General features: G+C 65.1%; 120 protein-coding genes (2 of these 120 only partly in view). 51 read left to right on the plus strand and 69 right to left on the minus strand.

Going from position 1 to position 108438, the window contains the following annotated elements:
- Together V5F77_RS03085 and V5F77_RS03090 are read left to right on the plus strand one after the other, a co-directional pair.
- Window positions 1-1243, plus strand: partial view of a nitroreductase gene (locus V5F77_RS03085; protein ID WP_429003857.1) — the 3' portion only. The gene continues 389 nt to the left of window position 1, outside the view; 1243 of the gene's 1632 nt are visible here — the last part of the coding sequence; the start codon falls outside the window, past its left edge; the stop codon is at window positions 1241-1243.
- Window positions 1244-1246: 3 nt separating this feature from the next.
- Window positions 1247-2041: an ankyrin repeat domain-containing protein gene (locus V5F77_RS03090; RefSeq protein WP_429003858.1), complete on the plus strand. Its 795-nt coding sequence runs from the start codon at window positions 1247-1249 to the stop codon at window positions 2039-2041.
- 58 nt (window positions 2042-2099) lie between these two features.
- Here the strand turns inward: V5F77_RS03090 and grxD are convergent, their stop codons facing one another.
- Together grxD and V5F77_RS03100 are read right to left on the minus strand one after the other, a co-directional pair.
- Window positions 2100-2435, minus strand: a complete 336-nt coding sequence (gene grxD / locus V5F77_RS03095; protein ID WP_429003859.1) for a Grx4 family monothiol glutaredoxin — start codon at window positions 2433-2435, stop codon at window positions 2100-2102.
- Window positions 2436-2507: 72 nt separating this feature from the next.
- A complete protein-coding gene (locus tag V5F77_RS03100; RefSeq protein ID WP_429003860.1) occupies window positions 2508-2741 on the minus strand; it encodes a BolA/IbaG family iron-sulfur metabolism protein in 234 nt (77 codons plus the stop codon).
- 347 nt (window positions 2742-3088) lie between these two features.
- Here V5F77_RS03100 and V5F77_RS03105 point away from each other — a divergent pair, with 347 nt between their 5' ends.
- From V5F77_RS03105 to V5F77_RS03130, 6 genes are all read left to right on the plus strand, one after another.
- A complete protein-coding gene (locus tag V5F77_RS03105) occupies window positions 3089-3568 on the plus strand; it encodes a tetratricopeptide repeat protein (protein WP_429003861.1) in 480 nt (159 codons plus the stop codon).
- A 261-nt stretch (window positions 3569-3829) separates the two neighbouring features.
- Window positions 3830-4186, plus strand: a complete 357-nt coding sequence (locus V5F77_RS03110) for a DUF59 domain-containing protein (protein ID WP_429003862.1) — start codon at window positions 3830-3832, stop codon at window positions 4184-4186.
- A 202-nt stretch (window positions 4187-4388) separates the two neighbouring features.
- Entirely contained in the window at window positions 4389-5159 is a 771-nt protein-coding gene (locus V5F77_RS03115) for a dienelactone hydrolase family protein (RefSeq protein ID WP_429003863.1), read from the plus strand.
- Between the two features lie 52 nt (window positions 5160-5211).
- Window positions 5212-5535: a hypothetical protein gene (locus tag V5F77_RS03120; RefSeq protein WP_429003864.1), complete on the plus strand. Its 324-nt coding sequence runs from the start codon at window positions 5212-5214 to the stop codon at window positions 5533-5535.
- 88 nt (window positions 5536-5623) lie between these two features.
- Entirely contained in the window at window positions 5624-5866 is a 243-nt protein-coding gene (locus V5F77_RS03125) for a hypothetical protein (RefSeq protein ID WP_429003865.1), read from the plus strand.
- 75 nt (window positions 5867-5941) lie between these two features.
- The gene (locus tag V5F77_RS03130; protein WP_429003866.1) at window positions 5942-6181 is read left to right on the plus strand and encodes a hypothetical protein; all 240 of its coding nucleotides are present in this window, start codon (window positions 5942-5944) and stop codon (window positions 6179-6181) included.
- A 15-nt stretch (window positions 6182-6196) separates the two neighbouring features.
- Here V5F77_RS03130 and V5F77_RS03135 read toward each other — a convergent pair whose 3' ends face one another.
- From V5F77_RS03135 to V5F77_RS03160, 6 genes are all read right to left on the minus strand, one after another.
- On the minus strand, window positions 6197-6625 hold the full coding sequence (locus tag V5F77_RS03135; protein WP_429003867.1) for a group II truncated hemoglobin: 429 nt from the start codon (window positions 6623-6625) through the stop codon (window positions 6197-6199).
- A complete protein-coding gene (locus V5F77_RS03140) occupies window positions 6618-8663 on the minus strand; it encodes a thioredoxin domain-containing protein (protein ID WP_429003868.1) in 2046 nt (681 codons plus the stop codon). Before V5F77_RS03140 ends, V5F77_RS03135 begins: the two co-directional genes overlap by 8 nt.
- A gap of 199 nt (window positions 8664-8862) precedes the next feature.
- Window positions 8863-9030: a hypothetical protein gene (locus V5F77_RS03145; RefSeq protein WP_429003869.1), complete on the minus strand. Its 168-nt coding sequence runs from the start codon at window positions 9028-9030 to the stop codon at window positions 8863-8865.
- Entirely contained in the window at window positions 9027-9371 is a 345-nt protein-coding gene (locus V5F77_RS03150; RefSeq protein WP_429003870.1) for a DUF6156 family protein, read from the minus strand. The genes V5F77_RS03145 and V5F77_RS03150 overlap by 4 nt, the downstream gene beginning before the upstream one ends.
- A 23-nt stretch (window positions 9372-9394) precedes the next feature.
- On the minus strand, window positions 9395-9853 hold the full coding sequence (locus tag V5F77_RS03155) for a Rieske (2Fe-2S) protein (protein WP_429003871.1): 459 nt from the start codon (window positions 9851-9853) through the stop codon (window positions 9395-9397).
- Window positions 9854-9944: 91 nt separating this feature from the next.
- Window positions 9945-10253, minus strand: a complete 309-nt coding sequence (locus V5F77_RS03160) for a hypothetical protein (protein ID WP_429003872.1) — start codon at window positions 10251-10253, stop codon at window positions 9945-9947.
- A 162-nt stretch (window positions 10254-10415) separates the two neighbouring features.
- On the opposite strand from V5F77_RS03160, the gene V5F77_RS03165 reads away from it, so the two are divergent.
- Entirely contained in the window at window positions 10416-11069 is a 654-nt protein-coding gene (locus tag V5F77_RS03165) for a glutathione S-transferase family protein (protein WP_429004034.1), read from the plus strand.
- Between the two features lie 57 nt (window positions 11070-11126).
- A complete protein-coding gene (locus V5F77_RS03170) occupies window positions 11127-11417 on the plus strand; it encodes an aldehyde dehydrogenase (protein WP_429003873.1) in 291 nt (96 codons plus the stop codon).
- A gap of 412 nt (window positions 11418-11829) precedes the next feature.
- Here V5F77_RS03170 and V5F77_RS03175 read toward each other — a convergent pair whose 3' ends face one another.
- The 18 genes from V5F77_RS03175 to V5F77_RS03260 all read right to left on the minus strand — a co-directional run bounded on the left by V5F77_RS03175 (window position 11830) and on the right by V5F77_RS03260 (window position 23674).
- Window positions 11830-12048, minus strand: a complete 219-nt coding sequence (locus V5F77_RS03175) for a hypothetical protein (RefSeq protein ID WP_429003874.1) — start codon at window positions 12046-12048, stop codon at window positions 11830-11832.
- 17 nt (window positions 12049-12065) lie between these two features.
- Window positions 12066-12374: a 2Fe-2S iron-sulfur cluster-binding protein gene (locus tag V5F77_RS03180; RefSeq protein ID WP_429003875.1), complete on the minus strand. Its 309-nt coding sequence runs from the start codon at window positions 12372-12374 to the stop codon at window positions 12066-12068.
- A gap of 55 nt (window positions 12375-12429) precedes the next feature.
- Entirely contained in the window at window positions 12430-13629 is a 1200-nt protein-coding gene (locus tag V5F77_RS03185; RefSeq protein WP_429003876.1) for a DegT/DnrJ/EryC1/StrS family aminotransferase, read from the minus strand.
- Window positions 13626-13895, minus strand: a complete 270-nt coding sequence (locus tag V5F77_RS03190) for a hypothetical protein (protein ID WP_429003877.1) — start codon at window positions 13893-13895, stop codon at window positions 13626-13628. The genes V5F77_RS03185 and V5F77_RS03190 overlap by 4 nt, the downstream gene beginning before the upstream one ends.
- A gap of 46 nt (window positions 13896-13941) precedes the next feature.
- The gene (locus V5F77_RS03195; protein WP_429003878.1) at window positions 13942-14301 is read right to left on the minus strand and encodes a DUF3024 domain-containing protein; all 360 of its coding nucleotides are present in this window, start codon (window positions 14299-14301) and stop codon (window positions 13942-13944) included.
- A gap of 126 nt (window positions 14302-14427) precedes the next feature.
- Entirely contained in the window at window positions 14428-14667 is a 240-nt protein-coding gene (locus tag V5F77_RS03200; RefSeq protein WP_429003879.1) for a nitrogen fixation protein NifZ, read from the minus strand.
- Window positions 14664-14984: a nitrogen fixation protein NifZ gene (locus V5F77_RS03205; protein ID WP_429003880.1), complete on the minus strand. Its 321-nt coding sequence runs from the start codon at window positions 14982-14984 to the stop codon at window positions 14664-14666. Before V5F77_RS03205 ends, V5F77_RS03200 begins: the two co-directional genes overlap by 4 nt.
- Entirely contained in the window at window positions 14981-15754 is a 774-nt protein-coding gene (locus V5F77_RS03210; RefSeq protein WP_429003881.1) for a 4Fe4S-binding leucine-rich repeat protein, read from the minus strand. The genes V5F77_RS03205 and V5F77_RS03210 overlap by 4 nt, the downstream gene beginning before the upstream one ends.
- The gene (locus V5F77_RS03215) at window positions 15744-16283 is read right to left on the minus strand and encodes a hypothetical protein (RefSeq protein WP_429004035.1); all 540 of its coding nucleotides are present in this window, start codon (window positions 16281-16283) and stop codon (window positions 15744-15746) included. The genes V5F77_RS03210 and V5F77_RS03215 overlap by 11 nt, the downstream gene beginning before the upstream one ends.
- A 52-nt stretch (window positions 16284-16335) precedes the next feature.
- Window positions 16336-16647 carry a HesB/IscA family protein gene (locus tag V5F77_RS03220; protein WP_429003882.1) on the minus strand — a complete coding sequence of 104 codons (312 nt, stop codon included), beginning with the start codon at window positions 16645-16647 and terminating at the stop codon, window positions 16336-16338.
- A 10-nt stretch (window positions 16648-16657) separates the two neighbouring features.
- Window positions 16658-16882 carry a 4Fe-4S binding protein gene (locus tag V5F77_RS03225; protein WP_394081273.1) on the minus strand — a complete coding sequence of 75 codons (225 nt, stop codon included), beginning with the start codon at window positions 16880-16882 and terminating at the stop codon, window positions 16658-16660.
- A 34-nt stretch (window positions 16883-16916) separates the two neighbouring features.
- On the minus strand, window positions 16917-18479 hold the full coding sequence (gene nifB / locus V5F77_RS03230) for a nitrogenase cofactor biosynthesis protein NifB (RefSeq protein WP_429003883.1): 1563 nt from the start codon (window positions 18477-18479) through the stop codon (window positions 16917-16919).
- 287 nt (window positions 18480-18766) lie between these two features.
- Window positions 18767-19630, minus strand: a complete 864-nt coding sequence (locus V5F77_RS03235; RefSeq protein ID WP_429003884.1) for an SIR2 family NAD-dependent protein deacylase — start codon at window positions 19628-19630, stop codon at window positions 18767-18769.
- A gap of 6 nt (window positions 19631-19636) precedes the next feature.
- Window positions 19637-19852, minus strand: a complete 216-nt coding sequence (gene nifT, locus V5F77_RS03240) for a putative nitrogen fixation protein NifT (RefSeq protein ID WP_429003885.1) — start codon at window positions 19850-19852, stop codon at window positions 19637-19639.
- A 53-nt stretch (window positions 19853-19905) separates the two neighbouring features.
- The gene (gene nifS / locus V5F77_RS03245; RefSeq protein WP_429003886.1) at window positions 19906-21057 is read right to left on the minus strand and encodes a cysteine desulfurase NifS; all 1152 of its coding nucleotides are present in this window, start codon (window positions 21055-21057) and stop codon (window positions 19906-19908) included.
- Between the two features lie 12 nt (window positions 21058-21069).
- Window positions 21070-21360 (minus strand): NifU family protein, encoded by a 291-nt coding sequence (locus V5F77_RS03250; protein ID WP_429003887.1) that lies wholly within the window; start codon window positions 21358-21360, stop codon window positions 21070-21072.
- 86 nt (window positions 21361-21446) lie between these two features.
- The gene (locus V5F77_RS03255; protein ID WP_429003888.1) at window positions 21447-21767 is read right to left on the minus strand and encodes a HesB/IscA family protein; all 321 of its coding nucleotides are present in this window, start codon (window positions 21765-21767) and stop codon (window positions 21447-21449) included.
- Window positions 21768-21979: 212 nt separating this feature from the next.
- Complete coding sequence (locus tag V5F77_RS03260) at window positions 21980-23674, minus strand: ATP-binding protein (protein WP_429003889.1); 1695 nt, start codon at window positions 23672-23674, stop codon at window positions 21980-21982.
- A 147-nt stretch (window positions 23675-23821) separates the two neighbouring features.
- On the opposite strand from V5F77_RS03260, the gene V5F77_RS03265 reads away from it, so the two are divergent.
- Window positions 23822-24430, plus strand: a complete 609-nt coding sequence (locus tag V5F77_RS03265) for a hypothetical protein (protein ID WP_429003890.1) — start codon at window positions 23822-23824, stop codon at window positions 24428-24430.
- A 15-nt stretch (window positions 24431-24445) separates the two neighbouring features.
- Here V5F77_RS03265 and V5F77_RS03270 read toward each other — a convergent pair whose 3' ends face one another.
- Complete coding sequence (locus tag V5F77_RS03270) at window positions 24446-24856, minus strand: Rieske (2Fe-2S) protein (protein ID WP_429004036.1); 411 nt, start codon at window positions 24854-24856, stop codon at window positions 24446-24448.
- Between the two features lie 11 nt (window positions 24857-24867).
- Window positions 24868-26508, minus strand: a complete 1641-nt coding sequence (locus tag V5F77_RS03275) for a flavin monoamine oxidase family protein (RefSeq protein ID WP_429003891.1) — start codon at window positions 26506-26508, stop codon at window positions 24868-24870.
- Between the two features lie 170 nt (window positions 26509-26678).
- On the opposite strand from V5F77_RS03275, the gene V5F77_RS03280 reads away from it, so the two are divergent.
- From V5F77_RS03280 to V5F77_RS03295, 4 genes are all read left to right on the plus strand, one after another.
- Complete coding sequence (locus V5F77_RS03280) at window positions 26679-27137, plus strand: hypothetical protein (RefSeq protein WP_429003892.1); 459 nt, start codon at window positions 26679-26681, stop codon at window positions 27135-27137.
- Between the two features lie 91 nt (window positions 27138-27228).
- Complete coding sequence (locus V5F77_RS03285) at window positions 27229-28095, plus strand: sulfurtransferase (protein ID WP_429003893.1); 867 nt, start codon at window positions 27229-27231, stop codon at window positions 28093-28095.
- Between the two features lie 28 nt (window positions 28096-28123).
- Window positions 28124-28393, plus strand: coding sequence for a hypothetical protein (locus V5F77_RS03290; RefSeq protein ID WP_429003894.1), 270 nt, complete (start codon window positions 28124-28126; stop codon window positions 28391-28393).
- Window positions 28387-28704, plus strand: coding sequence for a hypothetical protein (locus tag V5F77_RS03295; protein WP_429004037.1), 318 nt, complete (start codon window positions 28387-28389; stop codon window positions 28702-28704). The genes V5F77_RS03290 and V5F77_RS03295 overlap by 7 nt, the downstream gene beginning before the upstream one ends.
- Before the next feature lie 94 nt (window positions 28705-28798).
- On the opposite strand, the gene pcaD is transcribed toward V5F77_RS03295, so the two are convergent.
- The 9 genes from pcaD to pcaF form a co-directional block, all read right to left on the minus strand.
- Complete coding sequence (gene pcaD, locus V5F77_RS03300; protein WP_429003895.1) at window positions 28799-29596, minus strand: 3-oxoadipate enol-lactonase; 798 nt, start codon at window positions 29594-29596, stop codon at window positions 28799-28801.
- Window positions 29597-29625: 29 nt separating this feature from the next.
- Window positions 29626-30660: a cyclase family protein gene (locus tag V5F77_RS03305; RefSeq protein ID WP_429003896.1), complete on the minus strand. Its 1035-nt coding sequence runs from the start codon at window positions 30658-30660 to the stop codon at window positions 29626-29628.
- Between the two features lie 39 nt (window positions 30661-30699).
- A complete protein-coding gene (locus V5F77_RS03310; protein ID WP_429003897.1) occupies window positions 30700-31416 on the minus strand; it encodes an SDR family oxidoreductase in 717 nt (238 codons plus the stop codon).
- A gap of 2 nt (window positions 31417-31418) precedes the next feature.
- A complete protein-coding gene (locus tag V5F77_RS03315; RefSeq protein WP_429003898.1) occupies window positions 31419-31727 on the minus strand; it encodes a YciI family protein in 309 nt (102 codons plus the stop codon).
- 11 nt (window positions 31728-31738) lie between these two features.
- Window positions 31739-32413: a 3-oxoacid CoA-transferase subunit B gene (locus V5F77_RS03320; protein WP_429003899.1), complete on the minus strand. Its 675-nt coding sequence runs from the start codon at window positions 32411-32413 to the stop codon at window positions 31739-31741.
- Window positions 32410-33084 carry a 3-oxoacid CoA-transferase subunit A gene (locus V5F77_RS03325; protein WP_449317017.1) on the minus strand — a complete coding sequence of 225 codons (675 nt, stop codon included), beginning with the start codon at window positions 33082-33084 and terminating at the stop codon, window positions 32410-32412. The genes V5F77_RS03320 and V5F77_RS03325 overlap by 4 nt, the downstream gene beginning before the upstream one ends.
- A 19-nt stretch (window positions 33085-33103) precedes the next feature.
- Window positions 33104-33379: a muconolactone Delta-isomerase gene (catC, locus tag V5F77_RS03330; protein WP_429003901.1), complete on the minus strand. Its 276-nt coding sequence runs from the start codon at window positions 33377-33379 to the stop codon at window positions 33104-33106.
- A gap of 61 nt (window positions 33380-33440) precedes the next feature.
- Window positions 33441-34652: an ABC transporter substrate-binding protein gene (locus V5F77_RS03335; protein WP_429003902.1), complete on the minus strand. Its 1212-nt coding sequence runs from the start codon at window positions 34650-34652 to the stop codon at window positions 33441-33443.
- 35 nt (window positions 34653-34687) lie between these two features.
- Window positions 34688-35893, minus strand: a complete 1206-nt coding sequence (gene pcaF, locus V5F77_RS03340) for a 3-oxoadipyl-CoA thiolase (RefSeq protein ID WP_429003903.1) — start codon at window positions 35891-35893, stop codon at window positions 34688-34690.
- Between the two features lie 258 nt (window positions 35894-36151).
- Between pcaF and V5F77_RS03345 the strand changes: the two genes are divergently transcribed.
- Complete coding sequence (locus V5F77_RS03345) at window positions 36152-37141, plus strand: 3-hydroxyacyl-CoA dehydrogenase (protein WP_429003904.1); 990 nt, start codon at window positions 36152-36154, stop codon at window positions 37139-37141.
- Complete coding sequence (locus V5F77_RS03350; RefSeq protein WP_429003905.1) at window positions 37138-37914, plus strand: IclR family transcriptional regulator; 777 nt, start codon at window positions 37138-37140, stop codon at window positions 37912-37914. The genes V5F77_RS03345 and V5F77_RS03350 overlap by 4 nt, the downstream gene beginning before the upstream one ends.
- Before the next feature lie 171 nt (window positions 37915-38085).
- Here V5F77_RS03350 and fdxB read toward each other — a convergent pair whose 3' ends face one another.
- The 9 genes from fdxB to nifH form a co-directional block, all read right to left on the minus strand.
- The gene (fdxB, locus tag V5F77_RS03355) at window positions 38086-38385 is read right to left on the minus strand and encodes a ferredoxin III, nif-specific (protein WP_429003906.1); all 300 of its coding nucleotides are present in this window, start codon (window positions 38383-38385) and stop codon (window positions 38086-38088) included.
- 135 nt (window positions 38386-38520) lie between these two features.
- On the minus strand, window positions 38521-38721 hold the full coding sequence (locus V5F77_RS03360) for a CCE_0567 family metalloprotein (RefSeq protein ID WP_429003907.1): 201 nt from the start codon (window positions 38719-38721) through the stop codon (window positions 38521-38523).
- 8 nt (window positions 38722-38729) lie between these two features.
- Window positions 38730-39197, minus strand: coding sequence for a NifX-associated nitrogen fixation protein (locus tag V5F77_RS03365; RefSeq protein ID WP_394081319.1), 468 nt, complete (start codon window positions 39195-39197; stop codon window positions 38730-38732).
- An 8-nt stretch (window positions 39198-39205) separates the two neighbouring features.
- Window positions 39206-39601, minus strand: coding sequence for a nitrogen fixation protein NifX (gene nifX, locus V5F77_RS03370; protein ID WP_348844648.1), 396 nt, complete (start codon window positions 39599-39601; stop codon window positions 39206-39208).
- Window positions 39602-39626: 25 nt separating this feature from the next.
- Window positions 39627-41006, minus strand: a complete 1380-nt coding sequence (gene nifN / locus V5F77_RS03375) for a nitrogenase iron-molybdenum cofactor biosynthesis protein NifN (RefSeq protein WP_429003908.1) — start codon at window positions 41004-41006, stop codon at window positions 39627-39629.
- Window positions 41007-41014: 8 nt separating this feature from the next.
- Window positions 41015-42691, minus strand: a complete 1677-nt coding sequence (gene nifE / locus V5F77_RS03380) for a nitrogenase iron-molybdenum cofactor biosynthesis protein NifE (protein WP_429003909.1) — start codon at window positions 42689-42691, stop codon at window positions 41015-41017.
- 121 nt (window positions 42692-42812) lie between these two features.
- Window positions 42813-44372, minus strand: a complete 1560-nt coding sequence (nifK, locus tag V5F77_RS03385) for a nitrogenase molybdenum-iron protein subunit beta (protein ID WP_429003910.1) — start codon at window positions 44370-44372, stop codon at window positions 42813-42815.
- Between the two features lie 79 nt (window positions 44373-44451).
- Window positions 44452-45954 carry a nitrogenase molybdenum-iron protein alpha chain gene (nifD, locus tag V5F77_RS03390; RefSeq protein WP_429003911.1) on the minus strand — a complete coding sequence of 501 codons (1503 nt, stop codon included), beginning with the start codon at window positions 45952-45954 and terminating at the stop codon, window positions 44452-44454.
- A gap of 82 nt (window positions 45955-46036) precedes the next feature.
- Entirely contained in the window at window positions 46037-46927 is an 891-nt protein-coding gene (nifH, locus tag V5F77_RS03395) for a nitrogenase iron protein (protein WP_429003854.1), read from the minus strand.
- A gap of 652 nt (window positions 46928-47579) precedes the next feature.
- Here nifH and V5F77_RS03400 point away from each other — a divergent pair.
- From V5F77_RS03400 to V5F77_RS03420, 5 genes are all read left to right on the plus strand, one after another.
- Window positions 47580-47774: a 4Fe-4S dicluster domain-containing protein gene (locus V5F77_RS03400; RefSeq protein WP_394046689.1), complete on the plus strand. Its 195-nt coding sequence runs from the start codon at window positions 47580-47582 to the stop codon at window positions 47772-47774.
- 134 nt (window positions 47775-47908) lie between these two features.
- Window positions 47909-49390 (plus strand): Fe-S cluster assembly protein SufB, encoded by a 1482-nt coding sequence (gene sufB, locus V5F77_RS03405; protein WP_429003912.1) that lies wholly within the window; start codon window positions 47909-47911, stop codon window positions 49388-49390.
- Between the two features lie 40 nt (window positions 49391-49430).
- Window positions 49431-50189, plus strand: a complete 759-nt coding sequence (gene sufC / locus V5F77_RS03410) for a Fe-S cluster assembly ATPase SufC (RefSeq protein ID WP_429003913.1) — start codon at window positions 49431-49433, stop codon at window positions 50187-50189.
- 5 nt (window positions 50190-50194) lie between these two features.
- Window positions 50195-51526, plus strand: a complete 1332-nt coding sequence (gene sufD, locus V5F77_RS03415) for a Fe-S cluster assembly protein SufD (RefSeq protein ID WP_429003914.1) — start codon at window positions 50195-50197, stop codon at window positions 51524-51526.
- A 5-nt stretch (window positions 51527-51531) separates the two neighbouring features.
- Window positions 51532-52773 (plus strand): cysteine desulfurase, encoded by a 1242-nt coding sequence (locus tag V5F77_RS03420; RefSeq protein WP_429003915.1) that lies wholly within the window; start codon window positions 51532-51534, stop codon window positions 52771-52773.
- Between the two features lie 240 nt (window positions 52774-53013).
- On the opposite strand, the gene V5F77_RS03425 is transcribed toward V5F77_RS03420, so the two are convergent.
- The 4 genes from V5F77_RS03425 to V5F77_RS03440 form a co-directional block, all read right to left on the minus strand.
- Window positions 53014-53805, minus strand: a complete 792-nt coding sequence (locus V5F77_RS03425) for a 4Fe4S-binding leucine-rich repeat protein (RefSeq protein ID WP_429003916.1) — start codon at window positions 53803-53805, stop codon at window positions 53014-53016.
- Between the two features lie 70 nt (window positions 53806-53875).
- A complete protein-coding gene (gene nifA, locus V5F77_RS03430) occupies window positions 53876-55684 on the minus strand; it encodes a nif-specific transcriptional activator NifA (protein WP_429003917.1) in 1809 nt (602 codons plus the stop codon).
- A 182-nt stretch (window positions 55685-55866) separates the two neighbouring features.
- Window positions 55867-56412, minus strand: a complete 546-nt coding sequence (locus V5F77_RS03435; RefSeq protein WP_429003918.1) for a carboxymuconolactone decarboxylase family protein — start codon at window positions 56410-56412, stop codon at window positions 55867-55869.
- A 4-nt stretch (window positions 56413-56416) separates the two neighbouring features.
- The gene (locus V5F77_RS03440; RefSeq protein ID WP_429003919.1) at window positions 56417-56971 is read right to left on the minus strand and encodes a peroxiredoxin; all 555 of its coding nucleotides are present in this window, start codon (window positions 56969-56971) and stop codon (window positions 56417-56419) included.
- Between the two features lie 351 nt (window positions 56972-57322).
- On the opposite strand from V5F77_RS03440, the gene V5F77_RS03445 reads away from it, so the two are divergent.
- From V5F77_RS03445 to cysE, 4 genes are all read left to right on the plus strand, one after another.
- Window positions 57323-58180, plus strand: coding sequence for a hypothetical protein (locus V5F77_RS03445; RefSeq protein WP_429003920.1), 858 nt, complete (start codon window positions 57323-57325; stop codon window positions 58178-58180).
- 48 nt (window positions 58181-58228) lie between these two features.
- Window positions 58229-59065 carry a ModD protein gene (gene modD / locus V5F77_RS03450; protein ID WP_429003921.1) on the plus strand — a complete coding sequence of 279 codons (837 nt, stop codon included), beginning with the start codon at window positions 58229-58231 and terminating at the stop codon, window positions 59063-59065.
- Between the two features lie 238 nt (window positions 59066-59303).
- On the plus strand, window positions 59304-60548 hold the full coding sequence (gene nifV / locus V5F77_RS03455) for a homocitrate synthase (RefSeq protein ID WP_429003922.1): 1245 nt from the start codon (window positions 59304-59306) through the stop codon (window positions 60546-60548).
- Window positions 60545-61369, plus strand: coding sequence for a serine O-acetyltransferase (cysE, locus tag V5F77_RS03460; RefSeq protein WP_429003923.1), 825 nt, complete (start codon window positions 60545-60547; stop codon window positions 61367-61369). Before nifV ends, cysE begins: the two co-directional genes overlap by 4 nt.
- 16 nt (window positions 61370-61385) lie before the next feature.
- Here the strand turns inward: cysE and V5F77_RS03465 are convergent, their stop codons facing one another.
- Window positions 61386-62324: a LysR family transcriptional regulator gene (locus V5F77_RS03465; protein ID WP_429003924.1), complete on the minus strand. Its 939-nt coding sequence runs from the start codon at window positions 62322-62324 to the stop codon at window positions 61386-61388.
- Between the two features lie 226 nt (window positions 62325-62550).
- Here V5F77_RS03465 and V5F77_RS03470 point away from each other — a divergent pair, with 226 nt between their 5' ends.
- Both V5F77_RS03470 and V5F77_RS03475 read left to right on the plus strand, forming a co-directional pair.
- Window positions 62551-62718, plus strand: coding sequence for a hypothetical protein (locus tag V5F77_RS03470; protein ID WP_429003925.1), 168 nt, complete (start codon window positions 62551-62553; stop codon window positions 62716-62718).
- A gap of 26 nt (window positions 62719-62744) precedes the next feature.
- Complete coding sequence (locus tag V5F77_RS03475) at window positions 62745-63410, plus strand: DUF2865 domain-containing protein (RefSeq protein ID WP_429003926.1); 666 nt, start codon at window positions 62745-62747, stop codon at window positions 63408-63410.
- Window positions 63411-63442: 32 nt separating this feature from the next.
- Here V5F77_RS03475 and V5F77_RS03480 read toward each other — a convergent pair whose 3' ends face one another.
- Window positions 63443-64627 carry a hypothetical protein gene (locus tag V5F77_RS03480; protein WP_429003927.1) on the minus strand — a complete coding sequence of 395 codons (1185 nt, stop codon included), beginning with the start codon at window positions 64625-64627 and terminating at the stop codon, window positions 63443-63445.
- 99 nt (window positions 64628-64726) lie between these two features.
- The gene (locus V5F77_RS03485) at window positions 64727-65392 is read right to left on the minus strand and encodes a DUF1134 domain-containing protein (protein ID WP_429003928.1); all 666 of its coding nucleotides are present in this window, start codon (window positions 65390-65392) and stop codon (window positions 64727-64729) included.
- 293 nt (window positions 65393-65685) lie between these two features.
- Here V5F77_RS03485 and chpT point away from each other — a divergent pair, with 293 nt between their 5' ends.
- The 3 genes from chpT (at window position 65686) to V5F77_RS03500 (ending at window position 68290) form a co-directional block, all read left to right on the plus strand.
- On the plus strand, window positions 65686-66345 hold the full coding sequence (gene chpT / locus V5F77_RS03490) for a histidine phosphotransferase ChpT (protein WP_429004038.1): 660 nt from the start codon (window positions 65686-65688) through the stop codon (window positions 66343-66345).
- Between the two features lie 168 nt (window positions 66346-66513).
- On the plus strand, window positions 66514-67521 hold the full coding sequence (locus tag V5F77_RS03495; RefSeq protein WP_429003929.1) for an LLM class flavin-dependent oxidoreductase: 1008 nt from the start codon (window positions 66514-66516) through the stop codon (window positions 67519-67521).
- A gap of 70 nt (window positions 67522-67591) precedes the next feature.
- Window positions 67592-68290, plus strand: coding sequence for a sulfite oxidase-like oxidoreductase (locus V5F77_RS03500; protein WP_429003930.1), 699 nt, complete (start codon window positions 67592-67594; stop codon window positions 68288-68290).
- A gap of 73 nt (window positions 68291-68363) precedes the next feature.
- Here V5F77_RS03500 and V5F77_RS03505 read toward each other — a convergent pair whose 3' ends face one another.
- Window positions 68364-68999 carry a MarC family protein gene (locus V5F77_RS03505; protein WP_429003931.1) on the minus strand — a complete coding sequence of 212 codons (636 nt, stop codon included), beginning with the start codon at window positions 68997-68999 and terminating at the stop codon, window positions 68364-68366.
- 122 nt (window positions 69000-69121) lie between these two features.
- On the opposite strand from V5F77_RS03505, the gene V5F77_RS03510 reads away from it, so the two are divergent.
- Entirely contained in the window at window positions 69122-69670 is a 549-nt protein-coding gene (locus V5F77_RS03510; protein ID WP_429003932.1) for an NADPH-dependent FMN reductase, read from the plus strand.
- A gap of 13 nt (window positions 69671-69683) precedes the next feature.
- Here the strand turns inward: V5F77_RS03510 and queD are convergent, their stop codons facing one another.
- Complete coding sequence (gene queD / locus V5F77_RS03515; protein WP_429003933.1) at window positions 69684-70040, minus strand: 6-carboxytetrahydropterin synthase QueD; 357 nt, start codon at window positions 70038-70040, stop codon at window positions 69684-69686.
- A gap of 20 nt (window positions 70041-70060) precedes the next feature.
- Window positions 70061-70696: a 7-carboxy-7-deazaguanine synthase gene (queE, locus tag V5F77_RS03520; protein ID WP_429003934.1), complete on the minus strand. Its 636-nt coding sequence runs from the start codon at window positions 70694-70696 to the stop codon at window positions 70061-70063.
- A gap of 269 nt (window positions 70697-70965) precedes the next feature.
- Between queE and V5F77_RS03525 the strand changes: the two genes are divergently transcribed.
- The 4 genes from V5F77_RS03525 (at window position 70966) to V5F77_RS03540 (ending at window position 79054) form a co-directional block, all read left to right on the plus strand.
- On the plus strand, window positions 70966-71913 hold the full coding sequence (locus tag V5F77_RS03525; protein WP_429003935.1) for a ring-cleaving dioxygenase: 948 nt from the start codon (window positions 70966-70968) through the stop codon (window positions 71911-71913).
- Window positions 71914-72316: 403 nt separating this feature from the next.
- Window positions 72317-72490 (plus strand): DUF559 domain-containing protein, encoded by a 174-nt coding sequence (locus V5F77_RS03530; RefSeq protein ID WP_429003936.1) that lies wholly within the window; start codon window positions 72317-72319, stop codon window positions 72488-72490.
- Window positions 72491-72936: 446 nt separating this feature from the next.
- Window positions 72937-74853: a DNA mismatch repair endonuclease MutL gene (gene mutL / locus V5F77_RS03535; RefSeq protein ID WP_429003937.1), complete on the plus strand. Its 1917-nt coding sequence runs from the start codon at window positions 72937-72939 to the stop codon at window positions 74851-74853.
- Between the two features lie 478 nt (window positions 74854-75331).
- Window positions 75332-79054, plus strand: coding sequence for a vitamin B12-dependent ribonucleotide reductase (locus V5F77_RS03540; protein ID WP_429003938.1), 3723 nt, complete (start codon window positions 75332-75334; stop codon window positions 79052-79054).
- A gap of 254 nt (window positions 79055-79308) precedes the next feature.
- Here the strand turns inward: V5F77_RS03540 and V5F77_RS03545 are convergent, their stop codons facing one another.
- The gene (locus V5F77_RS03545) at window positions 79309-80064 is read right to left on the minus strand and encodes an ArsR/SmtB family transcription factor (protein ID WP_429003939.1); all 756 of its coding nucleotides are present in this window, start codon (window positions 80062-80064) and stop codon (window positions 79309-79311) included.
- 122 nt (window positions 80065-80186) lie between these two features.
- On the opposite strand from V5F77_RS03545, the gene V5F77_RS03550 reads away from it, so the two are divergent.
- Window positions 80187-81101: a DMT family transporter gene (locus V5F77_RS03550; protein ID WP_429003940.1), complete on the plus strand. Its 915-nt coding sequence runs from the start codon at window positions 80187-80189 to the stop codon at window positions 81099-81101.
- Between the two features lie 10 nt (window positions 81102-81111).
- Here the strand turns inward: V5F77_RS03550 and V5F77_RS03555 are convergent, their stop codons facing one another.
- A complete protein-coding gene (locus V5F77_RS03555; protein WP_429003941.1) occupies window positions 81112-81558 on the minus strand; it encodes a PPC domain-containing DNA-binding protein in 447 nt (148 codons plus the stop codon).
- A gap of 166 nt (window positions 81559-81724) precedes the next feature.
- Between V5F77_RS03555 and V5F77_RS03560 the strand changes: the two genes are divergently transcribed.
- Window positions 81725-83317 (plus strand): gamma-glutamyltransferase family protein, encoded by a 1593-nt coding sequence (locus tag V5F77_RS03560; RefSeq protein ID WP_429003942.1) that lies wholly within the window; start codon window positions 81725-81727, stop codon window positions 83315-83317.
- A 104-nt stretch (window positions 83318-83421) separates the two neighbouring features.
- Here V5F77_RS03560 and V5F77_RS03565 read toward each other — a convergent pair whose 3' ends face one another.
- The 6 genes from V5F77_RS03565 to V5F77_RS03590 all read right to left on the minus strand — a co-directional run bounded on the left by V5F77_RS03565 (window position 83422) and on the right by V5F77_RS03590 (window position 89507).
- A complete protein-coding gene (locus V5F77_RS03565; RefSeq protein WP_429003943.1) occupies window positions 83422-83844 on the minus strand; it encodes a YciI family protein in 423 nt (140 codons plus the stop codon).
- A gap of 97 nt (window positions 83845-83941) precedes the next feature.
- Entirely contained in the window at window positions 83942-85495 is a 1554-nt protein-coding gene (locus tag V5F77_RS03570) for a DHA2 family efflux MFS transporter permease subunit (protein ID WP_429003944.1), read from the minus strand.
- Window positions 85488-86705, minus strand: coding sequence for an HlyD family secretion protein (locus V5F77_RS03575; RefSeq protein ID WP_429003945.1), 1218 nt, complete (start codon window positions 86703-86705; stop codon window positions 85488-85490). The genes V5F77_RS03570 and V5F77_RS03575 overlap by 8 nt, the downstream gene beginning before the upstream one ends.
- Complete coding sequence (locus V5F77_RS03580) at window positions 86698-87162, minus strand: MarR family winged helix-turn-helix transcriptional regulator (protein WP_429003946.1); 465 nt, start codon at window positions 87160-87162, stop codon at window positions 86698-86700. Before V5F77_RS03580 ends, V5F77_RS03575 begins: the two co-directional genes overlap by 8 nt.
- A 196-nt stretch (window positions 87163-87358) precedes the next feature.
- A complete protein-coding gene (locus V5F77_RS03585) occupies window positions 87359-88435 on the minus strand; it encodes a threonine aldolase family protein (protein ID WP_429003947.1) in 1077 nt (358 codons plus the stop codon).
- A 142-nt stretch (window positions 88436-88577) separates the two neighbouring features.
- Window positions 88578-89507 (minus strand): GGDEF domain-containing protein, encoded by a 930-nt coding sequence (locus V5F77_RS03590; RefSeq protein ID WP_429003948.1) that lies wholly within the window; start codon window positions 89505-89507, stop codon window positions 88578-88580.
- Between the two features lie 274 nt (window positions 89508-89781).
- On the opposite strand from V5F77_RS03590, the gene V5F77_RS03595 reads away from it, so the two are divergent.
- Together V5F77_RS03595 and V5F77_RS03600 are read left to right on the plus strand one after the other, a co-directional pair.
- Window positions 89782-90141 carry a DUF6152 family protein gene (locus V5F77_RS03595; protein WP_429003949.1) on the plus strand — a complete coding sequence of 120 codons (360 nt, stop codon included), beginning with the start codon at window positions 89782-89784 and terminating at the stop codon, window positions 90139-90141.
- 4 nt (window positions 90142-90145) lie between these two features.
- Window positions 90146-90619: a hypothetical protein gene (locus tag V5F77_RS03600; RefSeq protein ID WP_429003950.1), complete on the plus strand. Its 474-nt coding sequence runs from the start codon at window positions 90146-90148 to the stop codon at window positions 90617-90619.
- Window positions 90620-90690: 71 nt separating this feature from the next.
- Here the strand turns inward: V5F77_RS03600 and V5F77_RS03605 are convergent, their stop codons facing one another.
- Window positions 90691-91809: a DUF2778 domain-containing protein gene (locus tag V5F77_RS03605; protein WP_429003951.1), complete on the minus strand. Its 1119-nt coding sequence runs from the start codon at window positions 91807-91809 to the stop codon at window positions 90691-90693.
- A 433-nt stretch (window positions 91810-92242) separates the two neighbouring features.
- Here V5F77_RS03605 and V5F77_RS03610 point away from each other — a divergent pair, with 433 nt between their 5' ends.
- From V5F77_RS03610 to V5F77_RS03645, 8 genes are all read left to right on the plus strand, one after another.
- A complete protein-coding gene (locus V5F77_RS03610) occupies window positions 92243-93148 on the plus strand; it encodes a LysR family transcriptional regulator (protein ID WP_429003952.1) in 906 nt (301 codons plus the stop codon).
- A 191-nt stretch (window positions 93149-93339) separates the two neighbouring features.
- Window positions 93340-94530, plus strand: a complete 1191-nt coding sequence (locus V5F77_RS03615) for a M24 family metallopeptidase (RefSeq protein ID WP_429003953.1) — start codon at window positions 93340-93342, stop codon at window positions 94528-94530.
- 59 nt (window positions 94531-94589) lie between these two features.
- Window positions 94590-95633 (plus strand): TRAP transporter substrate-binding protein, encoded by a 1044-nt coding sequence (locus V5F77_RS03620; protein WP_429003954.1) that lies wholly within the window; start codon window positions 94590-94592, stop codon window positions 95631-95633.
- A gap of 67 nt (window positions 95634-95700) precedes the next feature.
- A complete protein-coding gene (locus V5F77_RS03625; protein WP_429003955.1) occupies window positions 95701-96321 on the plus strand; it encodes a TRAP transporter small permease subunit in 621 nt (206 codons plus the stop codon).
- On the plus strand, window positions 96318-97601 hold the full coding sequence (locus V5F77_RS03630) for a TRAP transporter large permease (protein WP_429003956.1): 1284 nt from the start codon (window positions 96318-96320) through the stop codon (window positions 97599-97601). The genes V5F77_RS03625 and V5F77_RS03630 overlap by 4 nt, the downstream gene beginning before the upstream one ends.
- A gap of 37 nt (window positions 97602-97638) precedes the next feature.
- Window positions 97639-98325, plus strand: a complete 687-nt coding sequence (locus tag V5F77_RS03635; RefSeq protein ID WP_429003957.1) for a DUF2848 domain-containing protein — start codon at window positions 97639-97641, stop codon at window positions 98323-98325.
- Window positions 98326-98327: 2 nt separating this feature from the next.
- Window positions 98328-99686, plus strand: a complete 1359-nt coding sequence (locus V5F77_RS03640) for an amidase (protein WP_429003958.1) — start codon at window positions 98328-98330, stop codon at window positions 99684-99686.
- 18 nt (window positions 99687-99704) lie between these two features.
- A complete protein-coding gene (locus V5F77_RS03645) occupies window positions 99705-100496 on the plus strand; it encodes a putative hydro-lyase (protein WP_429003959.1) in 792 nt (263 codons plus the stop codon).
- 213 nt (window positions 100497-100709) lie between these two features.
- Here the strand turns inward: V5F77_RS03645 and V5F77_RS03650 are convergent, their stop codons facing one another.
- Together V5F77_RS03650 and V5F77_RS03655 are read right to left on the minus strand one after the other, a co-directional pair.
- Window positions 100710-100844: a hypothetical protein gene (locus V5F77_RS03650; RefSeq protein WP_429003960.1), complete on the minus strand. Its 135-nt coding sequence runs from the start codon at window positions 100842-100844 to the stop codon at window positions 100710-100712.
- Between the two features lie 129 nt (window positions 100845-100973).
- Window positions 100974-102020, minus strand: coding sequence for an AraC family transcriptional regulator (locus V5F77_RS03655; RefSeq protein ID WP_429003961.1), 1047 nt, complete (start codon window positions 102018-102020; stop codon window positions 100974-100976).
- Between the two features lie 241 nt (window positions 102021-102261).
- Between V5F77_RS03655 and V5F77_RS03660 the strand changes: the two genes are divergently transcribed.
- From V5F77_RS03660 to V5F77_RS03670, 3 genes are all read left to right on the plus strand, one after another.
- Entirely contained in the window at window positions 102262-103698 is a 1437-nt protein-coding gene (locus V5F77_RS03660) for an APC family permease (protein ID WP_429003962.1), read from the plus strand.
- 68 nt (window positions 103699-103766) lie between these two features.
- On the plus strand, window positions 103767-105737 hold the full coding sequence (locus V5F77_RS03665; protein WP_429003963.1) for a primary-amine oxidase: 1971 nt from the start codon (window positions 103767-103769) through the stop codon (window positions 105735-105737).
- A gap of 64 nt (window positions 105738-105801) precedes the next feature.
- Window positions 105802-106503, plus strand: coding sequence for a sulfite exporter TauE/SafE family protein (locus tag V5F77_RS03670; protein WP_429003964.1), 702 nt, complete (start codon window positions 105802-105804; stop codon window positions 106501-106503).
- A 59-nt stretch (window positions 106504-106562) separates the two neighbouring features.
- On the opposite strand, the gene V5F77_RS03675 is transcribed toward V5F77_RS03670, so the two are convergent.
- The gene (locus tag V5F77_RS03675; RefSeq protein ID WP_429003965.1) at window positions 106563-107102 is read right to left on the minus strand and encodes a flavin reductase family protein; all 540 of its coding nucleotides are present in this window, start codon (window positions 107100-107102) and stop codon (window positions 106563-106565) included.
- A gap of 57 nt (window positions 107103-107159) precedes the next feature.
- Window positions 107160-108438: the 3' portion of an LLM class flavin-dependent oxidoreductase gene (locus tag V5F77_RS03680; RefSeq protein ID WP_429003966.1), read on the minus strand. Its footprint extends 65 nt past the window's final position; the window shows 1279 of its 1344 coding nt (coding positions 66-1344); the start codon falls outside the window, past its right edge — the gene reads right to left on this strand; the stop codon is at window positions 107160-107162.

The raw sequence follows: 108438 nt of genomic DNA on the forward strand, positions 1-108438 counted from the left end.
GGGGCTTTGCGACGGACTGCACCATTATGTCAGCCGCGACCACACCCTGGAGCAGCGCTGCCGCGTGACGGCGCTGCCCGGCGCCCGGCAAGGGCTCTGGATCGGCCTGAGCTCGATCCATTGGCGCGAGGCCTGGAAATATGGCGAGCGCGCGTTCCGCTATTGCCAGCTCGATATCGGCCATGCCCTTGGCGCATTGCGCTATGCGGCGGGTGCGCTGGGCTGGACGGCGCGAGTGGTCGAATGTGATGCTGCAACCCTTACGGCCTTGATGGGACTGGATCGCGCCGGTGATTTCTCCGGTGTCGAGTCCGAGGATGGCGATGTGCTGGTGGCGATCGAGCCGGGCACAGGAGCGGGCTTGCCCGCCGCAGCGCCGTGCGACCTCGGTCTTGCCCAGGGGGAGTGGGGCGGCCGTGCCAGCCTGCTGGACCGCCGACCACTGTATCGCTGGCCCGTCATTCCCGAGGTGGCCCGGGCGACGCGAGCGTCCGGCAAGCCGTTCCATCGCAGCGTCGCCCAAAAGGCGTTGCCGGCCCTCACGCACGAGCACGAGGCGCGGGCCGCTGATATCCTGCTGGGCCGGCGCAGCGCCCAGCGCTTCGACAGCCGGTTCGAGCTGCCGCTCACCGTGTTTTATCGGCTGCTAGATGCCCTGCTGCCACGGGCCGCTGCGCCTTGGGATCTGTTCGAGCCCGGCGCGAGCCTCCACCCGGTGTTCTTCGTCCATCGCGTGGCGGGGCTTACCTCCGGTCTTTACGCGCTGCCGCGTTCCGCTGAAGGCGGAAAGGCTTTGCGGACAGCGCTGCGTTCAGATTTCACCTGGGAGCCGGTGGGCGGTGCGCCTACCCATCTGCCGCTGGTGCGGCTCGTTGAAAGAGACTGCCGGGGCGTGGCGCGCACCGTGAGCTGCCATCAGGCCATCGCCAGCGACGGCTGCTTTTCGCTCAGCATGCTGGCGGAATTCGAGCATGCCGTGCGCGCCGATCCATCCTGCTATCGGCAACTCCATTGGGAGGCCGGGCTTTTGGGTCATGTGCTGTATCTGGAGGCAGAGGCGGCGGGCGTTAGGGGCACCGGGATCGGCTGCTTTTTCGACGATCCCGTGCACGACCTGCTGGGCCTTACCGGGCTGCGCTTCCAGGCGCTCTATCATTTCACCGTCGGGCGCCCGCTGGGGGACGACCGCATCACCACAGCGCCCGCCTATCCAGGGCGGCCGCTGATTCCCGCGCGAGAATAGACCATGAAACAGCGCATCCCATTCCGCCGCATTGGAGCCGAGGAGACGCGGGTCCTGCTGGACCGTCATCCGCTGATTCTCGATGCGCGAGATCCTGTTTCGTTCGGCGAAGCCCACATTGCGGGTGCCCGCCGCACTGTGTTCGCGGAGCTTGGACCGACGCTGATGCAGACGCCGAAAGACAAACCCATCCTGATCTATTGCTACCATGGCAACGCCAGCCAGGAGTATGCCCAGACGTTCTCGGACTTCGGCTTCAGCGAGGTCTATAGTCTCGATGGAGGTTATGAGGCGTGGCGGAGCCACGCGCCCGCTGGCGCTCGGTCGCTCGCGCCCGAAGTGAATGCCTTCTTGCATTCGCAAGGCTTTCCGCTGGACGATGTGACGAGCGTGGGTGCCAACGGAATGACGCCCTTGATGAAGGCGGCCCATCTTGGTGCGCTCGACATCGCCCGGGCACTTGCCGCGGCCGGTGCCGCGCTGGATGCCCGCAATTCCGACGGAAATACCGCCCTTTGGCTCGCCTGTGTCGGCCGGCATTTCGAGATGATCGACCTGTTGGTCGAATTGGGCATCGATCTCGACAATCGCAACGACAATGGCGCCACGGCCCTCATGTACGCCTCTTCCGCGGGCCTTGCCGGTGTGGCGGAGCGGCTGCTGGCGCGCGGCGCGGACGTTTCCCCGGAATCCTTGGATGGGTATACCGCGCTCGATCTCGCTGGCACGGTCGAGTGCCTCACGTTGCTGCGCCAAGCCGCGAAGGTGCGAGAAAAGGTTGTGGCCGCGGCCTATTGAAAACGAATCCGGGGGAGCACCCCGCCGCAGGGCGGCGGGGGCAAAGTTCATCGCACGCTCAGGCCACCCCGGCGGCGACACCCTTTTCCGTGAGAAGCGTCGCGAGTTCTCCGGTCTGGAACATCTCGCGCACGATATCGCAGCCCCCGATGAACTCGCCCTTGACGTAGAGTTGGGGGATGGTCGGCCAACTGGAATAGGCCTTGATGCCTTCGCGGATATCGTAGTCGGCTAGGACGTCGACGCTCGCAAAGGGCACTTCCAGCCGGGCGAGGATCTGGACCAGCGTGCCGGAGAAACCGCATTGCGGCGCCGCCGGAACACCCTTCATGAAAAGGACGATATCATCGGCGGCGATAATGCCGGCAATGCGTTCTGCGGTGGAATCTGCCATGATCTTTTCCCTTCCTAATCGAATGACTTGACCCGCCCGGCGGGACGCCGGCCCGAGTCTTTGTGGCTGCCGTCAGGCAGGAACAAGGGTTTCAAGCGCCAGGGCATGCAGGGCCCCGCCCATGTGTCCCTGGAGCGCGTCGTAGATCATCTTGTGCTGCTGCACCCGGCTCTTGCCCCGGAACGCCTCGCAGGTGACGCGGGCGGCGAAATGATCGCCATCGCCGGCGAGGTCCACGATGACGACGTGCGCCTGAGGAAATGCCTCCTTGATGAGGCGCTCGATCTCCGTTCCGACCATTGCCATCGTCGTGTTCTCCAGATGTCATCGCCTCGCCATTGCAAGGTTCAAACCATCTGAACGCGCCTCCGCGTCGCGACGCCGTTGCTGGGATTTCGAGCCGAGACGGCGATCATATGGGGGATGCGGCCCAGGGGCGGCCGACATTGTGCGCGACGGCTGTCGCATTGACGACAGAGGCGCATTTGCGACATCGACAAACGTGCCGACCCGCCGTCGTGCTCAACACAGCGCGGCGGGCGCCGCCGATCGACTCTGCGGTGTGTAGGCGGCCCGGCTCTTGCTTGCGGAGCATCGAACCTATGCGGACAGTGGCCGGTCGATCCGGCCACGCCTGCTTGAGCGAGCTATCGATGATCGATCCCTTCTCAGACCGCGACCCCATCAATTTCGGCGATCTGCCTGCTGGCATCGATGCCTTGCTGCAACAGGGTGTAGCCGCCTATCGGCAGGATCGCCTGCGCGCCGACGGGCTTTTCCGCCAAGCCCTGGCGGCGGCACCCGGCGAACTCCCGATTTATTTCTGCCTCTATAAGATCCACACGTATCAGGGAAATCTGGACGAGGCCCAGGCTATCGCGGAAAGCGGGCTTCGCGAGGCCGCGCGCCAAGCCGGCTGGGATCTGGATTGGCGCCAGTGGCGTCCAGAGCGCAATTTGCCCGATGGGGCGGGACGGTTCGCGCTTTACACATTGAAGGCGCTCGCCTTCATCCACCTGCGGCAGAACCGGCCGGATCGTGCCGAGGAGATTCTCGCATCCCTGCGCCAGCTTGACCCCACCGGCGCGGTCGGCTGGACGGTCATCGAGGCGCTGGCGCAGGGGATCGCCTGAGACAACGTGCTGGCATCGCGCTTGCACCTTCTCCGCTGTCATCCATCCCCGCATTGGATGGCAACGACCACAGTGCAGGAACCGCATGGCTAAAACGATCGCATGACCAACGAATACGCTCGCATACGCAAGATTTTTTTGAGGATGATTGCGGATTGCGCAGACGGACCGCGGGTTATGTCGAGTCCCCGCCATGTTTCATTGCCGCCAAGGTTGGGAAGCCAACAGGGCGGCCGGGCAGCTTGAGGGGTGACCGGGCAGATGGCACAGCTCGATGAGCACACGGGCGCAGAACTCCTGGTCAATCCCGGCCAGGATGCCCTGATGGACGAAATTATTGCGGCGCTGCGCACCGTATTCGATCCGGAAATTCCTGTGAACGTCTATGACCTGGGATTGATTTACCGCATCGCTCCCACGCTCGATGGTCATGTCGAGATCGACATGACGTTGACCGCCCCGGGATGTCCGGTTGCCGGCGAATTTCTCGGCTGGGTTGAAAAAGCGGTTGCGGGCGTGGACGAGATTTCCAGCGTCAAGGTCAATCTGGTCTTCGATCCGCCCTGGGATAGTTCGCGCATGTCGGAAGATGTGCAGCTCGAACTGGGATTGCTTTAGCCCCGGATCCGCGCGGTCGGACAGGCTTTGCGCGGCCGAAAGTCTTCTTCTGAGGCAAGACGAATCCAAAAGCTCACGCAACAAGAAGCGCAACATCTGGGCCTCGGCCTGGCACCTTTTCCGTCATCCGAATAATCGGGCTGGGCGGTTCAAGCATGTGATGCGCACGCCGAATTGGCGTCGCGCGGCAATCGAGGATGCCATGATCGAGCTAATTGCTTCCGACGGCCACGCCTTTTCCGCCTATCGAGCCGACCCTGTGGGCGAGCCCAAAGGCGCGGTGGTGGTTCTTCAGGAATTGTTCGGGGTGAATGCGCACATCCGCAAAATCGTGGATGATTTTGCGTTGCGGGGCTATGTCGCGATCGCGCCTGCCCTGTTCGACCGCGTGCAGCCGGATGTCGCGCTCGGCTATGACGAGGAGGGCTTTGCCGCAGGGCTGGCGCTGCTCGAACAATTGGACGACGAGAAGGCGTTAAATGACGTCCAAGCCGCCGTGGAGGCCGTGAAGGACACTGGCAAGGTTGCGCTCGTCGGCTATTCCTGCGGTGGCTATCTTGCCTATGCTGCGGCCAACGCGGTCACTGGCATCGCCTGTGTCATTGCTTATTACGGCCCCGGAATTGTCGAGGCCTATGGGGAAAAGCGCAAGGTTCCGATCTTGCTGCATTTCGGCGAGAAGGATCCGCTGATCCCGCTTGAGCAAGTTGAGCAGTTTCGCGCCTCGCGTCCAAACGTCAGCGCCTTCACCTATCCCGACGCCACCCATGGCTTCAATTGCGAGGAGCGCGGCAGCTATCATGCGGCCTCTGCCCAACAGGCCCTGGAGCGGACGTTATTCTGGATTGCCCAGTTCGTTGAAGGTCAGACGCCGCTCCTGATGAAAAATTCGGGCATGTACGCGCAGGCGAAGGTGGAAAAGAAAAAGAGCAAGAAGAGCGCCGACGACGATCTCGGTCCCCCCTTGGACTGATGCATTCGCTCTGGTGCGGGCATGCGCGTTCGGTGCGGGGTAGGCGAGGGTGATGATGAGCGTCATCAAGGCTGAGTTCGGAGTTGAGAAGCGCCAGGCGGCGCGCCGCCTGCGCACGTTGCTGAGCCTCAGCGCTTTGCATGAGGCGAATGTGCGGGCCAACCCTGTGCCCTATCTCGAACGGGCAAGCGAGCGCATTTATCAGCTTGAGAAGGTGCTGTTCGAGGCGGCACAGGCCGCGCGGCCGCCGCTGGACGAAGGCATGGCGCAGGATCTGGTCAGCGTGGATCGGCGCGTCCATGACGGGCTGATGGCGTGCCGCGATATTGTGGAGGCCGCCCTGATCCTGCTCGCCGCGGAAGAGGGTGAAAGCTAAAGCGCCCGCCGATCACAGTGCCCCGCGCCTGATCGGACCTCGCTCCAAGCTCAGCCATCTTGGATTTTCATCGCATTGGAGAAGCAGAATGTCGCTTGAGGGTTTCTTTGTGGATTGGAATGGCAATGTGCGCACGACGCAGGATCCCGGCGGCGGCTATCTCTGCGAGTCCGATCCGGTGGCACGCTATGTGGCGATCACCACCAAGGGCGGCACCCTCGTGCATGAGGCCACCTTCTATCGCAGCCTTGCAGACATTGAGAAGGCGGGCATCAAGGCGGCACTGGTTCCGGGCTCCCATCCCTGGGGCCAGCGCGACGAAGGATTCTGATCGCTGATCTGAGGCGGAGCTCGTCCTCTGGATGAGGCTTGCCGATGGGAGATTCACCATGAGGGGAGATTTGCCATGATGCCGACGACCATCCTCATCGACGAGGCGCCTCGATGCGTCGTACGCCCCGTCGATACCAAGGATCTCCAGCGCTTTCTGCGCAACGGCAAGGCGTTTCTGCTCGCGGACCAGCCAGAAGGCAAGATCACCCATCGGCCGGCCGACGAGCCTGAAATATCGCGCTGGCACAATGCCCTGGCTTTGCATAAGGCGTGGGGCGGGGCGGACGAGGACTTCTTCGGCGTCCCGCTCTGAAGCCCGAAGCAAAGTTCAAGGGCGGGCGTGACCGGAATCGTGGGGATTGTCGGCCTGGTTGCGCATCCAGTCCGCAAGCTTGGTGAGCGCAGCGTCGATCTCCTCCCGCGCGTCGGCATCGGCGACCGTCTCATTGAGCGCACCACGCATGCAGAGCAGCCAGGCGTCGCGCTCGGCTGAACCGATCTTGAAGCCCATGTGGCGCTGGCGGAGACGCGGATGGCCGCGCTCGGCGGAGTAGAGCTTGGGGCCGCCGGTCCATTCACATAAATAGCGCTTGAGGACATTCTTTGTGGTCGCGAGGTCCGGCGCGTGCATGGCACGGATCTCCTGCGCCTCCGGCAACTCGTCCATGCGGCGGTAGAACGCCTCCACGAGCCGGTCGATGACGACGGCGCCGCCGACACGCTCAAACATCGAGATTTCAACCGCGACGTCAGACATGGCTCACCTCCAGATTCTGGCCTACGGGCGGCGCCTGACGGCCCGAGAGGGCAAGCTGCAGCAATTCCGCATCCGTCACCGGCAGCGAGCATGTTTCGCCGATGCAGACATAGGCTGTCGCCTTTCCGCTAATGCTTTCTTTGCCTTGCGTGGGATGGCCGGGCGGCGGCTGCGCTCCGTGTTCGAGCACCCGCAGCACGAGGTTCGGGATGCAGCAGGCGCGCACCGCCTCCAAAAGCTCGGCCGTGCCCAATCCTGCCCGGATGACGATCTGGACGCTGTTGGCAAACCCGTCGAGCCCCGAGAGGAAGGCCGCGAGCGGGATGGCGTTGCGTGCCACCTCGCCGGCAAAGGCGCCGATTTGCCGCTCGGCCCGGGTGCGGTAGGCGGGTTTTCCGGTCAGCAGGAACAAGGTCGACAACACCTCCACCATCATGCCGTTGCCGGAGGGCGTTGCATGGTCGAAGGCATTTCGGATGCGCGTTATCAACCCTGTGGCCTCTTGCGAGGTCAGGAAATAGCCGCCGCGTTCGGCGTCGAGGAAATTGTTTTCCAGAAGCTCCGCCCAAGTCTCCGCGCAGGCGAGGTAATAGGGGTCGCCGGTCGCCTGGTTCAAGGCCAGCGCGGCGCGGCTCATGGCGGCGTAATCATCGAGCAGGCCAGGATAGGTGCGGCCCTCGCACCAGGAATGATGCAAACGGCCCTGGGCGTCGGTCATCTGGGCGAGGATGAAGGCGAAGGCCTCTTTTGCTGCAGCGATCCAGTCCTCCCGTTGGAAGGCGCCACCGGCGAGGCAAAGGGCGGCGATGGCAAGGCCATTCCAGTCCGCCAGCACTTTGTGGTCGCGCCTGGGCCGGACCCGGCCCTCGCGCACCGCGAGGAGCTTTTCGCGCGCTGCCGCAAGCTGAGCCTCGATCGCGGGTTCGGCAAGGTCCGGCTTTTCCGAGCGGTTGAGAATGCTGCGCCCCTCCCAATTGCCGATCCGGTGCACATCGTAATGCGCTTTGAACACCGGCGCCTCGGGGCCGAGCACTGCCTCCACCTCGGCGGCGGTCCAGACATAAAACTTGCCTTCTTCATGCTCGCTGTCGGCATCGAGCGCGGCTGCGAAGGCGCCGCCGTTGACGCGCATTTCGCGCAGCAGGAACGTCACGGTCTCCGCAACCCGCATGGCGTAAAGCGGGTTGCCCGTCTCCTGCCAAGCCCAAGTGAGAAGCTCGACCAATTGGGCATTGTCGTAGAGCATTTTCTCGAAATGCGGGACCAGCCAGGCATTGTCCGTGGAGTAACGCGAATAGCCGCCGCCGAGGTGGTCGTAAATGCCACCTTGGGACATTCGATCCAAGGTCAGCAGGACGGCGTCGCGCAACTTGGCCTTCCCAGTGCGCTTGTAGCCGCGCCATAGCACAGCAAGCACAGGGGACTGGGGAAATTTCGGCGCCTGCCCGAGGCCGCCGTCCACGGGATCGATCAATTCGGCGAACTTGACGCAGATCTCGTCAAGAATCTCGGGCGTCAGCAAATTGTCCGGCGGCGGATCGGAAAGCCGGAGCAGGCCCTGGCGCAGGACCGTGGTGTTCTTCTCCACGGTCTCCTTCTGCTCGCGATAAACCTTGGCCGTGCGGGCGAGAACGTCGCGGAAGGCGGGCCGTCCATAGCGGCTCTCAGGCGGGTAATAGGTGCCGCCCCAATAAGGCTCTCCCTGCGGGGTTAGGAACATGGTGAGCGGCCAACCGCCGCGCCGCCCCAGCAGCGTGAGGGCGTTCTGATAGATCAGATCAAGGTCTGGCCGCTCCTCGCGATCCACTTTGATGGGAATGAAAAGTTCGTTCATCAACGCTGCAGTATCGGCATTCTCGAAACTTTCCGCGGCCATCACGTGACACCAATGGCAGGCGGCATAGCCGATCGAGAGCAGGATCGGTTTGTCGGCGGCCTGCGCAGCCGCGAGCGTCGCCTCGCTCCACACATGCCAATCCACCGGATTGTCCTTGTGCTGAAGCAGATAGGGGCTGGTCTCGCCCGCAAGTTGGTTCATGGGACGTCTCTTTTCGCGGGTCGTCTTCGCCCTATGGGGCCAAAGCAATTAGCTCGCCAAAACGGATGTTCGTAAAAAAGCGTCTAATCCATCGTCGTTTGATGGATTGATGGGGGTTTGCGAATGAAATCCGACAGGGGAACGACAGATGATGTCGGCCTAAAGGGAATAGTCTGCGACACGAATATTTCCGAGACGCCTATTCATCGAGGCTCGGCAGCAAAATGACCTCCGCCGGCGCGCCAGGGCCGTGGTCCTCGACGAAGTCCAACGTATCGACGCGGGACAGCCCGCCATCGGTTTCGATCAGCACCACGGCATCGCGTGGCATCTGCATTAGCGCATCGAGCAATTGGGCGACTGTCATGGCGATCCGCGCTCCCCAGGGTCGCGCGCCGGATCAGCGTCTTGTACCGGTGCGCCGTCTTCATCGAATGCCAGCGCTGCCGGATCCTCGTCCAGCATGACGATTTCGGCCCGTTTGAGGCGGCCATTGGCGTGGTATTCATAGCGGTGGGACAGTTCCACCTCGCCATAGACCATCTTGTCAAAGCCACGCAGTGCGCCGGCCGGATTGAAATAGGCGCGGATGAAAGTGTTGCGATTGGAAAGCGCCGCAGCTTCAATCCCATTGACCAGCGTGAACGGCAGTTTCACGCCGGTGTAGGAAACGAAGTATCGGCACTCTTCCTGCGCCTGATCCGCCATCCGCATGCTCTCCCTGTGTCCCGTCAGTCCGGGTGAATCATAATTTCCATGGTTTCATCGAGGTCGGTGAAGGGGTCGGGAAAGCCGTCATCCTCCACCAGTTCGATGCCGCACACACAGACCTCGCCGTCCACGACGGCCAGCGCCAGCGGCTCCAGGTTCTTGCCCTTGCAAGGGCCTTTCACGCACGCGCCCGTGTCGATCTCGAACGTTGCGCCGTGCCGGCCGCACCGAAGGAACTCCCCGTCTTCTGTGAGGAATTTTCCAGAACCGATATTCAACCAACGTCCCTCGTGCGGGCAGACATTGGCATAGCCGAAATAATCATTGGTCAGGGTGCGTACGACGAAGATGGGGAAAGGGCGTGTCTCCCGGTTCTCCCCGGTCTCCACGATGCGCGACAGGCGAAACGACTTCACGCTGCCGACTTCGATGCTGGATGTCTGGCAGATGACGAAGACCTCGATTTCCCCTGGCGACATCCTCAATTCCTTGTCTTGCGACGCGTCCGTCCCGTCGTCGCGCGAATGATGTGCTTCGGTCCAAGAAAGCGCCTCGGTCCAAGCACGCGCGTCAAATCGCGGACAGCGTCCGTGCCCCCTGCAGGGTCGGATAATTTTCGCGAAGGAGCCTCTCCAGTTTGCGGCACAGGGCTGTGTCGGAGGCCGCTCCCGGTCCCACGAAATCTGTGCCTTCGTCCCAGATTTCGAAGAAGCAGTGCAACTCGTCTTCATGGGCCGCGTCGGGGATCACGGTGAGGTCGTTGAGACGGGCAATGCCGTCGGCCGAAACCTCCAGCCGCCAGCTGCGATCGTCGGCGACCGACGCAAGGAGCGCGCTGACGTCCGCGGTGGTCCATGTGGTTTTCAGATCAAGAGCCATGCTCGTCCCTGTCGCAAACGCGACGCTCCCGGTCGGACTTCCCTCACAGGTGCATCCTGCGGGGGAGAATGCCCCGATATTTGCATGAAGCATGCCGGGAGAAGGCCGTGTGGCGTGTGCCCGCCAGCCTCCGAGAAATGGTGAGATGCCGCGATGGCGATGATGAAGCTCTACATGACCCCTGGATCTTGCTCCACGGGCGTCCACATCCTGCTGGAGGAGTTGGAGGAGGTGTTCGAGGTCGCTGTCGTGAACCTGCCGGCAGGCGATCATTTCAAGCCGGACTATGTCGCGATCAATCCAAAATCCACCATTCCGACCCTGGTGCGCCCGGACGGAACCGCGCTCACCGAAGTCCCGGCGATCGCCTTCTGGTTGGCCCGCAGCCGCGCGCGCGGGCGGCTGTGGCCGGAGGATGTCGAGCTTCAAACGCGCCTACTCGAGGCCATGGCATACGTGGTGGGAACCATCCACGGACAGGGGTTCGCACGGATCTTCGCGACCACAACGTTCGCCCGCTCCGCGGCGGATCATGAGAGCGTACGGGAGCTCGGCCGCGAGATTGTGCGCAAGGGCTTTTCCGTTCTCGACGAGACATTGGGCGCTGGCCCCTATCTCGCCGGCTCCTTCAGCGCCGCCGATCCAATCTTGTTCTATGTGGAATTTTGGGCCGACAAGACGGGCATAGACCTGCCGAAAAACCTGCTCGCTCATTATCGGCTCATGCTCACCCGCCCCGCGGTCTCGGGGGTGTTGCGGGAGGAGGGCTACAACATCTCCATGCTGGGGCAGCAGGTGGCGGAGGGGGTGGCCTGACGCGCATGGTTCTTGCTTTGGGAACCGCAGGGGCCCTAATCCCTTGAAGGAATTGTCATGAGCCAGATGTTCATCGTGGAAGAGCGCAATCAAGACGACATGTCCCGCAAGGCTGGGATCTATCTCTATGGTGATACGCGGCTCTGGCTGGATGGCGATGTGGTGCATCGTGCAGATGGCCCCGCCATCATTGGCCCCGATGGGGTCGAGCGCTGGTACATTTACGGCAAGGACATGACCCGGGACGTCAATTCCTTTTTCTTCGAGAACCACTGGCCGGCCCAGAAGGGCCTCGACACAGCCGAAAAGATGGCGTCGTTTCAGGATCAGTTTCTCAAACTGGGATGATCGTGCGGTCGATGGGCCGCGATGACCTTCACCGGAAGAGCAACCTCCAGGGAAGAGCAACCCGCTGCTGTTTGGGGAACACTCGACCGCAGGGCAATTTCCCCAGCCGGCATCACCGTCAGCGCTACCATCGTGGACCCTGTGCCATCCTTGCCCGGATCGTGGCAGGTGGCCCGTGCTATTGCCTTCCTGGCCATGTCCGCCTGATGCACCATGGCACAGTGTCGCCGTGGACGGTCGCGCGGGACCCCCCGCGTCCCCACGACCTCGGCAAAGAGCCGTTGAGCTTTTGCCGACAGTCAGGGACGCGGCGACGTATCCGGCTGAAGGCCGGACGACAACACAGGGCGGTAATAAGGGGCGGCCCCAAATCTTGGTGCCGCTCAGAAGATGCGTTGGTCGCGCGGCGCTATCACGCTGCGGTGGACGTGACTTCGGCCTTCAACGCTTCGAGCTTGTCCTGATCAATCCGGAACAGCCCGCGCCCACCTGAGAAGGTCTGGTAGACATCTCCGGCGCGGTCGCTCAGCAGGTTGAACCAATCCTGCGGGGTCAATCCCGCCGGACGATCGCTGACCTCAACCACCGAACCGTTCGGCACGAACCGAACATGGATCATGATCTTTTCCATTGTTTCCTCCATGCCGGTCAGAAGCCGGAACCGAAGCCGAGAAGCTCAATCTTGATATTCTCGGTGCCCAGAACCTTCGTCTGGCAGGCAAGCCGCGACTTGGAACCGACGCCGACGATGGAATCGAGCCGCTCGTTCTCCTCGCGGGCGATCTTGGACACGCCCTTGCGGCCTTCCTGGACGAAGATGTGGCAGCTGCCGCAGCTCGCCTTGCCTTCGCACTTGTGGGGGATCTCGATCCCCGCGCCCATCAACGCGGCCAGCAGGGTCATGCCTTCCACCACTTCGAATGTCTTGTCGACGGGCATTACGGTAAGCGTGGTCATTTCTTCTCTCCTGAGCTTGCGGTGTTAAGTTTTAAAAAGGTGATCCTAGCCGTTCTCAGTAGATCGCCGCCCCGGCGCCGACATTGATGGACGCATCCTTCATTGTGGCGACGATGAATTCGATCTGGTCCTCGGTAAGATGGGTGTGGAACGGGAGGGCCACCGCGCGGTCTGACAGCTTCTCGGTTACGAGCAGGTCGCCTCGGCGGTAGCCAGTGTCGAGGTAATGGCGCTGAAGGTGCAGGGGATTGCAGTATCCCGCCGCCTCCACATCCTCCACCCGCAAGTCTTCGACGATAGCGTCGCGACTGGAGCGAGAGAAGCGGTTGCCAAGATGAACAAGATACAGGAACCAGTTCACCTCGGTGACGTCCGGCCCTACATAAGGGTCCTTGATGCCCTCGAACGAGGCGACGTGCTTGTAATAAAGATGCTCGATCATCCGCCGCCGCTCAAGGATCTCATCGATGCGCTTGAGCTGCGCGAGGCCAAGCGCCGCGGAAATATCGCTCATGTTGGCCTGATAGGGCGCCGAGCCGGTGACCACCACGGAGCCGCGCTCTTCGAGGCCGTGGGCTCGGTGCCGGCGCACCGTCACCGCAAGGTCGATGTCGTCGGTCACCAGCATGCCGCCCTCTCCGCAGGTGAGGGCGGAGGGTTGGGAAAAGTCGAACACCGACATGTCGCCGAATGTGCCGACCAATTGGCCCTGGTAGCGCGAGCCTATCGCCTCCGTGGAATCCTCCAGCAGTGCGAGGCCGTGCCGTGTCGCCAGCTCCCGCAGGGCGGCCCAAGCGGCAGGGTGGCCATTGGTGTTGGCGGCGATGATGGCGCGCGTCTGCGGCGTGATCTTCGCTTCCGCCTTCTCCGGCGCCAGCGTTCCGGCCCAATAATCGATCTCGGCGAAGACCGGGCGGGCGCCGGCGAGGCTGATGGCGTGGGCTGTTTCCCGGAACGAATAGGACGAGGCGATCACCTCCGCTCCCTCGCCGATGCCATGCGCCTTGAGCGCCAGCAGAAGACCGATGGTGCCGCTCGGCACCGCGATCGCGTACTTGCGGCCAAGATAGGCCGCAAACGCGGTCTCGAAGGCTGTGACCCCAGGGCCGGCGGAGAGCTGTGGGGCGCGCATGGCGTTGTCCACCGCCTCGATCTCCGCGAGCGTGATATCGGGATCGGAGAGGGGGATAAGCTCGTTCGCGTCCTCATCGACGCAAGGGTCCGCTAGATCTTGTGAGAGGGCGGGTCCGTTCATGGCTGCGCCTTGCGGGTTGCCAGCACGATCCCGGTCGCGCGCGCGGGGTCGGCGGTGATCTGCACGCAATGGTCTGCCGCGTCCAACAGGTGCACCTCGAACCGTGGATAAATGCGGAACGGCGCCTCGGTCACGTCGGAGGCATCGCATCTCGTCCATGACAAATGCGGAAAACGCCCTCGCAAGTCGGCGAATACCTGAGGGCCCACATCTGCGACGGAAAGTATCTGGTCGATCTGCGTCAAGTCGTCCGCTTTCAGCGCCATGTCCATGATCCTGTGTTCGAGATCCGACAATTAGAACTATGCAAGATCATTGCCAGAATGTGCGCTCTTCATCGATGTTGAGTTGGTCCAGGACCGAATCCAGCCGGATATGGACGCTGTGCAGCTCCCAATTGCCCGACCGGTGGTTTTTCCAGAACAGGCGCCAGGTGCGCCCCTCGGACTCAAATAGAAGGAGGGCGACGTCGATGATGCCGCCCTCCGCGTCGATGTTCCGGGAGCAACAGGGACTGGCGATCCGATAGCCGCCCTCGACATCCTCAACGCTCGGTTCGACATAGCGATAGCGTTTGCGGGCCTTGAGGCCGCGCGCGATGCGTCTGCGGTCCAGCTCATTGGGGTGAGGCGACCGTGCAGCCGACAGGGTCTTGAGAATTGCCGCATTCATGGCCCAGCTCGCGCGCAAGAACTCGCGCCGATCAGCTTGCATTTCAGCTGATCGGATGACGATTTCTCGATCAATGGTCTAGAGGCGGCCGCCGATCAGGTTCGGTTGACTTGATCGGATCCGGCTCTAGAGCGGAACGATTTCTTCTTCCAGACAGCCGACCACCAAATGCTCGCCGAACTCGACGAGATAGATCGGCATGTTCGCCTCAGTGTGTGTCCCGACCTGAACAATCTCACCGGCGGCGCCGATGCCGACCAGCAGTGCTTCGATCGGAGCCTGCGGAAACGACCCGTCGTTGTGAAGGTCGACGGTCGCCTTCACACGCTGTCCCCATTGGTATTTCGGCAGCCTAGGCTCAATCACGCTGTGGATCCTCCGGGCAGTGGAATGTCCGCCATGTCGTCGCGGGAATGGACTGGCTCCAACTCCTTCTTCTTCATGCCGACGCGGTTTCCGCTCTCCATGAATTCGACGCCATAGATATAAAATTGCTGGAGGAACGTGCCGATGCTGACCACGTATCCTTCCTCGCCTTTTTTTGCGAGGATGTCGCCGATCTCCTTGCCGGCATAAGTACCGTCGTTGCGTATGGTCCGTTTTGCCTTCACCTTCTCGCCGAAGGAAAAATAGGGCGGAGCCGTAATCTCGACGACGTCACTGTCTCGAACAATGTTGCTCATCGCGGATACTCCATTGATCGACCTTGGTTCTCCGTCGTGCGCGAGCGCGCCATGTCCTGAACGAACGTGTCGTCATCCTCGGCAAGTTCGGCGATGTCCTCTACCGCGATCTGCCGCGCCACTTCGTAGCGCACGCGCCAATCCGGATCGTGCCGCAGGCGGGGCAGAAGGTCGGGGGCGAGGCGCTGGGCAACTTCGAGGCGTACCGCCGCGTCGGCATCGTCCGCCATTTGCAGCAGCCAATCGCGCGGCAGGCGCTGGGCGACGATCTTGCGCACCTCGACTTCAGGATCGTCGATCATGCGGGAAAGCAGAGGGGGGGCGACACGGCGCGCGATGACAAGGCGCACGTAATAGTCGCTGTCGTTCATCATCGCGATCAGTTCGGCGTCGTCGAGCAGAGACACGATGCGGATGCGGACCTCGCGATGCGGGTCATTGCGCAGCGGCAGGATCAGCCGTTTCGGCAGCCGGCGTGCCGCGTTCCAGCGCACGGTTTCCTCGGGATCTTCCAGCAGCGGCTGCAGCACAAACGGGCTAGCATGCTTGGCGGCAATTGCCCTCACCTCGAAATGGGGATGGGTCACATAGCCATTGGAAAGGCCGGGATTCCAGTTGAAGAAGCGATCGATGCGACGTGCGTACCGGTCGTGCACGCATGCGTGCTTCAGGCGGCACAGGCCGGCGCCGAGCAGATCCTGATGCGAGCAGGCGGAGCAGTCGATCTCGTTGCCCAACCAATCGCGAGCCTCGTCGATCTCATCCTTCATCGTCCTGCCCTATGCGTTCGAGAACATCGAGCAACACTTTCGCGCCGACCTTATCGCTAGGATCGAGCTGGATCAGCTTGGTGACAGCGGCGTGCCCTTCCTCAAGATTGCCGAGGCGCATCTGGAGATAGGCGTAGCCTTTGAGCGTAAAGAGAAAGAAGCGCGGCAGCATGGCCTCGTACCGGCTGAATTCGGCATCACCCGCCGAGACCTCCTGCCATCGGGCCGGCAGGTTGTTCTCGCGGGCCGCCTTGTCTAGGCACTGCTTTGCCACGGTGAGAGCCTCCGCAAGGCGCCCTTTGTAGAAATAGAAGCGATAGAGGCCGATCAGCACCGCGGCATGGTCTGGCGCGAGCGCCTGGGCCTCCCGCAGATGCCGCTCGGCCACTTCATCGAGGTGATAGGAAAGCCCAGCCTGATGAAGGTGCGCCTCGGCGGCAGGTGGAAGCCCCCCGCCGAGGAGTGCGCCCGTCAGCACGGCATCGTCGAGGACGCCGGGAACTGAGCCCGGCGCTCCCACTTGGACCATGTCGTGACTTGCGGTCTGCATCATGACCCAGCCCTCTTACGGCGACGTCTGTTTAGCCGTGCGAGCTGCACGAGCGGGCCTTGGGATCGTGGAAAACGAGCCCTGTCTGGGCTGGTGTGTCCGCGAAATCGATGGTGACACCGTCGAGCAACTGGCGGCTTTCCGCCGGCAGGAAGAAGCGCACGCCATTGCGCTCCACGATCGCGTCGCCGGAAGCCGGCGAGGGTACCACGGCGATGTCCGCGGAGAGCCCGGAGCATCCGCCGGGCGATACCGCCAAGCGGAAGCCGCTGGTGGCCCCACCGTCGGCGCGCAGCATGAGGCGAACGAACTTTTCGGCCGCCGGCGTGATGGTAAAGTTCATGAGGCTCTCCTCAGGCCGGGGCTTGGTAGCGGGGATAAGAGGTGTCGATGACGCAGGTGTCATCGACCGGGCACACTGCAGTGCATTGCGGGGCGTCGAAGTGACCGATGCATTCGGTGCACTTCTTGGGGTCGATAATGAACGTTCCGTTCTTCTCCCGGATCGCCACATTCGGGCATTCGGGTTCGCAGGCGGAACAGCTCGTGCACTGCGAGGCAATGATCTTCAGGGCCATCTTAAGCTCCTAGAGGTCTTCGATTTTCGAAAGTTCACGCCGCAGTGATCAGGGCGCCCTGACGGATCTCGGCATCGCCGCGCTCGACATGCTCGATCTCGCCGCTGTTCACCTTGTCGAGGTATGCCTTGAACCAGGCGATAGCCGACTTCTCGATGAACTCGTGGGCGTACTGGTCCACCGGGTCGATGCCGGCCTTCTGAAGGTCGCCCTTCGGGCAGCCACCGATCTTCGCCACGAACACCGCATGGCAGTCGTTGATGGCGCGGATCACGGTTTCGAGGCTGTCTTCATCGCCGTAGCCGCCCTGGCAATAGAGGTCCACGCGGCGGTGGCCGACGAATTTGGCGCCAGCGGTCGAGAGTTCGTAAACCTGGAATTCCTTGGCGTGGCCGAAATGCTCGTTGATCAAGCCCGAGCCCTTGGTCGCGACCGCGACAAGCAGCTTGATGTCGCTCTTTTCGCCGGCGAGCGTCGTCAGCTCTTCCTGCTTGGCGGCAACCTTGGCGACGCGCTCTTCTTCCACCATGGCCTGATAGGCCTTGCGGCTGTCGAGGTCGTAATTGACCTCCATGGCCATGATCTTGTCGGTGGTGAATTCCGCGCTGCGATCTTCACCCAGCAGACCCACCGCGTCGGCGCGGCACTGCCGGCAGTGGCGCATCATGTTCATCTCGCCCTCGCAGCTGTCCTGCAGGGCTTTCAGCTCCTGTGCGGTCGGACCGCGCTGGCCGGTGAGGCCGAACACGGTGCCGTGCTCGGGCGCCGAGATGAGGGGCATGATGTTGTGCAGAAAGGCGCCGCGGGATTTCACGGCCTTGTTCACTTCCACCAGATGCTTGTCGTTGACGCCCGGGATCATCACCGAGTTGACCTTGCACAGGATGCCGCGCTCGGTCAGCATTTCCAGCCCCAGCAACTGGCGGTCGGTGAGCAGCTTGGCGGCTTCCACGCCGGTGTAGCGCTTGTGCTTCCAGAACACCCAGGGATAGATCTTCGCGCCGATCTCCGGATCCACCATGTTGATGGTGATGGTGACATGATCGACGTTGAAGCCGGCGATGGTGTCCACATGGTCGGGCAAGGTGAGCCCGTTGGTGGAGAGGCAAAGCTTGATGTCGGGCGCAGTCTTCGAGATCAGCTCGAAGGTCTTGAAGGTCTTCTCCGGATTGGCGAGCGGGTCGCCGGGGCCGGCGATGCCCAGCACGGTCATCTGCGGGATGGTGGATGCGACAGCGAGCACTTTCTTGGCAGCCTGTTCGGGGGTCAGCTTTTCGCTGACCACGCCGGGGCGTGATTCATTGGCGCAATCATATTTGCGATTGCAGTAATTGCATTGAATGTTGCAGGCGGGCGCCACGGCCACATGCATGCGGGCATAATGGTGGTGGGCTTCCTCGCTGTAGCAGGGGTGGTTCTTCACCTTTTCCCAGATTTCCGTGGGCAGGTCGTTCTGGCCTGCGGCCGAGCCGCAGCTCGCCTTGCCGCTGCCGCCCGATGTGCCGCAGCCCTTGTGTTCGGCAATCGCCTGCATGACGTCACTGACAACCGCGCCGCTTTGGGCCGCGCCGGCTTCGTGCTGTGCTGATGCGTGCATGTCCGTTCCTCGCTGATGGCCAAATTCAAGAATGTCCTGAGGAGACATGAGCAACTCGCGTGCCAGCGAGGTAAAAAATCAAAGTTTGAGCAATATCAATTTCTTGCAGATGATCGTTCGCTGTCGCCTTGCGAACACGCCTCGACGAAATCTCTGGCGGTATGTTGGAAAGATTACAGATGTCGCGGGGCTGTCCGCCTTTGGTCGGGATGGGGCTTCCGTGCCCTGAAAAACGCATCGGAGCGCCGAGGCGCTCCGATGGATTTCAGGCAGAAGGGTGAGAAAGATCAGCCACACAGGATTTCGACGGCACGCTCCAGCGGCAAGGCGATGGGGGTAAGACCCTGCGAGATGAAGAAACGCATTTCGTTTTTCGACAGCGCTTGCTGTTCGACCAGCACATAGTGCTGAGAGCCGGAACGCTTGGAGACCTGCCGCGCGTAGGTCCGCAAGAGCTGGTCGTTGAACCGGCAGCCGATGAACAGGAAATTGCGTTCCGTGCGCCGATCCTTCACGACGTCAGGAATGGGCGTCTGAATGTCAATCTCTGTCAGGACTTCCACATAATCCGCGTCGGATATCAGGAAGTTCTTGGCCGGCGCGATCGAGCCATGGGGCTTGTAGAGCAGGGTGGTCCAGCTCGGTGCCGTCGCGCGGCCGGTCTCAGCACCGGTGGCATCATAGAAGCGATACCAGCGGTCTTCGCCGATGCCGGCACGGGTGATGCCCTGCACCTCACCCCAGTCCGAGCGCTCGGCGAGCGCCGTGCGCATGGCGCCATCGTACCAGGTGTCGACGATCATCGGCAGGCCCAGCGTCGCGAGATGGCGATGCAGGGTGGTCGGTTCCACCGGGGGGGTGAAGGCCTCGGTCATCAGCGCCGTCACGGTGGAGCGGTGCTTCATGCTCTCGATATGCTGCGCCGAGGCCCAGGCATTGCCCCTGGCGCGGCGCGGCAGCGCCACCTTGGTAGCGAAGAAAGCCGCCAGGGCCTCCGGATTCATGGGGATCGAGGGCTTGGAAAGTTCCGTCAGGCCCGGGCCGAGATAGGGCACGATGGCGCCGCCGCGCAACTGCTCGGCAACCTTGGTCAGCACGGCCTCGGCATCGACGGCATTGGCGAAATCAATATGGGGAATGGGGGCGTTCATCGGCGTTCAACCTTCTTCGCCGCGCTTGCGCGCATTGATGGTGATCGGCAGCGTGGTGCCCGCCGCCATCTCCGGCAGATCGAGCACCCAGCCGTTCGCGATGCGAATCCAGCCGCCCCAAAGGGTCTCGTGCTCGAATTCCACGATCGGCTCCTCCAGGTCCTTCTTGGGCACGTAGATGGACAGGCCGGTCTCGGGCGAGCGGCGGATCATGATCTTCATGGGAAAGCTCCGTGAATGGCGATGTGTTCGGGTTCAGACGTGCCGCACCACTGTCACGACGGTGACAATGTCCGGAGTTTCGTGATGATCTCGGGCAGCACCTGTAAAACCCGGTCAACTTCATCGACCGTATTTTCACGCGAGAACGAGAAGCGAATGGCGCCGCGCAGCGCGGCGGCGGGCACGCCCATGGCACGCAGCACGTGGGAGGGCTCCATGGATCCGGACGAGCAGGCCGATCCCAGCGAGGCCGCGATGCCGGCGCGGTTGAGGTGATGCAGGATGGCCTCGCCCTCAAGATGCTCGAACGCCACGTTGGACGTGTTGGGCAGGCGGTTCGCAGTGTCCCCGAGCACCAGGCAATGGCCGATCTGCTGCACCACGCTCTGTTCCAGCCGGTTGCGAAGATCGCCCACTTGGCTGCCCTGCGCATTGATATGTGCAAGTGCCAGTTCAGCCGCCTTGCCGAGGCCGATAATGCCAGGAACGTTCTCCGTTCCGCCGCGCCGCCGCCGTTCCTGAGGGCCGCCGCGCACCAGTGGGCTGAATTTCGTGCCCTTGCGAACATAGAGGGCACCGATGCCCTTGGGGCCGTGCAGCTTGTGTCCCGACAGCGACAGCATATCGATCTGCATCGCTTTGAGATCGATGGGGATCTTGCCCACGGCCTGGACTGCGTCGGTGTGAAACAGGGCGCCGACCGCATGGGCCAGATCGGCGAGTTCGGCCACAGGAAATAGCGTACCGGTTTCGTTGTTCGCCCACATCACCGAGGCGAGCGCGGTGCGCGGGCCAAGCGCATTGCGATAGGCGTCCATGTCCAGCCGTCCGGCGGCATCGACCCCGATCAGGTGAACCTTAAGGCCCCGTGTCGCCTGCAGGTGATCGAGCAGGGTGAGCACGGCGGGATGCTCCACTGCGGTTGTAACGATCTCATCCCGCCCCTTCTGCCCATCAAGAGCGGAGAGGATGGCGGTGTTGTCGGATTCCGTTCCGCCAGACGTGAAGATGATCTCATGGTCGAAAGCCGCGCCGAGCAGAGCTTGCAGGCTCTTGCGGGCGGCCTTCAGGCCGGTTGCGACCTCATCGCCGAAGGCGTGGGCCGAGGAGGCATTGCCAAACTGCTCCGTGAAATACGGCAACATGGATGCGACGACGGCGGGGTCGGTGCGCGTCGTCGCATTGTTGTCGAGATAGATCGGCACGGAGCACCCCGATCAATGCCGCGCCTTGGCGGCGCCGGCCACAGGGACGATGCGCACCAGTTCGCCGAGGCGTTCAACCACCTTGGACTGGATGCCTTCCAGCGTCATGCTGGCCAGCTTGCAGAACACGCAGGCGCCGGTGAGCCGCACCATCACCTTGTTGCCCTCGATGCCCAGCAGCTCGCAATCGCCGCCGTCGCGCTGCAGGTTGGGGCGCACTTCTTCGATCACCGCCTTGATGATCCGCACGCGCTCGCTCTCTTCGGTGGGCTGCACCTTCAGGTTTTCGGACTCGGCCAGCATGACGTTCTCCTGGAGAGATTTTCTGCGGAAGCCGGCGTGCGCGGCAGCCCAAACGGCCCGTGCACGCCGTGGCGCGAAGCTTTGGATCAGCCGAAGGATTTGCCGCAGGAGCAACTGGACTTGGCGTTGGGGTTCTCGAACGTGAAGCCGGAGCCTTCCAGCGCCACAACGAAATCGATGGTCGTGCCGGCGAGATATTCGTGGCTCTGATTGTCCACGAAGACCTTGACGCCGTTGCGTTCGATCACGGTGTCGTCGGGGCCGGCTTCCTGCACCAGGCCCATCTGATACTTGTAGCCGGCGCAGCCGCCCGCTTCGACCTGGATGCGCAGCCCGCTGGCCGGCTCCGCAGCGGTATTCATGGCGGTGCGAACCGCGTTCACCGCACTGTCCGTCAGGTTGATCATGGTCGCCTCGCTGGATAGGACTTGTCTACTCCCCTGTTCAGCAAGTCCCATGCCAGCGGCTATAGTTTTGAATTCGCGGGAGATTTCAGATTTCGGCCTGTGGGTTTTGCGACGCGTGTCGAGTTTCCGACAGGGGTCTCGGCGTCCGAAAGAGGACGTGTCGAAGGTCGCTCCCGACGTCTGGCCCGCAGTCGCTCACGGACCGCCGGATGTCAGGCAGCACCGAGATCTATGCCTCGGAAGATCGCGCAGCGCTCGAATACGTCGAGGGTCGGGGGCACGCGCTTGTGGCGGCAATATTTCGCCACCAGCTTGGCGAGGCCCTTGATGTCGCGACCGCTGGTGGAAGGGAAGACATCCACCAGCGCGTCGAGCAGGGGCGCATCCATCGCGAGGCCGAATTGTTCGCTCATCACGGTCCAGATCCGCCGGCGCGCCGCGCTGTTGGGCGGGTGAAATTTGATCAAGGCGATGCAGCGCGAGACGATCGCTTCGTCGATATCGTCGATGCGGTTGGTGGTGAGGAACAGCAGCCCGTTGAAATATTCGAGCACCCGCAGGAATACGCCGACCACCGCATTCATGGCGATGTCGTCCTCGCGCCGCTTGATATAGACGTCCGCCTCGTCGATCAGCATCACCGCGCCCCAGCGTTGGGCCCGGGTCAGCGTGTCCTTGAGGGCGTTTTCCATGGCGGCGGCATTGAGGCCCAACTGGCCGGAATGCACCCGGTAAAGCGGGCGCTGGATGATCTCGGCGTACACTTCCGCGGTCAGGGTCTTGCCGACGCCCGGCGGACCCGCGCAGAGCACGGTGGTGCCGCCGGATTTTCCCGCCACGATGTCGTCCATCAGGAGATCCATCTCGGCGGTGAGGATGTCGATAAGGTCGGTCTGCTCCTCCGGCAACACCAGCTTTTCCCGCAGATTCGGTTGGTAGGCGTAGGGCTCCATGTCGTCGGCGTGCACCCACAGATAATGGTGCAGGTCGAGGTGGAACATCAAAATATAGGGATGGATCGGGATGCGGCTGAACAGACCGGGCCGGATCGCCGCCTTGGATTCCTCCACTTCCTCCTCGGCGTCGTAGAGATTGCTCTTGGCCGCCTTGCGCAGATATTGGCCGAGGATATCGCCGGTGACCTCCAGGGTCAGGGCGCGGGCGGTGAGGATGCTTTCGTCATTCACCAGCCGCGCGGCTCCGCCGCCTGAGGACAGCACGACAACGTCCTTGCGTGACCAATCGGTATCGCGATGGGAGGCATTGGGATCGTCGGTATAGAAGCCGGTGCCGCGACCGGAGAATTGGGCGCCATAGCGGCTGCGCCAGGCGAAATAGCGCGCCTCGGTCTCGTCATAAGCGGCGATCAGTTCCGGCGTTTCCTTCAAAAACCCCTTGGCGGCGAAGATCTCCGCCACCGTCTTGCCGGCGATGTCGCCGCCGGAAATCCGCAGGGTGGCCGAGGTGATGGCGCCTTTGGCATTGGCTTTCAGTTCGACGAAAACGCGCCCGGTCTCGTCATTGGAAGGGGGCGTGTAATCCAGGCGCGTCACCACATATGGGAGGGGGCGGCTGGCGACGCTGGCCGTGAACATCCAGCCATGGATCGCATCCTGGATCAGGTATCGCGCGATCGCCGGAACCACGGCTTCGAGGTCGTGCGCAGCAAACCTGACACTTTTGTCGTTGAACGCGCGCTGCAGCGTCGCAATCTGCGCGAGCCGCGTTTGCATGTGCGGGCCGGCCCCGCGATAGAGGTCCTGCAGGAAATCGAGTTCCGCGCTGGAGAGATGGGTAAAGGCGACCTCGACCTTTTCGCCGAAGCGCAATTGCTCCTTGAGCGGCGCCAGGGCTGGAAAGCTCGTGACCATGGCCTCGATATAGGGGCGCTCAATCTGAAGCTTCATGGGGATCTGTCGGGTTTGAAAGAATGGCACGCTCGTCAACGGGGCATGCATGGTTTGCGCCAGAGTTTGCGCGGCACGCTATTTGAATAGGTCGTCCCGACCGGCGCTCGTGCGCCGGAATCTGGCTTGAAAACCGGGGATGGTTCCATGACGACGCTTGAGAAGACGACGACGATCGAGGAGACCGCGCTCGCTCGGCTTGATCGGGAGGGCCGGCTGCTCAACGCGGTTCTCAAGGCGCCGACCAAGAAGCCGGGCCGCTTCGGCTTCCGGGGTGACATCGCCTTGAAGTTCCAGGCCCAGGTCGCCGACGAAAAGCGCCCGCCGGACTTTTCCATCGAGCAGGTGCTCACCGTCGTGCAGGCCGGCGAGCCCACTATTCCGATCCTGGTGGGCTATATCCATTCCTTCGCTTATCTCTCAGTCGCGGCCGAGGTGCTGAAAGGTCTGCTGAGCCCCAGCGGAACGTATTTCATCTTCGCCAACAACATCGATCTTCTGGCCAAATATCGGGTGGTGATCGACGGCGTTACCTTCTTCGTCCTGCCGTGCGATGAATCCACGGTTTGGAAGGAGATGATGGACCTGATGAGCATCGACAAGAACGATGTGAAAAAGCTCGATACCGCAGGAAAGTTGGATCACCTGCTGGATGCTGCACTTGGCTTTAATGAAGCCTATCCCACGATCACCTTCGAGGAAGGCGTCGCGCGCATGGAGCCGGTGAAGAACCGCAACGAGAACCGGCCCGTCTGACGGGCCGGCCGGCGATCACACGTCCTGCGGGTCTGCCTCGACCTCGTCATCCTCTTCAACAAGGGTGACCCCGGTCACGCAGATGTCGTTGTCCAGAACCGCCAGCGCCACGGGGATCAGGCTCTTGCCCTTGCAGGGGCCGTCCACGCAATTGCCGGTGCCCAGTTCGAACAGGGCACCGTGCTTCCCGCACATGATGCGGATGCCGTTCGGGTCCAGGAACTGGTTGCGCTCCCAGTCCAAATTGACCCCATCGTGCGGGCATTTGTTGACATAGCCGAACACCTGGCGGCCCCATCGCACCACGATGATGGGATAGGGGCGGCTGTTGCCGTTCTCATCCACCACCATGAGATTGAAGCCGGCCGCCCTCTGGCTTGGAATGTCGCTCATGCTGCAGATGGCGTACGCCACATTCTGATCCATATTGCCCTCGGTCATGAGGAAACTCCCGGTGCTTGCAAGTCCGCGAGCCGGACCGGTGCGGACTGGGTCTTAGCGAGAAGCAGGCGGTTGGCAGCGAGCGAGAATTCTTGCCAGGCGGCTGCGATGTCGCGCAGGATGGCCTGCACATAGTCCTTGGATAATTGATGTTCGTCAGGAAAATTCGATAAAGCGCACGATGTGCGGTTGAAGGCTATGACGTCGTCCACGAGGGCCTGCATGAACGCGCCGAACGGCTGCTGGATCAGCGGCGTGAGGCTGGAACGCCCGCGTTCGACCGTTGCGGTCCGCGTTGCGAGCGGCACATCTTCCAGTCCAACCAGTGCGTTGGCGAACACCTGCTCCACCGCGGCGAGGATCGCCCGTTGGGTGATCTGCTCGCGCTGTTGCGTGGCGAGGGCCTGCGTCAGGCGGCGGCGATAGTCGTCCAGCGCGAGATCGCCCTGCAAGGCCACCCAGGCGGCCCAGGCGACAAGCCCGTCGCCGCCGGTATCGTTGTTGCCGAAGGACGCCAGGGAGGCCGCAGCGCCGCTCGTGGCCCGTTCGGCGAAGCTGCGGGTCAGTGCCCTCTCGATGCGCCGTGCCGCTTCCAGGGCGCCTTCCAGATAGCCGGCGCCTGTGGTCGCGGTCTCCGACCCGCCGAAGTGCAGCCGGCCACCCCAGAGTGGACGGCGCAGCAGCGGGTTGCCCATATCGGAATGTTCTGCCACCGGCGCATCGCGGTCGCGGGTGCTGCAGGTGAAAGGCTCGTTCGCCCAATCCTGGTAATACTGAGTGCCGCCTTCGCCCGTTTCGCCGAAGAGCTGGACCATTTGGTTGTCGATCAGCGTCGGCAGGCCCACGGCGAAGCTCTCCCGCAACGGCGGCGACAGGGCGATGAAGCCGCCCAACGCCGCCTTTTCGGCGCGCCCGTCGCAGGCATCAAAGACCTCGCCGACGACCGCCTGTTCGTGGGTCACGAAGGCATTGCCGGAAAGGCCGGCCTCCCGCCACGCCGCGTGGGGATAGGCGATCATGACCTTGGCCCGCGAGGCCATCCAGGTCTCGGTGCCGCGCATGGCATCGCACAAAGCCGTGTCGAGTTCCGGCTCGAACCGAACATCCTGTTCGACAAGCCGGGGGGGCAGGGCGAGCACCACCTGTCGCGCCTCCACCGAGACCGTGTGATCGCCGACACGGAAGGTCAAGGACACATGATCTCCGCGATCCGCGACGCGGGTGAGGACATGCTCGCGATAGATCTGAGACGGCGAAAGGTTGGCGGCGAGGATGTCCACCAGGCGCCCCATGCCGTCTTCGAGCCGGCGGGCATCGCCATGCACCTGCCGGTCCGCCATCTGCTCCGCCCGCTTGTCAGGATCGCGCAGATGCAGCACCACGCCCGCGTCGTGCTGTGGGATGTTTGAGAGCCCGGCCTCGGCGATCAGGCTGCTGACAAGGGGTTGGCTCTGCGGCCAAAACCATGTGGGACCGAGGTCCATGGCTTGGCCACTCGCCTCGTCCGTCACCGAGAGGATGCGTCCGCCGAGCCGCGCGCGGGCTTCGAAAAGCGCCGCCTGACGTCCCTGTCGGGAGAGGCTGTGCGCCAGGGCGAGGCCGCACAGCCCGCCCCCGATGATCGCCGTATCCAGCATGGCTTGCCTACATTGTTCGTCTCGCAGAAGGCTCTTGCAAGATTCGCGCAACATCCAAGGCAGGAAGAAAGTGGCTGTCCGGCTGCGGCATCGCGGGATCCCACGCGGGACATCAACTGGCACAAAACTTGATCTGTCCTTCTGCAACGCGCCTGTGTTTGGAGACCGACATGAACGTTGCAGAAGAATTTGCCCAAGCGTCCCTCGAAGAGGTGAAGGCGGCGCTGGCCGGGGGCACCTTGACCATCTATTCCGTCGCCCGCCCGCTCACCGCCGATCGGCCGGTGGAGCGCAGCGGCATTCTCACGACCTTCACATTCGCGTCGCCCGCTTTCGGCCCTGAGGACGAGGGCGTGGAAAAGCCCCTGTTCGTGGTCGATGCAGTGCCCGCGGTTACCGTGGGAACGCCTGGATTTGCAAGGGCGCGCACCGCCGACGGCAAGGTGGTTGCGGATTTCTCCGCCGGCCCGGGCGATCGTGAGATCAAGTTCGCCGAGGTGTCCTGTTCGGTCGGGGCGCCGGTGCGTGTCGCGTCCTTCAGGTTCGTGTCGGAAGGCGGCTGGCCGGAGCGGCCGGACTATTACGATTCCCATCCCCAGCCCGGATATTCCATGCCCCGCGTTCTGTGAGGCAGTAGCGAGATGAGGGCGACACCGGGCCTTCTGGCCCGGTGTCAAATCCACGACAGCGGGTCGGCTTTCCGACAGGGAGATCAAGTGCATGACCTCGGACACGCCTGAAGGACTGGTGAGCACCGAATGGCTTGCCGCGCATCTTTCGGATCCGAACCTTCGGATCCTCGATTGCACCTGGCATCACACCAGCACGAATCTGGATGGACGCACCCAATATCGCGGGCGCCATCTCCCCGGCTCAGTGCATTTCGATATCGATCATGTGGCCGACACGTCGAGCCCGCTGCCGCACATGCTTCCTAACGCAGCCGATTTCGCCAAGAAAGTCGGGTTGATGGGGGTCGGGACCGGCGATCTGGTCGTCGTCTACGATCGCTTGTACGGCGGTTCCGCTGCTGCCCGGGCCTGGTGGATGTTCCGCGCGTTCGGTCATGACAATGTGGTCATGCTGGACGGGGGCTTTGGCAAGTGGGTGAAGGAAAAGCTGCCGACGGAAATGTCGCCGGTGCGCCCGGAGCCCCGCGCCTTTGAGGCGGCTCTGCGGCCCGAGTTGGTTCGCAGCATGGGCGAGGTCCGCGCCAACCTGCGCACGGGTGCCGAGCAGCTCATCGACGCGCGCGGTCCCGGGAAGTTTGACGGGACGCAGGAAGATGTCTTCCCGGTGAAGAAGCTCGGCCATATTCCCAATGCCATCAACATTCCCTGGGCCGATCTGATCCACCCCGAGACCGGTGCCCTGCTCGGTCGCGAGGCCTTGGCGGCGCGGTTCGCGGCGGCGGGCATCGACCTTGGCCGGCCGATCGTCACCACCTGCGCCTCCGGCATTTCGTCCTGCGTCTTGGCGCTCGGGCTGTATCTGATCGGCCAGTCCTGCGTCGCTGTCTATGACGGCTCGTGGGCGGAATGGGGATCCGTGGAGGACACGCCGGCGGCAGCGGCGGTTGCGGCATGAGCCGCCACCAACTGGGCGAGGCCAAGCCATGAGCGAGCAGACAGGTGGACCCGGCATTATCCTGGAAGGGGAGGAGTATCAGCTCCGCGCCGAACCCGATGGTGCCGCTTTCGTGCTGCGGTTCAAGACCGACCACATGACCGCCCATCTCGCCGGTGACGATGCGGCGAGATTCCGCAGCGATTACAATGCGATCCGCGAGCAATATCCCGCCTGGAAGGCCGATCAGGCCCTCGCCCAGCTCTGGGATCAGGGCGGTTATGGCTGGCTGGCAGAAGCAGAGGAAGGCACATCATGACCACCCTCATCAAGACGACCTTGGATGGCCGGAAGCTTGAAGTGATCGGCCTCGCCATCTGCCTGGACGGAGCCTTGGAGGCGTTCGAGTTGATCGAGGTGAAGGATCATCCGAACCGGCGCGCCATTCTCGCCGCCGTGCCGGACGCCACCCACACGGCGGGACGGCTGCCCTTGACGCAGGCGGAGGTCGATAAGGTGTTGGCGGCGTTTGCAGAAGCGGAGGCGGAAATCCTGGCGAGCCCGGCGGCGATCAATGAGCGATTTCGCATCGCCGCCATGTGGAAGGCCCGCGAGCAGGGCATCGAATAGCCTGCCGCAGACCACCCGTTTCGGAAGAAGAACAGCGGTTCAAACCCGGATAACCCAGGTTGAACCGCGAAGTTCGCCGATATTCCGCAGAACTTCAACGCGCGAGATGGGCGAGCACGAGTTGCGCCACCCGCGCGGGCTGTTCGACGCAGGGAATGTGCGAGGCGTCGGCGATCAGCTCAAGCTTCGCCCCCGGGATGGCGGCGGCGAGTTCCTCGGCGGATGCCGGCGGGGTGGAGGGGTCTTGATCGCCGACCAGCACCAGGGTCGGGGCGGAGATGTCCTTCGTCGAAGGCCGCAGGTCCGCATCCCGTACCGCCAGGGCGCAGCCGACATAGCCGTCGAGGGTGGTGCGGGCGACCATGTTGACATAGCCGCGCACGATCTGCGGCGCGCGGGCGCGGAAGCCCTCGGTGAACCAGCGGGCCATCACGCCCGGCGCGATGGCGGCGAGCCCGTCGCGGCGGATGCCGGCGACGCGGTCGGTCCATACCGAGGCCGGTCCGATCAATAGCGCGGTGTCGCAGAGGATGAGCCGGTCCACCCGCTCCGGGGTATGGGCGGCGAGGTGTTGCGCCACCATGCCGCCGATCGAGAGGCCGCACACATGGGCCCTGGCGATGCCCAGCGCATCCATCAGCGCCAGCGCGTCACCGGCCAGGGCTTGGATGGAATAGCCGCGGGCGGCGTCGGGCAGGGGGGTGGCATCGGTCAGGCCATGGCCGCGCATGTCATAGCGCAGCACGCGGAAATGGGCGGTCAGGTCCGCCATCACCGGGTCCCACACATGGAAATTGGTGCCGAGCGAATTGGCGAGCAGCAGCACCGGCGCCTCCGCCGGGCCTTCGAGCGCGTAATGGGTGAGGATCTCTCCGGCGAGGAGGAAGGGCATGTCCGGCGGTCTCCAGGAGGTCACGCAGGTCAGAGCGTGGCGATGGGGGTGACGGGAGAGCCCGCCGCGCCGGGCAGGCGCAAGGGCGGGGCGGTGAGCAGGAAGCGGCTGCGGCCGCTCGCCCGCAGATAGGCGGCAAGATCGCCCAGCCACCACAATTCGCCGAGCGGCAGGCCGAGCTTGAACAGGCAATGATGGTGCAAGGGCATGGCGGCCTTCGCGCCGCGCCCAAAGGGCCGCGCCGGCAGTCCCTCGACCGCGTAATTGTCGGTGGCGAGGGCGGCGATCTGGCTGTCGCTGATCCATTGGAGCAGGCGCTCGTCGCGCCCGTCGAGGACCGCGCAGGCGTTCGCCAGCACGGCGGCGTCGGGCGCCCCGTCCATGCGCATCACCACGCCGGCAAAGCCGGTGTGGAGGCACAGGATGTCGCCGGGTTCCACGCTCACCCCATCGGCGTCCATCACCGACATGAGGTCGTCATAGGTCACGAAGCGCCGCGCCTCGCCGAAGCGGGCGAACAGGTCCACCAGCACGCCCCGGCCTTGAACCCCATGGGCGGCGGCGTGCTCGATGCCCAGCTTCAGGGCGCCGAAGGCGCGGCCGGCGGCGGCGGTCTCCCGCACGCCGAGCACGTCGGTGCCGGCGCGGAAGCCGTTGTAATAGACCGGCTCGGGCGTGCCGTTGCCGTCGGCGTCGAACAGCGCGCCCACATGGACCAGCGCATCCCATTGGGTGGAATATTGCAGGGCGATTTCCACCTTGTCGTCGCACACCACGTCCAGCAAGCCGGCCTCGTCATGGCACAGGCACTGGTTCCAGCGGGGCTTGTCGGCGGGGCCGGTGGGCGAGAGCACGGGCGGCCCGCGCCGTGGATTGAGCGCCTTGCCGCCGGGCCGGTCGAGCGGCAGGCTCAGGCAGAAGGTGCGGCCCTCGCGCACCTCGGCGATGCCCTCCCGCACCTTCTGGGGGGTTAGCAGGTTGAGCCGGCCGAGCTGATCGTCGGGGCCGAAATCGCCCCAGGTGGAGCCCTCGGGGCGGCGGACCCAGCGCGGGTTCGAAGGCATGATTGTTTCCTCGCTCACGGTTTTGCGCAGATCCGCCCTTCAGACGGTGGCCTTGCCGACAGTGACGCCGCCGCACACGGCCAGTGTCTGGCCGGTGATGAAGCCGGCCGCGTCGGAGAGGAAGAAGCCGATGGCCTCGGCCACATCCTGCGGCAAGCCCACGCGGCCCACCGGGATGCCCTCAACGATGGCGCGGGTGCGCGGGGCGTCGGGCGGGTTCGCCGCCGTGAACAGCGGGGTTGCGATGGGGCCGGGGGCGACCGCGTTCACGGTGATGCCGTCCTTGCCCAGTTCCAGCGCCCAGGTGCGGGTGGCGCCCAGCAGGCCCGCCTTGCTGGCGGCATAGGCGGTGCGCAATTCCTTGCCGTAGGCGGCGCGGCTGGAGACATTGACGATGCGGCCGAAGCGCGCCGCCCGCATGGAGGCGAGCAAGGCCTGCGTCGCCTGAATGGCGGTGCCGAGATTGAGCCGCATGACGGCGGTGAAATCGGCGCTGCTCGTCTCATCGAGGGTTGCCGGCCGCACCATGCCCACATTGTTGACGAGGCGGGTGATGGGGCCCTCCGCCAGCGCCGCGGCAAGGGCGGCCGCCGTTTCGGCCTCGTCCATCATGTCCACGGCGATGAAGCGGGCGGCAAGATCGGCGGGGGGTGGCAGGCGGTCCAGCACCACCACGTCGCGGCCCGCCGCGATCTCGTGCCGGGCAACGGCAAGGCCGATGCCGCCGGCGCCGCCGGTCACCAGGGTGCGGTCCATGCTCATGCCTTGGGCGGCAGATAGCTGACGCCGGCCACATAAGCCTTGCGCCAGCGGGTGATGGAGACGCGCTCGAACAGGCCCGCCTTGAAGAACGGATCGGCGGCGATGAAGGCTTCCGCCTCCGCGCGGGTCTCCAATTCCACCACATAGAGCCCGCCGCCGGCGGTGTTGCCGTCATCGTCCAGCTTGGCGCCGCAGGCCAGCAGGAGCGGGGCGTTCTCGGCGAGGAAGTCGAGATGCGCGTCCCGGGTCGCGGCGCGCAGGTCCAGCGTGCCGGGCTTGTCGAAGGTCTCGATGATATAAGGCATGGGTGCTCGCCTCAGGCTGCGTGGATCTTGATGCCCGCCCGGCGCTGCAAGTCGTCGAGGCTGAGCCCCGGAGCGAGGTGCCGCGCCACGAAGCCGTGGGGCGCGATGTCCAGGACCGCGTGGTCGGTATAGACACGCGAGACGCAGGCGAGCCCGGTGAGCGGATAGCTGCAGCGCTCCACCAGCTTCGACTCCCCCTTCTTGGTCAGCATCTCCATCATCACGAACACGTTGGAGGCCCCCACCGCGAGATCCATGGCGCCGCCCACGGCGGGAATGGCGTTGGGGTCGTTGGTGGCCCAATTGGCAAGGTCGCCATTCTCCGCGACCTGGAAGGCGCCGAGGATGGTGATGTCGAGATGGCCGCCGCGCATGATGGCGAAGGAGAGGGTGTGGTCGAAGAAAGCCCCACCGTCGAGCAGCGTCACGGGCTGCTTGCCGGCATTGATGAGGTCCATGTCGATGGCGTTGGCGCCGGGCTTCGGCCCCATGCCGAGGATGCCATTTTCGCTCTGGAGCAGGATTTCCTTATCCTGCGGCAGATAGTCGGCCACGAGTTCCGGCATGCCGATGCCGATGTTGACCACCGCGCCCTCGGGAATGTCGGCGGCGATGAGCTGCGCCATCTCGGCGCGGGTCCAGGGGACGAAGTCGGTTGCGATATCGCTCATTGTGATGTCGCTCATTGGAAGGCTCCCGTGCCGATGGCCACCACGCGGTTCACGAACACGCCGGGGGTGATGATCACCTCCGGATCGAGGCTGCCGAGGGGCACGATCTCCTGCACCTGCGCCACCGTCACCTTGGCGGCGGTGGCCATGACCGGGCCGAAATTGCGCGCCGTCTTGCGATAGACGAGATTGCCCCAGCGGTCGCCCTGCCACGCCTTGATCAGGGCGAAATCGGCCTTGATGGGATATTCGAGCACATAATTACGCCCCTCGATCTTCCGTGTCTCCTTGCCGTCGGCGATCGGCGTGCCGTAGCCGGTGGGGGTGAAGAAGGCGCCGATCCCGGCCCCGCCGGCGCGGATGCGCTCGACGAGATTGCCTTGCGGCACCAGTTCCAGCTCCACCTTGCCCGCGCGATAGAGCGTGTCGAACACGTGGGAATCCGCCTGGCGCGGAAACGAACACACCACCTTGCGCACCAGCCCCGCCGCGAGCAGCGCGGCAAGGCCCGTGGTGCCGTTTCCGGCATTGTTGGAGATGATGGTGAGGTCCCTCGGCGCGCGCGCGATCACCGCCTCGATCAGTTCGTGCGGCATGCCGGCGCCGCCGAAGCCGCCGACCAGGATGGTCGCGCCGTCGGGAATGTCGGCCACGCAGCTTTGCGTGTCGGGTCTCGTCTTGTCGATCATGATCGGGGCAGGCTTCTCAGAGAGAGGAAGGGTGGCGCGCCAACGGCGTCACGTTGATGTCCATGAACGGGAACAGGGGCAGCGAGGCGAGCAGGGCATGCAGCTCGTCCACGCTCTCCACGTCGAAGATGGAGATGTTCGCGTAGCGGCCCGCGATGCGCCACAGATGCACCCATTTGCCCTGGCGCTGGAGGTCCTGCGCATAGGCCTTTTCCGCCGCCTTGATGGCCTCGGCCTTCTCGGCCGGGAAATCGTGCGGGATGTTCACCTTCATCTCGACATGGAACAGCATGGTGCGGGCCTTGTTCTGGGAGGAAGGGGACGCCGGGCAAATGGCCCGGCGTCCCCTGGCATCACTTCTTGACCAGTGGGCAGGTGCTCTCGCTGAGCGGCTGGAATGCCTCGTCGCCGGGGATGACGCGGACGATCTCGTAGAAGTCCCACGGACCCTTGGAGGCTTCCGGCGTCTTCACCTTGGCGAGATACATGTCGTGCACCATGCGGCCGTCTTCGCGGATCTTGCCGTTGCGGGCGAACATGTCGTCGATCGGCAGTTCGCGCATCTTGGCGATCACCTTCACGCCCTCGTCGGTGCCGGCGGCCTCGGCGGCCTTGAGATAATGCAGCACCGAGGAATAGACGCCGGCCTGCACCATGGTGGGCATCTTGCCGCCCATGCGCTCGCCGAAGCGCTTGGAGAAGGCGCGGGTCTTGTCGTCGAGATCCCAATAGAAGCCGGTGGTCAGCACCATGCCCTGCGCGGCATCAAGGCCAACCGACTTGATGTCGGTGAGGAACAGCAGCAGCGCGGCCAGCGTCTGCCCGCCCTGGGTGATGCCGAATTCACGCGCCTGCTTGATGGTGTTGATGGTATCGGCGCCGGCATTGGCCATGCCGATGATCTGCGCGCCGGAAGCCTGGGCCTGGAGCAGGTAGGAGGAGAAATCGGCGCTGTTGAACGGCGCGCGCACCGCGCCCTTCACCGTGCCGCCCTTTTCCTTGACGATCTTGGCGACCTGCTGTTCCAGGTCATGGCCGAAGGTGTAGTCGGCGGTGATGAAATACCAGGATTTTCCGCCGCCGCTGGTCACCGCATTGCCGGTGCCCGCCGCGAGCGAATAGACGTCATAGGTCCAATGCAGGCCGGTGGCCGAGCAGGCCTTGTTGGTGAGCGCCATGGAGGCGGCACCGGAATTGATGTCCACCTTGCCCTTTTCCTTCGCCACGTCGCGCACCGCGAGCGCCGCGACCGAGCCGTTGATGTCGAAGATGGCATCCACATTCTCGGTGTCGTACCAGGCGCGGGCTGTGGTGGAGGCGACATCGGCCTTGTTCTGGTGGTCGGCCGAGACGAGTTCCACCGGCTTGCCGTTGATGGGCCTGCCGAAATCCTCGATGGCGAGGCGCGCGGCTTCCACCGAACCCTTGCCGGCGAGGTCGGAATAGGCGCCCGACATATCGGTGAGCACGCCCACCTTGACGCCGCCGCCGGCATATTGCGCGGCCGCCGGGGCGGCCATCATCAGGCTGGCCAGAACGCCGGCGCAGATTGCTTTGGTCTTCATGCTTCCTCCCAAGATTTCGAAGATCAGCCGAGCGTTCAGACGCGCTCGATCACAATGGCGATGCCCTGGCCGACGCCGATGCACATGGTGCACAGCCCATAGCGTCCGCCGGTGCGGGTGAGATGGTGCACGGCGGTGCCCACAAGGCGCGCGCCGGACATGCCGAGGGGGTGGCCGAGGGCGATGGCACCGCCGTTCGGGTTCACATGGGCCGCATCGTCCGGCAGGCCGAGATCGCTCAGCACGGCGAGCGCCTGGGCCGCGAAGGCCTCGTTCAATTCGATCACATCCATGTCGGCGAGGGTGAGCCCGACCTGCTCCAGCACCTTGCGGGTGGCGGGGGCGGGGCCCATGCCCATGATGCGCGGCGGCACGCCGGCGGTCGCCATGCCGAGCACGCGGGCGCGGGGCGTGAGGCCGTGCCGCTCCACCGCGACGGCGGAGGCGAGGAGCAGGGCGGCGGCGCCGTCATTGACGCCGGAGGCATTGCCGGCGGTCACCGTGCCGTCCGCCTTCACCACGCCCTTGAGGCGGGCGAGATCGGCGATGGCAAGATCGGCGCGCGGGTGCTCGTCGCGGTCGAACAGCTTGGGCTCGCCCTTGCGCTGGGGCACCGGCACCGGGACGATTTCATCGGCGAAGCGCCCCTGCGCCCAGGCGGCGGCGGCGCGGCGCTGGCTTTCCAATGCGAAGGCATCCTGCCGGTCGCGGGAAATCTGGAACTCCTCGGCCACGTTCTCGGCGGTCTCGGGCATGGAATCGACGCCGTGCATCGCCTTCATGCGCGGGTTGACGAAGCGCCAGCCGATGGTGGTGTCCTCGATCTTCGCCGCGCGGGAGAAGGCGCTGTCGGCCTTGCCCATGACGAAGGGGGCGCGGCTCATGCTTTCCACACCACCGGCGACCAGCAGATGCGCCTCGCCGGCCTTGATGGCGCGGGCGGCGGTGCCCACCGCATCCATGCCCGAGCCGCACAGGCGATTGATGGTGGTGCCCGGAACCCCGACCGGCAGCCCCGCCAGCAGGGCGCCCATGCGGGCGACGTTGCGATTGTCCTCGCCCGCCTGATTGGCGCAGCCGAGGATCACATCCTCGATCCGCGCGGTGTCGAGCGCGGGCGCGCGCTCCACCAGGGCGCGAATGATGTGGGCCGCAAGATCGTCCGGCCGAACCGCGGAAAGCGCCCCGGCATAGCGGCCGATGGGCGTGCGCACCGCGTCGCAGATAAAGGTTTCGGTCATGGGCTCCCCGGGTTCAATTTGTTCGATATGCGAACATTGATTTTGAAGTTTCATAGGAGGCGCTCAAACGGAGCGTCAAGCAGATTCGATGTTGCATTGCAGGATCGGGTTGAGGAAAAATCACATAACATGTTAAAAAACATCGATTAAAAACCGCGCGGCACCGCTCGTCTGGGCGACCGGTTGACAGCGGCGGTGGGGTGGTATTTTGTGCGTGATGCGAACGGACTGTTCGTTATACGCACGAATGGAGCGGGAATGGCTGAGGCGGAAGGCGGGATCGTCACTCTGGTGGGGGGTGGCAGCATGGGTCTGGGCTGGGCCATCGTGTTCGCGCGCGCAGGCTTCGACGTGCGCATCCACGACGCCAGCGCCGACGTGCGCGCCGCCGTCCGGCCGGGCATCGCCCAACGCCTCGCCGCCCTCGCCGATCACGGCCTGCTCGCCGCTTCGCCCGAGGCGGTGATGGCGCGCCTCTCGGTGGGCGACGATCTCGGCGCGGCGCTGGCCGGGGCGATCCATGTGCAGGAGAACATTCCCGAGCGGCTGGATCTGAAGCTCGACCTGTTCCGCGCCCTCGACGAGTTGGCGCCCGGCGATGCGGTGCTGGCGAGTTCCACGTCCTCCCTGCCGGCCTCGGAATTCGCCGCCGCCTTGCCGGGACGGGCGCGCTGCCTGGTCGCCCATCCCGCCAATCCGCCTTATCTGCTGCCGATCGTGGAGATCGTTCCCGCCCCCTTCACGGCACCCGAGGCGGTGGAGCGCACCCGCGCGCTGATGGCGCGGGTTGGCCAGACGCCGGTGGTGCTGAAGCGCGAGATCAACGGCTTCGTCTATAATCGCCTGCAAGGCGCGGTGCTGCGGGAGGCCTATTGGCTGCTCCAGCAGGGGGTGGCCGATGTCGCCGACATCGATGCCGTGATGACCGGCGGCCTCGGCCTGCGCTGGTCGCTGATCGGGCCGTTCGAGACCGCGGACCTGAATTATCGCGGCGGCATCGCCGAGCACGCGCGCCGCATGGGCGAGCGCTACCGGCAGATGGGCGCCGAGCGTGGCCAGCCGGACGTGTGGGACGAAGATCTCGTCGCCCGCGTCGCGGCGGCGCGCCGGGCGGTGCTGCCGCTCGACCAATGGGAGGCGCGCGTTGCCTGGCGCGATGAGCGCCTGATGGCGGCGCGCGCGGCTGGGCAGGGGGCGTCGGCGCATGATAATGAGGCAGCGAACGAAGGTTCCGGGGAGACGGCATGAGCACGGCGCAGGCGAGCGAGGATAAGGACTATGTCCAGTCCCTCGCGCGCGGGCTGGAGGTGATCCGCACCTTCAGCCAATACAAGCCGCGCATGACGCTCAGCGAAGTGGCCCAGCAGACCGGCCTGACACGGGCGACGGCGCGGCGTTTCCTGCTCACTCTGGTGCGCGAGGGCTATGCCGAGGTGGACGGCAAATATTTCTCGCTGCGCCCCAAGGTGCTCGATCTCGGCTTTGCCTATCTGTCCTCCTTGCCGGTGTGGGAGGTGGCCCAGCCGATCATGCGCGACGTGGTCAACACGCTCCAGGAATCCTGCTCGCTCGCGGTGCTGGATGGGGCGGACATCGTCTATGTCGCGCGCGAGCCGACGGCGCGGGTGATGACCATCGGCCTCAGCATCGGCAGCCGCCTGCCGGCCTATTGCAGCTCCATGGGGCGGGTCCTGCTCGCCGGCCTGCCTCCGGCGCAGCTCGCCGCCTTCTACGACCGGCAGAAGATCGAGCGCCGTACGCCGCGCACGGTGGCCAACATGCTGGCCCTCAAGGATGCGGTGGAGAGCGTGCGCCGGCAGGGCTGGGCCCTGGTGGATCAGGAACTGGAAATGGGACTGCGCTCCATCGCCGTGCCGGTGCGCAATCGACGGTCGGAGGTGCTGGCGGCGCTCAATGTCAGCACGCACGAGGGCCGCACCTCGGTGGAGACCATGCGCACCCGGTTCCTGCCGGTGTTGCAGGATGCCGCCCAGAGAATTTCCGCGGCCTTGCCGCAATAGCCGCCGAACGGTCGTGCGGCGTCGCCTGAACCGGATGCTCGGCGCCGGGGCGACCCGGCCGCCCGCCGGATCGAGGCCGAGGGGACATTCCCATGGTGGCCGGTTCCGCCACCGCCTCAAGCTCGACCACCGAGGACCGACGAGCCGTGGCCCGTGCTCAATCCCCGCCGCTCAGACCGCTTCCGCCTTCTCGGCGCCGTGGGTCTGGCAATTGGTGGGGCACACGCGCGCGCACGCTCCGCAGCCGATGCAGGCGCCGTCGTCGTTCATCACCATGATCTTCTTCTCGACCTCATCGTCCTCGTCGTCATCGAGGCTGATGAATTCGCCGTCCTCGTTGATCCCTTTCAGGGTCATCACATCGCGGCCGCAGACCTTGTAGCAGCGACCACAGCCGATGCACTTCTTGACGTCGATGGCCAGGAGATATTCCGGCTGCCAGGCGCGGCCGTCGCGGGTTGCGTTTGACATGATGCTCTCGACTTTCAGATGAGACTGACGGCGCCGCTCCTTGACCGGCGCCGAGAGGGTTTTTCGGGCATGCCTGACCGATGGCCCGTGAGGCAATCTCACGGGCCGCTAACGCGCAGGCTCTGGCCTTTGGTGTCAGGCGGTCTCAAGGGCCTTCAACTGGGCGCGCTTCTGCTCCAGCTCGGCGAAGGCATCGTGCGCCCGCTTGGCGACGTCGGGGATGGTCTCCCAACTGATCGGCAACTCCTCGGACAGATCATGGAGATCCATCTTTGCCGCGATCGCCTTGGCTGACAGCTTCTTGATTTCAGCCTTCAAGCTTTCCAGGTCGCTCATGGATCACCTCAATATTTCGCGACGGGTTCGAATTTCTCGATCATCTCGATGCCGGCATCGACGTGCTTCTGGCCTTCCTCGGCGAGCTTCGCGAGGGTGTCGAAGCCGAAGCGATGGACGTCGCGCAATTGCTTGTTCACAACGATCAGCCGGCCACCGATCAGCACCATGCGGCCGAAGCCCTCATGGCTCATCTTCATCATGGGCGTGATCATCACGCCGGTCGCCTTCTCGATGGAGAGGCAGACGGCGTTGAAGAACAGCTCCATGCGCCAGAGCGTATCCGGGTCGGGATCGCCGATGATCGGCAGGGCGCGGCGCGCCTCCTTATCGAGAATATAGGGTTCCAGCAGGTCGAGGTCGGCCTTGCTGTCCCAGGCACCATGGGAATCCTGCGCGCGCCACACCTTGATCAATTCCTTGATGAAGGGAGCTTCGGCGGCGGGGGTCGGGGCGAGTTCTGCGGTTTCAGCCATGGTGTTCCTCACTCATCAAAATCGAAGGTGCGTTCCTGGCCCTTGGCCAGAGCCTTGCGCAGCCAGGGGGGAGGGTTGCCCTTGAGCACGTCCTCAAGCTTCACCAGCAGCTCGGAGATTTCCTCCGGCTGGTTCACCTTCATGGGATGGATATTGTTCGCGACCACGCGCGCTGCGCCCGAGCCGCCGATCGCCGCGACATAGAGGATCGCGCAGTCCTTGATGGCGTCGATCTTCGGCCCGAGCTTGTCCTCGTTGCCGTCTTCCTTCAGGTCGCCGTCGAACTGGATGGCTTCGAGAAACTGGTGCCCCTGCGGGCCGATCTCATAGATCGCGATGTTCTTGGCCCAGCCAAAATGAGCATCGACGCGTTTCAGATCCTGGGTGGCGAATGCGATCTTCATGGGATCTTCCTTGTCTCGTCGCGCATCAATGCGTCGCGGCTGCATGGCCCGCCGCATCGTCGGTGATGCGCCAAGTGTCGGGCGTGGGTTCGTGGTTTTCCTCGTGGTCGGCAATGATGAGGTTGCTGATGTGGAAGATCGTGTCGCGCGTGCCGCGATAGCCGACGGAAAGCTGATGGCCGGCGCCGAGCCGGTCGAACATGGGCATGCCGGCGCGATAGAAGGGGATGTGCAGCCGCTCCGCCGCCTGCCGCCCGTGGGAATGGGTCACCAGCAGATCGCAGCCCCGCGCCTTGGCGAGGGTTTCCAGGTCTTCCAGATCGCCGATCAGGACATCGTCCGTCTCGACCCGCGCCAGCACCGGCGATTGGGTGGTCGTCACGGCGGCCGTCACATGGGCCCCCAGCTCGTGCAGCATGCTGCTGAGATCGAACAGCAGATCGGGTTCCGCGCCGATGGCGAGCTTGCGGCCGCCCACGTGGAAATGGGCATCCAGCATGGCGTCCACCAACTGGCCGCGCTGGCGGCGATATTTCAGCGGCACGGGCCGGCCGCTGATCTCGCTCAGGAAGGAGATGAAGGCATCGTTCGGGCCGAGCCCGCACAGGCGCTCGAACACCTTGAACGGCGTGCCGGCCTTCTTCTCCATCGCCTCGGCGGCCCGCTGCATCTGGGCGCCGATGGCGATGGTCCAGGCGGCCTGGCCCATGGTGGCGACTTCTTCCACACCGATGCCACCGATGGTGGTGGGGGTGAATTCATCGGGAATATGCCCGTCCAGCGAGCCACCCAGATCCGGCAGGAACGAGGGTTCCAGGCCAAAATCCTCAAGGATGGTGCGCACCTCCTCGATGTCGCCGGGTGTCAGGTGGCAGCCGGGCAGAACATTCACCCGCGCCGGATCGCGCCGGGCGGCGCTGCGGGGCGTCTCCACGAGCACTTCCACCATGCGGGCCACGGTCTTTTCCCAGCCGTCCTGGAACGCGTCCTTGAAATCCGGCGTCGAGACATAGACCATGGGCAGATTGGCCACTTCCGGGTTCTTCTGCCGGATCAGCTTGATATAGCCCTCCACATCGTCGCCCTTGGTCTCGGTGACGCCGGTGGAGCAGATGCCGATGATTTCAGGCTTCGTGCGCTTGTGGATGTTGAGCACCGCCTGCTCGACATTCTCATAGCCGCCGAGAACCGTCGCCACTTCGCTCATGGCCGTGGTCTGCATCGGAATGGCCTCCTTGAAGTGCCGCACGAACAGCACAAGGCCGAACGAGGTGCAGCCCTGGGAGCCGTGCAGCAGGGGCATGGAGCCGCGCAGCCCCATGAAGGCGAGCGCGCCGCCGATCGGCTGGCTCATCTTCAGCGGATTGACCGCGCAGGCCTTCTTGCCGAGTGTGACCGTGGCCATGGCGCCGCCTATTCCGCAGCCTGGAGGGTGGGGACAGCCGTCATGGCGACGGATGCGAGGATGTCGTCGATGCGCTCGGAGCAGGCTCCGCAGCCGCCGGAGGCGGTGGTGTGGGTGCGCACCCCCTCCACATCGGTCAGCCCATGGGCCGCGATCGCATCCTCGATGGTGCCGAGATCGACCGACTTGCAATTGCAGATCTTCTTCGCGCGGCGCGCGGCTTCGGCGGCCACCGGGTCCGCCGCCAGCGCGGCGGCTTCTGCATCCATCTGCGCTATGGCCACGGCTTGCCAATTGGTGCCGGCGACTTCCCAGGGCGCCGCCTTGCGCACCTGTTCCCAGATGGGATTGTAAAGCGCCTTGTCGATTTCCTCGACCAGCTTCACCATGCCCACATAGCCCATATAGGCGTGGTGGCGCTCCTGGTTGATGTCGAGCCACGGCATGGACGCCTTGAGCGCGATGAATTGCGAGCGCCCGCCCGACAACATGATGTCCGCCTTCGCGTCCTTCAGCATCTTGTACATTTCGCGCGGCGTCATATCGTCGATCATGTGGGCGTCCTGGCCCATCAATTCCTTGATGCGTTCCTTGTCTTCCTTGGTGGACTTCTTCACCGAGGTGCCGACCAGCTCCAGGCCTGCTTCCTGCAGGGCCGCCACCACCGACCAGGACTTCACGCCGCCGGTGATGAGCAGAACCTTCTTGCCCTTGAAGCGGGGCTTGTAGGAGGCGATCGCGGCCCAGGCCTTGGCCTCCTCGCGGGCGATCACCGCCTCGGTGCGGGTCATCAATTCCTCGGGCGCGCCGCGCTCGATCAGCAGGCGGGCGATTTCGCGCAGGGAGTCGCTGGAATCCTCGATGCCGTAGAAGGAGCCCTCGAAGAAGGGGATGCCATAGCGCTCCTCCATCTTGCGGGCGACATTGATCATGGCTTTCGAGCACACCATCATCGCCGCCTTGGCGCGATGGGAATAGGCCACTTCCTTGTAGCGCCCGTCGCCGGAGATGGACGAGAAGATGCGGATGCCCAATTCGTCCAGCAGCGGCTTCACCTGCCACAATTCGCCGGCCAGATTGTATTCGCCGATGATGTTCAGGTCATAAGGGGTGGTGTATTCCGGCTCCTCGGTGCCGATGACATGCTCCAGCAGGGCTTCGCCCGCGAGCTTGTTACCGAGATTCTTGGGACCGACGAAGCCGGGGGAATTCACCGGAATGACCGGCTTGCCGAACTTCTCCTTCGCCGCCTTGCAGACCGCATTGATATCGTCGCCGATCATGGCCGGCACGCAGGTTTGATAGACGAACACCGCCGGGGGGTCGTACTTCTCGATGATCTCGCGGATCGCCTTGAACAGGCGCTTCTCGCCGCCGAACACGACATCGGTCTCGTTGATGTCGGTGGTGAAGCCGGTGCGCCAGATGTTCGAGCCGGAGGATTTGGCGCCGCGATTGTCCCAGGAATTGCCTTCGCAGGCGATCGGGCCGTGGATCAGATGGGCGACGTCGGTGAGCGGCTGGAGCGCGATCTTCGCGCCATCGAAGGCACAGCCGCCGGCCGCGCCGCCGGGCTGCAATTGCTTGGTGCAGCCCTTCTTGCGCTCGGCTTCGGACTTGTTGGCATTCTTGCCGCAGCCCGGTTCGTTGAAGACGTCCTGGATCGTGGCCGATAACGACGACATGCGCATCTCCTATCCATGGAACGGGTTATGAAATGAATGAAACAAATCGGGTGGTGAATACTTTCATTGGATGCGCCCCACCGCCCGGTCGGGTGGTGGGGCAGGCTTGTGGAAACGACGATCAGCGAATGATGTCGAAGCTGTAGTCGGTCTTCGAGGGAACGTTCGTGTTCTTGTCGATTTCGTCGAAGATCTTGTCGAGGATCCAGACCAGAACGTTCATGCCGCCCTGATAGCCCCACACCGGATAGCGATGGTGGTGGTGGCGATCGAAGATCGGGAAGCCGATGCGGATCAGCGGCGTGCCGGTGTCGCGCTCGAGATACTTGCCGTAGGTGTTGCCGATCAGGAAATCCACCGGATCCGTGAACAGCAGCGAACGCATGTGCCAGAGATCCTTGCCGGGATAGACATGGCAGTTCTGGCCGAACGGCGAGGAGTCGAACAGGGCCTGGACCTTTTCCGCCCACTGCTTGTTGCCGTTGGTGGCGAGCACGTGGGTGGGTTCGGCGCCGAGCTCCAGCAGGAACGCGGCGAGGCCGAGGCAGAGGTCGGGATCGCCGTAGATGGCGAACTTCTTGCCGTGGATGTGCGCGCTGGAATCGGCGATGGCGTCCACCAGGCGACCGCGCTCGCGCGCCAGTTCCTCGGGGATTTCCTTGCCGATGATGCGCGACACCGCCATCAGGAAGGCGTCGGTGCCGGCCACCCCGATGGGATGGTTGAAGGCGACCACTTCCTGGCCGTGGGACGCGATGAAGGGCAGGGTCTTCTCGGTGCTGTATTCCTGCATCGAGATGGTGGCCTTGGCGTGGAGCGCGTTGGCCGCCTCCTCCAGCGTGGTGCCGCCGTCATACATGCGGAACTCGCCGTCGGTGGGGGTGTCCCACACGTCGCTGTTGTCGCCGAGGATGGTGTAGTCCGCACCCATGATGCCGAGCAGGCGCTTGACTTCACGCAGGTTGCCGACGGTGTAGCCGTCAAAGCCGCCGATGAAGTTGATCTTCTCGTTCGGCACGCGCTCCAGCACCGGCGCGGTGCGGGCCTTGCCGTCCCAGAAATGCTCGAAGATGCCCTTCATGACATTGTCGTAGCCGGTGACGTGGCTGCCGACGAAGGCGGGCGTATGGGCGAAGGGCACATCATATTCGGCCGGGACCGAGCCCTTTTCCTTCGCCGTCTTGATGAAGGCGTTGAGGTCGTCGCCGATGACTTCGGCCATGCAGGTGGTGGAGACCGCGATCATCTTCGGCTTGTACATCGCATAGGTATTTGCGAGGCCGTCGATCATGTTGTTGAGGCCGCCGAACACCGCCGCATCCTCGGTCATGGACGAGGAGACGCAGGAGCTGGGCTCCTTGAAGTGACGGGAGAAATGGCTGCGATAATAAGCAACGCAACCCTGCGAGCCGTGGACGAAGGGGATGGTGCCCTCGAACCCGACCGCGGCGAACACCGCGCCGAGCGGCTGGCAGGCCTTGGCGGGGTTCACGGTCAGCGCTTCGCGAGCGAAGTTCAACTCGCGATATTCAGGCGTCTTGGCCCATTCCCGCACGCGCTCCACTTCGGCCGGATCGCGTGGGTTCTCGAACATCTTCTTCTTGTTCGCCAGCATCTGCTGGTATTCCGGGCCGCGGAACAGCTCGAGATGATCGAGCACGTGATCGGCATTTTGAGTCATGGTTGTGTCCTCTTGAATGTCATGTCCCGAGCTGGCGTCCCGGCCCGTCCCGCGAGGGGAGGGCCGGGACGGCGTGAGGCTATTCCGCTGCCATCAGGGTGGGCTTGGGCACCGCTTTCCACGGCGCCTTCGTCATCTTCCAGACGGGGGAATTGATGGCCATGTCCATGTCGCGCGCGAAGATCGCGAAGCCGTCATAGCCGTGGTACGGGCCGGAATAGTCCCAGGAGTGCATCTGGCGGAACGGCACGCCCATCTTCTGGAAGACGTACTTTTCCTTGATGCCCGAGCCAACCAGGTCCGGCTGGATCTTCTCGACGAACTTCTCGAACTCGTAGCCGGTCACGTCGTCATAGATCAGCGTGCCGTCTTTCACGTAGTGCTGCGCGGTGCGCTGGTAGTCGTCGTTATGGCCGAACTCGTAGCCGGTGCCGACCACTTCCATGCCGAGGTCTTCATAGGCGCCGATGACGTGACGCGGACGAAGGCCGCCGACGAACAGCATCACGGTCTTGCCTTCGAGACGGGGGCGATACTTCGCAATGACCGCATCCATCAACGGCTGGTACTTCGCGATCACGCGCTCCGCACCTTCCTTGATCTTGTCGTCGAAATAGCTGGCAATCTTGCGCAGCGATTCCGCGATCTTGGACGGGCCGAAGAAGTTGTATTCGCACCAAGGTATACCGTACTTTTCTTCCATGTGGCGCGAGATGTAGTTCATCGAGCGGTAGCAGTGCAGCACGTTGAGCTTGGCCTTCGGAGTGGCCTCAAGCTCCGCCAGCGAGCCGTCGCCGGACCACTGGGCGATCACGCGCAGGCCCATTTCTTCGAGCAGGATGCGCGAGGACCAGGCGTCGCCGCCGATGTTGTAGTCGCCGATGATGGCCACGTCGTATGCCGTCGGCTCGAAGCGCGGGGCGGCGTCCGCGGGGATCTTGTCGAACACCCAGTCCCGGATCGCGTCGTTGGCGATGTGGTGGCCGAGCGATTGCGACACGCCGCGGAAGCCTTCGCAGCGGACCGGAACGATGGTTTTGCCTTCGTATTCCTTCGACTTGGCCTTGGAGACCGCCTCGATGTCGTCACCGATCAGACCGATCGGGCATTCCGACTGAACGGTGATGCCGTTGTTCAGTGGGAACAATTCCTGGATTTCGTCCATGATCTTGGCGAGCTTCTTGTCGCCGCCGAAGACGATGTCCTTTTCCTGGAAGTCGGAGGTGAACTGCATCGTCACGAAGGTGTCGATGCCGGTCGTTCCGATGTAGTAATTGCGACGCGCGGCCCACGAATACTGGCCGCAGCCGACCGGGCCGTGGCTGATGTGGATCATGTCCTTGATCGGACCCCAGACCACGCCCTTCGAGCCGGCATAAGCACAGCCGCGGATGGTCATCACGCCGGGAACCGACTTCAGATTGGACTTCACGCCGCAATCCGACTTTCCGGATTCATGGACATTGAGGTGCTTGGCGCGCCTCTTGGCGGTCTTCTCGGGATAGACCTCCAGGACTTCCGAGATCAGTTCTTTATTGCGAGCCTTGATTTCCTCAATGCTCTGCGTCTTTGCCAGGCTCATTTCGCTATCCTCGCTTAAACCCCGTTTTCGTGGCGGAAAACCAGCCCCTCTTCGGAGGGGCTGGGATTTGCTTCGAAAAGCCTCAGGCGGACATTGCGGCGAGTTCTTCGGCGGTCTTGCCGACGACGCTCTCGTCCACGGCCTTCATGATGCCGTGCTCCATGAGCATGTCTTCCAGCTCGTCCATGGTGATGGGGGTCGGGATGATGCCCTTGCCGCCGTTCGCATGGATCTTCGTGGCGAGCGAGCGGTAATGGCCGGCCTGCACGCTGTCGGGAGCATATTCGAGCACGGTCATGCGGCGCAGCTCGGCGTGCTGCACGATGTTGTCGCGCGGCACGAAGTAGATCAGATGGGTGCCGAGCTTCTTCGCCATGGCTTCCGCCAGTTCCAGCTCCTTGTCGGTCTGGCGCTCGTTGCAGACGAGCCCGCCCAACCGCACGCCGCCGGAATTGGCGTATTTGAGAATACCCTTGGAGATGTTGTTGGCCGCGTACATGGCCATCATCTCGCCGGACATGACGATGTAGATTTCCTGCGCCTTGTTCTCGCGGATGGGCATGGCGAAACCGCCGCACACCACGTCACCGAGCACGTCGTAGGAGACATAGTCGATGTCTTCGTAGGCGCCGTTCTCCTCCAGGAAGTTGATGGAGGTGATGACGCCGCGACCGGCGCAGCCGACGCCGGGCTCAGGCCCGCCGGACTCGACGCAACGGATGTCGCGGTAGCCGACCTTCATGACCTCTTCCAGCTCCAGGTCCTCGACGCTGCCGGCGGCAGCCGCGAGGCTGAGGATGGTGTCCTGCGCCTTTGCGTGCAGGATGAGGCGGGTCGAATCCGCCTTCGGGTCGCAGCCGACGATGAGGATCTTGTGACCCATCTCGGCCAGGGCCGCGAGCGTATTCTGGGAGGTGGTCGACTTGCCGATGCCTCCCTTACCGTAAAATGCGATTTGTCGTAGTGACGACATCAGTTTCTCCTGCGAACTGGTTGCAGCGTCGCGCTGTTGCGTGATCTGCTCGTTTCCGAACTCGTCAGCCCTGCTTCGCGGAACGGAGGCGGACTTTGCTTGTCCAGGTCATCGGCAGAAGCCAGCAACCAGTCGCCGTACGCCGATTGGATTTTGCAACTCCTGTGCCAGCAGTCGGACGCTCAAAAAAAATCAATAAAAACATGTAGATGTTCGGAAATTGGAGGCTTTTTAAGAGTTGTTTCAAACCCGACATCCCTGCAGACCAAACGACATCCTTGAATGTGCTGCGACGCGTTCCGTGATCCCGCCTTCAACGGGGCTGCGATCTGCGGCCTGAGCACGGCCCCGATGGGTGTGCCGGCGGGGTAGGGCCGAAAGGTGTGTGTCACCCGCAAAACGCGTGCGACACTAAAAATACATGCATCGGTTTTGCTTTGGCGCGACGCGGAGCGCCCGGGGCGCAGGCTTGACCCAGGTCGGACATCAGCCTGTCGCAGACGCGACACCCTGTCGGGCGCACGACAGGATCGGTCTGCCTGGGATTAGAAAATCTCAAATAAATCAGCGTCCGGATGGCTGGCACGAGGCTTGCGTGAGCCGGTTTGCGAGATGTCAGGTGACATCGCACGCGCGCTCGGGAGTCACGTTGATGGCCTATAAGATCATTGCCTCACAATGCACGGTGTGCGGGGCATGTGAATTCGAATGCCCCAATGCCGCCATCCGGCTGAAGAACGACATGTACATTATCGATCCCAAGAAATGCACCGAGTGCGAGGGCAGTTTCGAGACCCCGCAATGCGCGGCCGTGTGCCCGGTGGCCGACACCTGCGTGCCCGCCTGATGAGGTGAACCGGGGCCCCGGGCGATATGCGCCCGGTGCCGTTGGGATGTGGCGCTGGTCGAGACGGGACGCCGGATAGCCCGGCCCGTCGCCGACCGAGCCCGCACAGCTTGAAACGTGAGGAGACTAAGCGAATGGCAGCCGTACAAGAGACAGTCGAACAGGTGCGCCGCATCGACGTCGAGCAATACAAGTACGGCTTCGTCACCGATGTCGAATCCGAGAAAGCTCCCAAGGGCTTGTCGGAAGACATCGTGCGGTTCATTTCGGCGAAGAAGAATGAGCCGGAGTGGATGCTGGAATGGCGCCTCGCCGCCTATCGCCGCTGGCTGACCATGCGCGAGCCGGAATGGGCTCGCGTCTCTTATCCCAAGATCGATTATCAGGACCTCTATTATTACTCCGCGCCCAAGAAGAAAAAAGAATTGGCGTCGCTGGACGAGGTGGATCCTGAAATCCTGAAGACCTATGAAAAACTCGGCATCCCGCTTCGCGAGCAGGAGCTGCTCGCCGGCGTGGTGCGGCCGGAAGGTGAGCGGCGCATCGCGGTGGATGCGGTGTTCGACAGCGTCTCGGTCGCCACCACCTTCCAGAAGGAGCTGCGCGACGCCGGCGTGATCTTCATGCCGATCTCCGAGGCGCTGCGCGAATATCCGGAGCTCGTCAAAAAGTATCTTGGAACCGTGGTTCCGACCTCCGATAATTACTTCGCGACATTGAATTCCGCGGTGTTTTCAGACGGCTCCTTCGTCTATGTGCCCGAAGGCGTGCGCTGTCCGATGGAGCTGTCCACGTATTTCCGCATCAACGAGCGGAATACCGGTCAGTTCGAACGCACGTTGATCATTGCGGATAAGGGCGCCTATGTGAGCTATCTCGAAGGCTGCACGGCCCCGCAGCGCGACGAAAACCAGCTTCATGCCGCCGTGGTCGAGCTGGTCGCCATGGACGATGCCGAAATCAAATATTCGACGGTGCAGAACTGGTATCCAGGCAATGCCGACGGGGTCGGCGGCATCTATAATTTCGTCACCAAGCGCGGCGATTGCCGGGGCAACAATTCCAAGATCTCCTGGACTCAGGTGGAGACGGGATCGGCCATTACCTGGAAATACCCAAGCTGCATCCTGCGAGGGGACAATTCCAGCGGTGAATTCTATTCCATCGCCATTTCCAACGGCCACCAGCAGGTGGACTCAGGAACCAAGATGATCCATCTGGGCAAGAATACGTCCAGCCGCATCATCTCCAAGGGCATTGCCGCTGGCGTATCGCAGAACACCTATCGCGGCCAGGTGACGGCGCATCGCCGGGCGTCCGGCGCGCGCAACTTCACCGCCTGCGACTCGCTCCTGATCGGCGACATGTGCGGCGCGCACACCGTGCCCTATATCGAGGCCAAGAACCCGTCCGCCGTGTTCGAACACGAGGCGACCACCTCGAAGATCTCTGAGGACGTGCTGTTCTACTGCATCCAGCGCGGTCTTTCCCAGGAAGAGGCGGTGGGGCTGGTTGTGAACGGCTTCGTCAAGGACGTGCTGCAGCAGCTTCCGATGGAGTTCGCGGTTGAAGCGCAGAAGCTGATCTCAATCTCGCTCGAAGGCAGCGTCGGTTAGGCGCGAGAGCACGAAACCCCGCACAGGATAGGAATTGGCGATGACTGCGCTTCTGGAAATCCGCGATCTTCGGGCCGAGATTGCTGGGCGGAAAATCCTCAACGGGCTCGATCTCACCGTCAACAAAGGTGAAATCCACGCCATCATGGGGCCGAACGGGGCTGGGAAATCCACGCTCTCCTACGTGCTCGCGGGCAAGCCGGGATATGAGATTACCGGCGGGCAGGTGATGTTCAACGGCGAGGATCTGTTCGAGATGTCGCCGGACGAGCGCGCCGCCAAGGGCGTGTTTCTCGCCTTCCAATATCCGCTTGAAATCCCCGGCGTTGCGACGCTGACCTTCCTGCGCGCGGCGCTCAATGCCCAGCGCAAGAAGCGGGGCGAAGAGGAATTGTCCTCGCCCGACCTGCTGAAGCGGGTGCGCGAGCTGGCGAAGAAGCTCGGCATCGACCCGGAAATGCTGCGTCGTCCGCTGAACGTCGGCTTCTCCGGCGGCGAGAAGAAGCGCAATGAGACGCTCCAGATGGCCCTGCTGGAGCCGCGCTTGTGCGTGCTCGACGAGACCGATTCCGGCCTCGACATCGATGCTCTCAAGGTGGTGGCGAATGGCGTGAACCAATTGCGTTCGGAAGAGCGCGGCATGATCGTCATCACCCACTACCAGCGCCTGCTCGACTATATCGTCCCCGATGTGGTGCATGTGCTCGCGGCGGGGCGGATCGTGGAGACGGGCGGCAAGGACCTTGCCTTGCAGCTCGAAGCCACCGGCTATGCCCAATATCAGAACGAAGCGGCGTGACGGCCATGAATGTAGCAATCGCCGCCATCAAGACCGAGGCCGAAACCGGCCTCACCGAGGCTTATTCCGCCGCGCGGCAAGGCTTGCCGGGCGGCCATCTGGTTTCGGCTGCGCGCACGCAGGCGTTTGATGCCTTTGCGCTCGGCGGCCTGCCGCATCGCCGGCTTGAAGCCTGGAAGTTCACCGATCTGCGGCGCCTGATGAAGGATGCAAAGCCGTTGGCGGCGCTGCCGGACGCGGCGGATTTGGCGCGCGCTGCGCAGGCCGGGCAAGACCTGAGCGGGCTTGGGCTTCGGCGCATCGCCATTGTCGATGGCGCGTTTGCACCTACGCTCTCCGATCTTGAGGGCCTTGAGGCGGGGGTGACGATCCGTCCCCTGACGGCCGCCTTGGCGGCAGACGAGGCGGTGCTCTCCTGCGACATCGGCCCGGTGCTGCCCGCCAATGAACCGACGGTTCTGCTCAATACCGCGTTCGCAGCCGACGGGGTCGTGATCGAGGTCGCGGACGGCGTGGTGCTGGACCGCCCGTTTCATCTGCTGTTCGTGACCACCGGCGCGACGCCGGCGGCCATGTACACTCGATCGCTCGTGGTGCTGGGACAGGGCGCGCGCGCCAGCGTGATCGAAAGCCATGAAGGGCCGGCGCAGTCGGACTATCAGGTCAACGCGGTGGTGAAGATCGAGATCGGCGATGATGCCCGGCTCGACCATGTGAAGATCATCCGCGAGGGCAATGCCGCGCTCCATGTGGCGACGCTGCTGGCCGATGTGGGGGCCCGTGCGCATTTCAGCGCTTTCGGCTTCCTGGTGGGCGGCGCCGTGGTGCGCAACCAATTGTTCGTCCGCCTTGCTGGCGAAGAGGCGGTGGCCGAACTGGCCGGCGTGAGCCTCCTGGCCGGCCGCCAGCATGGCGACACCACCTTGTCGATCGACCACGCCGCTCCGGGCGGCACCAGCCGCGAAACCTTCAAGGCGGTGGTGGACGACGCGGCGCAGGCGGTGTTTCAGGGGAAGATCGCGGTGCGGCAGCGGGCGCAGAAGACCGACGCCCGCATGATGTCGCGCGCGCTTTTGCTCTCGGCGGATGCCGAGGTCTACAGCAAGCCGGAGCTGGAGATCTTCGCGGACGACGTGCAATGCGGGCATGGGGCGACCACGGGCACGCTCGACGACCAGCTTAAATTCTATCTGATGGCGCGCGGCATTCCCGCCAAGGAGGCGGAGGCGTTGCTGATCCAGGCGTTCGTGGGCGAAGTGGTAGACACCATCGCGCACGAGGGCCTGCGCGATGCGCTGGGTCTTGCCACAATTGCCTGGTTGAGCGAGCGGGGGTGAGGGCGATGCATCCGGCGGTGAGCAATGGAAGCTATGATGTGAACCGCATTCGCGAGGATTTCCCGATCCTCGACATGCAGGTGTACGGCAAACCCCTGGTCTATCTGGACAATGGCGCTTCCGCTCAAAAGCCCAAGGCTGTGCTGGAGCGGATGAACAAGGCCTATACGTCCGAGTATAGCAATGTGCATCGCGGGCTCCATTACCTCGCCAATGCCGCGACTGACGGATACGAGGGCGCCCGCGCGCGGGTCGCCGCTTTCCTGAACGCGGAGCGCACCGAGGAAATCATCTTCACGCGCGGCGCCACCGAGGCGGTGAATTTGGTGGCCCAGACCTTTGGCCGCTCGCGGATCGGGCCGGGCGACGAAATCGTGCTTTCGATCATGGAGCATCACGCCAATATCGTTCCCTGGCATTTCCTGCGCGAGCGTCAGGGCGCTGTGATCAAATGGGCGCCGGTGGACGACCAGGGCAATTTCCTTCTCGACGCGTTCGAGAAGCTCCTCACCGACCGGACCAAGATGGTGGCCATCACGCAGATGTCCAACGTCCTTGGCACGGTGGTTCCGGTGAAGGAGGTGGTGCAGATTGCCCATGCCCGCGGCATTCCGGTTTTGGTGGATGGCGCGCAGGCGAGTGTCCACATGGATGTGGACGTCCGCGACCTCGATTGCGATTTCTACGTGATCACCGGCCATAAGCTGTATGGCCCCACGGGGATCGGCGCCCTCTACGGCAAGCATGCGCTGCTCAGCGAGATGCCGCCCTTCAACGGGGGCGGGGAGATGATCCGGGAAGTGTCGCGCGAGACCGTCACCTACGGCGCGCCGCCGCACCGGTTCGAGGCGGGAACGCCGGCGATCGTCCAGGCCATCGGGCTCGGCGCGGCTTTGGATTATATCGGTTCGATCGGCAAGGAGCGGATTCGGGCGCACGAAGCCTCGCTCGTCGCCTATGCTCATGAGAAGCTTGGTGAAATCAATTCCTTGCGGATCATCGGCACGGCCGCGGGCAAGGGCGCGATTGTCTCCTTCGCCATGGAGAATGCCCACGCCCATGATGTGGCAACGGTGATCGATCGGTCGGGAATAGCCGTGCGTGCCGGCACCCATTGCGCGATGCCGCTGCTTGAGCGCTTCGGTGTTGCCGCAACCTGCCGGGCCTCGTTCGGCCTGTATAACACCCACGACGAAGTGGACGCGCTGGCGCGTGCCCTGGTGAAGGCGAGCGAATTCTTCGCCTGATGGTCCCAGAGGTCGGGCCGTCCAAGAGACAGTTTTAAAATGCGCCTCTCCCCCACGGGGAGAGGTCGACAGCGCAGCGGGCGGGTGAGGGGTGCGGACGTCGAGAAGCCGCTCTTGGCCCGCTCATCCCGACCCTCTCCCCGGCGGGGAGAGGGGGGACGTGTCGATCGGAGCTTTCCGGACCGTCGCGGCCGGGCGTGTCCCGGCAACGGCCCTGGTCTTTGATCGATTCCGATGGGATCAGGGCCCGGCGCCGCCGCTGCCGATCTCCTCGATAAGGCGGCGTTGGGCGAGTTCGCGTATTTCCTCCACCTCGTCCTCGGCGAGCGCCGGCAGATGGGCGCGACCAATGCGCTCGGCCACGGCGAACCGCACCCGCATATCGGGATCGCGGAGCAGTACCGTGAGGCGTTCCGGCGTCAGGCGTTCCGCAACAATCAGGCGGACCAGGGGATCTTGGTCGCCCGCCATGGTGACGAGATGGGGCAGGCCGATCCGCCGCGCCACTTCGCGCCGAACCTCCGCCTCGCCGTCATAGAGCGCCATCACCAGGGAGGCCGGGGGAGCGCGGCGGGCCGCCGTAAGGCGGACGGCGTAATTCTCGTCTCCGAGCATGGCCACGAGATCATTGCCTTCCAGGCGCTGCGTCACCGCCACGCGGACGCGCGGATCGGGGTCCCGGCGCATGTCGCGCATGCGCGACACGGGAAGGCGATAGGCCACCATGATCCGCACGTCCGGCTCCGGGTCGTCCCGCAGCGGGCCGATCGAGAATAGGCTTGCGTGCTTTGCTGCGAGGGTTCGCACCTCGAAATAGGCATGATCGAGATAGCGCGTGGCGAGTTGGGGATTGCGCGCGAAGAAGCGGTCGATGCGTTTGCCGCGCCGATCGGCGACGCAGATCTTGCCGAGGTCGCAGCGTCCTTCCGCATGAATGTCCTCATGCGGGCAATCCTGGCAGCGCAACGGCCGCCCCTGCCAATCCATGGCCTCGAACTGTTCGACGTGCGGGACCGACGCTTCACTGACCATGGGGCGTTGCTCTTATCCTCGCGGTGCGAGACCGCCCCTGCGGAAGGGACGGCGAAAGTCGTGGCCTTTTTTAGAATCGCTTGATGTCTATGCCGTGCTTGCGCAGGGCGTAGCCGATCTGGCGGGGGGTCAGATTGAGGATGCGGGCGGCCTTCGCCTGCACCCATCCCGAGCGTTCCATGGCCTGGAGCAATTGCTCTTTCTCGCTCTGGCGCGGAGGAATAGCGGGACAGGCCTCGGTTCCGGGACAGGTTGCCGGTGCGATCGGCTCCGGGATGGCTGGGACCGCTGGGACCGCCGGGGACAATTGGGTCAATGTCTGGGCCGGCGGGATGGCATGCGGCTTGGGTGCGCTCCCCTTCCACAGCATGGCGGAGAGACATTGGCCGCTGTCGCAGGCGAAGTCGTGCGGCGTGATGACGTCGTCATGGGCCAGGGTCGCCGTGCGGCGGACACAATTTTCAAGCTCCCGCACATTGCCTGGGAAATAACAGCGCCGCAGCACCTCAACAGCCGGAGGTGACAGGCTCATCGACTGCTTGTTTTCCTTGTTGAAGCGATCAAGGAAATTCTTGGCGAGCTTCGGGATATCGCCGGGTCGCTCGCGCAGCGGGGGAAGGATCAACGGCACCACATGGATGCGGTAGTAGAGATCGGCGCGGAATTCGCCCTTGGAGACGGCTTCTTCCAGATTCTTGTTGGTGGCGCAGACGAGGCGGACGTCCACCTTCAGCGTGCGATTGCCGCCGACCCGCTCGAATTCGCCTTCCTGCAGAACCCGCAGCAGCTTGGCTTGGAACGCCGGTGAAATCTCGCCGATTTCGTCGAGAAACAGCGTGCCGCCATGGGCCATTTCAAATCGGCCCTGCCGCATGTTCAGCGCGCCGGTAAAGGCGCCCTTCTCATGTCCGAAAAGTTCCGATTCCAGAACCGTCTCAGGTAGGGCCGCGCAATTGACCTTCACGAACGCCTTGGCCTTGCGGGGCGAAAGTTCGTGAATGGCACGGGCAAACAATTCCTTGCCGGTGCCGCTTTCGCCGCGCAGCAGCACGGTCGAGTTGGAGCGCGCGACGACTTGGGCGGTCGCGATGAGGCGCTTGACCAGCGGGCTGTCGCCGACGATCCCCATGGGGCCTGCGTCCGGGGCGGCCGTGGTCGGCAGGTCTTCGGCGGGCTTTTCCTCCTTCAGCGCCTTTTCCAGGCGATGGGTCTGGGCGATCAGCCGGTCCCGGTCGCCGGCCACGAGCGTGTGCAGTCGCACCGCCTGGCCCACCAGATTCGCGACCATGGTGAGGAAGCGCACGTCCTCATCGAAGCGGAAGCGGGCGGTTCCATCCCACACCCGATCGATGGAGAGGGTTCCCATCACCTGCGTATCCGCCTTGATGGGCACGCCGATGAAGGAAACCGTGGTGTTGTCCGAGGGGGCGAAGAGGTCCTCGTGCCCGGCGAACATGGGATCGGCGGAAACGTCCTGAACCACCAGCGGCGTCTGCGTGGCGACGATCTGGTCAATGGCTTTTTGTGGCACGCGGGCGCGGATCTGGCTCGCGATCTGCGGCATCCAGCCGGTCGTGGCGACCATGTCCGGTTCGCCGGCGGAATCGAGAATGACGATCATCCCGTGACGCATCTGCAGCATGGACGACAGGACGTTCACGACATTCGCGAGCGTCACCTCCATCCGGCGCGGAGCGGTCAGGATCTTGGAAATTTCGTAGATGCCGATCAGGGCCACTTCCGGCGATGTACCCCGCGAGGGTTGCGCCAGCGGCACCCCGGGCACGGCGCCGGAGCTATGTTTCGACATGGCGAGCAAGGCTTCCCCGTTGGCGTTGCCGGACGCTCGGGGCACACGAATCTGAAAGACATCGGACATGGACGTACTCCCTGCCGCACGCGGCTCGCGAGAGGTTCGCCCTCCTGTCGGTGGTTCCCTGCGCCACGATCTTTTCGATGTGGCTGCGATTTTTTATAGACGTTCCAGGAAACACCCGCGGGCCACCACGAGCTTTGATCTATGTCAAGAAAGTGTGCCGCCGATACGCAGGTACACGATGGTCATTCCGCTGCGGCGGGCATTGCCGTCGCAGCTGCCTCCAGGGCCACCGCCGCCGAGGCGACAATGGCAGCGATCCGCACCGCGGTCTGGATCTGCGCCTCGGTGATCCCGGCGTCGCGCAGCACTTTCTCGTGGGAATCGATGCAGCGTCCGCAGCCGTTCATGGCGGAAACCGCGAGCGACCACAGTTCAAAATCCGCCTTGTCCACACCGGGATTGCCGATCACGCTCATGCGGAGCTTTGCGGGCAAGGTTTCATAGGCTTTGTTCGAAGCGAGGTGTGTAAAGCGGTAATAGACGTTGTTCATCGCCATGATGGAAGCGGCCGCCTTGGCAGCATTCATCGCGGCGGGAGACAGAACCGGTGCCGCCTCTGCTTCCAAGGCCTGCGCCACCGCAGCATTGCGCGTGGTGAGCCCGCACGCCACCAGCAGCCCATAGAGCTGCTGGGGCGAGATGGAATCCTCGCGCGTCAGGGCGGACAAGTTCAGCTTCACGTCCTTCGCGAACTCGGGAAGCTCAGCTTTGAGCGCTTCGATGCTCATCGGATCACGCGACCTTCAGCACGTCGCCGCCGACTTCGCGGTTGCAGGGACACAATTCGTCGGTCTGCAGCGCGTCGAGCACCCGCAGCGTGTCCTTGGGATTGCGCCCGACATTGAGGTTGGTGGCGTAGACATGCTGGATCACGTTGTCCGGATCCACCACGAACGTATAGCGGTAAGCCACCCCGTCCGACGAGCGCACGCCAAGCCCGTCCACCAGCGACCCGTTGGTGTCGGCGAACGACCAGATCGGCAGGCGATTGAGATCCTTGTGGTCGCGCCGCCAAGCCAGCTTCACGAACTCATTGTCCGTGGACCCGCCGAGCACGACCGCGTCGCGGTCGGCGAACTCGCCGGAGAGGCGGGCGAATTCCGCGATCTCGGTCGGGCAGACGAAAGTGAAGTCCTTGGGATAGAAGAAGATGATCTTCCACTTGTCGGGAAAGCTCGCCTCGGTGAGGGGCTCGAAGGCGGACTGGCCGTTCTCCTCGTGGAAGTTAAAGCCCGGCTTCACGCCGGTGACAGAAAAGGCGGGAAGGGTGCTGCCGATACCGAGCATGTCCGTCTCCAAAAAACGCCGAAGGGCGAATGCAACGCCGTCTGGAAAGGTTTCAAGCAAGCCATGTGCCATTCGTGTTGCAACGCGAAATGCTTCTGATTCCAATAAGGAGATTTGCGACACACTTGGCCTGTCGGCTTTGCGACACGACACTTGCGAGGACCGGTGTCAGCGAGTGTCGGAAAGCCCACCCGCGCCGCCGGGGATCGGAATCGGGCTTTCTTAACCTTTGTAAATGCAGCGCCCGCAGGATCATGATGCGGCTAAGCTTCGCCACCGCGGCGCCGCGCCCCCGAAGTTGGCACGAATGTCGCTACACGCGGTGCGACACGTCCTTAGGGCAATGAGAACATGCGCAGCGAAACCGAATTCACCCCGTCCGGGCGTGCGCCAGTGGCTGTGGTGCTCGGAACTCATGACGTCGCCTCTGCCGTGGCGCACCGTATGTTCCACGCCGGTTACGGCGTGGTGCTGTCGCGCGATCCCTCCCAGCCGGTGCTGCGGCGAAGCATGTCCTATGATGATGCGCTCGTTACCGGGTTTGCGGAGTTGGAGGGACTTCCCGCCCGTCCAGCCAATACTCTGGTCGAGGTTCTGCGCGGCTTTACGGAGCGCCATGCGGTGATGGTGACCGCCCTGGAGATGGGCGATTTGCTGTGCCTCGGCCTGATCGATGTCCTGGTGGATGCGCGCATGCGCATGCGCAGTCTGAAGGTAGATATCCGCCCGTTTGCTCGCATCACAGTAGGCCTCGGGCCGGGCTTCACCCCCGGGCGGCATGTGGATGTGGCGGTGGAGACGGCACCGGAGGCGATCGGCATTCTGCGGGACGGCACCACGCTCGCCCCCCACGGACGCTCGACCCCACTGGCGGGCGCGGGGCGCGAGCGCTTCGCGCGGGCCCCGACGTCTGGAATTTGGGTATCGAGCGCCGCGATCGGAGACCGCGTGCGGCGGGACGAGGTGATCGGCACCTGCGATGCCGTCCCGGTGACCGCCCCCTTGTCCGGGCATCTGCGCGGGCTGGTGCGCAGCGGCGCCGTGGTTTCTGCCGAGTTGAAGCTTGCGGAAGTTGACCCGAGGCTGGGTGCCGAGCCAAGCTGGCTGGGCATCTCGGAGCGTCCGCGCCGGATTGCCGAAGCGACGCTGGATGCGATCCATACGCTGGAGACCATGGGAGCCGGAGAGATCGGCGAAGTTTCCCATTGATCCCAACGTCGGCGTACCCGGGCGGCTGTTCGGGAAAAGGACCGGAACATGGATGTGGCGTGGCTTCCCGAACGGCTCGATATGCTTCTGGCCGAAGACGTCCCCCACGGCGATTTGACCACCCATCTGCTCGGAATTGGCCGCGTCGGCGCGCAAATGCAATTTCAGATGCGCGCGGCGGGTGTCGTCTGCGGCATTGAGACGGCGGCAGCGTTGATCACCCGCGCGGGGGCCGAGGCGGAGGTGCTTGCCCCCACCGGCTCCCGTGTGGCGGCCGGCGCGGTGCTCCTGCGGGCGCACGGCGGCGCGTCGGCGATCCATCGCGCCTGGAAGGTTTCCCAGACCTTGGTGGAATATCTCTCCGGCATCGCCACGGCGACCGCCGCCATCGTCGATGCGGCACGCGGCGTCGCGCCGGAAATTTCGGTGGTGACGACCCGCAAGACCTTTCCAGGTGCGAAGGCGCCGATGATTGCCGCGATCCGCGCAGGAGGGGCGGAGCCGCATCGGCTCGGTCTGTCGGAAACGCTGCTGGTGTTTCCCGAACACCGCATCTTTCTGGCTGATCCCGCGAGCGCGATTGCGCGTTTGCGACGGGCCGCGCCGGAAAAGAAGGTGGTGGTGGAAGTGGCCTCGGTCGCCGATGCGGCGGTGTACCTGCCAGTGGCGGACGTTCTCCAATGCGAGAAGATGACGCCCGACGACATCGCCAGCGTGGCACGGCTGGTCGCGGCCTCCGGGGTGCGGGTGCTGGTGGCGGCTGCGGGCGGTGTGAACGCCGCGAATGCCGCCGCTTATGCCCGCGCCGGCGCCGACATCCTGGTGACGTCCGCGCCCTATTGGGCGGCCCCGGCGGACGTGAAGGTCACCATCTCCGCTTGCTGATCTTCTGCGATCAGGCGCACCGGGCGCGGCTGTTTCCGCGCGGATCGCACATTCGGGTTCGGGGCGCGACAGGCCTGTCGCGAATGTGCCGAAAGCGTCTGTCCCGGGACCACGCTTCGCGCGTCATCTGGCACAAAGTGCCAAAGAATAGGGCAAAATCAGGTGCTTAATTCGGTGGCACGTGGTTTGCTTTGATGGGTGTGACAGTCTCAATCCACTGGGATAGCCGAGACACACCATGCTCGCGAAGACATCCATATCCGCCAAGATCCCCGAGAGCCGCGCCGGCTTCTTCACCGGCACGAGCGCCACTGCCGTCGCCCGGGACGTGTTCTTGAACGACACGACCTTGAGGGACGGCGAGCAGGCGCCGGGCGTCGCTTTCACCCGCCGGGAAAAGATCGAGATCGCCGAAGCGCTGGCGGCCGCTGGCGTGCCCGAGATCGAGGCCGGAACACCGGCCATGGGCGACGAGGAAATCGAGACCTTGCGGTCCATCGTTTCGCTGAAGCTGCCGACGCGGGTGATGGCCTGGTGCCGCATGAGCGAGGACGATTTGATGGCTGCGGTGGCCTCCGGGGTCAGCATCGTCAATCTGTCCATCCCGACGTCGGATCGCCAGCTTGCGGGCAAGCTCGGCAAGGATCGCGCCTGGGCGCTTGAGACCGTGACCCGCATCGTCTCGCTCGCCAAGACCCTTGGCTTTGAAGTGGCCGTCGGCGGTGAGGATTCCTCGCGCGCGGACCCGGACTTTCTCTGCCGCCTCGCCGAGACCGCGCGCGCCGCCGGCGCCTTCCGTCTGCGTCTGGCCGATACCCTGGGCGTGCTTGATCCGTTTTCCACGTATGCGCTGGTGCGCCGGGTTGCGGCCGCCAGTGACCTTGAACTCGAATTCCATGCCCATGACGACCTCGGCCTTGCAACCGCCAATACGCTGGCGGCCGTGATGGGTGGCGCGCGGCATGCAAGCGTCACTGTCGCCGGCCTCGGTGAGCGGGCGGGAAATGCGGCGCTGGAGGAAGTCGCCATCGCGTTGCGCCAGACGGCGCGGGCGGAAACCGGGATCCTGCCCTCCACCCTCGGTCCGCTGGGCGAGCTCGTCTCCACCGCCGCACGCCGGCCGGTGCCACGGGGCAAGGCGATTATCGGGGCGGATGTGTTCACCCACGAGTCCGGCATCCATGTGTCCGGCCTGCTGAAGGATCGCGCAACCTATGAGGCGCTGAGTCCGGAATTGTTCGGACGCGGCCACCGGGTGGTGCTCGGCAAGCATTCCGGCCTTGCGGCGGTTGAGAAGGCGCTCGCGGACCAGGGTATCGTCGTGGATGTCGCCCGGGGACGGGCGATCCTGGAACGCGTGCGGGCCTTCGCGGTGCGCAGCAAGGCCAATGTCTCGTCCGACATGCTGCTGCGGTTCTACGAGGATACCTTCACCGAAGCCGCCCTGCGGCTGCGCCGATCCACCGTCGGGAGCGCGACATGATCATGGGAACGAGCCGACAGGAATCTCCGGCCACCGTCAGCCGATCCGTGCCCGCCGTACCGCGCGTGCCAGGCCTGTGGCGCCAGATCTGCGATGATGTCGCGTGCGTGAAATCGCGCGATCCGGCCGCCCGCGCCACCCTTGAAATCGTGCTGACCTATCCCGGCGTTCATGCCGTGATCTGGCATCGCTTCGCCCATAAGCTCTGGCAGGGCAGGGGGAAGTTCTTCGCGCGTTTCCTCTCCTGGTTCGCCCGGCTGGTGACCAATGTGGACATCCATCCCGGCGCGCGCATCGGCCAGCGCTTTTTCATCGATCACGGCGCGGGTGTGGTGATCGGCGAGACGGCGGAAGTGGGAGATGACGTGACACTCTACCACGGCGTCACCCTCGGCGGGACCTCCTGGACCGCTGGCAAGCGCCATCCGACGTTGCAAGACGGGGTTCTCGTGGGTGCCGGGGCGAAGATCCTCGGCCCGATCACCGTGGGCGTCGGTGCCCGCGTGGGCGCAAATTCCGTGGTCGTGGAAGACGTGCCGCCCGGCATGACCGTGGTCGGTATCCCAGGGCGGATCGTGAAGCCGCTGTCCGAACGCCGGCGCTTGGGCGACGGGCGGATCGATCTTGAACATCATCTGATGCCGGACCCGGTGGGGGAGGCGGTGGTGTCGCTGCTGGACCGCATCGAGTTCCTGGAAATGCGGCTGAAGCATCATCAGGAAAACGGGCATGTGGCCGGCGCTCGGCCGGATCCCGAGGCTTGCCCTTCGCCCATTGGCTTGGCTCCGCTCGCCGCACAGCAGGACTCGCCGATCCAATAGTGCCGCACGGCTCCTGTTACGGCTTCAGGACGGCCAAGGCGGGGTCGCGCTCCATCCCGAGATTTTGCTCAAGCCGGGGCGCGATGCGGCGGGCTTCCGCCACCAGCGCGGCGGTAATCGGCGTGGTGGGCTCGCGGTGCGGCACCACGAGACCGATGGAATGGGTGATGTCCGGCTCGACGATCGGGATCGAGCGCACGATCGACGTCAACCCGAGCGAATCTGCCAGCATGGCCGGCATGACGCTCGCCCAATGCCCGGTTCGCACATGCGTGAACAGCACGATCATGGAATTGGATTCCAGGGTCGGCTTGGGCATGCCGCTGGTGGCGCTGAGCATGCCGTCAATGATGCGCCGGTTCTGCATGTCCGGCGTCAGCAGACACAAAGGCAACTCGCCGATTTCCGCCCAGGTGACTTGCTCCCGGTCACCATATTTCGCATCCGGCGAAGTCACCAGACGATAACGCTCGCGATAAAGCGGCACGGTATTCACCCGGCCGAGCGGCTCGTTGTCGAGGTAGGTCAGGCCGGCATCGATCTCCAGATTTTCGAGATGGTTCAGGATCTCGATGGAGGTGCGCGAGATGATGGTGAAGCGCACGTCGGGATGACGGGCGCGGAACGGCGTCGTTAGCGCCGCCACCATCGGCAAGGCGGTTGGGATAGCGGCGATGCGCAGCGGGCCGGACAGGCCGCGCTTCAAGGCATCGATATCTTGCCGCATGGCGCGCGAGTCGGCCACGATGCGCCGCGCCCATTCCAGCGTGCGCTCGCCCTCGGGCGTGAACCCCATGAAACGCGAGCCGCGCTGCACCAGCAGCACCCCGAGGGTGTCTTCCAACTGCTTGATGCCCGCCGACAAGGTCGGCTGGGTTACGCCGCAAGCCTCGCCGGCGCGACCGAAATGGCGCTCGCGCGCGAGGGCGATCAGATATTCGAGTTTGTCGATCATGCCGCCGTTTCAACGCTTACGCTGACCTAAGGTCCCGTTCCTTCGCGCGGAATGGCGCCCACCGCAAGCCACAAGCGCGTGGCGCCGCGGCAAAGTCCCCGACACGCCCCGAAACAGTGGAGGACCGACGCCGCAGAACCGATGGAACTGTGTGGTTAATGAGGCGTTCTCATGGCAGTCCTCCATGACAAACGGGAGGACGGTGTGTCTCCGATGGAGTTATGCCATGCGAATGATCGCCCGCGCTCTGCTCATCGTCTGCATGATGGTGACGCTTGTTTCCGCTTCCGCTTTCGTGGTTCTTCCCGAGCTCAATACGCCCGCGCCCAAGCAGCCCTATTACGGGCCGAGTGCGTTCGCCGCGCTGATTGTGCCGCCCGTCCCCCTCGGCTGATGTCTCATTCATCTGGAAGCATCGCCATGCGACCGGCGGCGAAGACACGTATTTCCGCTGCCGCACTGATGCTGTTGGCAGCGAGCACCCTCCCTGCAGCGGCGCAGACGTCAGGTGATTTTTTCGCCGCCTTGTTTGGCGGCATTGTCAGATCGGTGACGCAGCCGCCGCCGCCGTCCATCGTCGTGACGCCGGGGATTGAACCCCGGCGCAGCGAAGGGCGCGGCGTGGCCTATTGCGTGCGCACCTGCGATGGCAGGTACTTCCCTCTCTCGGGTGTCACATCGGACCAGGAAGAAGGGCGCTGCGCCGCGCTCTGCCCTGCGGCGCAGACCACGGTATTTCGTGGCGGCAGTATCGAGCATGCCACCGATCGCGGCGGAAGCTCCTATTCCGATCTTCCCAATGCTTTCCGGTATCGCACCAGGCTCGCCGATTCCTGCTCCTGCACCGGCAACGGGCCGCTCGGCCTGGCTTCGGTGGCGATCGAGGAGGATACCTCCTTGCAGAAGGGCGATATCGTGATGCAGGCGGATGGTCCCCGCATCTTCGCCGGCGCGCGGGGCGGGATACCCTATTCGCCCGCCGCCTTCGTCACGCCGGAGCGCTATCCCAAGATCTCCAGCGATCTTAAGCGGCGGATCGAGGATTTGGTGGTGTCGCGGGATTCCACCGGAAATCCATCCCGCTGACTGTGCCAGCGTAATTGCGGTGTCTTCGCAAACTAGCTTGCGCGCTTGCGCCGCTTGGCTCCAGTGGCTTCCGCGGGTTCGCCGATGCTCTCAACTGAAGGGACGCCGGGCAGTGCCGGCCTTTCCTCATTGGCGGCAGTCACAGCGATGGGAGCCGCGAGGGCAACCACCTGCTCCGCCAAGCCGGTCAAAGTCGTGCGTAGAAGATCGAGGTCGCCGTCACGCTCGATAGAGGCGTCGCGTTCCGCACGCGCCTTGGCAAGCGCGGTTTCCATCATGGAATGGTCCGCCCGCAGCATGTCGAGCGCCTGGGAAAGCCGGGTCTGCTGGGTTTCAGCCGCAGCGAATTCGTTGGCGCGCTGCTGGGCCAGCGCTTGAAGCACGCCGCGGCTGGCCTCCAGATCGGCCGTGCTCGCCGCGATGCGCGTTCTCAAGCTTTCCAGCTCGGCCGCCTGCGCGGAAAGCGTCGCCGCCTGCCCGGAGGCGAGGGTCTCGCTGGCGACGAGGCGCTGCCGCACGTCAGCAAGCGCCGCTTCGAGGCGCATGCGCTCCGCTTCGGCGCTCGCGGCAGCGGCCAAAGCGGCGGTGCGTTCCGCCGCGAGGGTGGTGCTGGTCTCCTCGAACTGCAGGCGGGTCGCCGCGAGATCGGCCTTGAGGCCGGCCCGCTCGGCTTCCAGCGCCGCCACGTCCGCCACCCGCGCCGCCAAAGTGGCTTCGCGCTCGGCTAAGCGGGTTGCAAGGTCGTCCGCGCGCCCGGTGGTGGTGGCGAGCGTCTCGCGGGTTTGCGAGAGATCGGCCTCAGTCCGTGCCAGTGCGGTGGAAGTCTCGGCAAGCTGCGCATTGCGCTCGATCAGCGCCGTTTGTTCGGCATTGAAGCGAGCTTCAAGCGCGCCGTGGGCGACCGAGAGCGCCTCATGCTCGGCGGTCTTCGCAGCAAGGGCTTTTTCAAGCTCCACGGTGCGCTGGCGTTGCCGCTCGATGGTGTGCGCGTGTTCGACCACGCTCTCGCGCACGGCGTCGAGCTGGAGTTCGAGGCGGCGCTGGTTCAGCGCGAAGCCGGCACGCTGCTGATCCTTCTCCGCCTGGATCTCGAACATGGAGATGGGCACCGCCGCTTCGATGCGGCGCGTGGTTAGACGCACCGCGCGATGCCAGACGGCAGGCAGCACCATTAGAGCCACGAGGGTCGCCCCGAGGACGCCCAACGCGAAATACATGATCTGCTCGATCACGCGAAACCTACGCTTTCGACTGCAATGACGTCATACATACGACGCCACAGCCCTTCGTGCCAGCGGGGGGAGCAGGCAGCGCGATCAGAATGGGTTCCAGGTGGCCTGCGGTGTGAACTTGAGATAGCCGACATTCGCGCCGAGACGTACCCCGACACCGGAACGAATGGGCACCACCACGATGTTGTCGGCGGTCAGCGCGGTCATGCCGAAGCCGGCGACGAAATAGGCGGAACCGGAAATGCCGCCGAAGCGCCGGAAGACGTCGTCCACAGTCCGCAGATTATAGACCAGAATCATGGTTCGCGCGCCGTCGCCGCCGAAATCCCAGCCGATGGACGGACCCTGCCAGAACACTTTCATGTCACCCGCGTTGCGGGTGTAGAGCGTGCCCTCGCCATAGCGCAGGCCGCCGACGAAGGCGCCGCCGCCTTCCTGGCCGAGGATATAGCCGTTCGGCTGGCCCCATTGGCCCACGGCCTTCTCGATGGAGAGCGCCAGACCGCGCGACACGCTGCCGAAGAACGAATGGCCCTTGCTCACCAATTCGTTGGTTGAATAGGGCGCGGGCTGGGAGTTGGGTTGGGCATAGCGGTTCTGGGCCGCATACTGCTGCTGCGGCTGGCCCTGGACATATTGCGGCGCCGCTTGCGGCTGCTGCGCATATTGTGCGGAAGCGGTTCCCGCGAAGCCGGCGCAGAGCGCGGACGCAGCGGCGAAGCGGAAGAAGGCGGATCGCAGAGCGGTCATGAAGGTCTCGCGCTGGGCTTTCGAGGATCGCCGCGAATCGGCAGCTTAGGTTCGCCGATGACTGTGACGCAGAAAAGGCGCGAGGCAAGGCATTCAACCCTTTAAGTCGAGCCGGAGAAACACCGGGTCGGCCCGGAGGAGCCCCGCAAATGCAGGATTTCCGCCTCGGCCTGTTCCAAAGCCGGCTTGTGGCCGGCAAACGCGCGGGGTATCAGACCGCACTCGCTCTCGCGGGCATTGCCGGCTTCGCCCTCGCGGGTGGATCGGCCGGTCTCGCCGTCTACGGATCTGCCATGTCCCTTTCCGACGCCCCCGTGAAGCTTGCCGTCTCTGCCCTCGATCTCGCAGCCCTGCTGTGCTCGCGGGTCTGCCACGATGTGATCAGCCCGGTGGGGGCCATCGTGAACGGCCTTGAGGTGCTGGAAGACGAAGACGCGGCCGATATGCGCGAGGTCGCGCTCGACCTGATCGCCAAGAGCGCGCGTCAGGCTTCCGCTCGCTTGCAATTCACCCGGCTCGCCTTCGGCGCCGCCGGTTCCGCCGGCGCCACCATCGATCTCAGCGACGCCGACCAGGTGGTGCGGGGTATGATGGAGGACAGCCGCACCAAGATCGAATGGACGTTGCCCCGCGAGTTCCAGCCCAAGAACCGGGTGAAGCTGCTGCTCAATCTGGTGCTTTTGGCCGGCACGACAATTCCCCGTGGCGGCCTGATCAAGGTGGATGCGGCACAAGGCGGGGTCGGGCAGGGATTTGTCATCACCACCAACGGCGTGAGCGCCCGCATCCCCCAGTCGGTTCAAGCTCTGATCGCAGGCGGCATCCCCGACGGCGGCCTCGATGCCCATGCCATCCAGCCCTATTATGCCGGCTTGCTCGCGCGCGATTGCGGCATCGAAGTGAGCTTCGCCATCGATGGGGAAACTGTTGTGTTGAGCGCTCTCGCGAGCTGATGCGGAGACTGCCGGCCCGTTTCATGCGGAAGTCTGAGGACAGCGCGCCCTTGTTTTTCGGCCCTGTGGGCCCATCTCTCTCAGCGCCGGTGGGGGCGCATGTCTGCCGGCGCAGCTGACACGTCGCGGGCTTCCTTAGGGCGTCCGCACCCAAGGAGCGCACGTTTCATGCCCCCTCTTTCCATTCTCGATCTCGCCCCGGTTCCCGAGGGCGGAACACCGGCCGACGCTTTGGCCCGGTCCCTTGATCTGGCGCGCCACGCGGAAAAACTGGGCTACACCCGGTTCTGGCTCGCCGAGCACCACAATATGATCGGCATCGCCAGTGCGGCGACCTCTGTTGTCATTGCCCATGTGGCCGGCGGCACCAAGACCATCCGCGTGGGGGCCGGCGGCATCATGCTGCCCAATCATTCGCCGCTGGTGATCGCCGAGCAGTTCGGCACGCTCGCGACGCTCTTTCCCGGCCGCATCGACCTGGGGCTTGGCCGTGCGCCGGGGACTGATCAGCGCACGCTTCGCGCCCTGCATCGCGATCCCGCCTCTTCCGATCGCTTCCCTCAGGATGTCCTGGAATTGCAGGCGCTGCTCGGTCCGGCGCGCCCCGACCAGACGATCCGCGCGGTGCCGGGCACCGGCACCAATGTGCCGCTCTGGATTCTCGGCTCCAGCCTGTTCGGCGCCCAGCTCGCTGCCATGCTCGGCCTGCCCTACGCCTTCGCCTCCCATTTTGCGCCGGATGCGGTGCTCCAGGCCCTGGACGTTTATCGCGAGCGGTTCGAGCCTTCCGCGCAACTGGCCAAGCCGCACGCCATGGTGGGGGTGAACGTGATTGCCGCCGAGACCGATGCGGAGGCAAAGCGCTTGTTCACCTCGGCCCAGCAAGCCTTCACCAACATGTTCCGCGGCACCCGCGGCCTGCTGCCCCGGCCGATCGACGATATCGAGGCCTATTGGTCACCCACGGAAAAGATTCAGGCGTCCGGCATGTTGGCGTGCTCGGTGGTCGGCGGCCCCGCCACAATCCGTGCCGGACTGGATCGGCTGGCGGAGCAGACAAAGGCCGACGAATTCATGGTTGCAGCCGCGATCCACGACCATGATGCGCGCCTGCGCAGCTATGAGATTCTCGCCGATGTCGGCGCCATCTCGCCTGCGGTGCCGGCTTTGGCTTGAGGCCCGCGCCAGGCTGTGGGACGCTGGCGCACACGCCGGGCGAAACGCTTGTTTTTGAATGGAGCGGGTCATGAATGACGAACCTTCGCCTTCCCCCGCAGATGCCTCCTCCAGCGATGCGGGAGCGGCGGAAACCAAGCTCACACGGACCAAGCAGCGTTGGGCCAAGGAAGGGCGGTTCCTGACCGGGCGGATCTCCCGACCCGAGGCGGACCGCCTGCCGCCCGGCCAGCACCTGGTGAAGGACTGGCCGGTGCTCGACCTCGGCATGCAGCCCTTCGTCTCGCCCATGTCCTGGCGGCTCGATGTGGATGGGCTGGTTGAAAACCCGCTGTCCTGGGACTGGAGCGCCTTCCGCGCTCAGCCGCAGACCCATGAGGTGACCGATATCCACTGCGTCACCACGTGGTCGCGCTATGAGAATGGCTGGGATGGGGTATCCACCCGCGATCTATTGGCCATGGTCGAGCCGAAGCCCGAGGCGCATTTCGTTCTGCTCTACAGTTATGATGGCTATACCACCAATCTGCCGCTGGAGGACTTCGCCGCGCCCGACGCCATCCTTGCCCATAGCTGGCAGGGAGAGGCGCTGACCCGCGAGCATGGCGGCCCCATGCGCCTGGTGGTGCCGCATCTGTATTTCTGGAAGAGCGCCAAGTGGTTGAAGCGGATCGAGTTCATCTCGGCGGATAAGCTCGGCTTCTGGGAAGAGCGCGGCTATCACGAGCGCGGCGATCCCTGGAAGGAACAGCGTTATTCCGAAGAATAAGGGGCGCGGTGCGCACTCAACTCAGAGTTGGCGGCAAGTTCAGTTGGGCGGCAAGTTCAGAGCAGCGAGAGGTTCAGATGGGTGGGAGGTGCAGCCATCTTGCCAGCGCCGTCAGCACGATATCCACCGAAAGGGCGGCGAGCACCAGCCCCATGATGCGGCGGATCAGGTTCGCGCCTGAACGGCCGATGAGCTTGAGCACATAATCCCCGAGGAAGAACAGCACCGCCAAGAGGCCCATGAGCAAAGCCAGCACGCTGACCGTCACGGCCTGATGTTCAAACATGCCGCGGTTATTGTCGGCGAGGATGACCACGGAGAGGATCGCACCCGGCCCGGCGATGATCGGGATCGCAAGCGGGTAGACGGCAAGCGAGGCTATGTTCTTGTCGGAGTCGATTTCCAGCGCCGGCGCGGCGTGGGGATCGGAAAAGATCATGCTGGTTGCGAAGATGAACAGGATGAGGCCGCCCGCGATCTGAAACGACAGAACCGAGACGTGCATGGCGTCCAGCAGCGCCCGGCCCGCGATGGCGAAGAAGACCAAAATCAGGAAAGCAAAGAAGCAGCTCAGAAGCGCGGTCTTGCGACGCTGTATGGGGGGCATCTCCGCCGTGGTCGCAACGAACATCGATAGGTGGCTTATCGGTTCCAGCACGGCCCAGAGTGTTACGAACTGGGTCAAGAACAGATCGTAATCCTCAAGCATACTATCCGCCCCATGTATCAATCGGGCGAAAGTGCAATAATTCACGCGCCAGCGCCACTCATCTGTGGGCTCTTCGCGTCAGCGGCGGGGTCGGCGTTGGGCACAACCATGAGGAAGAAGCCATGAAGTGGGTCGTCTGGGTCGGTAGTGTCCGCAAGGGTTCCTACAACGCGGCGATCGCCCGTGCGTTGCAATCATTGGCTCCGGCAGGTGTCGAGGTGGAGCTTTTGCCCTCTGTCGCGGAGCTTCCCATCTATGATGCGGACCTTCAGGCGGTGGGCTTTCCCGCCGCCGTCACCGCGCTCGGCGCCATGCTGAAAGGCGCCGACGGGCTGGTGATCGTGACGCCGGAATATAATTATTCCGTGCCCGGCGGGCTTAAGAACGCCATCGACTGGGTGTCGCGCCTGCCCGATAAGCCATTGAAGGAAAAGCCTGTTCTCATCCAGTCCGCGTCCATGGGGGTGTTCGGCGGGGCGCGGGCGCAATATCATCTGCGCCAGATCCTGGTGTTCCTGGACGCGTTCGTGATGAACGTGCCGGAGGTGATGGTCGGTCAGGCGCAGACCAAGGTGAATGAGGCGGGAGAGCTTTCCGATGCGGGAACGCGCGACTTCATCGGTGGCCAGCTGAAGGCGTTCGAGGCTTATGTCCGGCGGGTGGCGCCCTGATCCACCAGGGCGCTCAGGCGCCCTGGTATTCCGCCCAAGACATTGGCGTTTCAAATACTTTTACCGCAAACAGTGCGGGCAGGGCGGGCTTGGCGCGCTCCCAGATCCACACCGCGATATGCTCTGCCGTCGGGTTCTCCAGCCCTTCGATCTCGTTCAGGCAATAATGGTCCAACCGCTTGAGAAGCGGAGCAAAAGCGGCTTCGACGTCGAAGAAGTCGACGACGAAGCCGCTATGGGGATCCACCGGCCCGTCCAGCACCAGCTCGACCCGGTAGGAATGGCCGTGCATGCGGAAGCAGCGGTGGGTCTGCGGCACGTTCGGCAGGCGATGGGCGGCTTCGAAGGTGAAGGCCTGGGTGATCTTCATGGCATATGCTCGGTGAAAACTTAAGGGATTCCAACCATCTTGTGGGTCTGGACGCTGAGGCGCCAGCGCGGATGGTCGAGGCAATAGGCGACCGCGGCGGCGGTGTTCTCCACCCGTCGGGGGCCATCCATGGGTTGCAGGAAGAAATGGGCGAAATCCAGCCCGGCCAAGCTATCCGGCACAATTTCAGGTTGTGGATAGACCAGCTTCAGCTCCTGCCCGTGCTTCAGCACCAGATCGGCGCCGGCTTTCGGGCTGACGCAGATCCAATCGATTCCATCCGGCGGTTCCAGCGTGCCGTTGGTTTCGATGGCGATTTCGAAGCCGCGCGCGTGGGTCGCCGCCACGAGATCTGAATCCAGTTGCAGCAAGGGCTCACCGCCGGTGAACACCACATAGCGCCGCGCCGGGTCGGCACCGCCCCAGACCCGGACCAGCGCGTCCGCGAGTGCCTCCGCATCGGCAAACCGGCCCCCGCCATCCCCGTCCATGCCGACGAAATCGGTATCGCAGAACCGGCATACGGCGGTACTGCGATCCGCCTCCCGCCCCGACCAGAGGTTGCATCCGGCAAAACGGCAGAACACGGCCGCGCGGCCCGCCTGGGCGCCCTCGCCCTGGAGGGTCTTGAACATTTCCTTCACCGCATAGGACATGGGCGGCCTCTTAGCGGATTTTTCCGGGAAAGGGCAGGGGCCGGATTTTCGAAGATGAACAGGCCGGTCATTGGCATGTTCGCGTATCTTTCGCGGCATGTTCGGCGAAATTCCGCAGGACGTTCGCATGCGCCTTCGCAAACTCGGTTTGCGCCGACGCGGCTCGCCTCCCGACGGGCGGCCCCTTAAGTAAATGGCCACGGACCCGGCGCCGAAACGTCGGGTCGCAACCCCATCATGGCGGCAGGAGCCGCCCTCGGGAGACGGCCATGCAGCTCACCGGCATCCATCACCTCACCGCCATCACCGCCGATGCTCCGTATAATCATGATTTCTACACCAATACGCTGGGCATGCGGCTGGTGAAGAAGACCGTGAACCAGGACGATACCTCGGCCTATCACCTCTTCTATGCCGATGGGGAAGCCAACCCGGGCACCGACCTCACCTTCTTCGACTGGCCGGTGACGCCCGAAAAGCGCGGCACCAATGCGGTGGTGCGCACCGGCCTTCGGGTGCGCGATGCGGCGGCGCTCGACTATTGGGCGCAGCGCCTGTCCGATCTCGGCGTGGCCACGACCCCGATCGCCGAGCGGGACGGGCGGGCGACGCTGGACTTTCAGGATCGCGAGGGCCAGCGCCTCAGCCTCATCGTCGATGGCGGGCATGGTCCCGGCACGGCCTGGGCACGCAGCCCGGTTCCCGCCTCCCAGCAGATCCGTGGGCTTGGCCCCATCACCCTCTCGGTGCCGGACCTTGCTCCGACCGATGCCGTGCTCACCCATGTGATGGGCATGCGCAAGGCCAGGAGCTTTGCGGGGGCGGATGGGGTGGAGACCTTCGTCTACGAGATGGGCGAGGGCGGACCGGCGGCCGAAGTGCAGGTGCGGGTGGACAAGGGCATGGGCCCGGCGCGGCAAGGGGCGGGGGCGGTGCATCACGTGGCGTTCCGCGTGCCGACCTTCGCCGAATACGACGCCTGGGCGGCGCGGCTGCGCGAGGTCGGCGTGCCGTCCTCGGGGCCTGTGGATCGCTTCTATTTCCGCAGCCTGTATTTCCGCGAGCCCAACGGCATCCTGTTCGAACTGGCCACCGACGAACCCGGCTTCACGGCCGACGAGCCTTTGGCCACCTTGGGCGAAAAGCTCTCGCTCCCGCCCTTTCTGGAGGCGCGCCGGGCGCAGATCGAGGCCGGGCTGAAGCCGCTTGCGGCGTGAGGCTTGAGGGGCTCCCCCCTCACCCGCCCGCTGCGCGGTCGACCTCTCCTGTGGGGGAGAGGTGAGGCGTGTTGGAAAATAAACCCCCTCTCCCCGCCGGGGAGAGGGCCGGGGTGAGGGGGCAAGAGGCGCCTTTTCACCTGAGCACCCCGATCCGCGCGACGCGGTCTTGCGCAGCGCCCTTCCCCTCGGCGAAACTGAGGCGGGACAGGGGCTTTGGGGATATGACCTCTCTCGTCACACGCGCCAGAGGCTTGCGCAATGAACAGACCTCCGCCGAAGCGGTGATGTGGCGCCTGTTGCGGGGGCGGCGGTTCGTGGGCTGGAAGTTTCGCAGGCAGCATCCCATCGGCCCGTTCGTGGTCGACTTCATCTGCCTCGCCGCATCGCGCTGGTGGTGGAGGTGGACGGCGTCACCCACGATGGCCTTTCGGAGTGCGACCGCGATGGCCGGCGCACGGCGTATCTGCATGCGTGCAGGTTCAGAGTCGTGCGCGTCTCGAACCAGGATGTGTATGACAATCTGGACGGGGTCGCCGAGATGATCCGGCTGGAGCTGGAATTGCCGTTCCGCTGAGCCCCCCTCACCCGCCCGCTGCGCGGTCGACCTCTCCCCCTCGGGGAGAGGTGAAGTGCCGGCGCCTGCTCTCCTTAAGGGAGGGGTGAGGCGGGCAGAAAGATCCCCCCTCTCCCCGCCGGGGAGAGGGTCGGGGTGAGGGGCGCGCGAGCGGTGGGTTTTGTGCGGGATGCCTTTCCCCTCACCCGTCCGCTGCGCGGCCGATCTCTCCCCGTCGGGGAGAGGTGAAGCGCCGGGCCTGCTCTCCTTAGGGAGAGGTAACGCGCAGGAGAAAGACCTCCCTCTCCCCCACGGGGAGAGGGTCGGGGTGAGGGGGCCAGCACGTGCGATCGCAAGAGGAGGAAAGCCTCCCCCTCCAGGGGATCACGGGGACGGTGCCTGCTGCGCCCTGCCAACCCGGCCCGCCCGCGCTATCATGACCGCCCCGTCTTCCGAGTCGCTCGCCCATGGCCATCCGCCGCCTGCCGCCCGTCCTGATCGACCGCATCGCCGCCGGCGAGGTGGTGGAGCGGCCGGCTGCTGCGGTGAAGGAGATTGTCGAGAATGCGCTCGATGCCGGGGCCCGCGCCATCGAGGTGGTGATCGACGGGGGCGGCCGCAGGCTCATTCGCGTCAGCGACGACGGCGGTGGCATGGGACCGGACGAGCTGTCGCTCGCCATCGAGCGACACGCCACCTCCAAGCTGCCGACGGAAGATTTGCTGTCCATTTCCACCCTCGGCTTTCGGGGCGAGGCGCTGCCCTCCATCGGCGCGGTGGCGCGGCTCACCATCGCCAGCCGGCCGGCGGGGGCGCCCCATGCCTATGAAATCCGCGTCGAGGGGGGCGTTATCACCCCGCCGCGTCCGACCGCGCTCAATGGCGGCACGCGGGTGGAGGTGCGCGACCTGTTCTTCGCGACCCCGGCGCGGCTGAAATTCCTCAAATCCGACCGGGCGGAAAGCGCCGCCGCGCTCGACGTGGTGCGCCGGCTCGCGCTCGCGCGGCCGGATGTCGCCTTCACCATCGTCGCCGAGGAGCGCGGGCCCCTAACTTATCCCGCCCGCACCGCCGATGACGCCGGCCGGGCGCTGCGCATCGCCGATGTGCTGGGCGCCGAGGCGGGGCAGAATGTGATCCCCGTGCGGGGGGAGCGGGGCGGGGCGGTGCTGGAGGGCCTGGCGGGCCTGCCCACTTTCTCCAAGGCCAATTCGCTCTCCCAATATGTGTTCGTGAACGGCCGTCCGGTGCGCGACAAGCTGCTGATGGGCGCGATCCGCGGCGCTTATGCGGACCTGCTGCCCTCCGACCGCCATCCCCTGCTGGCGCTGTTCATCCGCCTCGATCCGCGCGAGGTGGATGTGAACGTCCATCCCGCCAAGACCGAGGTGCGGTTTCGCGACGGCGGCAATGTGCGCGCTTTGATCGTGCGTACCCTCACCGATGCGCTGGGGCTGCGGGCGCCGCGCACCGCCGGCAGCATGGCGGATCGGCTGGTGGCGTTCGCCCGGCCGCAGGAGCAAGCCGGCGCCATGCCCTTGCGGAGCGGCGGAGGGGGCATGGCGTCGGGGCCGGCTTGGGCGCCGCCCTTCGGTGCGCCCCGCCCAACGCCCGGCGCGCCCTATGATTGGCGGAATTCGCCGGCGCGCCCGCTGACCGAAAGCGAAATCGCGGATGGTGGATTCGCCGACGGCGGGGCAGGGGCCGGGCCCGCGATAGCGGGGCTCCAGGGCCTGCTGGATGTGGGCGCCCCCACCGCCGATGCTCGGCCCGGCGCCTCCCCCGTGGACGGCGCGGATCTGGACAAGCCGCTCGGCGCCGCGCGGGCGCAATTGCACGAAACCTATATCGTCGCCCAGACCCGCGATGGCGTGATCCTGGTGGACCAGCACGCCGCCCATGAGCGGCTGGTCTATGAGAAGCTCAAGGCCGCGCTCGCCCGCGACGGGGTGGCGCGCCAGGGGCTGTTGGTGCCGGTGGTGGTGGATCTGGAGCCCGCCGAGGCGGATCGGCTGACCGAGCGGGCTGGCGATCTTGCCGCCCTCGGCCTGGTGGTGGAGAGTTTCGGCCCCGGCGCCGTGCTGGTGCGCGAGGTGCCGGCGCTGCTGAAGGACGGCGACGTGACGCGGATCGTGCGCGATCTCGCCGAGCATGCGGCGGAATGGGACGATTCCCTGCCCCTGGAACGGCGCCTGTTGCATGTGGCGGCCACCATGGCCTGTCACGGCTCGGTGCGGGCCGGGCGCCGCTTGAAGGTGGAGGAGATGAACGCCTTGCTTCGGGAAATGGAATCGACCCCCAATGCGGGAGAATGCAACCACGGCCGGCCGACCTTCGTCAGCCTGTCGCTGAAGGACATGGAAAAGCTGTTCGCCCGCCGGTGAGGACCTACTAGGGCTAGTGGGCAAGCGGCGGCGGTAGCGGGTGGAGCGGGCGTTTCGTAAGGGGTCAAGGCCCGGCGGGACGGTGGCGAAAAAATGGCCGCCGGATGCTTCGCCGGCTGTGGATGACGTGCATAAGACGGCCGCGCGGGCGCTTGCGCCATCCACAGGCTCGCCGGCCCGGAAACCTCGCGGCCGCAAGGGCGTTAGGGGTTTATTAACAGGCTGTGGTCCACTATATTTAGTAGGCGAACGGCCTCGTTGGCCCCAAATCTGTGTTTGACGGAACCGGCAGACTCACACTAGCGTCAGCCACCTCAGCGGCGGACAAATCCTAAGGCTTCGGCCCGGACCCGACCGACGCGGTTCCCCAATCACAGCAGTCCGGCCAGGGACGGCGCACGCCGCCGTACCCGCTTTGTTGCGTACCGGTTGCGCCCTTTGAGCTAATATATGCCCCCAGGGGCGAGGAGCTTCGGTCATGCGCGTTGAACGCCGCTACACCACGGATGGACAGTCTCCCTACGCGGCCATTCCGTTCCGCGAGACGGTGAGCGAGATCCGCAATCCGGACGGTTCGGTGGTCTTCCGCCAGGAAGGCATCGAGGTTCCGGCCCAATTCTCCCAGGTCGCGAGCGACATCCTCGCGCAGAAATATTTCCGCCGCGCCGGCGTCCCCGCGCGCCTCAAGAAGGTGGAGGAGAATGCCGTCCCCTCCTTCCTGTGGCGCTCGGTGGCGGACGAGGCGGCGCTTGCCCATCTGCCCAAGGACCAGCGCGTCATCGCCGAGACCTCGGCCAAGCAGGTGTTCGACCGGCTCGCCGGAACCTGGACCTATTGGGGCTGGAAGGGCGGCTATTTCGACACGGAAGGCGACGCCCAGGCGTTCTTCGACGAGCACCGCTACATGCTCGCCATGCAGATGGTGGCGCCCAATTCCCCGCAATGGTTCAACACCGGCCTCCACTGGGCCTATGGCATCGACGGCCCGGGGCAGGGCCATTTCTATGTCGATTACCAGACCGGGGAGCTGACCGCCTCCACCTCGGCCTATGAGCATCCCCAGCCGCATGCCTGCTTCATCCAGTCGGTGGCGGACGATCTCGTCGGCGACGGCGGCATCATGGACCTGTGGGTGCGCGAGGCGCGCCTGTTCAAGTATGGCTCCGGCACCGGCTCCAACTTCTCCTCGCTGCGCGGCGAGGGCGAGAAGCTCTCCGGCGGCGGGCGCTCGTCCGGCCTCATGAGCTTCCTGAAGATCGGCGATCGCGCCGCCGGCGCCATCAAGTCGGGCGGCACCACGCGCCGCGCCGCCAAGATGGTGGTGGTGGATGCCGACCATCCCGATATCGAAGCCTATGTGGACTGGAAGGTCGCCGAAGAGCAGAAGGTCGCGGCGCTGGTCACCGGCTCCAAGATCAATGCCAAGCACCTCAAGGCCGTGCTCAAGGCCTGCGTAAATTGCGACGGCAACGGCGACGATTGCTTCGACCCGGAGAAGAACCCGGCCCTGAAGCGCGAGATCAAGGCCGCCCGCAAGGCCTGCGTCGCCGACGCCGCGATCCGCCGCATCATCCAATATGCCCGCCAGGGTTATAAGGACCTGGACCTCGCCATCTACGACACCGATTGGGACGGGGAAGCCTATCTCACGGTCGCGGGGCAGAATTCCAACAATTCGGTGCGCGTCACCGACGATTTCCTGCGCGCGGTGGAAACGGACGCCGACTGGAACCTGATCCGCCGCACCGACGGCAAGGTCTCCAAGACCATCAAGGCCCGCGAATTGTGGGAGAAGATCGGCTCGGCCGCATGGCATTGCGCCGATCCCGGCATCCAGTTCCACACCGCCGTGAACGACTGGCACACCTGCCCGGCGGGCGGCGAGATCCGCGCCTCCAATCCGTGCTCGGAATATATGTTCCTGGACGACACGGCCTGCAATCTCGCCTCGCTGAACCTGCTGCAGTTCCGCGACGCCGAGAAGCGCTTCGACGTCGAGAGCTTCGAGCATGCGGTCCGGTTGTGGACCGTGGTGCTGGAAATCTCGGTGCTGATGGCGCAATTCCCCTCGCGCCGCATCGCCGAACTCTCCTACGAATACCGCACCCTCGGCCTCGGCTATGCCAATATCGGCGGCCTGCTGATGTCGTCCGGCATCCCCTATGACTCGGCCGAGGGCCGCGCCATCGGCGGCGCCATCTCCGCCATTATGACCGGCATCTGCTATGCCACCTCGGCCGAGATGGCCGGCCAGCTCGGCACCTTCCCGGCCTATGACGCCAATGCCGAATCCATGCTGCGGGTGATCCGCAACCATCGCCGCGCCGCCTATGGCGAGACCGCCGGCTATGAGGATCTCTCGGTGCGCCCGGTGCCGCTCGACCACGCCTCGATCAAGGACGCGCGCCTCTCCGCCCACGCCAAGGCGGCGTGGGACAAGGCGCTCGACGGCGGCGCGACGCATGGCTATCGCAATGCCCAGGTTTCGGTGATCGCCCCCACCGGCACCATCGGCCTGGTGATGGATTGCGACACCACCGGCATCGAGCCCGACTTCGCTTTGGTGAAGTTCAAGAAGCTGGCCGGCGGCGGCTATTTCAAGATCATCAACCGCGCCGTGCCCGAGGCGCTGCGCGCGCTCGGCTATGGCGAAGCGCAGATCGCGGAGATCGAGGCCTATGCGGTGGGCCACGGCTCGCTCGCCCAGGCCCCGGCGATCAACCACACCTCGCTGCGCGCCAAGGGCTTCGACGATGCGGCGCTGGCCAAGGCGGAAGCCGCGGTGAAGAGCGCGTTCGACATCAAGTTCGCCTTCAACCGCTGGACCTTCGGCGAGGACGTCCTGGTGAAGTCGCTCGGCGTCGCTCCGACCCAGCTTGCCGATCCCAAGTTCGACCTGCTCGCCCATCTCGGCTTCACCAAGTCCGAAATCGACATGGCCAACGTGCATGTGTGCGGGGCCATGACGCTGGAGGGCGCGCCGTTCCTGAAGGCCGAGCATCTGCCGGTGTTCGACTGCGCCTCGCCGTGCGGCCGCATCGGCAAGCGCTCGCTCTCGGTGGAAAGCCACATCCGCATGATGGCGGCGGCGCAGCCCTTCATCTCGGGCGCCATCTCCAAGACCATCAATATGCCCAACGACGCCACGGTGGACGATTGCAAGGCGGCCTATCTGCTGTCCTGGCGCCTCGCCCTGAAGGCGAATGCGCTCTATCGCGATGGGTCCAAGCTCTCCCAGCCGCTCAACGCCCAGCTCGTGGCGGACGATGAGGACGAGGAGGATGGGGTCGAGGCGCTGGTCGCCCAGCCCGCCGCCGCCCGCACCGCCACGGTCAGCGAGAAGATCGTCGAGCGGGTGATCGAGCGCATCGTCGAGCACCGGGTGCGCGAGCGCGAGAAGATGCCCGACCGCCGCAAGGGCTATACCCAGAAGGCGGTGGTCGGCGGCCACAAGCTCTATCTGCGCACCGGCGAATATGACGACGGCGCGCTCGGCGAGATATTCATCGACATGCACAAGGAGGGCGCGGCCCTTCGCTCGTTGCTGAACAATTTCGCCATCGCCATCTCGCTCGGCCTGCAATATGGCGTGCCGCTGGACGAATATGTCGACGCCTTCACCTTCACCCGCTTCGAGCCCGCCGGCCCGGTGCAGGGCAACGACACGATCAAATACGCCACCTCGATCCTGGATTATGTGTTCCGCGAACTGGCGGTGTCCTATCTCGGCCGCAACGATCTCGGCCATGTGGACCCGGCCGAGACCGGCTTCGATGCCCTCGGCAAGGGCGTGGACGAGGGCCGGGCCCCGGCGTCCGCCGCCTCGCGCGTGGTCTCCAAGGGGCTGGTGCGCGGCAAGAACGTGAGCCTGCTGACGACCCCGCCGTCGGATCCCCGCGCGGCGGCCGACAATGTCACCTTGCTGCGCACCCGCACCGAGGGGGCGACCGCGCTCAAGGCCGAGCCGGAGCTATCCCCCGCCCTGCAGGAGGAGCCGCTGGCCGACGTGGCGCCGAGCCTTGAGATTAACGTCTCGACCTCGCTCAACTGGGGCGCGGCGCGCAAGGCGGATCGTCGCGCCGAAGCTCGCGCCAAGGGCTATGAGGGCGAAGCCTGCCCCGAGTGCATGAACTTCACCATGGTGCGCAACGGCACCTGCCTGAAGTGCGACACCTGCGGCGGCACCACCGGCTGTAGCTGAGGCGAGCGGCGCGGGGGCACCCGTTGGCTTTGAGGATGCTTCCTTTGGTTCAAAGTAACCAGGGGTAGCGTCCTCAATTTTCCGGAACGACGAGTCGGGAATCGGCAAATCGTTTCAATGTCAGCGTCGCATGCGCCGAGAGGCGGCTTGAACAGTTGCGAAGGACGCATCGTATTCGCAACGGTATCAAGCGGCAGCTTCCCGATGCTGTAATTCAGTTTTTGAATTCATCTAAGCCTCAGCGGTAGACTGAGTTATGAGTGGATCACCGCATCTCCTGACGGCAAACACGCAGTCCCCGGCGCGATGCGCCAGTCGGCGGGCAGGGCGAAGGTGGTGCGCAGGCCGAGGTCGCCGGCGGGGGTGATGCGCAAGGCGCGGCTTTCGGGGCTGCGCGCCACCCAGCCAAGATGCAGCACCCGGTCCAAAAGCGCGGAGCCGAGACGGCCGGCGAGATGCGGGCGGCGCTCGCTCCAGTCGAGGCAGGTCCGGCACAGCGGGCGGCGCGATCCACCCGCCGGCGCAAGGTCGATCCCGAAATCGCAGAAGAAGCGCTGCCCGGCCTCGGTCACGAGGCCCGCGCCGTCGCCGAGCACGACAAGATCGCGCTGGCAGAGCGCCTGCGCGATGGCCATGGCCAGCCGGCCGGCCATGTGGTCGTAGCAGGTACGCGCGAGCCGCAAAGCCTCGTCCCTGGGTCCGAGGGGATGGTGGCGCTTCGGTCCCGTGGCGGCGAGGGCCATCAGCGCATGGAGGGCCTCGGCGACCTCGGGCGAGGCCAGCCGGTAATAGCGATGCCGTCCCTGCTTCTCCAGCACGATCAGTTGCGCCGCCCAGAGCTTGGCGAGATGGCCGCTGGTGGTCTGGGCGGTGACCCCGGCGTGACGCGCCAGTTCGCCCGCCGTCAACGCCTGGCCGCCCATCAATGCGGAGAGCATGTTGGCGCGGGCGGCGTCGCCCATGAGGCTCGCCACCTCGGCAAGGGTGTTTCCGGAAACCACATTGGCCATGGTTCGAGCCTAGCGCGGGCAAGGCCGCCGGTCAGCAGGGAAAGGTTCGGCCCCGGCCGAAACATGCACGCCCCTGCGCGCGCTAGGACGGGGCAACGAAGCACCGGCATCAGCGGGACACGATGACACGACGTTCGAACCGGGCGATGGACCTTGCCCTGCTGCTCCTGCTCTCCACGGTGTGGGGCGCCTCCTACACCTTCATCAAGATCGGCGTGGAAACCATACCGCCGCTCACCCTGATCGCGGCGCGAACCGCGATCGCCGGGGCGATCCTCGCCGCGATCCTTGTTTGGCGCGGCGTGAGGCTGCCACGGGACGGGCGGAGCTGGCGGCGGTTCCTGGTTCAGGCCTGCCTGAACAGCGCCGTTCCCTTCACCTTGATCGCCTGGGCCGAGCAGACCACGCCCGCGGGGCTCGCGACGATCCTGAACTCCACCTCGCCGATCTTCACCTTTCTGCTCACAGCGCTCGTGACGCGGCACGAGCCGGTGACCTTTCTCAAGCTGTTCGGCGCCGCGGCCGGCCTGTTGGGCACATGCCTGATCGTCGGGGTCGAGGCGCTCGACGGCCTGGGACAAGAGCTTTTCGCCCAGTTCGCGATCGTCGCGGCAACGCTCTGCTATGCCGGCGCCGCGGTCTTCGGCAGGAGCTTCAAGGGTCTCGATCCCATGGTGCCGGCGGCCGGCTCGCTCATCTCCGGGGCGGCCCTTCTCGTTCCGGTGAGCCTCGTGGTGGATGCGCCGTGGACCCTTGCGCCGTCACTGATGTCGGTGCTCGCGCTGCTCGCGCTTTCGGTGGTTTCGACCGCGCTCGCCTTCGTGATCTATTTTCGCCTGCTGAACGCTCTCGGCTCCGTCGGCGCCACGGCGCAGGCCTATCTGCGGGTGCCCATCGGGGTCGCCATTGGCGTCGCGGTCCTGGGCGAGGCACTGAGCGCGACCGCCTGGATGGGGCTGGGATGCGTTGTTGTCGGGGTCGTCGCCATGACCCTGCCGGCGCGACCGCCCCGGGCAGCCCTCGCCCCCCGCGCGTGACGCGCCGGGGCTAGCGCGCGTCCATGCGGATCAAGGCGAGGCCGCTTTCGGGATCGTGGCGCTTGCGCAGGTGCGCCGGGCTTTCGGTGAGCATGATTTCCAGCGTGGGGCGCACGTGGGCCCGCGTGAGATGGCCGGCGAGGGCCGACCCGTCGCTGCGGCCGAGCACGGCATGGACATGCAAGGCGGGGGTGCCGTCGGGACCGAGCGCCACGTCGCCGGAGAAGGCGGCGACCTCCACTTGCTCCTGCACGGGGATTTGGAGGTATTCCTTACGCTCCCAGTCGAAATAGCTGAGCAGCGCCTCGCTGAACGCGCCGATGGCGGTGAACTGGGCGGCTGTCAGCTGCTCCTGTTGCGCGAATTTTTCCAGCACCGACATGGCTTCCTCGCCGGTCTCCAGAATGATCGCGTACGTTCGCAACGGGCCGTTTTCCGCAAGAAGCTTGCTCTGCATGAGGAGGGTCCTTGATCATTGACCTATGCCTTAGCAACCGAAAACCGGCGTCCGTGTTCCCTGAGACGTGCGCGGACGAGCCGCAAAAGCCGATGCGCCGGCGCCGGGGCGATGCTAATTCCAAGACAGATTCCAAGACAGATTCCTGCCAGATGGACCCGTGCGCATGAGAGACTTCGAGACCGGCGGCCGCTCGCTCGCCGTGGGCCGAAACGGCATGGCGGCGACCTCCCATCCCGATGCCACGCTGACCGCCGTGGAGATTCTCAAGGCCGGCGGCACGGCGATGGATGCGGCGGTGGCCGCCTGCGCCGTGCAGGGGGTGGTGGAGGCGGGATCGACCGGCATCGGCGGCGATTGCTTCGCGCTTTATGCGCCGGAGGGATCGACCCGGGTCGTCGCCTATAACGGCTCCGGCCGCACCCCCGCTGCGGCGACCCTCGATTGGTATCGCGATAACGGGCACACGACGATCGAGCGGCATTCGCCCCATGCGGTCACCGTGCCGGGCGCGGTGGAGGCCTGGGCGCGGCTGATTGCCGACCATGGCCGCATGAGCTTGCGGGAGGTGCTGGATCCAGCCATCCGCATGGCCCGCGCGGGCTATGGCATCACGCCGCGCGTGGCCTTCGACATCACGGGCCAGCTCGACCTGCTGCGGCGCGATCCCACGGCGCGGGCGACCTTTCTTGTGGAAGGGCAGGCCCCTGCGGTGGGCACGCTCCAGCATCAGCCGCTGCTGGCGCAGACGCTGGAGGCCATCGGCGAGGAGGGGCCGGACGCCTTTTATCGCGGCGCGGTGGCCGAAGACATGGTGGGCTATCTACGGGCGCGCGGCGGCCTCCACACGCTGGAGGATTTCGCCGCCGCAAAGGGCGAATATGTGACGCCCATCACGACCGTCTTCCGAGGCCGCACCATCTATGAATGCCCGCCCAACGGGCAGGGCGTCATCGCCTTGATGATCCTCAACATCCTCCAGCGCTTCACGCCGAAGCCGGATCCCCTGGACGCGGACAATTTGTTCATCGAGGTGGAAGCGACGCGGCTTGCTTATGCCGAGCGCGATGCGGTGCTGGCCGACCCGAGCATCTGCGCGGTGCCGGTGGAGCATCTGCTGTCCGACGCTTTGGCCGATACGCTGGCCGCCCGGATCGATCCGGCGCGGGCGGGGAAAATCACTCCGGTCCTGCCGGCGGCGGAGCATTCCGATACGGTCTATATCAGCGTCGTGGACAAGGACCGCAACGCGGTGTCCTTCATCAATTCCATCTTCAATCCCTACGGCGCCGGCCTGATGGCGCCCGGCTGCGGGGTGCTGTTCCACAATCGCGGGCAATGCTTCTCGCTCGCGGCGGGGCACCCCAATGCCATCGGCCCGCGCAAGCGGCCGCTGCACACCATCATTCCCGGCCTGGTGGCCGAGGACGGGCGCATCTGCTTGTCGTTCGGCGTCATGGGCGGGCATTACCAGGCCATGGGCCATGCCCATTTCCTGGCGAAGCTGTTCGACCACGGGCTGGATCTTCAGGCCGCCATCGATTTGCCGCGCCTGTTTCCACTGCCCGGCACCGCGACCGTGGAGATGGAGGCGCGGCTGCGCGCCAGCGTCGGCGCAGACTTCGAGCGCCGGGGCCTTCAGGTGGTCCCGCCCAACGCCGCCATCGGCGGGGCGCAGGCGATCGCCATCGACTGGGAGAACGGCACCCTGCTGGGCGGTTCCGATCCGCGCAAGGACGGCTGCGCGCTGGGGTATTGAGGCGCGGCGGTGCTTTCCCGCCGCGCGCGGTCTCGGCCGCAGAACGCAAGCTCTGCGGCGGCCTCACCGGGGGATGATCATCCCCCGGGCTCATTCCTGGGCGCTCATTCCTGGGCGATCTTGACACGCGCCTGTTCGTGCAGGGCGATCGCGTCGGGGGTCATGATGTCGCTGAAATCCTCCATCTCGTAGAGTGGGCGGATCTCGATCTCGCTCGGGCCGGACATCGGATTGGGGCAACGCTTCACCCAGTCCACGGCCTCAGCCATGTCCTTCACCTTCCATATCCAGAAGCCGGCGACCAGTTCCTTGGTCTCGGTGAACGGGCCGTCTATGACCGTGCGGCGCGCGCCGTCGAAGGCGATGCGCTTGCCGCGCGCGGAGGGCTTGAGGCCATCGCCGGCCAGCATGATGCCGGCCTCCGCCAGCTCGGCATTGAACCGGCCCATGGCTTCCACCAGTTCACTTGTGGGCATGACGCCCGCTTCGCTGTCGCCGGTCGCCTTTACCATCACCATCACGCGCATCGTCTCTCTCCTCGGCTGCGAGGCCGGGCGGCCTCTCGCGCAAGGACGACGCACTCGGCCGCCCGCCGACATCCGCCGGCAAAGATCGCCGGCGGGATCACTCCATGACGGCGGCGTGGTCGCTCGGCGCCGGCGCCGCGGCGGGCGCGCGCAGCAGCAGCACCAGCGGCATGGCGATCAGGGTCAGGATCATCATGAACTGGAAATCGTCGATATAGGCGATGATGGTGGCCTGGAGCGTGATGATCTGGTCCAGCGCCGCGCGCCCGCCGGCGAGCAGCGGGTCCATGTGCTGGTGCATCCAGGGGTCATCGAAGGCGCGGTTGAACGGCGTCACATAGGCGGCGATGTTCTCGTGGTTGACCTGCACATTGTCCGCCAGCAGCGCCGTCACATAGGCGATGCCGACGCTGGAGCCGATGTTGCGGGAGAGATTGTAGAGCCCGGTTCCCTCGCCGCGCATGTGCGCCGGCAAGGTGGCGAAGGCGACCGTCGTCAGCGGCACGAACAGGAAGCCCAGCCCCGCGCCCTGTACGAAACCCACCCACACGACCGTCCATTGCGACACGTCCGGCGTCCAGCCGGTCATGGCGTACATGGCCCAGGCGGTGAAGGCGAGGCCGACGGTGAGCAGGATGCGGGTATCCACCCGCCCGATCAGCCGCCCGACGATGAACATGCACAGCATGGTGCCCATGCCGCGCGGCCCCATCACCAGGCCGGCGGTCATCACCGGATAGCCCATGAGCGTCTGCAGATAGGGCGTCATCAGCGCCAGCGAGGCGAGATAGGTGACGCCGACGATGAAGATGAAGAACATGCTGACGGAGAAATTGCGGTCCAGGAACAGGCGCGGATTGACGAAGCTGTTCTGTGCCGTGAACGTGTGCGCCAGGAACACATAGGTGGCCGAGACGCACACCACCGCCCAGATGATGATCTCGCCGGACGAGAGCCAGTCGAGCTGCTCGCCCCGGTCGAGGAACAGCTGCAGCGTGGCGATAGCGAGGCTCAGCATGCCGAAGCCGAGCCAGTCGAGCTTGGCGGCCGCGTTCCGCCCGGTCTCCGTGACGAAGACGGTGATGCCGGCGAACGCCAGCAGGCCGATGGGCAGGTTGATGTAGAAGACCCAGCGCCAGCTCATGTTTTCGGTCAGCCAGCCGCCGATGACCGGCCCGAGCACCGGCCCCACCATGACCGAGACGCCGAACAGCGCCATCGCCGAGCCGCGTTCCTCCGGGGTGTAGATGTCCAGCAGGATGCCCTGGGACAGCGGCACCAATGCCGCGCCGAACAGGCCCTGTGCCAGGCGGAAGGCGACGATCTGCACCAGCGATTGCGACAGCCCGCACAGGATCGAGGCGATGACGAAGCCGGCAATGGCGGTGAGCAGCACCCGCTTGCGGCCGAAGCGGGTGGCGAGGAAGCCCGAGGGCGGCGTCATGATGGCGGCGGCGACGATATAGGACGTCAGCACCCAATTGATCTGGTCCGCGCTCGCCGAGACGCTGCCCTGGATATAGGGCAGCGCGACGTTGGCGATGGTGGTGTCGAGCGCCTGCATGATGACGGCAAGGATCACGCAAGCGGTGATGGCGCCGCGGTTGGCGACCAATGGGGTCGCTCCGGCGCCGGCCGTGCCCTCAGCCATGGCTCGCGCTCCCGGTGAGGTCGGAGACGAACGTGGGCAGGCCGCGCGCATGGCCGGTATCCACCGAGACCGTCACGCTCATGCCCACCCGCAGCGGCGGCTTGCCGGAGAGGTCGTCGAAATGGACGATCATGGGGATGCGCTGCACCACCTTCACCCAATTGCCGGTGGTGTTCTGCGCCGGCAGCAGGGAGAAGCTGGAGCCCGAGGCGGGGCTGATGCTCTCCACCGTGCCCTTCCACTCGACATCGGGATAGGTGTCGACCCAGATCGTCACCGGCTGGCCCGGCTTGACATAGGTCAGCTCGGTCTCCTTCGGGCTGGCGGCCACCCAGATGTTGGTGGTCGAGACGAGGCTGAAGGCCTGCTGGGCGGCATCGAGATAGGCGCCCACCTGGAGCGAAGGCACATTGGTGACGATGCCGTCGAACGGCGCCCGCACTGTGGCCTCGTTGAGGTCCCGCTGGGCCTTGTCCACGGTGGACTTGGCCTGGAGATAGGAGGGGTTCTGCTCCACCGGCTGATCGGCATCGCCGCCGAGCTGGGCCAGCGTCGCCGCCGCCTGGGCCTTGGCCACGGTCACCTTCTGGTTGGCGCTGTCGAGATTCTGCTTGGCTTGGTCGTAGGCGGCTTTGGAGGCCGCCGCGCTCGCCAGCAATTCCTCCTGGCGCTTGAAGCTGGTCTGGAAGAACGGCAGGTCGGCCTGCGCCTGGGCGATCTCGGCCTGGGCCTGCTTGTAATTGGCCTTCAGGGTGAGGATCTGGTTGCGCACCGTGCCGAGCTGCGCCTGTGCGCCGTCGAGCGCGATCTGGAACGTATCCTGCTGGAGCTGGAACAGGATGTCGCCCTTCTTCACCACCTGATTGTTGTGTACGGCGATGGATTGCACGATGCCGGCGACATCGGTGGAAATGCCCACCGTGTCGGCCTGCACATAGGCATTGTCCGTGGACATGACGCGCCCGCCGGTCACGTAGAAATAGCCGCCGACGACGAGGGCCACGGGCAGCAGCGCGAACAAAACCGTGCGCACGGTCGAGCGGCGGCTGCGGGGCGATTTGGCGGGCGGTGCCGGGGCAGGGAGCGCGGCGGGCTCGGGCGCTGGTTCGGTGCGCGCCTCGCGCCTCGTGTCGAGGCTGGCCGGCGTTGCGGTGCCCGTGGGGGCTCGAAGCACGGAGGCGGGGCCATCGATGGATTGGGCTTCAGCCATGGTTTTCCTCCTGATCGGGGCCAGGTTCGTTGGAAACGTTGAGAAGGTTCGCTTTCATGATGGCAAGCGCGTGCATCATGCGGGCGCAGTCCTCGTCCGAAACGCCGGCGAGGGCCTCGCTGCGCGTGGCCTCGCCCAGCTTCTGCATTTCGGTCAGGGTCGGTTGCGCGCCCTTGCCCATGTAAAGCAACCACACCCGCCGGTCGGTGGGGTGGCGACGTCGCTCGATCAGGCCGCGTTGCTCCAGCTTGTCGAGGAGGCGGACCAGCGTGATGGCCTCGATCTCCATCAGGTCCGCGAGGCCGCCCTGGTGGATGCCCTCATTGTGCTTGAGATAGGCGAGCGTCTGCCAATGGGAGCGCGTCAGCCCGCTGTCGCGGGCGCGCTGCTCGAACCGCTTGCGCAACAGGCGGGCCACGTCATGCAGCAGGAAACCAAGCGTGGAATGGTCCACCATCGAAAGGCTCACATATAATAAGCATGCTCATTTATTACATGAGATATAGCTCTCCGGTAGCCAGCAACAATGCCAGCGCGATCACGCTTTCTTGAGTTCTTTAATGACGTTGGGTCATATCGCGGCGGTAAAAAAGACGTCTCCGGCGGGACGGGACCCCCCGCGCGACAGCACTGCGTGTCAATGCGAGCGCGGCTCAGGCCTGGGCGAGAATCTTCGTGGCGAAGGCGCTGGCGGAGGATGTCAGCCGGTCCACTTCCTCGGGCGTGGTCGCAAACGAGGTTACGAAGCGGGCGAGGACGGAATCGGCGTCGATGCGCGCGATCCCCGAGGGCAGGCGCGGCCATTCGCTGTAACGCGCGCCCTCCGCTTGCAAGGCGGCGTGCAAAGCGCGTGGGAGGATGGCGAACACCTCGTTGGCCTGCGTCGGCATGGGGAGGCTCACCCCCGGCACCGCGCTCAGCCCGGCCGCGAGCAGCGCCGCCATGGCATTGGCGTGCCGGGCATTGTCGAGCCAGAGGTCCTGTTCGAGATAGGCGACCATCTGCGCGCCGAGGAACCGGCCCTTGGAATAGACTTGGCCGCCGCGCTTGATGCGATAATCGAACTGCGCCGCCAGTCCGGGATCGAAGAAGATCACGGCTTCGGCGCCCATGGCGCCGTTCTTGGTGGCGCCGAAGGTCACCACGTCCACCCCGGCGCGCCAGGTGCACGCTGCGGCGGTCGAATTGGATGCGCTCAGGGCGTTGGCGAACCGCGCCCCGTCCATGTGCAGGCGCAGCCCCAGCTCGCCGCAGGCGGCGCCGATGTCGGCGATCTCGCTCGCGGTATAGACAAGACCCATCTCGCTCGCCTGGGTGATCGAGACCGCCATCGGCATCTGCTGATGGAAGCCGCGCCGGAAATCCCGCCGGGCTGCTGTGATGACGGGCGCCGTCAGCTTGGCGCCGAAGCCCTCAAGGAGGGTCAACTTGGCGCCGCCGGTGAAGAATTCCGGGGCCCCGCATTCATCCGTGTTGAGGTGGGAATCGCGGTGGCAGAAAACGGTGCCGTGGGAGGCCGTGAGGGCAGAGAGCGCCAGCGCATTGGCGGCGGTGCCGGTGGTCACCAGGAACACGCTGACGTCGATCTCGAACAGATCGCGCAGCATCGCGGTCGCGCGCGCGGTCCAGAAGTCGCCGCCATAGGAGGGCATATGGCCGACATTCGCCTCGGCCATTGCCGCCATGATCGCGGGATGCACGCCCGCCGTATTGTCGGATCCGAATTCCATGGCCTTGAGTAACCGGATTTTTGAGCCAAGGCGAGACCTTGCGTGCCGGCAGCCGCGCGGTTTGCGCGTTCAAGGCCGAGCGCTTCAAAAACCCGCCGCAGCCAGGGGCTGCGGCCGCGCGCGTGGCGCGAAAAGTGAGGGTTTAGCCGAGGGCTTGCTCGGTCATCGGCTCTTCTAGAAGGATGCGGTTGCGCCCCGCCATCTTGGCCCGGTAGAGCGCCTTGTCGGCGCGCGCATAGACTTCGGCCGCGCTCTCGCCACCGATGCCGGCGGCAAGACCGGCGGAGAAGCTGTAGGCGAAGTCCGGCAGGTCCGGCAGCGGGCGGGACATCTGGATGGTGGCCAGCATCTGCTCGACCAGCAGCCGGGCCTGCCGGATCGAGGTGTCCGGGAAGACCAGGACGAATTCCTCGCCGCCGACCCGGCCGAAGCAGTCGCGCCGCCGCACCTGCTCCTGGATGCGCCGGGCGAAGTCCCGCAGGATCAGATCGCCGGCAAGATGCCCGTAATGGTCGTTGATATATTTGAAATTATCGAGGTCCAGCACGCCGACGCAACCGGGCACCCCGGCGGCGCCGGTGGGACCGCGCAGCATGTCCTCGATGCGGGCGATCACATAGCGGCGGTTGGCGACCCCGGTGAGGTCGTCGGTATGGGCGGCCTTGATGGCGAAGTCGCGGGCCTGCCGCAGGCTGCGCTCTTCCGCCCGCAGGGATGTGATGTTGCTGGCGATGCACAGCATCCAGCCGTCTTGCTGCACCGTTTCCGTCATCCAGAGCCAGCGCCCGTCCACGAGGTCGGTCTCGAAGGCGCGATAGCCGATCTTGCCCCGCCGCGATTGGGTGGAGAGCAGCCAGGCCTCGAAATCGGCGCTTCGGATGGCGGTACCGCGCCCCGCATGGAAATTCCGCCGCATGAGTTCGCTCCAGAGCGGACACTCGTCGGGCGCGACGACGAAGGCGGCGCGAAAAGCGGCGTTGGCATAACGCAGGCGGTCGCCGGTGTCATAAGCCGCCACCAGCACCGGCGTGTGTTCATACAGGTGCCCAAGCTTTTCGCGCAATTCATTCATTGGGCGCCACACTAGCGAAGCGGGGTGTCGCAAACGAGGAGGAATGACGCGCGCGTCATTTTGCGCCGCCGGCTCTCCCTGCGAGGCGGCTGGATCCGCGAGACGCCGTGCGCCTCGGCATCAGATGCGCGAGTCAAGGCGACTTTACTGAGCCGGCAAGGATTTGCGGCCCGCCGATCGCGGCCCGCCGGCCGCACGCAGACGTGACGGCCTGCGGTCTTCCGCAGCGGGACGGGCTCAGGCAGACTCGCGGGCAATGATCAGGAGAACAGCCATGGCCCTTCGCCACTTCTCTCTCCCGGCCGCGACGGCCGTGATCGTTGCCCTGGCGGGAAGCGCCGCCGCCCATCATGGATGGGGCAGCTACGACGTCTCCAAGGCCTTTACCATCGCCGCGCCGGTGGAGCAGATCGAATGGGCCAATCCCCATGCGCATCTGATGCTGAAATACCAGGGCGAGACCTGGGAAGCGACGCTCGCCCCGCTCTCGCGCATGGCGGCCCGCGGGCTTTCGCCGGATGCCCTGAAGCCCGGCACACCGGTCGAGGTGTTCGGCTATCCCTCGACGCGTACCGTCCACGAAATGCGGGCAGAGCGTATCACCGTGGGCGGCACGACCTTCGAATTGCGGTAGGCGCATGCCGGAAACCCTCGCCGCCTGGGCCTCCGCGCTCGAATTCTCCGCCCTCGGCGCCGCCGCCCGTTCGACGATGTGGCTCTATCCCTTGGCGAACCTCGTCCATATCTTCGGTGCGGCGCTGGTGGTGGGAGCGATCGCTACGTTCGACGTGCAGATCCTGCGCCGGGCGCCGGGCGCGGGGTTGGTGGTGCGGGCGGCGATCCCCGTCGCCGCCGTGGGGCTGGCGCTGCAGGCAGTGTCGGGCATGGTGCTGGTGTCCGCCGAGACCACCACCGTGATCAGGAACCCGGCCTTCCTTGCCAAGATGGCGCTGCTGGTGCTCGCGCTCGCCAATGTCGCCCTGTTCCATGCGCGCTTCGGCACCGCGCTGCGTGCGGGCGCCGGGCTGGAGCGTGCGCGCGGCACGGCGATGGTGTCGCTGGCGAGCTGGACGCTGGTTCTGCTCGCGGGGCGGGCGATCGCCTATGTCTGAATCCGGCCCGAGGCGAACCAGGGTGTCGCCGTCGCCGATCCTGCGCGAGCCGTCCGCGCAGGCCTCGGGAATCAGCGCGTCTCGACCGCGCCGCCGCGGCCGGCGAGCCAGGAGAGCAGGGGGTTCGTGTCCTGCTTGGGCTGCATGCCCGGCAGGTTCGTCACGACGATGATCCGCGTGACCTCGCCGCGCTTATAGGCCTTGAGAAACTTCGGATAGTCGTTGAACGAGATGCAGCCGTTGGAATCGCCGCGCGCGCCCATCATGTAGCTGTGGGTGAGGAAGCCGTCGCGCCCATACATCGGCTCCTTGCCGACCGGGCGCATGCGCAGCGCCTCCACCCCGTGGAACAGGGATTCGCGCATGGTCAGCTCGTAGGTGTTTGGGGGCGTCGGGCCGACCATCTTCTTGGAGACGTGGCGCGCGTCGTCGAAGGTTTCGCCGTAGCCGGAATGGGCCTCCAACCGCTCGCCGCTGGGCATGTAGACGGTCTTGCCGGAGATGTCATAGACCGCGAACCGGTCGGTCGGGCCGGGGAGGATCGACTGAGCCGCAGGCGGCACCACCTGGGGCGTCAGACGGGGCGCGGGCTCCTCGCCCATCGGCCGATCGGCGGGCGGCAGGTAGGCGAGCTGGGTGCGGGCGAGCTGCTGCAGCGGATTGCGCGGCGGTAGCGGAGCGTTCTCCGGCAATGCGAGGTCCGGGGCGGCGGAGAGCGTGGTCTGCGAGGGCAGGCCGGGGGAGAAGAGCGGCCGGACCGGGGGCAGGGGAATGCTGCGGGATGCCTCCAGCGGGGGCGCCGGGGGCAGGGCCGCGACGACGACGCGGCGCGGCACGAACCGGTCGTGCCCGGTGCCGAGCCCGGCCTCGAACATCCAGCTCGGCCCGAGCACGATGGCGCCGGACGAGCGGAAATTGCCGATGTCGGTGACCGGCTTTTCCCCGATGGCGCGGGCGGTGGCCTCCTGGACCGGGGCTGCCTGGACCGGCGCCGACTCGGGTGTCTCGACCGCGCGATTGGAGATGCCGGCCAGCGTGCGCCATTCGGCGTCGGAGGTGACGATCATGGTCGCGGCGGCAACGGCGCCCATGCCGATGAGGCACGCCCCGAAGACCAGCAGCGGCAGCCGGGCCTTGGATGAGACAGGGCTCTCGATATAGCCGGTGTCGTCATAGGGCGTGTACGTCATGATCCTCACTGCGCGACCGGATTACCACCCCGGCCTTGACCGCGGCGCAGAGCGCCGCACTGTCTTGGCCGGATGTCTGCGCCCGCGCCGAACGGCCCATGGGCTCTTGGAAACCTTGCTTGAGGGTCGCAACCGGTTGTCCGGCCACCCCCGCGATGCCCCCATAGCTACCAGCGCTTAGTAACCATTTTATTGATCTAGCCCCTTCAGGCCAACCCGCACCGCCGGTTTATCTAACCCGCTCCCCTCCCCATGCGCAAGCACAGGTCGGTTTCCCGCATTGCATTTATAGTAGAAACAATGGCTTAGCCAATTTTCCCAGCGGTGCGATCGCACCCCGGCGCGACCGGAAGCCCCGGCGCGCCCGCGTCGATCGGTCCGAGGCGGAAGTTTCGGTTGGAGGCGGGGACGCGCGGCGCCATCATCCGGCCCCATGATCGACCTGCGAAATATCGAGACATTCTTCTGGGCGGCGGCGCTCGGCAGCCTGCGGGCGGCGTCGGAAAAACTCGGCACCACCCAGCCCGCCATTTCCCAGCGCATCGCTTCCCTGGAGGCCGCCCTCGGGGTGCGCCTGTTCGAGCGCGAGGCGCGCGGCGTGAAGCTGACCGCCAAGGGGCACGAGCTGCTGTCCCACGCCGAGCGCATGATGCAGGCGCGCCATGACATGCTCCAGGCGGCGCGGGACCAGACCACCATGACCGGCACGCTGCGCATCGGGGTGGCGGAAACCATCGTCCAGACCTGGCTGCCGGAACTGATCGAGCAGGTGCATGCGGCCTATCCCGCGCTGGTGCTGGAGATCGAGGTGGACAGCACCCATGTGCTGCAATCCCATCTCATGGCCCGGCAGATCGACGTGGCCTTCCTGATGGGGCCGGTGCTGGAGGCTCGGGTCGAGAACCTGCCCCTGTGCACCTATCCCCTCGCCTGGGTGGTGAAGCCGGGAGTCGACCTCGGCCCGGGGCCGATCACATTGGACCGGGTGGCGACGCTGCCCATCGTCACCTATCCCTCCAACAGCTCGCCCTATCGCATGGTGCGCGACATGCTGATGCGCGCCGGCATCTCCACCCCGCGCATGTACGGCTGCGCCTCGCTCTCCATGGTGGTGCGCATGGTGGCGGACGGCATCGGCACGGCGGTGATCACCCCGGTCTTCCTCGGCAAGGAGCTGGAGCGCGGGGAATTGCGGCTGCTGGAGGTGGTCTGTGATCCGCTGCCGGACCTCAGCTTCACCGCGAGCTGGATCGACGGGCCGGAGAGCTATCCCTCGCGGGTGATCGCCCGCCTCGCCCAGCGGGTGGCAGGGCAGGGAAGCGCCACTCTGGAGGTATAAATTTCGCTTATACGTCGCTTCCAAACATACGATTGGACAAGCCGCGCCCCCATGCCCTGCAATGATCCGCAGAACGACAGCGCAACGCTGCGACAGAGGGATCATTGGACATGGCATCTGGACGTGCGCTTCGCGTGCGAACGACCTCCTTTGCGGACGCCCGTTCCGCATCGGCGGCTTGAGGGGTGGCGATGGCGCCGCTTCCGCCCATCGACGACAGGGACTGTCTCGCCGCGCGCCGCCGCGCGCTGCTTGAGACGGCGCAACGACAGGGCCTCACGGCGATCGCGGTGTTTGGCCATGGCAGCGCGCTCGGCACCGGCACCAAGTCTCACGGCACCTTGCGCTTTCTCAGCGGCTGGGACGGCCATGAGAGCGCCTCGCTTCTGCTGATCGCGGCCGAAGGCGCGCACCTGCTGGTGGCGAGCCCCTTCATGGTGCCGCTCGCCCGTGACCTGCGCCCCGACCTTGCGATCCACGATGTCCGCCCCGATGGCTGGGCGGCGACGCTCGCCGCCCTGCTGCCGGCGGGCGGGCGCATCGGTATTGCCGGTTTCGGCGAGATGCCGCTGAACATTCATCGGGCGCTCGGCGCTTTCGGCGGCGGGGTGCCGCTGGACGCCGAGATTGACCGCATGCGGCTGGCGAAGGACGCCGCGCAGGAGCGCCTCCATCGCGCCGCCGCGGCGCTCTGCGACGATCTGTTCGCGGCTTTGGGCGCGGAGCTTTCCGCCCGCTTGCCGGCGTGGCAGATCCAGCTCAATCTGGAGATGCGCGCGCGGCGGGCCGGCGCCGATTATTGCCGCACCTGGCTGACCATTGCGCCGCAGGCGGATTATTGCCGCTATTGGCGCGAGGAAGCGCTGGCGGTGCCGCAGGCCGGAGACCAGGTGCTGCTCGGCATCGCCCTGACCGTGGACGGTCATTGGGGCCACGGCATTCGCATGGGCAGCATCGGCCCGCAGAAGGCGGAACATTCAGCGCTGGCCGCCCACGTGGAAGCCATGCTCGCCGCCGGTCTTTCGGCGCTTGCCCCCGGCCTGCCGCTCGCCGGTGTCGAGGCGGCCATGGAGGCGGAACTCGCGCGCCGGGAGGTCGAGGCCGCATTCCCCGCGCTGCGGCGCTTTCGCGGCGGTCACGGGCTTGGCTGTTCCTATGAAGACCCGCTGCTGACGGACGCGTTCCGCCAGCATTTCGACCCCTCGGCCCCGCCGGCCGTGGCGCCCGAACTGACGCTGGCGCCGGGCATGCTGTTCGAACTGCACCCCAATCTGTTCGTCCCCGGGGTCGGCGGGGCGGCGCTGGGCGAAATGGTGCTGCTGACCCCGCACGGTGCCGAACTGCTGCTGAGATTTCCCCGCTCCTGCGTCGTGTGGGCCTGACGCCAATAAAAGCCGAACCAAAACAAATCACCAAACCAAGACCAACCAGAGGAATGGACATGAAACATCTCGCCTTCGCCGCCGCCGCATTGTTCGCCGCGACTCTCTCCGCTGGTGCGCAGGAACTGCCCAAGACCAATCTCAAGGTGGTGGGCGGCCTCAGCAACCTCACCGCCTACCAGGATTATGAGAAGCCGTTCTGGACCAAGACGATCCCCGAGAAGTCCAACGGCCAGGTGACGGCCGAGATCAAGGGCTTCAATGAAATGGGCCTCAAGGGTCCTGAACTGCTGCGCCTGATGTCCCAGGGCGTGGTCGAGTTCGGCACCGCCACCTTGTCCTATTTCGCCTCGGACAATCCGATCAACGAAGCCATCGACCTCGCCGGCCTCGCCCCCGACGTGCAGACCGCCCGCAAGGTGACCGATGCGTTCGAACCGGTGCTCGCCAAGCTGTATGGCGATGGTTCGAACGTGCGGCTGCTCGGCATTTCCACCTATCCGGCGCAGGTTCTGTTCTGCAATGCCGAGATCAAGAGCCTGGCCGACCTGAAGGGCAAGAAGGTCCGCACCTCCTCGCGCACCCAGGCGGAATTCGTCGAGGCGTTCGGCGGCTCCAGCGTCACCATGGCGTTCGGCGAAGTGGTGCCGGCGCTGCAGAACAAGGTGGTCGACTGCGCCATCACCGGCTCGCTCTCGGGCTATTCGGCCAAATGGTATGAAGTCTCCACCCATCTCGTGGCGCTGCCCATCAACTGGAACCAGCAGATCCACGCGGTGAACGAAAAGGCGTGGCAGAAGCTCGACCCGAAGGTGCAGGCGTTCCTGCAGACCAACATCAAGGGTCTCGTGAACGAGATCTGGACCGCCGCCGCCAAGCAGACCCAGCAGGGCTATGACTGCAACACCGGCGCCGCCGCCTGCCCGTTCGACGTCAAGGGCAAGATGGTGCTGGTGACCCCGAGCGAGGCCGACAAGGCGCTGCTGCGCAAGGTGCTCCAGGACCAGATCCTGCCCAAGTGGGCGGCCCGCTGCTCGGCCGAATGCGTGACGAGCTTCAACGCCACCATCGGCAAGGAACTCGGCCTGTCCGTCAGCAAGTGACGGCGCCGGCGCGGGAGGGCCGGTGCATCCGGTCCTCCCGTCCCGCCGCGTCCGTGGAGCCAGTCACATGAACCCGCCACCCCCCCTTCCCGCGCTTGCCAAAGTGCTGCGCTTTGCCGAAATCCTGTCGCGGGGCGCGGTATGGTTCGGCGGAGCGCTCACCATCGCCAGCGTGCTGCTGATTTCCTTCGACGTGCTGTGCCGCAAGTTCATCGGCTGGACCACCGGCGGCGCGGACGAGCTTTCAAGCTATGCGTTCGCCATCAGCACCTCCTGGTCGCTCGCCTTCGCGACGCTCCAGCGGGCCAATGTGCGGGTGGACGTGCTCTACCAATACATGCCGGTGCGCGTCGCGGCGGTGCTCGATTGGCTGTCCCTGGTGGCGCTCGGCACCTTCATGGGCGTGCTGACTTATTATGCCTATGACGTGGTGGGCACCTCCATCGCCCAAAACTCGCACGCCAACACTCCGCTCGCCACGCCGCTGTTCATTCCCCAGGGGCTCTGGTTCCTCGGGCTGGTGTTCATGTGCGTGATCCTCGCCATGATGCTGCTGCGCGCCTCCGTGGCCCTGGTCACGGGCGATATCGAGACGGTGAAGTCTATCGCTGGCGTGCGCTCCACCCAGGAGGAAGCCGAGGAAGAAGCCGCCGCCGGCGAGCGCATGGTGAAGGGAGACGCGGCATGATCGCGACAACGCTCGTCCTGCTGCTGGTCCTGATCGGCCTGTCGATCCCGGTGGGTGCCGCGCTCGGCATCCTCGGCCTCATCCTCGACCCGCTCTATTCCATGCTCCCGCTCTCGCGGGCCATGGGCGAACTGGCCTGGAGCACCAATAACGAGTTCCTGCTGGTCGCCATTCCGCTGTTCATCCTTTTGGGCGAAGTGCTGCTGCGCGCGGGCTTCGCGGAGCGCATGTACAGCGCCATGAGCCTTTGGCTCTCCTGGCTGCCCGGCGGGCTGATGCACGCCAATATCGGCGCCTCGGCGCTGTTCGCGGCGACCTCCGGCTCCAGCGTCGCCACGGCCGCGACGGTCGGCACGGTCTCGATCCCGCAGATCAAGCGCTACGGCTATAACGAGCCGCTGTTCCTCGGCTCGCTCGCGGCCGGCGGCACGCTGGGCATCCTGATCCCGCCGTCTATCAATCTCGTGATCTACGGCGTGCTCACCAATTCCTCGGTGCCTAAGCTGTATCTCGCCGGCATCATCCCCGGCTTGCTGCTGGCGGGCCTGTTCATGCTCACCGTCATCGTCGCCTGCATCGCCAAGCCGGCGTGGGGCGGGCAGAAGGTGAAGGCGACCTGGGGCGAACGCCTGCGCAGCCTGGTGCATCTCGCACCCCCGCTGGGCATCTTCCTGCTGGTGGTGGGCTCGATCTATGCCGACCTCGCCACCCCCACCGAGGCGGCGGCGCTGGGCGTGCTCGGTGCGCTGATCCTTGCCGCCTGGTTCGGCCGCCTGACCCTCACCATGCTGCGCGAGGCGGTGGAGGGCACCATGAAGGCGACCGCGATGATCATGCTGATCATCATCGCCGCCAGCTTCCTCAACTTCGTCATGTCGGCCACCGGGATCACCGACGCCATCACCAATTCCATCTCCGGCCTCGGGTTCTCCCCGGTGCAGATGCTGTTCGTGATCGTGATCTTCTACCTGATCCTCGGCTGCTTCATGGAGACCCTCTCCATGATGATCACCACCATCCCGATCGTGGCGCCGATCATGCTGCAGCTCGGCTACGACCCGATCTGGCTCGGCATCCTGATCATCATCCTGGTGGAGGCGGCGCTCATCACTCCGCCCGTGGGGCTCAACCTATTCGTGGTGCAGAGCCTGCGCAAAAGCGGCTCCATGGGCGCGGTGATCGTCGGCTCCATCCCGTTCGTGCTCGCCATGGCGGTGCTGCTGGTCCTGATCTCCGTCTTCCCCGATCTCGCCCTTTATCTGCCGCGCGTCTTCTCCTGAGGCGCGGCTTTCCCCTGGTCTTTCTTCGCAGGTTGTCATGGAACTGAATTTCACCGTCGAGGCCGAGGGTGCCACGCGCGCGCTCACCGTCACCCTTACCGATCTCGTGGTCGCCGGCTGGGCCGGGCGCGACATGGCCGCCATCGAGCACCATATCGAGGAGCTGTTCGCCATCGGCGTGCCGCGTCCGAGCGCCGTGCCGCTTTATTACCGCGCCGCCGAGAACCTCATGACCCAGGCCGACCGCATCCAGGTGCTGGGCGCGGAAACCTCGGGCGAGGTGGAGACCTTCGTCTTTACCGCCGATGGCGAGATGTATGTCAGCCTCTCCTCGGACCACACCGACCGCAAGCTGGAGACGCAGAGCGTCGCGCTCTCCAAGCAGATCTGCGCCAAGCCCATCGCCCGCACCGCCTGGCGCTTCGCCGACGTGGCCGGCCATTGGGACGAGATGATCATCCGCGCCTTTATCGCGGAGGGCGGCAAGAGCGTGCTGTATCAGGAAGGTCCGCTCTCGGCTTTGCGTCCGCCGCTGGACCTCATCGAAGGCTTCACCGGCGGTGCCACGACACTGCCGGCGGGCGTGGGCATGATCTGCGGCACGGTGGGTGCCATCGGCGGTATCCGCCCGGCGCCCGCCTTCACGATGGAATTGTTCGATCCGGTCCTTAAGCGCACGATCCGCCACAGCTACACCATCGACATCCTGCCGGAAGTGGCCTGACCATGACGCGTTCCCTCACCGATCTGCGCGCCGACCTCGAAACCGGCCGCACCAGCGCCCGCGCCCTCGCCGAGACGGCGCTCGCCAAGGCGCGCGATCCCGCCGGGGAGGGCGCGCGGGTGTTCACCTCGCTTTACGCCGATTGGGCGGAGAACCTCGCCCGGGCGTCCGACGCGGTGCGTCAGGCGAGCGTTGCCCGCTCGCCCATCGAGGGGCTGCCGATCTCCATCAAGGACCTGTTCGACGTCGCGGGGGAGACCACGCGCGCCGGATCGGTGGCGCTCGACGGAGCGCCGCCCGCGCGCGTCCATTCCCGTGTTGTGGCGCGCCTGCTTGCCGCCGGGGCGGTGCTGACCGGCCGCACCAACATGACCGAGTTCGCCTTTTCCGGGCTCGGCCTCAATCCCCATTACGGCACGCCGCTCAACCCGTTCGACCGTGCCACCGGCCGCATTCCGGGCGGCTCGTCCTCGGGCGCGGCAGTCTCGGTGAGCGACGGCATGGCCGCCGCCGCCATCGGCACGGACACCGGCGGCTCGGTGCGCATTCCCGCCGCCCTGTGCGGCCTCACCGGCTTCAAGCCCACGGCGCGCCGCGTGCCGCGCACCGGCGTGCTCCCGCTGTCCACCAGCCTTGATTCCATCGGCCCGATCGCGCCCACGGTCGCCTGCTGCGCGCTGCTCGATGCCATTCTCTCCGGCAGCGGCGCGGAGGTGCCCGCGCCGGCCGCGCTCGCCGGACTGCGGCTGGCCGTACCCACCACCCTCGTGCTCGACGGCATGGACGGCGCGGTTTCGGCGGCGTTCTCGCAGGCCCTCTCTATCCTGTCGGGCGCGGGCGCGCGGATCACCGAGATCGATCTGCCGGAATTCGCCGGGCTCGGCGCCATCAATGCCAAGGGCGGGCTCGCCGCCGCCGAGGCGTGGCACTGGCATCGCGGGCTGATCGCGCGCGAAGGGCCGCGCTATGACCCGCGCGTGCTGGCGCGGCTGATGCGCGGGCGGGAGATGTCTGCGGCGGACTACATCGATGTGGTCGAGGCGCGCGCCGCCTGGATCGCGTCCGTGGAAGCGCGGGTTGCCGGCTTCGACGCGCTGCTCCTGCCGACCGTGCCGGTGATCGCCCCGCCGCTCGCCGCGCTGGAGCGGGACGATGCCGCCTATGGCGCCGCCAATGTGCTGATCCTGCGCAATCCCACCGTGCTCAACTTTCTCGACGGGTGCGCCTTGTCGATCCCGTGCCATTGGCCCGGCACGGCGCCCGTGGGCCTCATGATCGCGGGGGCCGCGGGCCGCGACAGCGCCGTCCTCGCCATCGGACTGGCGGCGGAAGCGGCCATCGGCGCGGCCCTGCGCCGCTGATCCAGCAGGATATCGCCCATGATCACCACCCTGTCCTCCTCCCCTTATTCTGCGCGGCTCTCGGCGCGCGCGGGCGCGCTGCGCGGCCCCACGGCCAATGTCGCCCCGGGCTTCGTCCAGGCCAATCTCGCCATCCTGCCGCGCGAATTGGCCTATGATTTCCTGCTGTTCTGCCAGCGCAATCCCAAGCCGTGTCCATTGGTGGGGGTCTCGGAAGTGGGGGACCCCTTCCTGCCGGCCCTCGGGCGGGATCTCGACATCCGCACCGATATTCCGCGCTACCGGGTGTGGCGCTCCGGCGAACTCGTCGGCGAGCCGACCGACATCACCGATCTGTGGCGGGACGACCTGGTGGCGTTCCTGATCGGCTGCTCGTTCTCGTTCGAGGAGGCCATGCTCGCGGCCGGGCTGCCGGTGCGCCATATCGAGCAGGGCAGCAACGTGCCGATGTATCGTACCTCGGTCCAGACTCAGCCGGCCGGCCGGTTCAGCGGGCCGCTCGTGGTCTCGATGCGGCCGCTCTCGCCGGCCGATGCCGTCCACGCGGTGCAGGTGACCGCGCGCTTTCCGTCCGTGCACGGCGCGCCTGTGCATATCGGCGATCCCGCGGCCATCGGCATCGCCGACATCGGCGCGCCCGATTATGGCGATCCGGTCGAGATCCGGCCCGGCGAAGTGCCGGTGTTCTGGGCGTGCGGGGTCACGCCCCAGGCAGTGATCGCGAGCGTGCGCCCGGACTTCTGCATCACCCACGCGCCCGGCCACATGCTGGTGTGCGACATTCCCAACGGCGCACTCGCGGCCATGTAAGCCGTCGCGATGGAGAAGGGCGGACCAAAGGAGATCGAGCCGGCCCTATGGCGCGCGGACGCTGCGAGAAGATGGCCCGGCTGCCGGAGACCGGCCCCGACGATTCGCCGCACGACGGAGGCGTTCAACCGCATGCGGGGCCGCCGCGCGGTTCCGCGCGGGGTCCCAGCCTGAGCGGTGCCCTTGCGGACATGGCCTTTGCCGCAGCCCGCATCAGCCAAATGCCGTCGGGGCGCTGGTTGCCAGAAGAAGCCAGAGCAGAGCTCCGGCCGCGAGTGCGCCAAACGCCAGGCCAATGACCGCGCCGGCTGAAAAGCCGGCAATCTTTGTTTTCGTTTGCAGCCGCATGTGGGTCCCCGCGCGCTGTTGTGGCTCTGGAGACCTAACGCAGGGGTAGTCGATTTCGCCGCAATTGCCGGGCTGGAAAGCGATGCGCTCCGGCTATCGTGAAGTCGGCGGAGGCCGGATTCGGGGGCCTCAGGAGAAGGCGACCGTGCCGCGTGCGCCAAAGCGGTGCGCGCGGGCGCGGAATGTGGCGGCGGTCATACCCACATGCTGGCGGAAGCTGCGCGAGAAGGCGCTGGTCTCGCTATAGCCGAGATAGAGCGCGAGCGAAGTGATGGAGATGGAGGTCTCCGCCAGGATGCATTTGGCGATGCGGAAGCGCACCTTGTTGCGCAGGTCCATATAGCTGACGCCATGCTCGGCCAGCTTGCGCTGGAAGGAGCGCAGGCTCATGCCAAAATCGCTCGCGGCATATTCGATGTCGATGCTGGTGGAATGCGCGAGGCAGGCGGTCATCCAAGCCTCGATGCCGCAGACGAGGTCCAGCCGACCGTCATTGGTGCGGATCACCTCGCACAATTCGGTTTCGATGCGGGCATTCAGCGGCAGGTCTGCGCTGGCGATGGGGATATCGAGATATTCGGCGGGAAAGCAGATGGCGTTCTCGCGCCCGCCGAACTTGACCGGACAGGCAAAATGATCCCGGTAAACTTCCAGATCTTCCCCCGGCAGGTGCTCCAGCTCCACGCACGCCATGCGCCGCCCCGGCCCGAGCAGCCGCGCCAGCATGGAATATTCGATGGCGAGGGTGAAATTGGCGTCTTGGACCCGAAACCGCACCGCAGGATCGGCAATCAGATAGGCCAGACGGGCGATGCCATTGCTTATTGTGAGGGCATGCTTGGTGTTGCTCTGTACGCTGGGAAAGCAGCGGGTGAACTTTTCCAGGGCGTCGCCCACCGTCCTGGAGGTGAGGAAAAGCAGGGCGATGGGGCCGAGCCCCTCGTGGCGGAACGCCTTGCCAAGCTCCACCCCGAAGGTGGCATCGCCGCGCACTTCAGCGGCGGATTCCAGGATCGATGTGAAGGTTGCCAGCGGCAGAAAGCTTGAAGAACCGCAGAAATTCTCCTGCGCCATGCCGAGCTTCGCAATCACCTCGCCCGTGTCCGTGCCTTTGCCGGCGATGGTGGAAACGAGGGCCTGCGTGGCGCTCGTGGTGATGAGGCTCGATGGGTACATGGGCTGCTCAATCGGCTGAATCCGCCAAAATCATCTTGCAAGCTTCATGCCGGGGGGGCGACCCACAAATTGGCATCAATTGTCAAGTCCGGGAAAATCCTTGGACATAGTGTCCTATTCAACGCCCCGGCGCGAATCCGAGGCCCCATGTCCCGATCAGGCGCAGCACGCCGGTACACCGGCAGTATCCGCACGCCGGTCACGGGACGGACATCGCAAAAAACCAATCCAGAGGAGTTCGATGTCTATGAGCACCAGTGCACCGACCCAGCTCCGGCCGAATGCCATCGGCGTATGGCATGTCGTCTTCTTCGTGGTGGCCGCCGCAGCCCCGCTGACCGCCGTGGTGGGCGCGTCTCCCGCCGCATTCGCCTTCGGCAACGGACCCGGCACGCCGGGCACCTATCTTCTCGTCGGCCTGCTCTATCTTCTGTTCAGCGTCGGCTTCACCGCCATGAACCGCTTCGTCGGCACCGCCGGCGGCTTTTATCCCTATATCGCCAACGGGCTCGGCCGGCCGGCCGGCGTCGCCGGCGCCTTCATCGCCATCGCCACCTATAATGCCATCGATATCGCGGTGTATGGCCTGTTCGGTTTCTTCATGAATGACATCGTGAAGACGGCGGGCGGCCCGGATATTCATTGGCTGTTCTATGCCGCGCTGCTCGGCATCGTGGTTTTTCTCTGCGGCATGCGCAATATCGAGTTCAGCGGCAAGATCTTGGGCTATTGCATGGTGGCGGAGATCGCCATTTTGCTGGTGCTGGGCCTAGCCATTCTGATCGGTGGCGGCGGGCCGGAGGGGGTGAGCCTTTCCGCCTTCGGGCCACAGGCCATTTTCGCGCCCGGCTTTGGCGTGTCGCTGGTGTTCGTGGTCGCCTCCTTCATCGGCTTCGAGGCGACGGCAATCTTCGGCGAGGAGGCGCGCGACCCCAAGCGCACCATTCCCCGCGCGACCTATCTCGCGGTGATCGTGATTGCGGTCTTCTATGCCTTCGCCACCTGGACCATCGCGCTTCACTACGGCCCTTCGAAGATTGCCGCCGAGGCCACCGCCAATACCGCGACGCTCTATCTCTCCGCGATCCAGGCCGACCTTGGCCCGCTCGCCGGCATCGCCATGAACCTGCTGCTCATCACCAGCCTGTTCGCCTGCGCGCTGTCGTTCCACAACACCATCAACCGCTATTTCTACGCCATCGGCCGCGAGGGTCTGGCCTGGGCCGGCTTTGCCCGCACCCATGCCGCCCACCAATCGCCTTACGTGGCCGGCGCGGTGCAGAGCGTGATCGCGCTCGGCGCTGTGGCGCTGTTCGCCCTGGGCGGGCAGGATCCCTATGCGGTGGTGTTCGCCTGGATGGGCACGTTCGCCAGCATCGGCATTCTGGTGGTGCAGATTCTGGTGTCGCTGGCGGTGATCGGCTTCTTTAGGGCCGATGCGCGGGGTGTGGGCATCGGCCACCGGTTGATCGCGCCAGCACTCAGCATCGTCGGCCTTGGCGCCTGTCTTGCCTTCATGGTCGCCAATCTGGCCCTGGTGAGCGGCTCGGAATCGGCGGTGGTGGAATCCTTCCCGGTGCTGGTCGTGGGCATCGGCGTGGCCGGCTACGCGTTCGCCCAATGGCTGCGCTCGGTGCGGCCCCTGGTCTACGAAAACCTTGGCCGCGCCTTCGGTTGACGCCTCTGCGGGGGGCGGCGCCGCCTCCCGTTTTCGCCTGTCCTTTCAAGCATTGTGGAGTTCACGTCATGACGGTTGTCCTCACGCCCCTGGCCTGCTGCGCCGCGCAGGCGACGCCCGTGTCCCCGCCGGGCCTCAAGGTGAGCCATCCGCTCCAGCCCCTCACCAGCGCCGAGATTGCCAAGGCCGCTGAAATCGTCCGCGCCGCCGCGCCCTTCGGCGAGGAGACGCGGTTTGAAACCATCGAGCTGATGGAGCCGGAAAAGGCGGTGGTGCGCGCCTTCAAGGCAGGCGATGTCATTGCCCGCGCGGCACGGGTGAATGTGTTCAGCGCCACCTCCATCGGCGTCGCCCGGCTGGTGGTGTCGCTCGACAGCAAACAGATCGTGTCGCGGCAGGATCTGCCCACCATGCGGCCGATGATCCAACTGGAACAGTTCCTCGCCATCGAGGGCATCGTCCGGCAAAATCCCGCATTCATCGCCGGTTGCGCCAAGCGCGGCATCACCGACATGGCGAAGGTCTGCATCGATCCCTGGTCGGCCGGAAATTTCGGCATTCCCGGCGAGGAAGGCCGCCAATTGTGCCATGTCTTCGCCTGGCTGCGCCTGCGCGAGAATGAGAATTTCTATGCCCATCCCATCGAGGGGCTGAACGCGGTCATCGATCTCAATAGCTGGGAGGTGATCCGGGTGGATGATTACGGCGTCGTGCCGGTGCCCATGACGGAGGCCAATTACGAGCGCGAGTTCGTCCAGACCAAGCGCAAGCCCTTGAAGCCCATCAATGTCACCCAGCCGGACGGCGTCAATTTTCTCATCAAGGACCGCAAGCTCACCTGGGATCGCTGGTCGTTCGTGATCGGCTTCAACGCGCGCGAATCCCTGACCCTGCACGATATTCATTTCGACGGCCGGCCGATCCTGCACCGCGCCTCGCTGGTGGAAATGGTGGTGCCCTACGGCAGCCCGGACAACGGCCATTTTCGCAAGCATGTATTCGACATCGGCGAATACGGCATCGGCAAGCTCGCCAATTCCCTCAAGCTCGGCTGCGATTGCCTGGGCGCCATCGAATATCTCGATGTGGACATGAACATGATGGACGGCGCGCCGCTGACCATCGAGAAGGCGATCTGCATCCATGAGGAGGATTCCGGCCTGTTGTGGAAGCACTGGGATTTCCGCACCGAGCGCGCCGAGGTCCGCCGCGCCCGCAAGCTGGTGGTCTCCACCATCTGCACGGTCGGCAATTACGAATACGCGCTTTACTGGTATTTCTTCCTCGACGGCTCCATCGAATTTGAGATGAAAGCCACCGGCATCATCAATACGGTGGCCTGCATTCCCGGTCAGCCCGGCAAATATGGCCGCGAAGTCCTGCCCGGCGTGGTCGGGCAGATTCACCAGCACATCTTCTGCGCACGGCTCGACATGGCGGTCGACGGCGATGCCAATAGCGTCGTCGAGTGCAACACCTATGCGGAGCCGGACGGCCCCGCCAATCCCTACGGCAATGCCTTCTATGAAGAAGAGACGGTGCTGAAGCGCGAGGGTGAGGCGGCGCGGCGCACCAATGCCGCGACCCAGCGCTATTGGAAGGTCATCAACCCCAACAAGCTCAATTATGCCGGCACGCCAGTGGGCTACAAGCTGGATTCCGGCAATTGCATCACCCCATTCGTGCGGCCGGATTCGCCCTCCGGCAAGCGCGCCGGCTTCGTGCAGAACCATCTGTGGGTGACCGCCTACAATGGCGAGGAACGCTTCCCCGCAGGCGATTACATGAACCATTCCACCGGCGTCGGCGGCCTGCCCGATTTCATCAAGCAGGACCGTCCGATCGAGAATACCGACATCGTGCTCTGGCACGTGTTCGGCCTGCACCACCCGGTGCGGATCGAGGATTTTCCGGTGCAGCCGTGCGTCACCACCGGCTTCAAGCTGATGCCGGCGAACTTCTTCAACGGCAATCCCTGCATCGATCTCCCGCCGGAGACCAATGAGGCAAGCTGCTGCGCCCACGCGCAGAAGGCATGAGCCGAACCCTGCGCGATCCAAAGCTTCGCGCGGGGCCTTCCCCATCCCCGAGGGGGGCATTCCTATGACCGGCGATTTCACCTGTGTGGGCGGGGCCTTGATGGGCCTCGCCGGCAGCCTGCATTGCGCTGGGCTGTGCGGCGGCATCGCCTCCTCGCTCCTGCTGGCGACCGCGCCGGGCGGGCCGGCGCTCGGCGCTCCCGCGCTGATGGCGACCCAGCTTGGCCGTGCCCTGACCTATACTGCCTTCGGCGCGACGGTCGGGTCGGTGGGGGCCGGGTTTGCCGCGGTTCTGGAATTGGCTGGCGCACAGGGCGTGCTGCGCATGCTGGCGGCTTTGAGCCTGTTGTGGGTCGGCCTCTCCATTGCCGGCTTCGGCCCCAATCTGCGCCGCCTGGATTTTTCCGTCGGGCGCCTCGCGCGGCGCCTCGGGGCGGCTATGCCCGGCCGGCTGAAGGCGGCTTCGCCCCTTGCGCTCGGCATCATCTGGGGCTTTGCGCCCTGCGGCATGGTCTATTCGGCCTTGCTCACATCCTTGCTCAGCGGCTCGGCGTTGTCAGGCGCCACCTTCATGGCGGGCTTTGGCCTTGCGACCGTGCCGGCGGTGGCGGCCACCGCGTTCGGCGCCAGCGCCATGGTGGCGCTGGGGCGGCGGGCGCCCGCGCGGGCCATGATGCGGCGCCTGCTCGGCGCCGCCATCTGCGCGCTGGCGCTGGCGAGCCTTGCCGAGCCCGCGCGCGCGCTTTCCGAACTGTGCCTCGGCTGACCCCCGGCTGAATTTCGAACGGATGGATGATCTTCCCGTCGGGCCCTCGGCGTGCGGTCTCAGGAGGCGGCGCGGGCCGCCTGCGCCTCGGCGGGGTGATCGGTGGCGATGCGATAACGCCCCTGCGCGAACAGCAGCGTGCCGCGATCGAAGTGCACCGCGCGGCGCACCTGGCCGATGAGGATCAGATGATCCCCACCGCGGTGGGCGCTGTGGCGGCTGCATTCGAAGAAGGCGGCGACCCCGTCCAGCACGGGCGCGCCGGTCACCCCCGTGCTCCAGGCGATGCCGGAGAATTTGTCCGGCCCCGAGCGGCCGAAATGACGCGACAGCGCGATCTGGTCGTGCGCCAGCACATTGATGGTGAAATGCTCGGCCGCGTTGAACTTGGCGTAGCTCTTGGAGCTTTCGCCGATGGACCAAAGCACCAGCGGTGGATCGAGCGAGACTGAGGCGAAGGAATTCACCGTCAGCCCCACCATCTCGCCGTCCACCTGCGCGGTGACGACCGTCACCCCGGTGGCGAACTGGCCGAGGCACCGGCGGAATTCCTGGGGGTCGCTCGCGGGGTCGCCATCATAGGCGGAATGTACGCTCATGTTTTTATCTCCATCAGGGGCATCGCCTCCCGCGGGGCGATGCCTGCGCTTGAGGCTTCAACCCGCCTTTGCGTACATGCTGGCGGGACGGCGCAGGCCGAGGTTCTCCCGCAGCGTGCTGCCGGTGTATTCGGTGCGGAACAGGCCCCGGTTCTGCAGTTCCGGGATGATGTGGGCGCAGAATTCGTCGAGCCCCGAGGGCAGGATCGGCGGCTGGATGAGGAAGCCGTCCACGCCGCGATTGAGGAACCAACTCTCCATCTGGTCGACGATGGTGGAGGGCGTGCCCTTCACTGTGCGCTGACCGCGCCCGGTGCCGAACTGCTCATACATCTGGCGCAGGGTCGGCTTGCCCTTCAGCATGTAGGAGACCCGCGAATTCGAGCGGCCGAGTTCCTCGGCGATGAGATGTTCGGGCAGCGGCTCGTCCACGTCGCAGCCGCTGAGGTCGATGCCGCCGAGCGCGGCGGAGAGCAATTCCTTGCCCACGTCGGGATGGATCAGGCTCTGGAGATAGCGGATCTTCTCGTCCGCCTCCTTCTCGGTCGCCGCCACCACCACGTTGAGGCCCGGCATGACGACGATCTCGTCCTCGCCGCGTCCGTATCGCGCCGCATGGTCCTTCAGCTCGCGGTAGAATTTCTGCGCCTGCTCCAATTCGTGCAGCGGGGTGAAGATCACTTCCGCGATCTGCGCCGCCAGCTCCTTACCGGTATCGGAGGCGCTGGCCTGGAACATCACGGGATAGCCCTGCGGCGGGCGGGCCACGTTCAGCGGGCCGCGCACCTGGAAGTGCTTGTCCTTGTGGTGGAGGTAATGAAGCTTGGCGGGGTCGAAATATTGTGCCGTGGACCGGTCGCGGACGAACGCGTCGTCCTCCCAACTGTCCCACAGGCCCTTGACCACTTTGACGAATTCCTCGGCCCGCTCGTAGCGCTCATTGTGCCCGTAATGGGCATCGCGGCCGAAATTATAGGCCTCCGAGGGGTTGGAGGAGGTCACCACGTTCCAGCCCGCGCGGCCGTGGCTGATATGGTCGAGGGACGCATATTTGCGCGCGAGATTATAGGGCTCGTTGAAGCTGGTGGTGGCGGTCGCCACCAGCCCGATGTGCTTGGTGACCGCCGCGATGCCGGCCAGCAAGGTCACCGGGTCGAAATAGGCCATGTATTGCGGCCAGCGGGAGAGCGCATCGAGATTGCCGTCGCGGGTGGCGATGGCATCGGCGAAAAAGATCAGGTCGAACTTGGCCTTTTCGGCGGTCTGCGCGAGCCGCACGTAATGGTCGAAATTGGTGCCGGCGTCGATCTGCGCGCCGGGGTCGAGCCAGGCGGCC

This window comes from Roseixanthobacter psychrophilus, from assembly GCF_043195195.1.
GTDB lineage: Bacteria > Pseudomonadota > Alphaproteobacteria > Rhizobiales > Xanthobacteraceae > NCEH01.

Bases quoted from the DNA above. Each gene is read 5' to 3' on its own strand.
- V5F77_RS03090 (WP_429003858.1), top strand. From the start codon at position 1,247: ATGAAACAGCGCATCCCATTCCGCCGCATTGGAGCCGAGGAGACGCGG.
- grxD (WP_429003859.1), bottom strand. From the start codon at position 2,435: ATGGCAGATTCCACCGCAGAACGCATTGCCGGCATTATCGCCGCCGAT.
- V5F77_RS03100 (WP_429003860.1), bottom strand. From the start codon at position 2,741: ATGGCAATGGTCGGAACGGAGATCGAGCGCCTCATCAAGGAGGCATTT.
- V5F77_RS03105 (WP_429003861.1), top strand. From the start codon at position 3,089: ATGATCGATCCCTTCTCAGACCGCGACCCCATCAATTTCGGCGATCTG.
- V5F77_RS03110 (WP_429003862.1), top strand. From the start codon at position 3,830: ATGGCACAGCTCGATGAGCACACGGGCGCAGAACTCCTGGTCAATCCC.
- V5F77_RS03115 (WP_429003863.1), top strand. From the start codon at position 4,389: ATGATCGAGCTAATTGCTTCCGACGGCCACGCCTTTTCCGCCTATCGA.
- V5F77_RS03120 (WP_429003864.1), top strand. From the start codon at position 5,212: ATGATGAGCGTCATCAAGGCTGAGTTCGGAGTTGAGAAGCGCCAGGCG.
- V5F77_RS03125 (WP_429003865.1), top strand. From the start codon at position 5,624: ATGTCGCTTGAGGGTTTCTTTGTGGATTGGAATGGCAATGTGCGCACG.
- V5F77_RS03130 (WP_429003866.1), top strand. From the start codon at position 5,942: ATGATGCCGACGACCATCCTCATCGACGAGGCGCCTCGATGCGTCGTA.
- V5F77_RS03135 (WP_429003867.1), bottom strand. From the start codon at position 6,625: ATGTCTGACGTCGCGGTTGAAATCTCGATGTTTGAGCGTGTCGGCGGC.
- V5F77_RS03140 (WP_429003868.1), bottom strand. From the start codon at position 8,663: ATGAACCAACTTGCGGGCGAGACCAGCCCCTATCTGCTTCAGCACAAG.
- V5F77_RS03145 (WP_429003869.1), bottom strand. From the start codon at position 9,030: ATGACAGTCGCCCAATTGCTCGATGCGCTAATGCAGATGCCACGCGAT.
- V5F77_RS03150 (WP_429003870.1), bottom strand. From the start codon at position 9,371: ATGGCGGATCAGGCGCAGGAAGAGTGCCGATACTTCGTTTCCTACACC.
- V5F77_RS03155 (WP_429003871.1), bottom strand. From the start codon at position 9,853: ATGTCGCCAGGGGAAATCGAGGTCTTCGTCATCTGCCAGACATCCAGC.
- V5F77_RS03160 (WP_429003872.1), bottom strand. From the start codon at position 10,253: ATGGCTCTTGATCTGAAAACCACATGGACCACCGCGGACGTCAGCGCG.
- V5F77_RS03165 (WP_429004034.1), top strand. From the start codon at position 10,416: ATGAAGCTCTACATGACCCCTGGATCTTGCTCCACGGGCGTCCACATC.
- V5F77_RS03170 (WP_429003873.1), top strand. From the start codon at position 11,127: ATGAGCCAGATGTTCATCGTGGAAGAGCGCAATCAAGACGACATGTCC.
- V5F77_RS03175 (WP_429003874.1), bottom strand. From the start codon at position 12,048: ATGGAAAAGATCATGATCCATGTTCGGTTCGTGCCGAACGGTTCGGTG.
- V5F77_RS03180 (WP_429003875.1), bottom strand. From the start codon at position 12,374: ATGACCACGCTTACCGTAATGCCCGTCGACAAGACATTCGAAGTGGTG.
- V5F77_RS03185 (WP_429003876.1), bottom strand. From the start codon at position 13,629: ATGAACGGACCCGCCCTCTCACAAGATCTAGCGGACCCTTGCGTCGAT.
- V5F77_RS03190 (WP_429003877.1), bottom strand. From the start codon at position 13,895: ATGGCGCTGAAAGCGGACGACTTGACGCAGATCGACCAGATACTTTCC.
- V5F77_RS03195 (WP_429003878.1), bottom strand. From the start codon at position 14,301: ATGAATGCGGCAATTCTCAAGACCCTGTCGGCTGCACGGTCGCCTCAC.
- V5F77_RS03205 (WP_429003880.1), bottom strand. From the start codon at position 14,984: ATGAGCAACATTGTTCGAGACAGTGACGTCGTCGAGATTACGGCTCCG.
- V5F77_RS03210 (WP_429003881.1), bottom strand. From the start codon at position 15,754: ATGAAGGATGAGATCGACGAGGCTCGCGATTGGTTGGGCAACGAGATC.
- V5F77_RS03215 (WP_429004035.1), bottom strand. From the start codon at position 16,283: ATGGTCCAAGTGGGAGCGCCGGGCTCAGTTCCCGGCGTCCTCGACGAT.
- V5F77_RS03220 (WP_429003882.1), bottom strand. From the start codon at position 16,647: ATGAACTTTACCATCACGCCGGCGGCCGAAAAGTTCGTTCGCCTCATG.
- V5F77_RS03225 (WP_394081273.1), bottom strand. From the start codon at position 16,882: ATGGCCCTGAAGATCATTGCCTCGCAGTGCACGAGCTGTTCCGCCTGC.
- nifB (WP_429003883.1), bottom strand. From the start codon at position 18,479: ATGCACGCATCAGCACAGCACGAAGCCGGCGCGGCCCAAAGCGGCGCG.
- V5F77_RS03235 (WP_429003884.1), bottom strand. From the start codon at position 19,630: ATGAACGCCCCCATTCCCCATATTGATTTCGCCAATGCCGTCGATGCC.
- nifT (WP_429003885.1), bottom strand. From the start codon at position 19,852: ATGAAGATCATGATCCGCCGCTCGCCCGAGACCGGCCTGTCCATCTAC.
- V5F77_RS03250 (WP_429003887.1), bottom strand. From the start codon at position 21,360: ATGCTGGCCGAGTCCGAAAACCTGAAGGTGCAGCCCACCGAAGAGAGC.
- V5F77_RS03255 (WP_429003888.1), bottom strand. From the start codon at position 21,767: ATGATCAACCTGACGGACAGTGCGGTGAACGCGGTTCGCACCGCCATG.
- V5F77_RS03260 (WP_429003889.1), bottom strand. From the start codon at position 23,674: ATGAAGCTTCAGATTGAGCGCCCCTATATCGAGGCCATGGTCACGAGC.
- V5F77_RS03265 (WP_429003890.1), top strand. From the start codon at position 23,822: ATGACGACGCTTGAGAAGACGACGACGATCGAGGAGACCGCGCTCGCT.
- V5F77_RS03270 (WP_429004036.1), bottom strand. From the start codon at position 24,856: ATGGATCAGAATGTGGCGTACGCCATCTGCAGCATGAGCGACATTCCA.
- V5F77_RS03275 (WP_429003891.1), bottom strand. From the start codon at position 26,508: ATGCTGGATACGGCGATCATCGGGGGCGGGCTGTGCGGCCTCGCCCTG.
- V5F77_RS03280 (WP_429003892.1), top strand. From the start codon at position 26,679: ATGAACGTTGCAGAAGAATTTGCCCAAGCGTCCCTCGAAGAGGTGAAG.
- V5F77_RS03285 (WP_429003893.1), top strand. From the start codon at position 27,229: ATGACCTCGGACACGCCTGAAGGACTGGTGAGCACCGAATGGCTTGCC.
- V5F77_RS03290 (WP_429003894.1), top strand. From the start codon at position 28,124: ATGAGCGAGCAGACAGGTGGACCCGGCATTATCCTGGAAGGGGAGGAG.
- pcaD (WP_429003895.1), bottom strand. From the start codon at position 29,596: ATGCCCTTCCTCCTCGCCGGAGAGATCCTCACCCATTACGCGCTCGAA.
- V5F77_RS03305 (WP_429003896.1), bottom strand. From the start codon at position 30,660: ATGCCTTCGAACCCGCGCTGGGTCCGCCGCCCCGAGGGCTCCACCTGG.
- V5F77_RS03310 (WP_429003897.1), bottom strand. From the start codon at position 31,416: ATGGACCGCACCCTGGTGACCGGCGGCGCCGGCGGCATCGGCCTTGCC.
- V5F77_RS03315 (WP_429003898.1), bottom strand. From the start codon at position 31,727: ATGCCTTATATCATCGAGACCTTCGACAAGCCCGGCACGCTGGACCTG.
- V5F77_RS03320 (WP_429003899.1), bottom strand. From the start codon at position 32,413: ATGAGCGACATCACAATGAGCGATATCGCAACCGACTTCGTCCCCTGG.
- catC (WP_429003901.1), bottom strand. From the start codon at position 33,379: ATGCTGTTCCATGTCGAGATGAAGGTGAACATCCCGCACGATTTCCCG.
- V5F77_RS03335 (WP_429003902.1), bottom strand. From the start codon at position 34,652: ATGAAGACCAAAGCAATCTGCGCCGGCGTTCTGGCCAGCCTGATGATG.
- pcaF (WP_429003903.1), bottom strand. From the start codon at position 35,893: ATGACCGAAACCTTTATCTGCGACGCGGTGCGCACGCCCATCGGCCGC.
- V5F77_RS03345 (WP_429003904.1), top strand. From the start codon at position 36,152: ATGGCTGAGGCGGAAGGCGGGATCGTCACTCTGGTGGGGGGTGGCAGC.
- V5F77_RS03350 (WP_429003905.1), top strand. From the start codon at position 37,138: ATGAGCACGGCGCAGGCGAGCGAGGATAAGGACTATGTCCAGTCCCTC.
- fdxB (WP_429003906.1), bottom strand. From the start codon at position 38,385: ATGTCAAACGCAACCCGCGACGGCCGCGCCTGGCAGCCGGAATATCTC.
- V5F77_RS03360 (WP_429003907.1), bottom strand. From the start codon at position 38,721: ATGAGCGACCTGGAAAGCTTGAAGGCTGAAATCAAGAAGCTGTCAGCC.
- V5F77_RS03365 (WP_394081319.1), bottom strand. From the start codon at position 39,197: ATGGCTGAAACCGCAGAACTCGCCCCGACCCCCGCCGCCGAAGCTCCC.
- nifX (WP_348844648.1), bottom strand. From the start codon at position 39,601: ATGAAGATCGCATTCGCCACCCAGGATCTGAAACGCGTCGATGCTCAT.
- nifN (WP_429003908.1), bottom strand. From the start codon at position 41,006: ATGGCCACGGTCACACTCGGCAAGAAGGCCTGCGCGGTCAATCCGCTG.
- nifE (WP_429003909.1), bottom strand. From the start codon at position 42,691: ATGTCGTCGTTATCGGCCACGATCCAGGACGTCTTCAACGAACCGGGC.
- nifK (WP_429003910.1), bottom strand. From the start codon at position 44,372: ATGACTCAAAATGCCGATCACGTGCTCGATCATCTCGAGCTGTTCCGC.
- nifD (WP_429003911.1), bottom strand. From the start codon at position 45,954: ATGAGCCTGGCAAAGACGCAGAGCATTGAGGAAATCAAGGCTCGCAAT.
- nifH (WP_429003854.1), bottom strand. From the start codon at position 46,927: ATGTCGTCACTACGACAAATCGCATTTTACGGTAAGGGAGGCATCGGC.
- V5F77_RS03400 (WP_394046689.1), top strand. From the start codon at position 47,580: ATGGCCTATAAGATCATTGCCTCACAATGCACGGTGTGCGGGGCATGT.
- sufB (WP_429003912.1), top strand. From the start codon at position 47,909: ATGGCAGCCGTACAAGAGACAGTCGAACAGGTGCGCCGCATCGACGTC.
- sufC (WP_429003913.1), top strand. From the start codon at position 49,431: ATGACTGCGCTTCTGGAAATCCGCGATCTTCGGGCCGAGATTGCTGGG.
- sufD (WP_429003914.1), top strand. From the start codon at position 50,195: ATGAATGTAGCAATCGCCGCCATCAAGACCGAGGCCGAAACCGGCCTC.
- V5F77_RS03420 (WP_429003915.1), top strand. From the start codon at position 51,532: ATGCATCCGGCGGTGAGCAATGGAAGCTATGATGTGAACCGCATTCGC.
- V5F77_RS03425 (WP_429003916.1), bottom strand. From the start codon at position 53,805: ATGGTCAGTGAAGCGTCGGTCCCGCACGTCGAACAGTTCGAGGCCATG.
- nifA (WP_429003917.1), bottom strand. From the start codon at position 55,684: ATGTCCGATGTCTTTCAGATTCGTGTGCCCCGAGCGTCCGGCAACGCC.
- V5F77_RS03435 (WP_429003918.1), bottom strand. From the start codon at position 56,412: ATGAGCATCGAAGCGCTCAAAGCTGAGCTTCCCGAGTTCGCGAAGGAC.
- V5F77_RS03440 (WP_429003919.1), bottom strand. From the start codon at position 56,971: ATGCTCGGTATCGGCAGCACCCTTCCCGCCTTTTCTGTCACCGGCGTG.
- V5F77_RS03445 (WP_429003920.1), top strand. From the start codon at position 57,323: ATGCGCAGCGAAACCGAATTCACCCCGTCCGGGCGTGCGCCAGTGGCT.
- modD (WP_429003921.1), top strand. From the start codon at position 58,229: ATGGATGTGGCGTGGCTTCCCGAACGGCTCGATATGCTTCTGGCCGAA.
- nifV (WP_429003922.1), top strand. From the start codon at position 59,304: ATGCTCGCGAAGACATCCATATCCGCCAAGATCCCCGAGAGCCGCGCC.
- cysE (WP_429003923.1), top strand. From the start codon at position 60,545: ATGATCATGGGAACGAGCCGACAGGAATCTCCGGCCACCGTCAGCCGA.
- V5F77_RS03465 (WP_429003924.1), bottom strand. From the start codon at position 62,324: ATGATCGACAAACTCGAATATCTGATCGCCCTCGCGCGCGAGCGCCAT.
- V5F77_RS03470 (WP_429003925.1), top strand. From the start codon at position 62,551: ATGCGAATGATCGCCCGCGCTCTGCTCATCGTCTGCATGATGGTGACG.
- V5F77_RS03475 (WP_429003926.1), top strand. From the start codon at position 62,745: ATGCGACCGGCGGCGAAGACACGTATTTCCGCTGCCGCACTGATGCTG.
- V5F77_RS03480 (WP_429003927.1), bottom strand. From the start codon at position 64,627: ATGTATTTCGCGTTGGGCGTCCTCGGGGCGACCCTCGTGGCTCTAATG.
- V5F77_RS03485 (WP_429003928.1), bottom strand. From the start codon at position 65,392: ATGACCGCTCTGCGATCCGCCTTCTTCCGCTTCGCCGCTGCGTCCGCG.
- chpT (WP_429004038.1), top strand. From the start codon at position 65,686: ATGTCCCTTTCCGACGCCCCCGTGAAGCTTGCCGTCTCTGCCCTCGAT.
- V5F77_RS03495 (WP_429003929.1), top strand. From the start codon at position 66,514: ATGCCCCCTCTTTCCATTCTCGATCTCGCCCCGGTTCCCGAGGGCGGA.
- V5F77_RS03500 (WP_429003930.1), top strand. From the start codon at position 67,592: ATGAATGACGAACCTTCGCCTTCCCCCGCAGATGCCTCCTCCAGCGAT.
- V5F77_RS03505 (WP_429003931.1), bottom strand. From the start codon at position 68,999: ATGCTTGAGGATTACGATCTGTTCTTGACCCAGTTCGTAACACTCTGG.
- V5F77_RS03510 (WP_429003932.1), top strand. From the start codon at position 69,122: ATGAAGTGGGTCGTCTGGGTCGGTAGTGTCCGCAAGGGTTCCTACAAC.
- queD (WP_429003933.1), bottom strand. From the start codon at position 70,040: ATGAAGATCACCCAGGCCTTCACCTTCGAAGCCGCCCATCGCCTGCCG.
- queE (WP_429003934.1), bottom strand. From the start codon at position 70,696: ATGTCCTATGCGGTGAAGGAAATGTTCAAGACCCTCCAGGGCGAGGGC.
- V5F77_RS03525 (WP_429003935.1), top strand. From the start codon at position 70,966: ATGCAGCTCACCGGCATCCATCACCTCACCGCCATCACCGCCGATGCT.
- mutL (WP_429003937.1), top strand. From the start codon at position 72,937: ATGGCCATCCGCCGCCTGCCGCCCGTCCTGATCGACCGCATCGCCGCC.
- V5F77_RS03540 (WP_429003938.1), top strand. From the start codon at position 75,332: ATGCGCGTTGAACGCCGCTACACCACGGATGGACAGTCTCCCTACGCG.
- V5F77_RS03545 (WP_429003939.1), bottom strand. From the start codon at position 80,064: ATGGCCAATGTGGTTTCCGGAAACACCCTTGCCGAGGTGGCGAGCCTC.
- V5F77_RS03550 (WP_429003940.1), top strand. From the start codon at position 80,187: ATGACACGACGTTCGAACCGGGCGATGGACCTTGCCCTGCTGCTCCTG.
- V5F77_RS03555 (WP_429003941.1), bottom strand. From the start codon at position 81,558: ATGCAGAGCAAGCTTCTTGCGGAAAACGGCCCGTTGCGAACGTACGCG.
- V5F77_RS03560 (WP_429003942.1), top strand. From the start codon at position 81,725: ATGAGAGACTTCGAGACCGGCGGCCGCTCGCTCGCCGTGGGCCGAAAC.
- V5F77_RS03565 (WP_429003943.1), bottom strand. From the start codon at position 83,844: ATGCGCGTGATGGTGATGGTAAAGGCGACCGGCGACAGCGAAGCGGGC.
- V5F77_RS03570 (WP_429003944.1), bottom strand. From the start codon at position 85,495: ATGGCTGAGGGCACGGCCGGCGCCGGAGCGACCCCATTGGTCGCCAAC.
- V5F77_RS03575 (WP_429003945.1), bottom strand. From the start codon at position 86,705: ATGGCTGAAGCCCAATCCATCGATGGCCCCGCCTCCGTGCTTCGAGCC.
- V5F77_RS03580 (WP_429003946.1), bottom strand. From the start codon at position 87,162: ATGGTGGACCATTCCACGCTTGGTTTCCTGCTGCATGACGTGGCCCGC.
- V5F77_RS03585 (WP_429003947.1), bottom strand. From the start codon at position 88,435: ATGGAATTCGGATCCGACAATACGGCGGGCGTGCATCCCGCGATCATG.
- V5F77_RS03590 (WP_429003948.1), bottom strand. From the start codon at position 89,507: ATGAATGAATTGCGCGAAAAGCTTGGGCACCTGTATGAACACACGCCG.
- V5F77_RS03595 (WP_429003949.1), top strand. From the start codon at position 89,782: ATGGCCCTTCGCCACTTCTCTCTCCCGGCCGCGACGGCCGTGATCGTT.
- V5F77_RS03600 (WP_429003950.1), top strand. From the start codon at position 90,146: ATGCCGGAAACCCTCGCCGCCTGGGCCTCCGCGCTCGAATTCTCCGCC.
- V5F77_RS03605 (WP_429003951.1), bottom strand. From the start codon at position 91,809: ATGACGTACACGCCCTATGACGACACCGGCTATATCGAGAGCCCTGTC.
- V5F77_RS03610 (WP_429003952.1), top strand. From the start codon at position 92,243: ATGATCGACCTGCGAAATATCGAGACATTCTTCTGGGCGGCGGCGCTC.
- V5F77_RS03615 (WP_429003953.1), top strand. From the start codon at position 93,340: ATGGCGCCGCTTCCGCCCATCGACGACAGGGACTGTCTCGCCGCGCGC.
- V5F77_RS03620 (WP_429003954.1), top strand. From the start codon at position 94,590: ATGAAACATCTCGCCTTCGCCGCCGCCGCATTGTTCGCCGCGACTCTC.
- V5F77_RS03625 (WP_429003955.1), top strand. From the start codon at position 95,701: ATGAACCCGCCACCCCCCCTTCCCGCGCTTGCCAAAGTGCTGCGCTTT.
- V5F77_RS03630 (WP_429003956.1), top strand. From the start codon at position 96,318: ATGATCGCGACAACGCTCGTCCTGCTGCTGGTCCTGATCGGCCTGTCG.
- V5F77_RS03635 (WP_429003957.1), top strand. From the start codon at position 97,639: ATGGAACTGAATTTCACCGTCGAGGCCGAGGGTGCCACGCGCGCGCTC.
- V5F77_RS03640 (WP_429003958.1), top strand. From the start codon at position 98,328: ATGACGCGTTCCCTCACCGATCTGCGCGCCGACCTCGAAACCGGCCGC.
- V5F77_RS03645 (WP_429003959.1), top strand. From the start codon at position 99,705: ATGATCACCACCCTGTCCTCCTCCCCTTATTCTGCGCGGCTCTCGGCG.
- V5F77_RS03650 (WP_429003960.1), bottom strand. From the start codon at position 100,844: ATGCGGCTGCAAACGAAAACAAAGATTGCCGGCTTTTCAGCCGGCGCG.
- V5F77_RS03655 (WP_429003961.1), bottom strand. From the start codon at position 102,020: ATGTACCCATCGAGCCTCATCACCACGAGCGCCACGCAGGCCCTCGTT.
- V5F77_RS03660 (WP_429003962.1), top strand. From the start codon at position 102,262: ATGTCTATGAGCACCAGTGCACCGACCCAGCTCCGGCCGAATGCCATC.
- V5F77_RS03665 (WP_429003963.1), top strand. From the start codon at position 103,767: ATGACGGTTGTCCTCACGCCCCTGGCCTGCTGCGCCGCGCAGGCGACG.
- V5F77_RS03670 (WP_429003964.1), top strand. From the start codon at position 105,802: ATGACCGGCGATTTCACCTGTGTGGGCGGGGCCTTGATGGGCCTCGCC.
- V5F77_RS03675 (WP_429003965.1), bottom strand. From the start codon at position 107,102: ATGAGCGTACATTCCGCCTATGATGGCGACCCCGCGAGCGACCCCCAG.